Annotated in this window: 104 protein-coding genes and 1 tRNA gene (2 of these 105 only partly in view); 37 read left to right on the forward strand and 68 right to left on the reverse strand. The window is 69.7% G+C overall.

Annotated elements, in window-relative coordinates; all coding sequences use genetic code 11:
* On the forward strand, positions 1-17 hold the 3' portion of the coding sequence (locus ASD69_RS18845; RefSeq protein WP_056182141.1) for a nuclear transport factor 2 family protein. The gene continues 484 nt to the left of window position 1, outside the view; only the last 17 of its 501 coding nucleotides appear in the window; its start codon lies off the left edge, out of view; the stop codon is at positions 15-17.
* Between the two features lie 88 nt (positions 18-105).
* The gene (locus ASD69_RS18850; protein WP_056182145.1) at positions 106-1431 is read left to right on the forward strand and encodes an MFS transporter; all 1326 of its coding nucleotides are present in this window, start codon (positions 106-108) and stop codon (positions 1429-1431) included.
* Here the strand turns inward: ASD69_RS18850 and ASD69_RS18855 are convergent, their stop codons facing one another.
* Together ASD69_RS18855 and ubiH are read right to left on the reverse strand one after the other, a co-directional pair.
* Positions 1432-2625, reverse strand: coding sequence for an FAD-dependent oxidoreductase (locus ASD69_RS18855; RefSeq protein ID WP_056182147.1), 1194 nt, complete (start codon positions 2623-2625; stop codon positions 1432-1434).
* On the reverse strand, positions 2622-3881 hold the full coding sequence (gene ubiH / locus ASD69_RS18860) for a 2-octaprenyl-6-methoxyphenyl hydroxylase (RefSeq protein WP_056182150.1): 1260 nt from the start codon (positions 3879-3881) through the stop codon (positions 2622-2624). The genes ASD69_RS18855 and ubiH overlap by 4 nt, the downstream gene beginning before the upstream one ends.
* Before the next feature lie 175 nt (positions 3882-4056).
* On the opposite strand from ubiH, the gene ASD69_RS18865 reads away from it, so the two are divergent.
* From ASD69_RS18865 to ASD69_RS18915, 11 genes are all read left to right on the forward strand, one after another.
* Positions 4057-4644, forward strand: a complete 588-nt coding sequence (locus tag ASD69_RS18865; protein WP_056182154.1) for a hypothetical protein — start codon at positions 4057-4059, stop codon at positions 4642-4644.
* Between the two features lie 13 nt (positions 4645-4657).
* Positions 4658-5212, forward strand: a complete 555-nt coding sequence (locus tag ASD69_RS18870; RefSeq protein WP_056182157.1) for a cob(I)yrinic acid a,c-diamide adenosyltransferase — start codon at positions 4658-4660, stop codon at positions 5210-5212.
* Positions 5213-5214: 2 nt separating this feature from the next.
* Positions 5215-6135: a histone deacetylase family protein gene (locus ASD69_RS18875; RefSeq protein ID WP_056182161.1), complete on the forward strand. Its 921-nt coding sequence runs from the start codon at positions 5215-5217 to the stop codon at positions 6133-6135.
* Between the two features lie 130 nt (positions 6136-6265).
* A complete protein-coding gene (locus tag ASD69_RS18880) occupies positions 6266-8230 on the forward strand; it encodes an alpha/beta fold hydrolase (protein ID WP_056182165.1) in 1965 nt (654 codons plus the stop codon).
* 247 nt (positions 8231-8477) lie between these two features.
* A complete protein-coding gene (gene lptD / locus ASD69_RS18885) occupies positions 8478-10985 on the forward strand; it encodes an LPS-assembly protein LptD (protein ID WP_056182168.1) in 2508 nt (835 codons plus the stop codon).
* A complete protein-coding gene (locus ASD69_RS18890) occupies positions 10982-12340 on the forward strand; it encodes a peptidylprolyl isomerase (protein WP_056182170.1) in 1359 nt (452 codons plus the stop codon). The genes lptD and ASD69_RS18890 overlap by 4 nt, the downstream gene beginning before the upstream one ends.
* Positions 12341-13327, forward strand: coding sequence for a 4-hydroxythreonine-4-phosphate dehydrogenase PdxA (gene pdxA / locus ASD69_RS18895; protein ID WP_056182176.1), 987 nt, complete (start codon positions 12341-12343; stop codon positions 13325-13327). It abuts the gene before it with no gap.
* Positions 13324-14151, forward strand: a complete 828-nt coding sequence (rsmA, locus tag ASD69_RS18900) for a 16S rRNA (adenine(1518)-N(6)/adenine(1519)-N(6))-dimethyltransferase RsmA (protein WP_056182180.1) — start codon at positions 13324-13326, stop codon at positions 14149-14151. Before pdxA ends, rsmA begins: the two co-directional genes overlap by 4 nt.
* A 121-nt stretch (positions 14152-14272) precedes the next feature.
* The gene (apaG, locus tag ASD69_RS18905; protein WP_055900614.1) at positions 14273-14656 is read left to right on the forward strand and encodes a Co2+/Mg2+ efflux protein ApaG; all 384 of its coding nucleotides are present in this window, start codon (positions 14273-14275) and stop codon (positions 14654-14656) included.
* 19 nt (positions 14657-14675) lie between these two features.
* The gene (locus tag ASD69_RS18910) at positions 14676-15536 is read left to right on the forward strand and encodes a symmetrical bis(5'-nucleosyl)-tetraphosphatase (protein ID WP_082576641.1); all 861 of its coding nucleotides are present in this window, start codon (positions 14676-14678) and stop codon (positions 15534-15536) included.
* Positions 15533-16222, forward strand: a complete 690-nt coding sequence (locus tag ASD69_RS18915) for a DUF1287 domain-containing protein (protein ID WP_056182184.1) — start codon at positions 15533-15535, stop codon at positions 16220-16222. Before ASD69_RS18910 ends, ASD69_RS18915 begins: the two co-directional genes overlap by 4 nt.
* Positions 16223-16604: 382 nt before the next feature.
* Here ASD69_RS18915 and ASD69_RS18920 read toward each other — a convergent pair whose 3' ends face one another.
* The 12 genes from ASD69_RS18920 to ASD69_RS18975 all read right to left on the reverse strand — a co-directional run bounded on the left by ASD69_RS18920 (position 16605) and on the right by ASD69_RS18975 (position 24722).
* The gene (locus tag ASD69_RS18920) at positions 16605-17111 is read right to left on the reverse strand and encodes a dihydrofolate reductase (RefSeq protein ID WP_056182554.1); all 507 of its coding nucleotides are present in this window, start codon (positions 17109-17111) and stop codon (positions 16605-16607) included.
* Positions 17111-17548: a DoxX family protein gene (locus ASD69_RS18925; RefSeq protein ID WP_056182188.1), complete on the reverse strand. Its 438-nt coding sequence runs from the start codon at positions 17546-17548 to the stop codon at positions 17111-17113. The genes ASD69_RS18920 and ASD69_RS18925 overlap by 1 nt, the downstream gene beginning before the upstream one ends.
* Before the next feature lie 88 nt (positions 17549-17636).
* Entirely contained in the window at positions 17637-18191 is a 555-nt protein-coding gene (locus ASD69_RS18930; protein ID WP_056182191.1) for a DUF2059 domain-containing protein, read from the reverse strand.
* Positions 18192-18268: 77 nt separating this feature from the next.
* Positions 18269-18814: a hypothetical protein gene (locus tag ASD69_RS18935; protein WP_056182193.1), complete on the reverse strand. Its 546-nt coding sequence runs from the start codon at positions 18812-18814 to the stop codon at positions 18269-18271.
* On the reverse strand, positions 18796-19344 hold the full coding sequence (locus tag ASD69_RS18940; RefSeq protein WP_056182196.1) for a hypothetical protein: 549 nt from the start codon (positions 19342-19344) through the stop codon (positions 18796-18798). Before ASD69_RS18940 ends, ASD69_RS18935 begins: the two co-directional genes overlap by 19 nt.
* A gap of 24 nt (positions 19345-19368) precedes the next feature.
* On the reverse strand, positions 19369-20163 hold the full coding sequence (locus ASD69_RS22120) for a thymidylate synthase (protein ID WP_056182199.1): 795 nt from the start codon (positions 20161-20163) through the stop codon (positions 19369-19371).
* A gap of 3 nt (positions 20164-20166) precedes the next feature.
* A complete protein-coding gene (lgt, locus tag ASD69_RS22125) occupies positions 20167-21045 on the reverse strand; it encodes a prolipoprotein diacylglyceryl transferase (RefSeq protein ID WP_056182201.1) in 879 nt (292 codons plus the stop codon).
* Between the two features lie 265 nt (positions 21046-21310).
* Positions 21311-21799: a TPM domain-containing protein gene (locus ASD69_RS18955; protein ID WP_056182557.1), complete on the reverse strand. Its 489-nt coding sequence runs from the start codon at positions 21797-21799 to the stop codon at positions 21311-21313.
* A gap of 14 nt (positions 21800-21813) precedes the next feature.
* Complete coding sequence (locus ASD69_RS18960) at positions 21814-22737, reverse strand: YgcG family protein (RefSeq protein WP_056182204.1); 924 nt, start codon at positions 22735-22737, stop codon at positions 21814-21816.
* Positions 22738-22762: 25 nt separating this feature from the next.
* Positions 22763-23407: a LemA family protein gene (locus ASD69_RS18965; RefSeq protein WP_056182207.1), complete on the reverse strand. Its 645-nt coding sequence runs from the start codon at positions 23405-23407 to the stop codon at positions 22763-22765.
* 128 nt (positions 23408-23535) lie between these two features.
* On the reverse strand, positions 23536-24270 hold the full coding sequence (locus tag ASD69_RS18970) for a TerC family protein (protein ID WP_056182210.1): 735 nt from the start codon (positions 24268-24270) through the stop codon (positions 23536-23538).
* 71 nt (positions 24271-24341) lie between these two features.
* Positions 24342-24722 (reverse strand): diacylglycerol kinase, encoded by a 381-nt coding sequence (locus ASD69_RS18975; protein ID WP_056182212.1) that lies wholly within the window; start codon positions 24720-24722, stop codon positions 24342-24344.
* 515 nt (positions 24723-25237) lie between these two features.
* On the opposite strand from ASD69_RS18975, the gene ASD69_RS18980 reads away from it, so the two are divergent.
* Positions 25238-25705, forward strand: a complete 468-nt coding sequence (locus ASD69_RS18980; protein WP_056182215.1) for a VOC family protein — start codon at positions 25238-25240, stop codon at positions 25703-25705.
* Between the two features lie 194 nt (positions 25706-25899).
* Here ASD69_RS18980 and ASD69_RS18985 read toward each other — a convergent pair whose 3' ends face one another.
* From ASD69_RS18985 to ASD69_RS19015, 7 genes are all read right to left on the reverse strand, one after another.
* A complete protein-coding gene (locus tag ASD69_RS18985; protein WP_082576656.1) occupies positions 25900-26925 on the reverse strand; it encodes an isoaspartyl peptidase/L-asparaginase in 1026 nt (341 codons plus the stop codon).
* A 42-nt stretch (positions 26926-26967) separates the two neighbouring features.
* Positions 26968-28170 carry a hypothetical protein gene (locus tag ASD69_RS18990; RefSeq protein WP_056182217.1) on the reverse strand — a complete coding sequence of 401 codons (1203 nt, stop codon included), beginning with the start codon at positions 28168-28170 and terminating at the stop codon, positions 26968-26970.
* A gap of 104 nt (positions 28171-28274) precedes the next feature.
* Positions 28275-29510, reverse strand: a complete 1236-nt coding sequence (locus ASD69_RS18995; RefSeq protein WP_056182220.1) for an ABC transporter permease — start codon at positions 29508-29510, stop codon at positions 28275-28277.
* Complete coding sequence (locus tag ASD69_RS19000) at positions 29507-30220, reverse strand: ABC transporter ATP-binding protein (protein WP_157489571.1); 714 nt, start codon at positions 30218-30220, stop codon at positions 29507-29509. The genes ASD69_RS18995 and ASD69_RS19000 overlap by 4 nt, the downstream gene beginning before the upstream one ends.
* Positions 30217-31782, reverse strand: a complete 1566-nt coding sequence (locus tag ASD69_RS19005; protein ID WP_056182223.1) for an efflux RND transporter periplasmic adaptor subunit — start codon at positions 31780-31782, stop codon at positions 30217-30219. Before ASD69_RS19005 ends, ASD69_RS19000 begins: the two co-directional genes overlap by 4 nt.
* 261 nt (positions 31783-32043) lie before the next feature.
* The gene (locus ASD69_RS19010; protein WP_056182225.1) at positions 32044-33321 is read right to left on the reverse strand and encodes a HAMP domain-containing sensor histidine kinase; all 1278 of its coding nucleotides are present in this window, start codon (positions 33319-33321) and stop codon (positions 32044-32046) included.
* Between the two features lie 10 nt (positions 33322-33331).
* Positions 33332-34042, reverse strand: coding sequence for a response regulator transcription factor (locus tag ASD69_RS19015; protein ID WP_055900565.1), 711 nt, complete (start codon positions 34040-34042; stop codon positions 33332-33334).
* Between the two features lie 107 nt (positions 34043-34149).
* Between ASD69_RS19015 and ASD69_RS19020 the strand changes: the two genes are divergently transcribed.
* The 3 genes from ASD69_RS19020 to ASD69_RS19030 all read left to right on the forward strand — a co-directional run bounded on the left by ASD69_RS19020 (position 34150) and on the right by ASD69_RS19030 (position 36859).
* Positions 34150-34491: a DMT family protein gene (locus tag ASD69_RS19020; RefSeq protein ID WP_157489570.1), complete on the forward strand. Its 342-nt coding sequence runs from the start codon at positions 34150-34152 to the stop codon at positions 34489-34491.
* Between the two features lie 292 nt (positions 34492-34783).
* A complete protein-coding gene (locus ASD69_RS19025) occupies positions 34784-35434 on the forward strand; it encodes a hypothetical protein (protein ID WP_056182232.1) in 651 nt (216 codons plus the stop codon).
* Between the two features lie 54 nt (positions 35435-35488).
* Positions 35489-36859 carry a peptidoglycan-binding protein gene (locus ASD69_RS19030; protein WP_056182237.1) on the forward strand — a complete coding sequence of 457 codons (1371 nt, stop codon included), beginning with the start codon at positions 35489-35491 and terminating at the stop codon, positions 36857-36859.
* Between the two features lie 124 nt (positions 36860-36983).
* Here the strand turns inward: ASD69_RS19030 and ASD69_RS19035 are convergent, their stop codons facing one another.
* From ASD69_RS19035 to nudE, 5 genes are read right to left on the reverse strand one after another with little or no spacing between them, the layout of a single operon-like run.
* Positions 36984-37289, reverse strand: a complete 306-nt coding sequence (locus tag ASD69_RS19035) for a DUF962 domain-containing protein (protein WP_056182239.1) — start codon at positions 37287-37289, stop codon at positions 36984-36986.
* A 9-nt stretch (positions 37290-37298) separates the two neighbouring features.
* A complete protein-coding gene (locus ASD69_RS19040; RefSeq protein ID WP_056182246.1) occupies positions 37299-38006 on the reverse strand; it encodes a hypothetical protein in 708 nt (235 codons plus the stop codon).
* A 39-nt stretch (positions 38007-38045) separates the two neighbouring features.
* Positions 38046-38882 carry a nucleoside triphosphate pyrophosphohydrolase gene (gene mazG, locus ASD69_RS19045; protein WP_082576643.1) on the reverse strand — a complete coding sequence of 279 codons (837 nt, stop codon included), beginning with the start codon at positions 38880-38882 and terminating at the stop codon, positions 38046-38048.
* Positions 38875-39708, reverse strand: a complete 834-nt coding sequence (cysQ, locus tag ASD69_RS19050) for a 3'(2'),5'-bisphosphate nucleotidase CysQ (RefSeq protein WP_056182249.1) — start codon at positions 39706-39708, stop codon at positions 38875-38877. Before cysQ ends, mazG begins: the two co-directional genes overlap by 8 nt.
* A complete protein-coding gene (nudE, locus tag ASD69_RS19055; protein ID WP_056182253.1) occupies positions 39705-40268 on the reverse strand; it encodes an ADP compounds hydrolase NudE in 564 nt (187 codons plus the stop codon). Before nudE ends, cysQ begins: the two co-directional genes overlap by 4 nt.
* 80 nt (positions 40269-40348) lie before the next feature.
* On the opposite strand from nudE, the gene bioA reads away from it, so the two are divergent.
* Together bioA and ASD69_RS19065 are read left to right on the forward strand one after the other, a co-directional pair.
* Positions 40349-41743, forward strand: coding sequence for an adenosylmethionine--8-amino-7-oxononanoate transaminase (gene bioA / locus ASD69_RS19060; RefSeq protein ID WP_056182568.1), 1395 nt, complete (start codon positions 40349-40351; stop codon positions 41741-41743).
* Positions 41740-42477, forward strand: coding sequence for a 16S rRNA (uracil(1498)-N(3))-methyltransferase (locus tag ASD69_RS19065; RefSeq protein WP_056182255.1), 738 nt, complete (start codon positions 41740-41742; stop codon positions 42475-42477). Before bioA ends, ASD69_RS19065 begins: the two co-directional genes overlap by 4 nt.
* A gap of 115 nt (positions 42478-42592) precedes the next feature.
* Here the strand turns inward: ASD69_RS19065 and ASD69_RS19070 are convergent, their stop codons facing one another.
* From ASD69_RS19070 to pilG, 8 genes are all read right to left on the reverse strand, one after another.
* Positions 42593-43681: a heparan-alpha-glucosaminide N-acetyltransferase domain-containing protein gene (locus ASD69_RS19070; RefSeq protein ID WP_255357240.1), complete on the reverse strand. Its 1089-nt coding sequence runs from the start codon at positions 43679-43681 to the stop codon at positions 42593-42595.
* Positions 43682-43700: 19 nt separating this feature from the next.
* The gene (locus ASD69_RS19075) at positions 43701-44183 is read right to left on the reverse strand and encodes a chemotaxis protein CheW (RefSeq protein WP_056182261.1); all 483 of its coding nucleotides are present in this window, start codon (positions 44181-44183) and stop codon (positions 43701-43703) included.
* 14 nt (positions 44184-44197) lie between these two features.
* Positions 44198-45730, reverse strand: a complete 1533-nt coding sequence (locus ASD69_RS19080; protein WP_056182263.1) for a chemotaxis protein CheB — start codon at positions 45728-45730, stop codon at positions 44198-44200.
* Entirely contained in the window at positions 45723-52352 is a 6630-nt protein-coding gene (locus ASD69_RS19085; RefSeq protein WP_056182266.1) for an Hpt domain-containing protein, read from the reverse strand. Before ASD69_RS19085 ends, ASD69_RS19080 begins: the two co-directional genes overlap by 8 nt.
* Before the next feature lie 106 nt (positions 52353-52458).
* A complete protein-coding gene (locus tag ASD69_RS19090) occupies positions 52459-54483 on the reverse strand; it encodes a methyl-accepting chemotaxis protein (protein WP_056182270.1) in 2025 nt (674 codons plus the stop codon).
* A gap of 111 nt (positions 54484-54594) precedes the next feature.
* Positions 54595-55146, reverse strand: a complete 552-nt coding sequence (locus ASD69_RS19095) for a chemotaxis protein CheW (RefSeq protein ID WP_056182272.1) — start codon at positions 55144-55146, stop codon at positions 54595-54597.
* Positions 55147-55164: 18 nt separating this feature from the next.
* Positions 55165-55530: a response regulator gene (locus tag ASD69_RS19100; RefSeq protein WP_056182274.1), complete on the reverse strand. Its 366-nt coding sequence runs from the start codon at positions 55528-55530 to the stop codon at positions 55165-55167.
* A gap of 20 nt (positions 55531-55550) precedes the next feature.
* Positions 55551-55949, reverse strand: coding sequence for a twitching motility response regulator PilG (pilG, locus tag ASD69_RS19105; protein WP_055900524.1), 399 nt, complete (start codon positions 55947-55949; stop codon positions 55551-55553).
* A 339-nt stretch (positions 55950-56288) separates the two neighbouring features.
* Between pilG and gshB the strand changes: the two genes are divergently transcribed.
* Both gshB and ASD69_RS19115 read left to right on the forward strand, forming a co-directional pair.
* Positions 56289-57242 carry a glutathione synthase gene (gene gshB / locus ASD69_RS19110; protein WP_056182277.1) on the forward strand — a complete coding sequence of 318 codons (954 nt, stop codon included), beginning with the start codon at positions 56289-56291 and terminating at the stop codon, positions 57240-57242.
* A complete protein-coding gene (locus tag ASD69_RS19115; RefSeq protein ID WP_056182281.1) occupies positions 57239-58123 on the forward strand; it encodes an energy transducer TonB in 885 nt (294 codons plus the stop codon). Before gshB ends, ASD69_RS19115 begins: the two co-directional genes overlap by 4 nt.
* Before the next feature lie 52 nt (positions 58124-58175).
* Here the strand turns inward: ASD69_RS19115 and lepB are convergent, their stop codons facing one another.
* The 7 genes from lepB to mrcB all read right to left on the reverse strand — a co-directional run bounded on the left by lepB (position 58176) and on the right by mrcB (position 65532).
* A complete protein-coding gene (gene lepB, locus ASD69_RS19120; RefSeq protein ID WP_056182284.1) occupies positions 58176-58793 on the reverse strand; it encodes a signal peptidase I in 618 nt (205 codons plus the stop codon).
* 122 nt (positions 58794-58915) lie between these two features.
* Positions 58916-59212 (reverse strand): hypothetical protein, encoded by a 297-nt coding sequence (locus ASD69_RS19125; protein ID WP_056182286.1) that lies wholly within the window; start codon positions 59210-59212, stop codon positions 58916-58918.
* Positions 59213-59232: 20 nt separating this feature from the next.
* The gene (gene tsaB / locus ASD69_RS19130; RefSeq protein ID WP_056182289.1) at positions 59233-59988 is read right to left on the reverse strand and encodes a tRNA (adenosine(37)-N6)-threonylcarbamoyltransferase complex dimerization subunit type 1 TsaB; all 756 of its coding nucleotides are present in this window, start codon (positions 59986-59988) and stop codon (positions 59233-59235) included.
* Positions 59989-60009: 21 nt separating this feature from the next.
* Complete coding sequence (locus ASD69_RS19135; RefSeq protein WP_056182290.1) at positions 60010-60438, reverse strand: VOC family protein; 429 nt, start codon at positions 60436-60438, stop codon at positions 60010-60012.
* Positions 60431-62542, reverse strand: a complete 2112-nt coding sequence (locus ASD69_RS19140; protein ID WP_056182294.1) for an ATP-dependent DNA helicase — start codon at positions 62540-62542, stop codon at positions 60431-60433. Before ASD69_RS19140 ends, ASD69_RS19135 begins: the two co-directional genes overlap by 8 nt.
* Positions 62543-62561: 19 nt before the next feature.
* Positions 62562-63134, reverse strand: coding sequence for a hypothetical protein (locus ASD69_RS19145; protein ID WP_200944034.1), 573 nt, complete (start codon positions 63132-63134; stop codon positions 62562-62564).
* A gap of 7 nt (positions 63135-63141) precedes the next feature.
* Positions 63142-65532 (reverse strand): penicillin-binding protein 1B, encoded by a 2391-nt coding sequence (gene mrcB, locus ASD69_RS19150; RefSeq protein WP_157499358.1) that lies wholly within the window; start codon positions 65530-65532, stop codon positions 63142-63144.
* A 138-nt stretch (positions 65533-65670) separates the two neighbouring features.
* Here mrcB and ASD69_RS19155 point away from each other — a divergent pair, with 138 nt between their 5' ends.
* On the forward strand, positions 65671-67773 hold the full coding sequence (locus ASD69_RS19155) for a glycosyltransferase (RefSeq protein WP_056182302.1): 2103 nt from the start codon (positions 65671-65673) through the stop codon (positions 67771-67773).
* Between the two features lie 699 nt (positions 67774-68472).
* Here the strand turns inward: ASD69_RS19155 and ASD69_RS19160 are convergent.
* Positions 68473-69900 (reverse strand): hypothetical protein, encoded by a 1428-nt coding sequence (locus tag ASD69_RS19160; RefSeq protein WP_056182572.1) that lies wholly within the window; start codon positions 69898-69900, stop codon positions 68473-68475.
* 268 nt (positions 69901-70168) lie between these two features.
* Positions 70169-72349, reverse strand: a complete 2181-nt coding sequence (locus ASD69_RS19165) for a bifunctional (p)ppGpp synthetase/guanosine-3',5'-bis(diphosphate) 3'-pyrophosphohydrolase (RefSeq protein WP_056182304.1) — start codon at positions 72347-72349, stop codon at positions 70169-70171.
* Positions 72350-72425: 76 nt separating this feature from the next.
* On the opposite strand from ASD69_RS19165, the gene ASD69_RS19170 reads away from it, so the two are divergent.
* Positions 72426-72920, forward strand: a complete 495-nt coding sequence (locus ASD69_RS19170) for a hypothetical protein (RefSeq protein WP_056182307.1) — start codon at positions 72426-72428, stop codon at positions 72918-72920.
* A 721-nt stretch (positions 72921-73641) separates the two neighbouring features.
* Positions 73642-74148: a hypothetical protein gene (locus tag ASD69_RS19175; protein WP_056182310.1), complete on the forward strand. Its 507-nt coding sequence runs from the start codon at positions 73642-73644 to the stop codon at positions 74146-74148.
* Positions 74149-74412: 264 nt separating this feature from the next.
* Here the strand turns inward: ASD69_RS19175 and hrpA are convergent, their stop codons facing one another.
* Positions 74413-78645: an ATP-dependent RNA helicase HrpA gene (hrpA, locus tag ASD69_RS19180; protein ID WP_056182313.1), complete on the reverse strand. Its 4233-nt coding sequence runs from the start codon at positions 78643-78645 to the stop codon at positions 74413-74415.
* 145 nt (positions 78646-78790) lie between these two features.
* Here hrpA and ASD69_RS19185 point away from each other — a divergent pair, with 145 nt between their 5' ends.
* From ASD69_RS19185 to ASD69_RS19205, 5 genes are all read left to right on the forward strand, one after another.
* Positions 78791-79366 (forward strand): Dps family protein, encoded by a 576-nt coding sequence (locus ASD69_RS19185; protein ID WP_056182314.1) that lies wholly within the window; start codon positions 78791-78793, stop codon positions 79364-79366.
* Positions 79367-79626: 260 nt separating this feature from the next.
* Entirely contained in the window at positions 79627-81438 is a 1812-nt protein-coding gene (gene recQ / locus ASD69_RS19190; RefSeq protein WP_056182317.1) for a DNA helicase RecQ, read from the forward strand.
* Between the two features lie 445 nt (positions 81439-81883).
* Entirely contained in the window at positions 81884-82837 is a 954-nt protein-coding gene (gene pip / locus ASD69_RS19195; RefSeq protein WP_056182318.1) for a prolyl aminopeptidase, read from the forward strand.
* Positions 82838-82879: 42 nt separating this feature from the next.
* Positions 82880-83302: a hypothetical protein gene (locus ASD69_RS19200; protein WP_157499335.1), complete on the forward strand. Its 423-nt coding sequence runs from the start codon at positions 82880-82882 to the stop codon at positions 83300-83302.
* 47 nt (positions 83303-83349) lie between these two features.
* Positions 83350-83865, forward strand: coding sequence for a hypothetical protein (locus ASD69_RS19205; RefSeq protein ID WP_056182326.1), 516 nt, complete (start codon positions 83350-83352; stop codon positions 83863-83865).
* A 152-nt stretch (positions 83866-84017) separates the two neighbouring features.
* Here ASD69_RS19205 and ASD69_RS19210 read toward each other — a convergent pair whose 3' ends face one another.
* The gene (locus ASD69_RS19210; RefSeq protein WP_056182330.1) at positions 84018-84611 is read right to left on the reverse strand and encodes a hypothetical protein; all 594 of its coding nucleotides are present in this window, start codon (positions 84609-84611) and stop codon (positions 84018-84020) included.
* A gap of 210 nt (positions 84612-84821) precedes the next feature.
* Between ASD69_RS19210 and ASD69_RS19215 the strand changes: the two genes are divergently transcribed.
* The gene (locus ASD69_RS19215) at positions 84822-85607 is read left to right on the forward strand and encodes a GAP family protein (RefSeq protein WP_056182333.1); all 786 of its coding nucleotides are present in this window, start codon (positions 84822-84824) and stop codon (positions 85605-85607) included.
* A 19-nt stretch (positions 85608-85626) separates the two neighbouring features.
* Here the strand turns inward: ASD69_RS19215 and ASD69_RS19220 are convergent, their stop codons facing one another.
* Positions 85627-86730: a hypothetical protein gene (locus ASD69_RS19220; protein ID WP_157499337.1), complete on the reverse strand. Its 1104-nt coding sequence runs from the start codon at positions 86728-86730 to the stop codon at positions 85627-85629.
* Between the two features lie 286 nt (positions 86731-87016).
* Positions 87017-87889 carry a LysR family transcriptional regulator gene (locus tag ASD69_RS19225; RefSeq protein ID WP_056182337.1) on the reverse strand — a complete coding sequence of 291 codons (873 nt, stop codon included), beginning with the start codon at positions 87887-87889 and terminating at the stop codon, positions 87017-87019.
* A 96-nt stretch (positions 87890-87985) separates the two neighbouring features.
* On the opposite strand from ASD69_RS19225, the gene ASD69_RS19230 reads away from it, so the two are divergent.
* Positions 87986-88711, forward strand: coding sequence for an alpha/beta hydrolase (locus ASD69_RS19230; RefSeq protein WP_056182340.1), 726 nt, complete (start codon positions 87986-87988; stop codon positions 88709-88711).
* A gap of 50 nt (positions 88712-88761) precedes the next feature.
* Here the strand turns inward: ASD69_RS19230 and ASD69_RS19235 are convergent, their stop codons facing one another.
* Positions 88762-90255 carry a PLP-dependent aminotransferase family protein gene (locus ASD69_RS19235; RefSeq protein WP_056182344.1) on the reverse strand — a complete coding sequence of 498 codons (1494 nt, stop codon included), beginning with the start codon at positions 90253-90255 and terminating at the stop codon, positions 88762-88764.
* A gap of 153 nt (positions 90256-90408) precedes the next feature.
* Here ASD69_RS19235 and ASD69_RS19240 point away from each other — a divergent pair, with 153 nt between their 5' ends.
* The 4 genes from ASD69_RS19240 to ASD69_RS19255 all read left to right on the forward strand — a co-directional run bounded on the left by ASD69_RS19240 (position 90409) and on the right by ASD69_RS19255 (position 94595).
* Positions 90409-90828 carry a nuclear transport factor 2 family protein gene (locus ASD69_RS19240; RefSeq protein ID WP_056182347.1) on the forward strand — a complete coding sequence of 140 codons (420 nt, stop codon included), beginning with the start codon at positions 90409-90411 and terminating at the stop codon, positions 90826-90828.
* Between the two features lie 52 nt (positions 90829-90880).
* A complete protein-coding gene (locus tag ASD69_RS19245; protein WP_162250680.1) occupies positions 90881-91756 on the forward strand; it encodes an MBL fold metallo-hydrolase in 876 nt (291 codons plus the stop codon).
* A 129-nt stretch (positions 91757-91885) separates the two neighbouring features.
* Complete coding sequence (locus ASD69_RS19250) at positions 91886-93001, forward strand: helix-turn-helix transcriptional regulator (protein WP_056182355.1); 1116 nt, start codon at positions 91886-91888, stop codon at positions 92999-93001.
* A 100-nt stretch (positions 93002-93101) separates the two neighbouring features.
* On the forward strand, positions 93102-94595 hold the full coding sequence (locus ASD69_RS19255; protein WP_082576646.1) for a S41 family peptidase: 1494 nt from the start codon (positions 93102-93104) through the stop codon (positions 94593-94595).
* A 158-nt stretch (positions 94596-94753) separates the two neighbouring features.
* Here ASD69_RS19255 and ASD69_RS19260 read toward each other — a convergent pair.
* The 17 genes from ASD69_RS19260 to ASD69_RS19340 form a co-directional block, all read right to left on the reverse strand.
* Positions 94754-94829, reverse strand: a tRNA-Lys gene (locus ASD69_RS19260).
* A 92-nt stretch (positions 94830-94921) separates the two neighbouring features.
* Positions 94922-95620, reverse strand: a complete 699-nt coding sequence (gene queC / locus ASD69_RS19265) for a 7-cyano-7-deazaguanine synthase QueC (protein ID WP_056182358.1) — start codon at positions 95618-95620, stop codon at positions 94922-94924.
* Between the two features lie 113 nt (positions 95621-95733).
* Positions 95734-96411: a 7-carboxy-7-deazaguanine synthase QueE gene (gene queE / locus ASD69_RS19270; RefSeq protein WP_056182360.1), complete on the reverse strand. Its 678-nt coding sequence runs from the start codon at positions 96409-96411 to the stop codon at positions 95734-95736.
* A gap of 127 nt (positions 96412-96538) precedes the next feature.
* Positions 96539-97378: a tol-pal system protein YbgF gene (gene ybgF / locus ASD69_RS19275; protein WP_056182363.1), complete on the reverse strand. Its 840-nt coding sequence runs from the start codon at positions 97376-97378 to the stop codon at positions 96539-96541.
* A 15-nt stretch (positions 97379-97393) separates the two neighbouring features.
* On the reverse strand, positions 97394-97936 hold the full coding sequence (pal, locus tag ASD69_RS19280) for a peptidoglycan-associated lipoprotein Pal (RefSeq protein ID WP_056182367.1): 543 nt from the start codon (positions 97934-97936) through the stop codon (positions 97394-97396).
* Between the two features lie 82 nt (positions 97937-98018).
* Positions 98019-99332 (reverse strand): Tol-Pal system beta propeller repeat protein TolB, encoded by a 1314-nt coding sequence (tolB, locus tag ASD69_RS19285; RefSeq protein ID WP_056182370.1) that lies wholly within the window; start codon positions 99330-99332, stop codon positions 98019-98021.
* A gap of 124 nt (positions 99333-99456) precedes the next feature.
* On the reverse strand, positions 99457-100401 hold the full coding sequence (locus ASD69_RS19290) for a TonB C-terminal domain-containing protein (protein ID WP_056182373.1): 945 nt from the start codon (positions 100399-100401) through the stop codon (positions 99457-99459).
* On the reverse strand, positions 100398-100847 hold the full coding sequence (gene tolR / locus ASD69_RS19295) for a protein TolR (RefSeq protein ID WP_056182375.1): 450 nt from the start codon (positions 100845-100847) through the stop codon (positions 100398-100400). Before tolR ends, ASD69_RS19290 begins: the two co-directional genes overlap by 4 nt.
* Positions 100848-100942: 95 nt before the next feature.
* Positions 100943-101728, reverse strand: coding sequence for a protein TolQ (gene tolQ / locus ASD69_RS19300; RefSeq protein WP_056182377.1), 786 nt, complete (start codon positions 101726-101728; stop codon positions 100943-100945).
* 37 nt (positions 101729-101765) lie between these two features.
* Positions 101766-102200: a tol-pal system-associated acyl-CoA thioesterase gene (gene ybgC / locus ASD69_RS19305; RefSeq protein ID WP_235567271.1), complete on the reverse strand. Its 435-nt coding sequence runs from the start codon at positions 102198-102200 to the stop codon at positions 101766-101768.
* Positions 102201-102204: 4 nt separating this feature from the next.
* A complete protein-coding gene (gene ruvB, locus ASD69_RS19310; protein WP_056182384.1) occupies positions 102205-103233 on the reverse strand; it encodes a Holliday junction branch migration DNA helicase RuvB in 1029 nt (342 codons plus the stop codon).
* Between the two features lie 68 nt (positions 103234-103301).
* Complete coding sequence (locus ASD69_RS19315; protein WP_056182385.1) at positions 103302-103793, reverse strand: cupin domain-containing protein; 492 nt, start codon at positions 103791-103793, stop codon at positions 103302-103304.
* A gap of 126 nt (positions 103794-103919) precedes the next feature.
* Entirely contained in the window at positions 103920-105884 is a 1965-nt protein-coding gene (locus ASD69_RS19320) for a potassium transporter Kup (protein ID WP_056182388.1), read from the reverse strand.
* Positions 105885-105920: 36 nt separating this feature from the next.
* Positions 105921-106511 carry a Holliday junction branch migration protein RuvA gene (ruvA, locus tag ASD69_RS19325; RefSeq protein WP_056182392.1) on the reverse strand — a complete coding sequence of 197 codons (591 nt, stop codon included), beginning with the start codon at positions 106509-106511 and terminating at the stop codon, positions 105921-105923.
* 34 nt (positions 106512-106545) lie between these two features.
* On the reverse strand, positions 106546-107073 hold the full coding sequence (ruvC, locus tag ASD69_RS19330) for a crossover junction endodeoxyribonuclease RuvC (protein ID WP_056182394.1): 528 nt from the start codon (positions 107071-107073) through the stop codon (positions 106546-106548).
* Positions 107074-107082: 9 nt separating this feature from the next.
* A complete protein-coding gene (locus ASD69_RS19335; RefSeq protein WP_056182397.1) occupies positions 107083-107814 on the reverse strand; it encodes a YebC/PmpR family DNA-binding transcriptional regulator in 732 nt (243 codons plus the stop codon).
* Between the two features lie 105 nt (positions 107815-107919).
* Entirely contained in the window at positions 107920-108552 is a 633-nt protein-coding gene (locus ASD69_RS19340; protein ID WP_056182399.1) for an alpha/beta hydrolase, read from the reverse strand.
* 339 nt (positions 108553-108891) lie between these two features.
* Between ASD69_RS19340 and ASD69_RS19345 the strand changes: the two genes are divergently transcribed.
* Positions 108892-110358, forward strand: coding sequence for a DUF4832 domain-containing protein (locus ASD69_RS19345; RefSeq protein WP_056182402.1), 1467 nt, complete (start codon positions 108892-108894; stop codon positions 110356-110358).
* A gap of 183 nt (positions 110359-110541) precedes the next feature.
* On the opposite strand, the gene ASD69_RS19350 is transcribed toward ASD69_RS19345, so the two are convergent.
* Positions 110542-111075: a GNAT family N-acetyltransferase gene (locus ASD69_RS19350; protein ID WP_056182580.1), complete on the reverse strand. Its 534-nt coding sequence runs from the start codon at positions 111073-111075 to the stop codon at positions 110542-110544.
* Positions 111076-111221: 146 nt separating this feature from the next.
* Positions 111222-112988, reverse strand: a complete 1767-nt coding sequence (aspS, locus tag ASD69_RS19355) for an aspartate--tRNA ligase (protein WP_056182405.1) — start codon at positions 112986-112988, stop codon at positions 111222-111224.
* A gap of 252 nt (positions 112989-113240) precedes the next feature.
* On the opposite strand from aspS, the gene ASD69_RS19360 reads away from it, so the two are divergent.
* The gene (locus tag ASD69_RS19360) at positions 113241-114155 is read left to right on the forward strand and encodes a DUF3011 domain-containing protein (protein WP_235567272.1); all 915 of its coding nucleotides are present in this window, start codon (positions 113241-113243) and stop codon (positions 114153-114155) included.
* Between the two features lie 81 nt (positions 114156-114236).
* Here the strand turns inward: ASD69_RS19360 and ASD69_RS22990 are convergent, their stop codons facing one another.
* On the reverse strand, positions 114237-114273 hold the end of the coding sequence (locus tag ASD69_RS22990; RefSeq protein ID WP_343123764.1) for a zinc ribbon domain-containing protein. 2435 nt of this gene lie beyond the right edge of the window; 37 of the gene's 2472 nt are visible here — the last part of the coding sequence; the start codon falls outside the window, past its right edge — the gene reads right to left on this strand; its stop codon occupies positions 114237-114239.

The raw sequence follows: 114273 nt of genomic DNA on the forward strand, positions 1-114273 counted from the left end.
ACCGCCCGAACACCTGAGCGCGGGTCGCGAAACGCAAACCCGGGCGCACGCGGCGCGCGGGCTTTGCCGTACATTGCCGGTTCCGTCCGCCGCCGCCCACGCCCGATGACCGATCTCCCCGCGTCCCCCGCGCCCGCCGCACGCGCCCTGGATCGCAAGGACCTGCGCACGCTGTCGCTGGCCGCATTGGGCGGCGCGCTGGAGTTCTACGATTTCGTCATCTTCGTCTTCCTGACCGAGAGCCTGCGCCAGCTGTTCTTCCCGCCCGACATGCCGGGCTGGCTGTCGACCCTGCAGGTCTACGGCATCTTCGCCGCCGGTTATCTGGTGCGACCGATCGGCGGCATCGTCATGGCCCACTTCGGCGACCGCTCCGGGCGCAAGCGCATGTTCACCCTCAGCGTGTTCCTGATGGCGCTGCCGACCCTGGGCATCGGCCTGCTGCCGGTGTACGCGCAAATCGGCATCGCCGCGCCGCTGTTGCTGCTGGCGCTGCGCATCGTCCAGGGCATCGCGATCGGCGGCGAAGTGCCCGGCGCCTGGACTTTCGTGGCCGAGCACGTGCCGCCGAACCGGGTCGGCTTCGCCTGCGCCAGCCTCTCGGCCGGGCTCACCGCCGGCATCCTGATCGGCTCGCTGATCTCGGCCGCGGTCAACACCTGGTTCGCGCCGGCGCAAGTGCTGGACTGGGCCTGGCGCCTGCCGTTCCTGATCGGCGGCGTGTTCGGTTTCTTCGCCGTCTACCTGCGGCGCTGGCTCAGCGAGACGCCGGTGTTCACGGCCATGCGCGAGAGCCGCCAGTTGGTGCAGGAACTGCCATTGAAACGGGTGCTGCGCGAGCACGCGGGCGGCGTGGCCTTGTCGATGCTGGTGACCTGGCTGCTGACCGCCGCGATCGTGGTGATCATCCTGATGACCCCAACCATCGTGCAGCAGCGCTTCGGCATCGCGCCCTCGCAGGCCTTCCTCGGCAACAGCCTGGCCGCGTTCTGCCTGACCCTGAGCGCGGTCGGCGCGGGCCTGCTCGCGGACAAGATCGGGCGCGCGCGCGCCCTGCTGATCGGCGCGCTGGGCGTGCTGCTGAGCAGCTACGCGCTCTACTACGACCTCAACCACGGCGCCCAGCATTTCCTGCTGATGTACGCGCTGGCCGGCACCTTCGTCGGCGTGGTCGGGGTGATCCCGGCGGTGATGGTGGCCGCGTTCCCGGCGCCGGTGCGATTCTCGGGACTGTCGTTTTCCTACAACGTCGCCTATGCGGTGTTCGGCGCCAGCACGCCGCCGCTGTTGGCCTCGCCGTGGATGCGCGGGCTGGGCGGCATGGCGCCGGCCTACTACGTGATGGCGGTGGCCGCGATCGGCGTGGCGGTGGCGCTGTACCTGTTGCTCAGGCGACCGCCGTCCTACGTGGGTGAGGCGCCGCGCGCGTAGTCACACGCCCGCGGCGCGGCGCCAGAATGCGTGGGTGACCGGCGGCAGCTTGCCGGCCAGGCCCAGCAGCGGGCCGCGCAACAAGGTCGCGGCGACCGCGTCGTTGGAGAACAGGCGATTGAGGCCGTCGAAGCCGTAGGCGGCCAAGGCGTTCTCGCTGCGGCGTTCGCGTTCCCAGCGCTGCAGGCGGGTGGCGCCGCCGGGATCGGCACCGCGACGTTGCGCGCCCGCTAGCACGCCGCGCAGCGCGGCGATGTCGCGCAGGCCCAGGTTCACGCCCTGCCCGGCCAGCGGATGCACCACGTGCGCGGCGTCGCCGGCGATCGCGACGCGGCCGCTCACGTACTTTTGCGCGAGCTGTCGGCGCAAGGGAAACGCGACCCGCTTGGACACGCCCGCGATCGCGCCCAGGCGCGCGCCGAAGGCATGGCCGAGTTCGCGCAGGAAATCGGCTTCGTCGATGTGGAGCAGGCGCTCGGCCTCGGCATCGGGCAGGGTCCAGACGATCGAGCTGCGGCGCCCGTCGTGCCCGGCGTAAGGCAGGAACGCGAGCGGTCCGGTCGGCAGGAAACGTTGCCAGCAGGTCGCCTGATGCGGGAGTTCGTGATCAACGAAGGCGACCAGGCCGCGCTGGCCGTAGTCGTGCGCCGGCGCCTCGATGCCGGCCAGGCCGCGCAGCTGCGATTCGGCGCCATCGGCGCCCAGCACCAGGCGCGCGCGCAGGCGGTTGCCGCTGGCCAGCAGCAGTTCGGCGCTATCGCCCTCGGGCGTCTGTTCCAGGCCGACGACTTGTTCGGGGCAATGCAGGCGCACGCCGGCAGCCGGCAGGGCCGCCCACAGGCGATCGACCAACAAGCCGTGTTCGACGATCCAACCCAGTTCGCGCCGGCCGAAGGCGTCGGCCTCGAAGCCGAGCTCGCCGCCGCCGGCCGCATCCCAGACCCGCATCGCGCGATACGGCTGCGCGCGCGCGTCTAGCACGCCGCGCCACACACCAAGATCGTCGAGCAGGGCCGCGTTGTCGGGCGCGAACGCGTACACGCGCAGATCGGGCGCGTCCTCGCGCCAGCGCGGCGGCTCGCGGCTTTCGACCAGCGCCACCTCCAGACCGTCGCGCGCGAACGCCAGCGCGGCGGCCGCGCCGACCACGCCGGCGCCGACCACGATCACGTCCAGCGGACCGCGCCGGCTCATGCCTGCGCTCCGCGGCACAGCGCGGGCACGTCGCCGCGATAGCCCATCGCGCCGCCGACCAGATAGGCCTGCACCGATGGCAGACGGTCGGCCGCGAACAAGCCCAGGCTGCGCAGCGGCCGCAGCAGCGGCGATGCGTTGGCGGTGACCCGGGCCAGTCCGTCCGAGAAGGCGATGGTGCGTTCGCGGTCCTCCTGGCGGCGGCGCTCGTAGGCGTCCAGCAGGGCCGGTGCGCCGCAGTCGGGCTCGCCCGCCGCGGCGCGCGCCGCTTCGATCAGTTCGGCCAGGGTCAGCGCGTCGCGCAGGCCCAGGTTGAAGCCTTGCGCGCCGATCGGGTGGATGGTCTGCGCGGCGTTGCCGATCAGCAGCGCGCGCGCGCCGACCCGGCGCTGGGCGAGCACGCGGATCGCCGGATAGGCGTTGCGCGCGCCGCAGGCGAGGAAGCGGCCGACCCGCCAGCCGAACGCGTCCTGGGCCTGGGCCAGGAAGCCGGCTTCGTCCAGGCCCGCGACCGCATCGGCCTGCTCGCGTCGCACGCCGTGGACCAGGCCGTAGTGGCCGTCGCCGCGCGGCAGCAGCGCGGTCGGCCCGCCTTCGCCCAGACGTTCGTAGGCGGTGCCGTCGGGCGCGCGCTCGGCGCGCAACCGGGTCACGAACAGGGTCTGCTCGTAGTCGTGTTCGTCCACGCCTATCCCCAGCGCCTCGCGCACGCCGCTGCGGGTGCCATCGGCGGCGACCAGCAGGCGCGCGCGCAGCACGCGCTCGCCGGCGCCGTCGGCGACCCGCACCGCGCGGATGCTGCCGTCGTCCTCGGCCAAGCCCACGAAGCGCACCGGACGGTAGCGCAGCAGCCGCGGCAGCTCGGCCAGGCGCGCTTCCAGGGCCTCGCCGAAGTCGCGCGCGGTCACCACCCGGCCGAATTCCTCGCGGCCGTAGCGGTGCGCGTCGAGCAGGCTGCGGCCGAAATCGCCGCGCCGGCTGATGTGGATGCGACGGATCGCGCCGCTGGGCGTGCGCAGCTTCTGCAGCACGCCCAGCGCGCCCAGGGCGTTGACGGTGGCCTCGGCGAAGCTGAGGTTGCGCTCGTCGAACACCGCCGGCAGTGCGCCCGGCGGCGCGGCCTCGATCAGGCCGACGCGCAGGCCGCTGCGGTCCAGGGCGATCGCCAGGCTGGCGCCGACCAGGCCGCCGCCGACGATCAGCACATCGTGGAGGGTCTGCGCCGGATCGGAGGGCGCGTGGGCGTCTTGATTCATGCGTTCATGATACGACCGCGCCCGCGGCGAATCCGTGGCCGTCGCGCGCATTCGCGCTTTCGCGCCCCGCCGACATCCTCCGATCAAGCACTTAGCGGCCGGATACGGCACTTTCGCCGCAGGTTCCTTAGAATGGCGGGATTGGCGCGCCAGTCCGGCGTCGGGAGCCTTAGCCATGAAGCCCACCACCCAACGCAGTCTGATCCTCGCCCTGCTGGCCTTGTTGATGGTCGCCACACGCGTCAATCACTGGGCGCCGATCCCGGACGCCTCCTGGGCGGTGTTCTTCATCGGCGGCTTCTACCTGCGCCAGTGGACGCGCTGGGCGTTCCCGGCCCTGATGGCGCTGGCGGTGGCGGTGGACTACGCGGTCATCACCGGCCAGGGCCAGAGCTTCTGGCAGCACTACTGCGTGTCGGCCGCGTACTGGTTCCTGGTGCCGGCCTACTTCGCGATGTGGGCCGGCGGCCTGTTCGTCGCGCGCCATTACTCGCGCAGCTGGCGCACCCTGGCGGTGACCGCGGTGGCGCTGGTCGCCTCGACCCTGGTCTGCCAGTTGCTCAGCCAGGGCAGCTTCTACTGGCTGTCGGCCTCGGTGGCCGAGAAGACCGTCGCCGGCTGGGCCGCGAACTACGTGCAGTGGCTGCTGCCCTACATGCAGACCGCCGCCACCTACGTCGGCATCGCCGCGGCCGTGCACGCGATCGTCGTCGCGGCGGTCAAGCCGACGACGGCCAACGCCGACGTCGCCAAGCCGCGCTGATCCGCGTCGGGCGATGGGCAACCGTCTCTCCAAGATCTACACCCGCACCGGCGACGACGGCAGCACCGGCCTGGGTGACGGCAGCCGCGTGGCCAAGGATTCGGCGCGGGTCGGCGCCTACGGCACGGTCGACGAGGCCAACTCGACGATCGGCCTGGTCCTGGCCAGCGAGCTGCCGGACGCGATCCGCGGCCAGCTGGTCGCGATCCAGCACCAGATGTTCGACCTCGGCGGTGAGCTGTGCATCCCCGGCCACGCCGCGATCTTCGATGCCGACATCGATCGCCTCGAGCAGTGGCTGGACGCGCATAACGAAGACCTGCCGCCGCTGAAGGACTTCATCCTGCCCGGCGGCGGCGAAGCCGCGGCGCGCTGCCACATCGCGCGCACCGTGGTCCGCCGCGCCGAGCGCGAGACGGTGGCGTTGTCGCGCCTGGAAGACGTGCGCCCCGAGGCCGTGCGTTATCTCAACCGCCTCTCCGACCTGTTGTTCGTGCTGGCCCGCGTGCTGGCGCGTTCCAGCGGCCACGGCGAGGTGCTGTGGAACCACGAGCGCCGCAAGGGCTAGCGATGCGCGTCTACACGCATCCGGCCTGCACGCGCCACGACCCGGGTCCGGGTCATGCCGAGCGGCCGCTGCGTCTGGTCGCGGTCACCGAGGCCCTGCGCGAATCCTTCGACGGGCTGGATTGGCGCGAGGCGCCCAGCGCCAGCCGCGGCCAGTTGCTGCGCGCGCACGACGACGCCCTGCTGGCGCTGGTGCTGGACACGCCGCTGGACGGGCCGATGCAACTGGATCCCGACACCGTGCTCGCGCCGGGCTCGGCCGAAGCCGCCCTGCGCGCGGCCGGCGCCGGCGTGGCCGCGGTCGACGCGGTGCTCAAGGGCGAGGAGACGCGCGTGTTCTGCGCGGTGCGCCCGCCCGGCCACCACGCCACCGGCTCGGCCGCGATGGGCTTCTGCCTGTTCAACAACATTGCCGTCGCCGCCGCCCATGCCTGCGACAAGCACGGCCTGGCGCGGGTGGCGGTGATCGACTTCGACGTCCACCACGGCAACGGCACCCAGGCGATCTTCGACACCGATCCGCGCGTGCTGTACGTGAGCTCGCACCAGATGCCGCTCTACCCCGACACCGGCTACGCCGACGAGCGCGGGATCGGCAACATCATCAACGCGCCGCTGCCGCCCGGCGCCGGCAGCGAGACCTTTCGCAAGGTCTGGCGCGAGCGCCTGCTGCCTGCGATCGACGCGTTCCGGCCGCAGCTGGTGCTGATCTCGGCCGGCTTCGACGCCCACCGGCGCGACCCGCTCGCGCAACTGGAACTGGACGGCGACGACTACCGGTGGATCACCGCCGAACTGGTCGCGATCGCCGACAAACATGCGTTGGGGCGCGTGGTTTCCATGCTCGAAGGCGGTTACGACCTGGCCGCCCTGCGCGAATGCGCGGTGGCCCACGTGGGCGCGCTGCTGGCGCCTGCGCGCTGATCGCAACCGCCGGCCCGGGCTAACCGCGGCGGCGCCGGCCGGCCTATATTCGCAATCGCCTTCCCTCGCGGCGACGGACCCGGTCCGTGGCCGCGCCACCGTTTCCGCGACTGCCTACAAGGACCGTTCCATGACACGCTCCGGTTTCTCCCGCACCCCGCTCGCCCTGGCCCTGGCGCTGGCCGCGCTGATCCCCGTCACGACCGCTACCGCCGCGACGCCCGCGACCGCGACCGCGGCCACGCCCGCGACGGCGCTGCCGTCCAAGCAGTACCGCATCCAGGACTTCATCGACACCGTCGGCGTGGCCGGCGCCTCGTTCTCGGCCGACGAATCGCGGCTGCTGTTCTCGTCCAACAAGTCCGGCATCTGGAACGCCTATTCGATGCCGGTGGAAGGCGGCGAATGGACGCCGGTGACCCGCTCGACGGTCGACAGCACCTATGCGGTGGCCTATTTCCCGCACGACGACCGCGTGCTGTTCACCCGCGATCAGGGCGGCAACGAGCTCAATCACCTCTACGTGATCGGCGCCGACGGCAAGGAGCGCGACCTCACCCCGGGCGACAAGCTCAAGGCCTCGTTCGAAGGCTTCAGCCACGACGGCAAGCACTTCTACGTCAGCAGCAACGAACGCGACCCCAAGGTGTTCGACCTGTACCGCTACGCCAGCGGCGACTATGCGCGCGAGCTGGTCTATCGCAACGCCGACGCCTACCAGCTCGGCCCGATCTCGGCCGACGGCCGCTGGATCGCCCTGGCCAAGCCCACCACCACCAACGACGCCGACCTGTTCGTGGCCGAGCTGGGCGGCGGCCAGGCCACCAAGGTCTCCGCGCACACCGGCGAAGCCATGTTCACCGGCCAGGACTTCAGCCCCGACTCCAAGTGGCTGTACTACACCGCCAACGACCAAAGCGAGTTCGCGCAGCTGCGCCGGGTCGAGGTCGGCACCTGGAAGCACGAGCCGGTCCAGAAGACCGACTGGGACATCACCGACAACTATTTCTCCCACGACGGCAAATACCGCGTGGTGGCGATCAACCAGGACGGCAGCACCGCGATCCAGGTGTTCGACTACGCCAGCGGCAAGCCGGTCGCGCTGCCCAAGCTGCCGGCCGGGGAGATCCGCAACGTCAGCATCTCGCGTTCGGAAAAGCGCATGGCGTTCTACCTCAACGGCGACCGCCAGCCCAACGACCTGTACACGCTCAGCTTCGGCGGCCAGCCCAAGCAGCTGACCCGGTCGCTCAATCCCGCCATCGCCGCGACCGATCTGGTCGACTCCAGCGTGGTGCGTTTCAAGAGCTTCGACGGCATGGCGATCCCGAACATCCTGTGGAAGCCGCACCAGGCCACTGCGCAGGCCAAGGCGCCGGCGCTGGTGTGGGTGCACGGCGGCCCGGGCGGCCAGACCACGCGCGCGCACAGCGCGGTGATCCAGTACCTGGCCAACCACGGCTACGTGGTGCTGGGCATCAACAACCGCGGCAGCTCCGGCTACGGCAAGACCTTCTTCGCCGCCGACGACGGCAAGCACGGCCGCGAGCCGCTGCAGGACACGATCTCGGCCAAGAAGTACCTGCAGTCGCTGGACTACGTCGACCCGGACCGCATCGGCATCATCGGCGGCAGCTACGGCGGCTACATGACCGTGGCCGCGCTGGCCTTCCATCCCGACGAGTTCAAGGTCGGCGTCGACATCTTCGGCGTGACCAACTGGCTGCGCACGCTGGAGAGCATCCCGCCGTACTGGGAAAGCTTCCGCCTGGCGCTGTACAAGGAGATCGGCGATCCGGCCACCCAGCGCGATTTCCTGATCGCGACCTCGCCGCTGTTCCACGCCGACAAGATCAACAAGCCGCTGATGGTGCTGCAGGGCGCCAACGACCCGCGCGTGATCAAGCCCGAGTCCGACGAGATCGTGGCCGCGGTGCGCAAGAACGGCGTGCCGGTGGAGTACGTCGTGTTCGACGACGAAGGCCATGGCTTCAGCAAGAAAAAGAACCAGATCGAGGGCTACGGCAAGATCCTGAACTTCCTCGACACCTACCTGAAGGGCGACGGCGCGCCGCCGCGCACCGGCCAGCCCTGAGCCCGGGCGCGGCGCAGTCCGCGTGCCATGCCGCATCCGCCGCCCGGCCGCATCACGGCCGGGCGGCGCTGTATCCGGCGTTGGGGCCGCGTCCGCCCGCGCCCCCCGCAGGGCGCCCGCGCGGGCCCCGCGGCGGCCGTCCGCGCTCGCAAAATGAACGACGCGGGCCCGCGGCCCGCGTTTCGCGTTGCCCCCCTGCAAGGGATGCGGCAAGCTAACGGCCGATTTCTGTTCGCCGGATGGCCGCGTGCACAAACCCCTACGCCTGCTTCCCTTGTCGCTGTGCATCGCCCTCGCGCTGCCTGCCCAGGCCGCCTCCGGCGACGACGAGGAGAACTGGGGCCTGTGCCCGATCCAGGATGTGGTGCCCGCGTTCACCGACGCGCCCACCCCGGTCGGCACCGCCGAGCAACGCACCAGCACCCCCACCGATATCGACGGCGGCGTGCTCGAACGCGCCGGCGACGACGAGAACATCGTCGTCCAGGACAACGTCAAGCTCAGCCGCGGCGACCAGTTCATCGGCACCGACAAGCTGTCCTACAACGAGAACACCGGCAAATACACCGCCGACGGCAACGTGCGCTACCAGGACAACGGCATGCGCATGACCGCGCAGCGCGCGTCCGGCGACCAGAACGCCGACACCCACCGCATCGAGGACGTGCAGTACCAGCTGACCCAGCGCCGCGGCAACGGCGGCGCCGAGCGCATCGACCTCACCGGCGCCAAGGGCAAGCTGGTCGGCTCCACCTATTCGACCTGCCCGCCCAACCAGCGCGTGTGGGAACTGCGTTCGCGCCAGATCGACTTGGATACCGAGGACGGCTTCGGCGTCGCCCACAACGCGACCCTGCGCATCGGCAAGGTGCCGGTGCTGTACGTGCCCTGGTTCAAGTTCCCGATCGACGAGCGCCGCCAGACCGGCCTGCTGTATCCGGCGATCTCGCTGTCGGGCAAGAACGGCTTCGACTACAAGCAGCCGATCTACCTCAACCTGGCGCCGAACTACGACGCCACCTTGTACCCGCGCATCATGGCCAAGCGCGGCGGCGTGCTCGGCGGCGAGTTCCGCTGGCTGTACCCGGACGGCAAGGGCGAGGTCTACGCCAACTTCATGCCCAGCGACAAGCTGCCGGGCGACCGGCCGTCGCGCTATACCGATTACGCCGACCTGGCGCTGCGCCCCGAGGAACTGCCCGACGACAACCGCGGCCAGTTCGCGCTCAAGGCCAGCCACAGCCTGGACGGCAACTGGTACGCCTCGACCAACCTGGCCTGGGTCAGCGACAAGTACTACCTGCAGGACTTCAGCAACAGCCTGTACGGCGTGTCCGCGTACTCGATCCGCAGCGACATCGGCCTGTACGGCCGCGGCCGCCACTGGGAAGCCGGCGTCATGGCCGACCACTACCAGCTCGCCGACTACACCCTGACCGAACGCAGCCTGCCCTACGACCGCCTGCCGCGCGCCTACTTCCGCTGGGCGCAGCCGTTCGGCCGCTGGTTCGAGGCCGGCGTCGACTCCGAGCTGGTGCGCTTCCAGCACACCGACGAAATCGTGCGCTACGCCCAGGCCGACGGTAAGCGGGTCTCGCGCGACGTGGCCCTGCCCGGCGGCAGCCGTTTCGACGTCAAGCCCTACATCTCCTTGCCGCTGGAAGGCGCGAGCTGGTTCATCCGGCCCAAGCTGGCCTTCCGCTACACCGCCTACGAGCTGGAAGCGGCCAAGGCGCGCGAACTGGCGACCACCAACGCGCGCGCCTACGCCCAGCAGCAGGGCATTGCCTACACGCCGGACATGGACGCGCGTTTCTACGACAAGTCGCCCAACCGCAGCCTGCCGATCACCTCGGTCGACGCCGGCCTGTACTTCGACCGCGACACCGAAATCCGCGGCGACCGCTACCTGCATACGCTGGAGCCGCGCCTGTTCTACCTGCGCGCGCCCTATCGCAACCAGGACGGCCTGCCGATCTTCGACACCGACCCCATGACCTTCAGCTGGGGCCAGCTGTTCCGCGAAAACCGCTACAGCGGCGCCGACCGCCAGACCGACGCCAACCAGCTCACCGTGGCCCTGACCACGCGCCTGATCAGCGAGGACGACGGCCGCGAGCGGCTGTCGGCCAGCATCGGCCAGATCCAGTACTTCGACGACAGCCGGGTCACCGTGCCCGGCGAAAGCCCGATCGAACAGGGCAAGTCGGCCTGGGTCGCCGACGTCAGCGTCTCGCCCAGCGACCGCTGGACCATCAACGGCACCTACCAGTACAACCCCAAGTTCAGCGGCCAGGACCTGGCCAGCCTGCGCGCGCGCTATTTGTTCGGCGACGCCGGCATCGTCAACATCGGCTACCGCTACCGCCGCAACCCGGTCACGCGCAAGGATCTGCTGGAGCAGGCCGACCTGTCGTTTCTGTATCCGATCAACGAAAACTGGAGCGTGGTCGGCCGCTACTACTACTCGTTGCTGGACAAGAAACCGCTGGAACAGATCGCCGGCCTGCAGTGGGAAAGCTGCTGTCTGGCGGTGCGCGTGGTCGCCCGCCGCTACCTGCGCGACCGCTCCGGCGACCTCAATAGTTCGCTTCAGGTCGAGTTCGAACTCAAGGGCCTAGGCTCGGCCGGACAGAACACGGAGCGGGTATTGCGCCGTGCTATTCTCGGCTACGATCGCGACGATCTTTATCTCGTGCCGCCCTCGTCCGTGACCCGCGGCCAGACCGATCCCACCCCCGACCCGACCCTATGAAGAAACTACTCGCTTGTGTGCTGGCCGTCGGCGTGCTGTCCGGCGGGGTGCTGCTGCCCATCGGCGCGGCGTCCGCCCAGGAAGTGCAGCCGATCGATCGTATCGCCGCGGTGGTGGACGAGGACGTGGTCCTGCGCACCGAACTCGACCGCGCCGTGACCAACATCCTGGCCCAGTACGCCGGCCGCGAGAACCAGCTGCCGCCGCGCGACGTGCTGGAACGGCAGGTGCTCGAGCGCCTGATCCTGCTCAAGATCCAGGTCGCCTACGCCCAAAACAGCGGCGTGCGCGTGACCGACCAGGAAGTCGACCAGGCCATCGGCGGCATCGCCCAGCAGAACCGCATCAGCCTGGAGCAGCTGCGCCAGCAGCTGGCCCGCGACGGCGGCAGCTACAACGAATTCCGCGCCTCGATCCGCGACGAACTGCTGACCCAGCGCCTGCGTCAGCGCTTCGCCCAGACCCGCGTGTCGGTCAGCGACGCCGAGATCGACGCCGCCCTGGCCGCGCAGGCCAATTCCGGCACCCAGTACCACCTGGCCCACATCCTGGTCGGCCTGCCCGAGGGCGCCACCGCCGAGCAGATCGCCACCGCCCAGAAGAAGATCGAGGGCGTGAAGGCCCTGATCGACAAGGGCGAGATGGACTTCGCCGCGGCCGCGGTGCGCTACTCCGACAGCCCCAACGCGCTGGAAGGCGGCGACCTGGGCTGGCGTAGCACCGACGAAATCCCGAACGCCTTCGCCGAGCTGATGCGCAACATGAGCGCCGGCCAGGTGACCGCGCCGATCCGCGGCCCCAGCGGCTTCCAGCTGCTCAAGCTGGTCGAGACCCGCGACGCCTCGCAGGCCGCGCCGGCCATGGTCACCCAGTACAAGGCCCGCCACATCCTGGTCCGCGTCACCGACACCGTCACCGAAGCGCAGGCCAAGGCCAAGGCCGAGACCCTGCGCGCGCGTCTGGCCGGCGGCGCCGCCTTCGACGAAGTGGTCAAGGACAGCGAAGACCTGAATTCGCGCGCCAAGGGCGGCGACCTCGGCTGGTTCACCCAGGACGAGTTCGGCCCCGAGTTCGGCGGCGCCGTCGCCGGTCTGCAGGACAACCAGATCTCGCAGCCGATCCGCACCCCGGCCGGCTGGCACATCGTCGAGCGCACCGGCAGCCGTCAGACCGACGTCGGCGACCGCAACCGCCGCGCCCAGGTCCAGGAAACGATCGGCCGGCGCAAGCTTGAGGATGAGTGGAACCGCTTCCTGCGCGAGAAGCGCGGCGAAGCCTTCATCGACATCCGCGTCGGCAAGGCCGCCGCTACCGACGCGCCCGCAGCGCCCACCGCGCCCGCCAGCGGCGGCTGAGTGCACCCTCCCCGGCTCGCGCTGGTGCCGGGCGAGCCGGCCGGCGTCGGGCCGGAGCTGTGCCTGCGGCTGATCCAGCGCCCGCGCGACTACGCCCTGACCGCCTACGCCGACCCGCGCAGCCTGCGCGCCGCGGCCGAAGCCCTGAACCTGCCCCTGAAGCTGCTGCCGCCCGAACAGGCGGCCTTGCGGCCGGGCGAGCTGTCCCTGGTCGAGATCGAACAGGCCAGCCTGCCCGCGTTCGGCAGCCCCGACCCCGCCAACGCCGGCGCGGTGATCCGGGCCCTGCACGAGGCGGCCCAGGGCTGCCTGCGCAGCGATTACGACGGCCTGGTCACCGGCCCGGTGCACAAGGCCGCGATCAACGAGGGCGGCATTCCCTACACCGGCACCACCGAGCTGCTGGCCGCCCAGGCCGGCTGCGAGGTGGTGATGATGCTGGCCAACGACCTGGTCCGGGTCGCCCTGGCGACCACCCATCTGCCGCTGCGCGCGGTCGCCGACGCGATCCAGGCCGAGCCGTTGACGCGCACCCTGCGCATCGTCCACGCCGCCCTGCGCGCCGATTTCGGCATCGCCGAACCGGCCATCGCGGTGCTCGGGCTCAACCCGCACGCGGGCGAGGCCGGGCATCTGGGGCGCGAGGAGATCGAGGTCATCGAACCGGTGTTGGCGCAACTGCGCGCCCAGGGCCTGAACCTCATCGGCCCGCTGCCGGCCGACACCGCCTTCCTGCCGGCCAAGCTGCGCGGCTTCGATGCGGTGGTGGCCATGTACCACGACCAGGGCCTGCCGGTACTCAAGTACAGTGGCTTCGAGCGCGCGGTGAACCTGACCCTGGGCCTGCCCTACCCGCGCGTCGCCGTCGACCACGGCACCGCCCTGGACCTGGCCGGTCGCGGCCTGGCCGACCCTTCCAGCCTGATCGCCGCGGCCGAGACCTGCGCCCGCATCGCGCGCACCCGCCAGCACGGAGCACCGTCATGACCGGCACGGCCAAAGCCCACGCCAAAGGCTTCACCGCCGACGCCAAGAAGCACCTTGGCCAGCACTTCCTGCACGACCGCGACATCATCGCGATGATCGTGCAGGCGGTGGATCCGCAGCCCGGCGACCGCCTGGTCGAGATCGGCCCCGGCCAGGGCGCGATCACCTTCCCGCTGCTGGACCGCCACGGCGAGCTGACCGTGATCGAGTTCGACCGCGACCTGATCTTCCCGCTCACCGAGGGCGCGCGCGCCCACGGCACGCTCGAGGTCATACACCGCGACGTGCTCACCGTCGATTTCGGCGCGCTGGCCCACAACAACGGGCCGATCCGCCTGGTCGGCAACCTGCCCTACAACCTGTCCTCGCCGATCCTGTTCCATGCCTTGGAACACGCCGAGGCGATCGTCGACATGCACTTCATGCTGCAGAAGGAAGTCGTCGACCGCATGGCGGCCGGCCCCGGCAGCAAGGTCTACGGCCGGCTCGGGGTGATGCTGCAGGCCTACTGCGAGGTCACCGCCCTGTTCGACGTGCCGCCGGCCGCGTTCCGGCCGCCGCCGAAGGTGGATTCGGCGGTGGTGCGGCTGATCCCGCGCGCGCCCGAGCGCATCGGCATCGACGACCACGCGCGCTTCGCGCGGGTGGTGCGCGATGCCTTCGGCCAACGCCGCAAGACCTTGCGCAACGCGCTGTCGCAGATCTGCGACGCGGCCGCGATCGAAGCCGCCGGCGTGCGCCCCGATGCGCGCGCCGAGCAGATCGAGGTCGCCGATTTCGTGCGCCTGGCGAATTCGCTCAAGGGCCTTGCACCGGAAAACTGAGCCGGAATACCGGTTCTGACGGGCGTCGATACGGTCTCCGACCGCGCCGGCGCGCCCGCATCGCGACCTGGTACGCGAATGCTCATTCCCGCTTCATGCCCGCTTTGCTTACACTGCCTGCATGGAACACCGCCACGACTACGCTTTCGACATCGCCGTCGCCACCCGCTACCTCGACGATCAGTCCGAGCCGGAGCAGGACCGCTACGTCTTTGCCTACACCATCAACATCCGCAACGCCGGGCGCGTGCCCGCGCGCCTGCTCTCGCGCCACTGGGTGATCACCGACGCCAACGGCAAGGTCCAGGAGGTCGAGGGCGAAGGCGTGGTCGGCGAGCAACCCTGGCTGCGTCCGGGCGAGGACTTCGAGTACACCTCCGGTGCGGTGCTGGAAACCAGCCTGGGCACGATGGAGGGCAGCTATGCGATGGTCGCCGACGACGGCACCCGCTTCGAAGCGCCGATCCCGGCCTTCACCCTGACCGTGCCGCGCACCCTGCACTGACGGCACGGAACGATCGGATATGAGCGTCTGGGCCATCGGCGACCTGCAAGGCTGCTACGACCCCACCCAGCGATTGCTGGAGCGGATCAATTTCGACCCCGCCCGCGACACGCTGTGGTTCTGCGGCGACCTGGTCAACCGCGGCGGACAGTCGCTGGAGACCCTGCGTCTGGTGCACTCGCTGCGCGCCAACAGCGTGGTCGTGCTGGGCAACCACGACCTGTCGCTGCTGGCGATCGGCGAACGCCGCGAGGAAGAGCAGCGCAAGGTCAATCCCGATCTGCAGCGCATCGTGCTGGCCCAGGATCGCGACGAACTGCTGGGCTGGCTGCGCCGGCAGAAGCTGGTCCACGCCGACCGCTCGCTGGGCTGGATGATGGTGCACGCCGGCCTGGCGCCGAAGTGGACCACCCAACTGGCCGAACGCCACGCGCGCGAGATCGAAGAGCGCCTGCACAGCGATCAGTACCAGCGCCTGCTCAAGAACATGTACGGCGACCGCCCGGCCTGGAACCCCAAGCTGGCCGGCATCGATCGCCACCGCGCGATCATCAACATCTTCACCCGTCTGCGTTATTGCACGCCGCGCGGCCGCATCGCATTCGAGGACAAGGGCAGCCCGGGCACCCAGCCGGTCGGCCTGTACCCCTGGTACGAAGTGCCGGGCCGGGTCGAGCGCGACCTCAAGATCGTGTGCGGCCACTGGTCGACGCTGGGCTTGTTCATCGGCCACGGCGTGCATGCCATCGATACGGGCGCGGTCTGGGGCGGCAAGCTCACCGCCCTGCAGCTGGACACCGACGAGTTGCGCATCGTGCAGGTGCCGGGCCGCGACGTGCCGGCCAATCCGCCCAAGCCGCGTCCGCCGCGACCGGCATGACGCCGCGCATCGCGACGCTGCTGCGCTACGCGGCCGTCGCCTTGCTGGCCGCGGCCTGCGCGGCATGCGCGGACCGCTCCAACGACAGTCCTGCCCAGCCTGCGGCCGCGCAGGCGCCCGCCGCCGCGCCGCCCGCGCCTGCGCGCGCGAGCGCGCCCACCCATCCGTTGGTGCGCGCGGCGCGCGCCCAGGTCGGCGTGGTGCGCTACTACGACCCCACCTATGTGCGCCTGGATTACCCCGGCGGCGATGTCGCCGCCGACCGCGGCGTGTGCACCGACGTGGTGATCCGCGCCCTGCGCGCGCAGGGCCTGGACCTGCAACAGGCCGTGCATGAGGACATGCGCGCGAACTTCGCGCGCTATCCGCAAAGCTGGGGCGCGCGCGGCACCGACCGCAGCATCGACCACCGCCGCGTGCCCAACCTGCGGCGCTGGTTCGAACGCCAGGGCTGGCAGCAGACCGTCAGCGATCGCGCCATCGATTACCGCCCGGGCGACCTGGTCACCTGGGACCTGGGCGGCGGCACCCCGCACATCGGCATCGTCTCCGACCGCAAAGGCTGGCGCGGCGATCCGCTGATCCTGCACAACATCGCCCGCGGCACCGAGGAGGGCGATCTGTTGTTCGCCTACGAGATCACCGGGCATTACCGGCCGGTGTTGGCGGCGGTGAAGCAGGAGTGAGCGGTGAGGAGTGAGGAGTGAGCGGATGCGGTGGTCGTCGGATGCGGCGGCAACCACACCATCGCCCCATCCGAATCCGCGCGGCGATGCGGTTCGCCTAAGGCTCACCGCATCCTACGAGAGCGGTGGGTGTCGCCGCGGCTACGCSAGCCGTAGGGTGCGGTGAYAACCGCASCATCGCCRTCCCCSCTCTGTGCGGCGATGGGGTTCGCCTAAGGCTCACCGCATCCTACGAGAGCGGTGGATGTCGCTGCGGCTACGCCAGCCGTAGGGTGCGGTGACAACCGCACCATCGCCGTCTCCCGCTCCGTCGCGGTGATGCGGTTCGCCTGCGGCTCACCGCATCCTACGGGGTCGATGGTGCGAGGCCGGGGTCCTGGCCTCAGGCATCCATGCCGATACGCGCGTAGTCGACGAATTCGAACGCGAAGGCGTGGCGCTCGTCGGCAGCGTGATGTTCGCGCGCGAGCACGCGCCATTCCTGGGTGTCGAAGCGCGGGAAATGCGCATCCGCGTCGGCGACCACGGTGTCGACATAAGTCAGGTGCAGATGGGTCGCGGCCGGCAGGCACAGCGTGTAGATTTCGCCACCGCCGATCACGCACAGCTCCGACGCGCCGTCCTCGTGCGCGAGCGCGAGCGCTTCCTCCACCGAGGTCACCGCCTGCATGCCCGCGTACGGCACCTCGCCCGAACGCGTGAGCACCAGGTTGCGCCGGCCCGGCAGGGCGCGCCCCAGCGACTGCGCGGTCTTGCGCCCCATCAGCACCGGCTTGCCCAGGGTCAGCGCCTTGAAGCGCTTGAGATCGTCGGGCAGGCGCCACGGCAACTCGTTGCCGCGACCGATGCCGCGCTCGTGGTCCAAGGCCGCGATCAGCGACAAGCGCATCATGGCCGCTTACGCCAGACGCGGTCGAGCGAGTAGCGTCCGCCGCCGGTGAACATCAGGCACAGCCCAACCGCGACCAGGGCCAGGGCCGGAAACGCGCCGGGATACGGCGCTTTCGAATCCACCATCCACACCGCGACCACGAAGTTGATCGCGATCACCAGGCCGGCGAAGCGCGTGCACAGGCCCAGCACCAGGGCCAGGCCGCCGAAGAACTGGCCGATCACCGACAGCACCGCGCACACCAGCGGAAACGCGAAGCCGTGATGGACCATGAAATCGCGGAACTCGAGCATGCGCGCCCACGAGAACACGTTGTCCTGGGTCATCAACATCAGGTGCGCGCCGATCGCGACGCGCAGAATCAGCAGCCCCAGATCGGCGCGGCGCTCGCATGCGTCTTCGACTGCCTGGTGCCAACTCGCTATTGGGTTCATCCACACACCTCAGTCCGAAACCATGCCTGCGTCCCCGCACCGCCCCCGCCGCGTCCCGCGCCCCGGGACGCACCGTCGGCTCGCGCGTTCAGTCCTTGTCGCGCGGGCAGGTCATCATCACCGGCACCAGCTTGGTGACCATGTCGGTCATCATGGCCTTGAACGCCGGCGATTCGTCCATCTTGTCGGTCATCTCGGTCATGGCCTTTTCGACCTCGACGTTCGAGGCCTGGCTGTGCTGCAGGTACTGCTTGCCGGCCGGCGTGTCGACGAAGGCCAGGTAGGCGTTGAGATCGCCCTCGGTCAGCTGTTTGCGCATGGCCGCCAGGATCTGCGCCTTGAGCTCCGGCGAATGGAAGTAATCGGTGATGGCCTTGCGGAACTCGTTCTTGGAGAACTCATCGATCGCCTTGCCCAGCGCCGGGCAGGCCTTGGCCTCGGGCTTGGACATCGCGCCCTCGCGGAACTTCTCCGACAGCTCGTCGATGCCGAGCTGCTCGATCTGATGGCCGTAGGTCATCGCGTAGTAGCGTTCCAGCGCGGCCTCGTACTTCGGCGAGGTCGCCGCCTGCGCGCTGCCCAGGCCTACCACGATGGCCAACGCGAGCGCGCCGGCGGACACCATCCCCTTGAAATTCGACACTGCACTTCCCCTCGTAGTGATAGCGATCTGTTGCGACGGCACGGCCACGCGCCCGCCGCTCCCCGTTAACGGCATGCTCAACCCGCGCCCTGCTCCGCGCGGCATCGCTTCAACTGCGCGCGCGCGTTTTGCAGCGCATCGACCATGGCGGTGGCGAAGCGGCTGTCCTGGCTGACGCTGCGCAGGAAATCCGCACTCAGCTCGCGGAACGAACTGGCTATCTTGGCCGACTGCTCCGGACGCGACGGCGCATTGCCGCCCTCGGCGGTCATGCGCAGTTGCTCGGCATCGTAGACGTCCACCAGGATGTCCTCCACGCGCCGCTGCATCTGTTCGCTGAAGAACAGCTCCAACACCAGCGCCGTGGTGTCGCGCTCGAGATCGGCGCGCGCCTGCCGCTTGGAGGCGGCTTCGCAGCCGTCGAGCGCGCTGGGCTCGCCGCTGGCCAGGCTGTCCGCATAGGCCTTCTTCATCATTTCGCGCAGCGCCGGCTGGATACGCGCGTAAGCGCGGGCGGCCAGCGCGCGCTCGTCGTCCGCGGTCTGCGCGGATGCGGCCGGCAGCCACAGCGCCGCCGCCAGCAAGGCCGCGAACGCGGCCCGGCTCAGGGCGGCGAACCGCATCGCAATTCCATCCTTTCGATCGCCGCGATCATCTCGTCGTCGAGCGCGAAATCGGCCGGGCGCTCGTAGCGCAGCACCGCCATCTTCTCGCCCATGGGCGCCATCCACATCGTCGCGGCGCCGCCACCGTCGCGCACCGAGTCCATGCGGTAGGCGCGTCGTTCGCCCAGCGTCACCCAGCCGTTGACCTTGCCCAGGGTCTGGCGCTGCATCACGGCCAGTCCCTGCATCAGGATCTCGAGGTTCTTCTCGCTGCGTAGGTCCGGCGGCGCGCTCGCGCAGGATTGCAGCAGGCTCGCCTGCGCGGTCTTGCCGTTGCGGGTGTGGCGCAGGACCTGGCTGCTGCGCGGGCCGCTGCCGGTGGTCTGCAATGCCGGCGGCTCGGCCTCGATGCCGACCGGCAGGCGGATGCTGCCGGCGGGACCGTCGGCGCGGGCCGGCTCCGGATCGGCGGCCAGCAGCGCGGTCGCGCACAGCGCCGCGACCAGGCCCAGCGCCCAGGCGGCGGTGACGGATCCTCGTCCCCTCATGCGCCCTCCCCCGGGGCTAAGCCCTCAGACCGCGACCGGCGCCTTGATCGCCGGCAAGGGGTCGTAGTGTTCGATCGCGATGTCGTCGTAGCGGAAACCGAAGACGTCGGTTACCTGCGGATTCAGCCTCAGCGTCGGCAGCGCGCGCGGCTCGCGCGACAGCTGCTCGCGCGCCTGCTCGTAATGGTTGGAGTACAGGTGCGCGTCGCCCAGGGTGTGCACGAAATCGCCCACGCCCAGCCCGCAGACCTGCGCGACCATGTGGGTCAGCAGCGCGTAGCTGGCGATGTTGAACGGCACGCCCAGGAAGATGTCGCCGCTGCGCTGATAGAGCTGGCAGCTGAGCCTGCCGTCGGCGACGTAGAACTGAAACATAGTGTGGCAGGGCATCAGCGCCATGCGCGGCAGGTCGGCGACGTTCCAGGCGCTGACGATCAGGCGGCGCGAATCGGGATTGCGCTTGATCTCGTCGATCACCCAGCGGATCTGGTCGATCTCGACGCCGTCGGCGCCGGCCCAGCGCCGCCACTGCTTGCCGTAGACCGGGCCCAGCTCGCCGTCGGCGTCGGCCCATTCGTCCCAGATGCCGACCTTGTTGTCTTTCAGGTAAGCGACATTGGTGTCGCCCTGCAGGAACCACAGCAGCTCGTGCACGATCGATCGCAGGTGCAGCTTTTTGGTCGTGACCAGCGGGAAACCCTGATTCAGATCGAAACGCAGCTGCCAGCCGAACACGCTGCGCGTGCCGGTGCCGGTGCGGTCGGATTTTTCGCTGCCGTGTTCCAGCACGTGCCGCAGCAGGTCGAGGTATTGGCGCATCGGTCAGCCCTCCTTCGGCGCGACGGCTTGCGGTTGCAGGGTCGGCGAGCGGCGCGACAGCCACAGCCAGTACAGGCCCAGCAGGATCAGCGGCACGCTCAGCAACTGGCCCATGGTCAGCCAGCCGAAGGCGATGTAGCCGGGCTTGGCGTCGGGCACGCGCACGAACTCGACCAGGAAACGGAAGCAGCCGTACAGCAGCGCGAACAGGCCCGACACCGCATAACGCGGACGCGGCTTGCTGGAGAACCACCACAGCAGCACGAACATGGTCAGGCCCTCGAGCGCGGCCTGATAGAGCTGCGAGGGATGGCGCGCGAAATGGTTGAGCGCGCCGGTCGCGTACTGGCTCTGGATCTGCTGCGCGGTCCAGTTACCGAACTCCGGCGCGCGCGGGAAGATCACGCCCCAGCCGGCCTCGGTGAACTTGCCCCAGAGCTCGCCGCCGATGTAGTTGCCCAGGCGGCCGAAGCCCAGGCCCGGCGGCACCAGCGGGGCGACGAAATCCATCACGTCGAAGAAATGCAGGCGCTGCTTGCGCGCCCACCACAGCGCCGCGGCCATCACGCCCAGCAGGCCGCCGTGGAAGCTCATGCCGCCTTCCCAAATGCGGAACAGCATCAGCGGGTCCTGCAGCAGATCGCCGAAGGCGTAGAACAGCACGTAGCCGAAACGGCCGCCCAGCACCACGCCGAGCATGGCGTAGAACAACAGGTCGCCGTAGGCCTGTTCGCTCACGCCCGGCAGGCGCCCGGCGCGCACCCGGCGCTGCCCCAGCCACCAGGCCAGGCCGAAGCCGATCAGGTACATGATCCCGTACCAATGCACTTGCAGCGGGCCGAGACGGATGGCGATCGGATCGATCTGGTGCAGGTAGATCATGCGGCGTAGCGACCCGGCGGTTTGGGGATGCCGGTATTGTGCCCGAGGGGCATGGCGCGTGCCTTGCCCGGCCGTGACCGGAAGGCGATTGCGGCGAAACGGAGCGTCGCGGCCGTCGCGCCGCTCGGCGGGGGCCCCGCTAGTCGCTTTAGGGTAGGAGCGACGTGAGTCGCGACCGGACGCCCTGCGGGCGGCGCGGCCGATGAGGTGGCGCGGTCGCGGCTCACGCCGCTCCTACCCCACGGCTGCGGCCTTCAAGCCCCGATCAAAGAATCCGCGGCAGATCCGGCAGCTCGTTGACGTCCTGATCGCCGTCCGCGCGCGGGTAGTGCTCGGCCAGCAGCGCCGACAGCGCCTCGATCCCGCCCAGCACGGCGGCCTCGGCATCGCCCGAGCGCAAGCGTTCCTCGACCAGCTGGCAGACCCCGCGCCACTGCTCGGCGCTGACCCGGCCCTCGAAGCCGCGGTCGGCGACGATCTCGATGCGGTGATCGGCCAGCAGCAGGTACAGCAGCACGCCGTTGTTGGCGCGCGTGTCCCAGACCCGCAACTGCGCAAACGCGTCCATGGCCGCGGCGCGCGCCTGGCGGCCGGCCCAGACCGCGCGCGGGTGCAGCGCGGGCTCGACCGCGAAACAGATCTCGCCGGTGTGGCGCAGCTCGCTGGCCGCGATCGCCGCGGCGATGCGCCGCAACAAGGGCTCGGGGAACAGGCGCGTGGCCGAGGGCGCGAACAGGTGTTTGAGCAGGCGCATGGGCGTGGTCTCCGTCACCAGCTACCGGAGGCGCCACCGCCTCCGCTCATGCCGCCGCCACCGGACCAGCCGCCGCCACCGCCACCGCCGCCGAAACCGCCGCCTCCCCAACCGCCGCCGCCACCGCCCCAACCGCCCCAGCCCGCGTCGCGGGCGAAACGGCCGCCGCGCGGCGTGCTGATCAGGCCGATCACGAAACCGATCACCGCGCCGATGCCGCCGACCAGCAACAGCGAGGAAATCAGCCAGGCCACGCCGCCGGCAGCGCCGGCGCCGAGCAGGGCGCGCAGCGGCCGCGGCGCGCTGCCGAAAATGCCGCGCGCGACCTGGGCCACGATGAAGGCCACGAACAAGGCCATCAGAAAACTCTCGCCGCCGCCGCCCTGGTCGCCGCGGTTGTCCGCCATCGGCGCCGGCAAGGGCTCGCCGTCGATGAGCTTGGTCAGCGCCGCGCTGGCCTCGGTGATGCCGCCGGCGTAGTCGCCGCTGCGGAAATGCGGCACCAGATATTCCTGGATCACGCGGCTGGCGGTGGCGTCGGGGATCGCGCCTTCCAGGCCGTAACCGACCTCGATGCGGACCCGCCGGTCTTCCTTGGCGACCACCAGCAGGACGCCGTCGTCGACGCCCTTGCGGCCGATCTTCCACTGCTCGAACGCGCGCACCGCGTACTGGGCGATGTCTTCGGGCTGGGTGGTCGGCACCACCAGCACCTGCAGTTGGCTGCCCTTGCGCTGTTGCAGCGCGCGCGCCTGCGCTTCCAGGTTCTGGCGGGTGGCGGCGTCGAGGGTGCCGGTGGTGTCGATCACCGGCGTATCCAGGGCCGGGATCGGCGCCAGCGTCTGCGCCTGCGCGACCGCGCAGACCAGCCATAGCAGCAGCAACGCGCACCAGCCGCGCGCCAGGGCGCGGCCGGTGTTCGCGAATGCGCGCTTCATCGCCCGGCGTCCGCCGCCGCGCCGATCAGCCCGCCGGCGCCGGCTGCTGCTGCGCGGGCGCCGGCTGCGGCGCGGGCTGCGCGGCCGGCTGGCCGAAGTCGACCTTGGGCGCTTCCTGGATCTGCTGCTCGTTCTCGACCGAGAAGTTGGGCTTGGCCTTGTAGCCGAACATCATCGCGGTCAGGTTCTGCGGGAACGAGCGCACGTAGGTGTTGTAGTCCTGCACCGACTGGATGTAGCGCTGACGCTCCACCGTGATGCGGTTCTCGGTGCCTTCCAACTGCGCCTGCAGCTGCAGGAAGTTCTGGTCGGCCTTGAGCTGCGGATAGTTCTCGCTGACCACCAGCAGGCGGCCGATCGCGCTCTTGAGTTCGCCCTGGGCCTGCTGGAACTGCTCCACCGAGGCCGGATCGTCGGCGTTGACGTTGATGCTGCCGACCTTGGCGCGCGCCTCGGTCACCTGGGTCAGCACCTGCTGCTCGTGGCTGGCGTAGCCCTTCACGGTCGCGACCAGGTTGGGCACCAGATCGGCACGTCGCTTGTAGACGTTGAGCACCTGCGACCAGGACGCCTTCACCGCTTCGTCCTTCTGCTGGATGGTGTTGTAGCCGCAACCGCTGAGCAGGGCGGCCGCCGCGACCAGCAGCAGGGACATCATGAGCTTACGCATGGCGCAACTCCTTCGTGAGGATGGCGCATTGCACCACCCGCGCCCCACGCTTGCAATGGACGCCGTGTGAGGGTCGCGTCGCGATCGCGGCGCCGCCGCGTGGGCGGCGCCGTGCGGGCGCGTCTGCCTCAGTCGGGCTGAACCCGCGCCATGGCGCGGCGCTTGGCCCACAGGTTGAGGCACTCGACCAGGGCCGAGAAACCCATCGCGCCGTAGATGTAGCCCTTCGGGATGTGCAACTCGAAACCGTCGGCGACCAGGTACACGCCGACCAGGACGATGAAGGCCAGGGCCAGCATCTTGATGGTCGGGTTGCGGTCGATGAACTCACCCAGCGGCTTGGAGGCCAGCAGCATCACCGCCACCGCCAGCAGGATCGCCGCGACCATCACCGGGGTGTGGCTGGCCATGCCGACCGCGGCGATCACCGAGTCCAGCGAGAACACGATGTCGATCACCGCGATCTGCGCGATCACCGCCATGAACGAGGCCGCCGGCTTGGAGTGCACGTCCTCGGACTCGCCCGCGCCGACGATCATGTCGCGCATTTCCATCGAGCCCTTCACCAGCAGGAAGGCGCCGCCCAGGATCAGGACCAGGTCGCGCACCGAGATGCCCTGGCCGAATACCGAGAACAGATCGCTGGTCAGGCCGGCCAACCAGGCCAGGGTCAGCAGCAGCGCGATGCGCGTGATGCAGGCCACCGCGATGCCGAACTTGCGGGCCTTCTCGCGTTGCGCGTACGGCAGCTTGCTGACCGCGATCGAGATGAAGACGAGGTTGTCGATGCCCAGCACGATCTCGATCGCGCTCAGGGTGACCAGGGTGATCCAGACTTGCGGATCGGTTAGCAGCTCAATCACTAGCGGGTTTCCTAGGCTTACAAAACGGGGGCTGCGCGCGATGCGCGCGGCGGATTAGGGCACGGTTGCGCTCAGAACAGGCGCGGCACGACGATCGCGCCCCAGGTCAGCAACACGTTCATCATCAATACGAACACCGCCGCCGACCCCATGTCCTTGGCGCGGCCGGCGAGCTCGTGGAACTCCGGGCCGTAGCGTTCGATCACCGCTTCCACGGCCGAGTTCAACAGTTCGATGCTCAGCACCAGCAACATCGAGCCGATCAGCAGCACGCGCTCGACCGGGGTCTGGCCCAGCCACCAGCCCAGCGGGGCCAGCACCACGAACAGATAGACCTCGAGCCGGAACGAGGATTCGTGCAGCCAGGCCGCGCGCAGGCCCTGCATGGACCACATCGTCGCCTTGAGGATGCGCGCGGGACCGCGCGGCAGGTGGCCGAATTCGTCTGCCATGGCGGCCTCAGGGAGCGGAAGGGGGAACGACGCCGGCGCGACTGGCCGGTTGCGGCAAGACGGACGGCGCGGCGGCGCGGCCGCGGCGGGACTGCTCGGTCATGGGCATGAGGGTCGGGCTCTCTCCGGACGGGCCGGCGGGGCGCAGCCGGCGGCCGCTACAGGGCATGGATTTTGCCATAAGCCCCGCTCGGCCGCCCCGGCGGCGACCGTGCCGGATCCGGTTAACGCGGGCCCAGGCCCGGCTTCGCGCCCGCTTAGCGCGGCCGGCGCTAGCCTGCCCGCCCCTGACCGACCGAAACGCCTTGCGCCCATCCGGGTCGGCGCTGCGGGCCGAAGCGTCGAATCCGGCCCGCCTGCGGCCTGCCCGGCCGGCCCGCAGTCGCAGCCTGTGAGAATCGCGCGGTTCAGCATCTGCGCCCGGGCAGCACCGCGTCCGCTTCGATCCGCCCCGGCGCATCGGGCCTTCGCGCACGCCGCGCCGCGCCGAACCCACCACTCACGGAGACACCGACATGGCCGTACAGCCCCGCCCCGATGGCTACCACAGCGTCACGCCCTACGTGATCGTGCACGACGCCAACGCCGCCATCGATTTCTACGTGCGCGCCTTGAACGCGACCGAGATCTACCGCCTGCCCATGGGCGACAAGATCGGCCACGCCGAAATCCGCATCGGCGACAGCGTGATCATGCTGTCCGACGAGTGGCCCGAAATGAACGCGCTCAGCCCCAGGACCCGCGGCGGCGCCACCACCGCCTTCATGATCTACGTCGACGACGCCGATGCCGCGTTCGCCCAGGCGACCCAGGCCGGCGGCAAAGTCGACAAGCCCCTGCAGAACCAGTTCTGGGGCGACCGCACCGGCACCATCGTCGATCCCTTCGGCCACAAGTGGACCCTGGCCACGCACGTCGAGGACGTGTCGGAGGAGGACATGCAGGCGCGGATGCAGGAGTGGTCGTCGCAGCAGGGGGCGTGAGGGCGACGGGCCTTTGATCTTCCCTTCTCCCGCGCGCGGCGACCGAAGGAAGGGCTGGGCCGAGTAGGTGCGCCTTTCGGCAGGCTCAGCACAGGCTGCGGGCGGATGAGGGCGGCGACTGGGTGGACTTACGCGCCTGCGCCGGCCCCCGCCCCAATCCCTCTCCCGCGTTGCGGGGGAGGGGCTTGCGAACCTCACTCCTCTTCGTGGATCGCCGTCCCCCGGCTCCCGTCCGGCTTCACCCAGCCGCGGAACATGCTGCCGCTGTTGAACGGCATCGCGATATGGCCTTCGCGGTCCAGCGCGATCGCGCCGCCGTCGCCGCCGGCGGCGGGAATGAGCTTGTTGATGACCTCGTCGGCCGCCGCCTGCAGGCTGTCGCCGCGGTAGGCCACGCGCGCGCAGATGTCGTGGGCGGCGTTGTAGCGGATGTAGTACTCGCCCCAGCCGGTGCCGGACACGCCGCAGCGGTCGTCGGCCCAGGTGCCGGCGCCGATCACCGGCGAATCGCCGACGCGGCCGTAGCGCTTGTTGGTCATGCCGCCGGTGCTGGTGGCCGCGGCGATATGGCCCTGGCGATCCAGCGCGACCGCGCCCACCGTGCCGAAGTACTTGCCCGGATCGACGGCCGCGTTGGCCTCGCGCTTGCCCTTCGCCGCTTCCTCGCGCTGCGCCTTCTCCAACTGCTGGCGGCGCTTGGGCGTATCGAAATACGTGTTGGGCACGCGCTCGATCTCGGCCCGGGTATCGGCGAAGGCTTCCGCGCCCGCGCCGGCCAGCATCACGTGCGGGCTGTGTTCCATCACCGCGCGCGCCAGCTTGATCGGGTTCTTGATCGTGGTGACGCCGGCGACCGCGCCGGCGCGGCGGGTGTGGCCTTCCATGATCGAGGCGTCGAGTTCGTGGCCGCCGCGGGCGTTGAACACCGCGCCCTTGCCGGCGTTGAAGATCGGCGAATCCTCCAGCACCACCACCACCGCCGACACCGCGTCCAACGCGCTGCCGCCGCCCTGGAGCACGCCGTAACCGGCGTCCAGGGCGCGATTGAGATCGGCATGCGCGGCCTTGCGGTCGGCCTCGCTCAGCGCGTCGCGTGGCACGAAGCCGGCGCCGCCGTGGATCACCAGCGCGATCGGGCGTTCGCCGCTGGGCGGGGTCTGGGCGAGAGCGGCGGGGCTGGACATGGCGGCAAGGCTCAACAGCAGGATCGGCAGGCGCATGGCGGTCTCCTTCAAGACCGCGAGAATAGCCGCTTGCGGACGCTAAGGCTGCTTAACCGCCGCGATCGCCACGTCGCGCTCCCAATAGCCGCGCAGCTGGTGGCGCTGGCGCGGGCTCAGGCCGTCGGCGCAGGCATCGAACAGCGCCTGAGCGGCGGCGGCATCGCCCAGCGCCCAGGTCTCGCGCGCCGCCTCCAGCAGCGCGCGCCGGCGCACATCCAGATTGCCGAACGGATCGAAGTAGGAGTCCACGCGCGCGGCGTCCTTGACCCCGTTCCAGGCGAAGCGCGCATCGCCGGCTTCGGCGGCGATGGCGCGGTAGCGCGCGATCGCATCCTCGCGCCGGATCCGCGCCTGCAACAGGTCCAGACGCGTGCGCAACAGACGCGTCTGCGCGGTGGCGCCCTGGGCGTCCAACGCATCCAGCACGCGCCCGACGTAGGCGTAATCGACCTGGCCGGACTGCGACTGCAGACCCAGCAGGTTGAAGCTGGCGATCGCGGTGCGGTACTCGGGCCGGTCGTGCGCGGCGATATCGGCTGCGCTGGGGCGCCCGTAGCTGGAGGGCTGGACCAGGCGCAGGCCGGGCTCGTCCTTCAGGATCGCCTCGATATCGTGCTTGTGGAATTCGCCGACCACCACCGCCACGCGGCCGCCGGGATGCGCGCGCGCGGCGGCCAGAATGCGACGCGCCTGCATGTAGGTCCGATACAAATACAGACGGCGCGCCAGATCGTTCTTGGCGCTGGCGGCCGGCGTCGCGGCCCACTGCGTCACCTTCTGCAGATTGGCCGGATCGTCGGCGTGGAAGAAGTCGCGCTGCAGCGTTTGCGCGCCGAAACTGAGGAAGCTGGGGAAACCCTTGAGCAGACGCAGCTCCGGCGGCGCATCCAGGGCCATGCCGAAACCCAGGCGCTGCTCTTCGACCGGCGGCTCCCAATCGATCGGACACAGCTCGATCCCGCTGCGGCGCGCATACGGCACCACCACGTCCTGCACCTCGTAGGTGAACTCGTAGTAGTCGCCGCGCGCGTAGGCGTCCGGCGCGCGCTCGATGCAGATCGCATCGGGCTTCACCCGCGCCAGGAAGGCCTCCAGCAACGCCGGCGGATCGCGCGGCGCGACCAGCTGCGCGGCGTGATCGACGCCGAGGATGGTCACCGTCGTCGGCGCCGCGGCCGTATCCGCGGCCTGGGCCGCGAAGGTCATCGACATCAACAGGGCCAGGGGCCACCACTTGCTCATATCCGCTCCGATCGGGCTGGTCGCACGCACCATGCCAGTCCGCGGCGGCGCCCACCCGTGCCGGTGGTCGTGGTTCGCGTGCGGCGACCGCCGCACGCGAACGCTTACTGCTGGCGCAGCGCCTCGATCGGATCCAGCAGCGAGGCCTTGCGCGCGGGGTAGTAGCCGAAGAACAGGCCGGTGGCGATCGAGAACGCCGCCGCCAGCCCCACCACCTGCGCGTTCAGCGCCACCGGCAGCGAGCCCAACTTGCCGACCAGCAGCGCGCCGACCACGCCGATCGCGATGCCGATCACGCCGCCGATCATCGCGATCACCATCGCCTCGGCCAGGAACTGGCGGCGAATGTCGCGCGGCCCCGCGCCTACCGCCATGCGCAGGCCGATCTCGCGGATGCGCTCGGTTACCGACACCAGCATGATGTTCATGATGCCGATGCCGCCGATGATCAGGCAGATCGTGGCCACCGCGCCCAACAGCTTGGACATCAGGTTGGTGGTGGCGGTGCGCGTGGCCACCACCTCGGCGATGTTGCGCACGGTGAAGTCGTCGTCGGCGCCGGGCTGGATCTTGTGACGCTGGCGCAGCAAGGCCTCGATCTCGCCTTGCGCGTAGGTCACGTCCTCGGCGCGCCCCACCCCGACCGCGATCTGCATCACCGCGCCCGGCGGCAGGCCCATCGCGCCGAGCAGGCGGCGGCGTCCGGTTTCCAGCGGTACCAGCAGGATGTCATCCTGGTCCTGGCCGAAACCGCCCTGGCCCTTGGGCTTGAGCGTGCCGACCACGGTGAACGGCACCCGGCCCAGGCGCAGGGTCTGGCCGATCGCGTCCTCATCGCCGAACAGCTCGCGCCGCACGGTTTCGCCCAGGATCACCGACTTGCCGCCGCCGCTGTAATCGCGCGACTCGAAGCCGTTGCCGGAGGCGATGCTCCAGCCGTTGATGTCGAAGAACTCCGGCTGCACGCCCTGCCACTGCGTGGACCAGTTGTTCTCGGCGTAGACCACCTGGGTGCCGCCGCGCAGGGAGCCGGCGACGAACTGCACCTCCGGAATCTCCTGCCGGATCGCGTCGACGTCGCCCTCGTTCAAGGTGAAGAAACTGGATGCGCTCTGGCGCGCGCCGCCACCACCGCGACCGGCGCCGGAGCCGATGTCCAGCCGGTTCGACCCCAGGCCCGACACCAGTTTGTCGATCTCGGCCTGGGTGCCCTGGCCCACCGACACCATCACGATCACCGCGGCGATGCCGATGATCACGCCCAGCGAGGTCAAGGCGCTGCGCAGCCAGTTGCCGCGCAGGGCGAATACGGCGGTGCGCAGGACTTCGAGGAAGTTCATGCCGCGCCCTCTTGCTGCTCATGCAGCTCGCCATCGCGCATCGCGAACACGCGGTCGCAGTGCGCGGCCACGTCGGGATCGTGGGTGATCAACACCACGGTGTGATCATCGGCCTGCAGGCGCTTGAACAGGGCCAGGATTTCCTCGCCAGTCTTGGTGTCCAACGCGCCGGTGGGTTCGTCGGCCAGCAGGATCGGCGGGCGGTTGATCAACGCGCGCGCGATCGCCACGCGCTGCTGCTGGCCGCCAGACAATTCGCTGGGCCGGTGACTGGCGCGTTCGGCCAGGCCGACCGAGGCCAGAGCTTCGCGCGCGCGCTCCAGACGCTGCTCGCGCGGCACGTTGGCGTAGCCCATCGGCATCGCCACGTTTTCCAGCGCGCTCATGCGCGGCAGCAGATTGAAGCCCTGGAACACGAAGCCGATCTTCTCCAGGCGCAGCGCCGCGCGCTCTTCCGCGTCCAGGGTCGCCACATCCACCCCGTCGCACAGGTATTGGCCGCTGCTGGGCGTGTCCAGGCAGCCGATCAGGTTCATCAGGGTCGACTTGCCCGAGCCCGACGGCCCCATGATCGCGACGAACTCGCCGCGACCGATGCGCAGGTCGACCGCGTGCAACGCGATCACCTCGGCCTCGGTGCCCGGCGAATAAACCTTGCCCAGCGCGCGCGTTTCGATCACCGCGGCGCCGGCGGCGGACGCCTCGCTCATGGTTCCTTGCGCCCGCTGCCGACGATCACCTCATCGCCCTGCTGGATGTTGCCCGACACCTCGGTCCAGCTGCCGTCGCTGGCGCCTACCCGGACCACGACCAGCTCCGGCTTGCCGTTGACCAGCTTGTACAGCGGTGCGCGGCGCGCGTTGAGCAAGGCCGCGACCTCGCTGTCCCAGCGCGCCTGCTGTTCGGGATTCAAACTGCCGCGGAACTCGGCGAACTGCTGGTTGAAGCGCTCCTGCATGCGCTGACGCAGGGCGCCCGCGGCCGCGCCGGCGTTGCCGCCGCCGCGGATCACGATGCCGCCGCCACCGCCGCCGGGGCCGCGGCCGCCGAACAGCGGGCTGCCGCCGCCGTTCGCGGGCGGCGTGGCCTGGCGCGCGGCCGAGCGCTGCTTCATCGCTTCCAGCGCGGCGTCGAAGGTCACCTGCTGCGCCGAACTGAGCTTGAGTTGCTGGGCCACACGCGGAAGATCGTTGGCCATGCCGCCGCGTCCGCCGCCCTGCGCGCCGGGACCGCCGGCGCCGCCCGCGGCTTGCGCGGCCGGGTCGTCCTCGGCCGGCTTGTAGCGCAGCGCGGCGTTGCCGACCCGCAGCACGTCGTCGCGGCGGCTGACTTCGATCTCGGCGTTGGCGGTCATGCCCGGCAGCAGGATCTGTTCGGCGTTGTCCACCGACACCACCACCGGGTAGGTGATCACGTTGCTGGTGTTGGTCGCCGACAGGCGCACCTGCTGGACCTTGCCGCGGAACTGGCGATCGGGAAAGGAATCGACGGTGAAGCTCACGCCCTGGCCGGGCTTGACCTGGCCGATGTCGGCCTCGTCGATGGCCAGCACGATTTCCATCTTCGACAGGTCCTCGGCGATCTGGAACAGCACCGGCGACTGCAGGCTGGCGGCCACGGTCTGGCCGGGCTCGACGGTGCGGGTCAGGACCACGCCGTCCACGGGCGCGCGGATCACGGTGCGCTCCAGGTTGAGGCGCGAGGTCTGGGTGGAGGCGATCTGCTGGTTGATCTGCGCTTCCGCCGCGGAGACCTGGGCGCGCGCCTGGTCGCGCGCGGCGCGCGCGAGGTCGGCGTCGCTGCGCGCGACCAATTGGCGTTCGACCAGGGCCGATTTGCGCTGGAAATCCAGTTCGGCGTTGCGCAAGGTGGCCTGCGCGGTGGCCAGGCTGGCGCGCGCGCTGGTGACCTGGGCCGAGCCCTGGGCGATCTGCGCCTGGTAGGTGCTGGGATCGATCTTGGCGATCACCTGGCCCTTGTGCACGCGGTCGTTGAAGTCCACCAGCACGTCGGTGACCTGGCCCGAGATCTGGCTGCCGACGTCGACGGTCGAGATCGCCGCGAGCGCGCCGGTGGCCGAAATCGCGACCCGGATGTCGCCGCGCTCGGCCTTGGCGGTGCGATAGGCCGAGGCTTCCGCCTGCTCGTTGCGCTGCGTGTAGTAGTAATAACCGCCGCCGGCCAGGGCCAGCAGCACCGCGGCGACGACGGCGCGGCGGATCCAGGGCGAGGGTTTGCGAACGGGCGACTGCGTCTTGCGGGCTGCGCTCATGAGGTTCTGATTGAGAGGTATGGAGCCGGCAACGCGCGCGGCCGCTTTCGGTTGACAGGCCGGGGGGCGGTTTCGTTCCCGGGCGGGGCCGCTGCACGGCGGACTCAGCTTAGCGGGCCTGAGCCTACTTTGGATGCCGGCGGGCCCCGAAGCGTCGCGGGAAGGGGCAGCTAGTAACGGGTTGGACCAGGAACGAGCAACGGGTAGGGGCGGTGGGCCACGCCGTCACTCGTTACTCGTTACTGCCCACTCGTTACTGCCTCAATGGCTGAAACGGATCACCGCCAGCGTGCCCTGCCCCGGCACGCTGCTCAGCTGCACCGGCCAGCCGAAGCGTTCGCCCAGGCGGCGCACGATCGACAGCCCCATGCCCTTGCCGTCCACGCCGGAGAAATCGGCGCGGTAGAACGGGTCGAAGGCGCGGTTGAGGGTTTCGGCGGACATGCCGATGCCGGTATCGCGGATTTCGATGCGGTCGCGCGCCAGATGCACGTCGATGCGGCCGGCGTCGGTGAAGCGCACCGCGTTGCTGAGCAGGTTGCCGACCATCACGCTGAGCACGTGCGGCGGCGCCAGCAGGCGCGGCCCGCCGTCGTCGACCACGTTGAGCTCGACGTCCTTGCCGGTCAGCATCGGCCGCACCCGCTCGACCTCGTGATCGACGATCTCGCGGACCGGGAACTCCTCGCTCTGCGGCGCGATCTCGGCCTCGCGCGCGAGGATCAGGAAGGCGTCGATCACCGCCTCCATGTCGCGCCCGGCGCGCTGCACGCGCGCCAGCGAACGCTGCGCGCGCACCGGGGTTTCCGGGTCGGCCAGCATCAGGTCGGTGGCCACCCGGATCACGGTCAGCGGCGTGCGCAGTTCGTGGCTGGCGTCGCGGGTGAAGTCGCGCTCGCGCTGGACGAATTCGCCGACGCGCTGGGCCAGTCCGCGCAAGGCGCTGGAAAGCTGGCGCACCTCGGTGCCGATCTCGCCGGGCAGGTCCTCCAGCGACGCCGCGACCGCGCGCGGGTCGCGCGGGTCCCAATGCGCGACCGCCGCGGCCAGGCGATTGACCGGCGTGACCAGGCGCTTGGTATTGCGGTAGGTCAGCCAGGAAATGAAGTACATGGTCAGCAGCGACAACAGCAGCGATGCCAGACCGGTGAACAGGATCGCCTCGTCGATCAGCTCCGACGAGTACAGCAGGTAGAACGCGCCCTCGGCGCGGCGATCGACCAGCATCACCCGGTCGTCGCCGGGCAGCTCGTTGAGGCCCTGTCGGCTGGTGCCGCGCGCGACCGCCGGCAGCCCGTCGTTGCTGGCGCCGGCGGGAATGAAATAGCCGACCGTGGTCGACGTGATCGGCAACGGGTGCTGCGGATCGCGCGCATGCCCGGCCCAGAACGCATCGGCCTCGCGCTGCATGCGCTGTTCCAGCACCAGGTTGCGCACCGCCAATCCCGCCAGGCCTATGCCCAGCGTGATGACGATGCTGCCGATCAAAGCTTGCGCGATGAAGGCAAGCTTGATCTTGCGCGGCAACCCCTGCGGCATGGCGGCAGGCTCAATCCGGCGGCTGCGAGATGTCCGCGACGCGGTAGCCGGCGCTCTGCACGGTGTGCAGCAGCTGCTTGCCGAACGGCTTGTCGATGGTCTTGCGCAGGTTGTAGAGATGGCTGCGCAGGGTGTCGGAGTCCGGCAGGCCGTTGCCCCAGATCTCGCGCTCGATTTCCTGGCGGCTCACCACGCGCGGCGATTCGCGCATCAGAATGGTCAACAGGCGCAGCCCGATCGGCGACAACTGCAGTTCGCTGCCGCCGCGGGTCACCCGCAGGCTGGCCGGGTCCAGCACCAGATCGGCGACCTTGAGCACCTCGCCGCCGACCTGGCGGCGCTCGCGACGGATCAGGGCGCGCAGGCGCGCTTCGAGTTCCTGGATCGCGAAGGGCTTGGTCAGGTAGTCGTCGGCGCCGGCGCTGAGGCCGGTCAGCTTTTCGTCCAGGGTGTCGCGCGCGGTCAGCATCAGCACCGGCGTCGACTTGCGCGCTTCCTCGCGCAGGCGCTTGCACACCTCGATGCCGTCCAGACGCGGCAGCATCAGGTCCAGCACGACCACGTCGTAGCTGTTCTCGGCCGCCAGACGGTAACCGTCCAGGCCGTCGGCGGCGTAGTCGACCTCGAAACCACGCCCTTCCAGGTATTCGCCCACCATCTCGGAGATGTTGCGATTGTCCTCCACGATCAGGACCAAGCCCCCGTCTCTAGTGCCCTGCATGCAGCTCTCCAGTTTCCTTCAGTTTTGTGAAGACTGCCGGGGTCGGGGTGGACGCCCCGTGAAGGACCAGCGTTAAGCTGCCCACTTTCCCTTGCGAACCGCCCCCTATGCTCGCCGACCGCCTGTACCCGATCCTGCTGCTGCTGGGCTCCAACCTGTTCATGACCTTCGCCTGGTACGGCCATCTGAAGTACAAGTCGGCGCCGCTGACCGCCGCCATCCTGGTCAGCTGGGGCATCGCCTTCTTCGAGTACTGCCTGATGGTGCCGGCCAACCGCATCGGCAGCGCGGTCTACTCGGCGCCGCAGCTCAAGGGCATGCAGGAGGTCATCACCCTGCTGGTGTTCGCCGGCTTCTCGGCCTGGTACCTGGAGCAACCGCTGAAGTGGAACCACTGGGCCGGTTTCGGCCTGATCGTGGTCGCGGCCTGGCTGATCTTTCTGGACTGAGCCTCCGGGAACGATCCGCCCCCGACCGATCCGGCACAGCGTCGGCCGGGGCCAGGCGCGCAAACAGACCCCGCGTCGTCGCTCTCGGTCGCATCACGACATTCTCTAGCGGTTGCTCCACAGAAGTGACGTATTCAATGATGACATTGCGTGTAGTCCGCACGAAAGTCCACGATTCGTGAAGACGCATGCGCGTTGCCGTTAGGTAGAGTGCGGCGACGCCGGTTCGCGATCGCGAGCCTGAGGGCCGCTACTCTCCCAAGCGAATCGCCAGAACACCGCAAGGATCGCCATGGCTCGACGCACGCCTCCCCCTGCATTCGACACGCTGCGCTGGCACGGCGCGGTGCGTTACGTTGCGGTCTTCGCGACATTATGGCTGACCACCGCTTGCGCCTCGCCAGGCGCGACCGCTGCCAGCCCGGCGCGCACGACCCCGAATACGGATGAACTGTCGGCGTTCGTTCCCGCCGGCGCGAATTTGCTGGCGAGCGCCCGCGGCGATTTGGATGGCGACGGCGACGAAGATGCGCTGTTGGCGATCGATCCGGGCGGCAGCGGCGACGCCGCCTTCGCGCCGCGCGCCTTGCTGCTGTTGCGGCGCGATGCCGGCGGCATCTTACGTCTCGCGGTGGACAGCCCCAACGCCATTCTCTGCCGCAATTGCGGCGGCATGAGCGGCGACCCGCTGCAGGGCATCCGCACCGGCAAGGGCGAATTCACGCTGCGCTTCGAAGGCGGCTCGCGCGAGTTGTGGTCCAGCGAATACCGGTTCGCCTTTAACGGGCGAGACGACGCGTGGCATTTGGCCGGCATCGTCTTCCGTGGCTTCGATCGGGCCGACGGCAAACAAGCCGAGCGCCGACAGACCGACGCCGAATTCGGCGCCGTGGCGCTGGCCACCTTCGACCCCAAGAAGTTCCCGGCCGACGCGCTGCCCTGAGCCCGCCCCCGCGCATCGCCGTACTCGATACCAGGCTGGAACAAGGACGACACCATGCCCACCGAAAACGAAATCGAAATGCTGCGCGCGGCCCGCGCCGCCGGCATCACCACTCGCGAGGAAATGGCCAACTTCATGGGCCAGCTGGGGCACGAATCCGGCGGGTTCACGCGCCTGGAGGAAGGCTTCCGCTACACCCAGGGCATCCAGCAGATTCCGGTCGATTACGCGCATCGCGAAGGCGACGCCGCCTTGGAAGCCGCGCGACGCCAGGCCTTGAACGGCCAGCCGGAAGAACTTGCGCGACTCATGTACGGCGGCCGCATGGGCAACGACGACGTCGGCGATGGCTATCTCTATCGCGGTCGCGGCTACACCCAGCTCACGGGCCAGAACAATTACCGCGACGCGGGCGCGGCGTTGGGCCTAGATCTGATCAACCAACCCGACCTCGCCGCCGACCGCGATAACGCCCAACGTATCGCGCTGTGGTACTGGCAGGAACGCGTACCCGCGGCGCAGCGCGACGACGTATCGGGAGCCACGCAGGCCATCAATAACGGCGAGAACGGTCTGGCCGACCGCCTCAATCGTTACGACGCCTGGCATGCGGTGTTGACCCCGGAGTTCATCGCCGAGCTCGACGCCGGCCGCGTCCAGGCGGGAGCAGGGGTAGAACCGGCAACCCGCCGGCCGGCAATGGAAGACGGCGCCCTGCGCCGCTTGGAGACGGGCCCCGAAGTGGGGCAGCTGCGCGACAACCTGCGCACGCTCGACATCCGCGATGAGAACGACCGCAGGATCGGTGCCGGCACCACGTTCGACCGTTCCACCGAACAGGCGGTAAGGCAGTTCCAGGAACATAACGGCCTGGCGGTCACCGGACGCGCCGATCCCACCACCTTGCAGGCTATCGATCGCGCCGTGGAACGGCATCGCCAGCAGAACGAGACGCCGGCTCCCGCGCGCAGCGATGCAAGCGAACCCCAGCCGACGACCGGCGGCCGCCAGCGCCAAGGCGCTCTGCTGCTCGACGACCCGCTCCACCCCAATCACGGCATGTATGCGCGCCTGCTGAGCACCGCCAACGAGCGCGACGCGGCCTTAGGCCTCGCGCTGAATCCGCTGAATCCGCAGCTGTCCGGAGGCCTGACCGTAGACGCGCGCAAGCGCGGCCTGGACGAAATCGGGTTCGCGCAGTTCAGCCCGGACGGCAGCCGCGTCTACATGGCCGACAGCCAGGACCCGTCGGCGCCATGGGGGAGGAAGGCTGTGGGCGACGTGGCCCTGGCCCAGCAACACAGCTTGTCCGAAAGCAGCGAGCAGGTCGCGGAACTCAACCGTGCCCAGGCGCCACAGCCCTCGATGTCCAACCAGACCAGGCAGCAGGACGGCCCGGTCACGCCGGCTCCGCGTCAGGTGTAGCGAACCGTGCTTGCCACCGGGCCCGGAGACATCGCAGGCCGCCGTGGGCGCTGGACCTTCTTGGAAGCTGACGCTATTGAAGGTGGATGTTCTCGGAACCGGACGCTGTCAGAACCGTACCCCGTCAGAACCGGATCTTGCCGGTCAGGATGTCCTTGAACATCACCCAGTCGCCGACCAAGGAATACAGCGGGTGCTTGAAGGTCGCCGGGCGATTCTTCTCGAAGAAGAAATGCCCGACCCAGGCGAAACCGTAGCCGCAGACCAGCGCCGCCAGCAGCAGCCAGGGCCGGCCCTGGATCACGGCCAGCGCCAGCAACACCAGCACCCCGCAGCTGCCGATGAAGTGCAGGCGCCGACTGGTGCGGTTGCTGTGTTCGCTGAGGTAGAAGGGGTAGAACTCGCTGAAGCTCGCGAATCGATTGGCCATGGCTGCCTCCTAGTCCTCGTCTAACGGACGGTCGCTGCCGGCTCCTGAATCGTCTCTGGAACGGGCGGCCTCGTTGAACACGGTGCGCTGTTTGATCTTAATCAGCTCCGACAGCGTGTTGCCGGTCAAGCAGTACGCGCGGTCGCCTTCGATCCTGAAATGCCGGGGCGGATAGATCCGACGATTCTCGGCCGCGCTCAGCTCGGTGTCGACCGGCAGGTAGGCATCCGATCCGAAGGCCATCGGCTTCGCGGCGGCAATACCGTCACGCTGCTCCGCATCGTACTCGTCGGACGGCGCACAAGCCGCCCACGCGCCGTTCCGGGTCAGGAAGACGGGGTAGTACTGGTACTTCGCGTGGTAGTAGCGGTCGTCGGACCGGTTCACAAACAGCAGCACATGGGGATAACGCTCGAAGCGCGGCCGCCCGTAGTGATCGTAGACCGTGAATTCGATGACGTCGCCTGGATCATCGCCTTGCACGACCTGCCGCACCCGATAGCGGGCCTGGAACACGCTATCCAGCATGATCTCGCCCGGCTCCAACGCCGGATGAACCTGCTCGAGCAACAGCTTCTCGCCGACGAAGATCGTCATGTGTTCCATTGTCGGCGCGCGCCCCGTAACCATGACGACGGGGCCGTCTTCTGCCATCGCGATCGAGCAGGTGCCTACCATCAGCACCAGCGAAGCGGTCAGGCGGAGCTCTACTCGCATGCGCTAACCCCGATCATTGCGTCGATCTCGACACCGGATCTACTCGCCCCGCTCCTGTCGCTTGGCACTGGCCCAGTAGGCGTCCTGTGCGTCCAGCGACAGACCCGACAAGGGTGTGCGGTCGCCAGCCGCCAGCCGTTCCATCGCCCGGAACCGCCGTTCGAATTTCAGATTCGCGCGCCGCAGCGCGGCGCCCACGTCGACCTTGCCGTGCCGGGCCAGATTCGCGGCCACGAACAACAGATCGCCGATCTCGTCCTCGAGGCGGTCGCGCGCGGCCGCATCGTCGGGCGCGGCGGCGACGGCGTCGAACTCGGCGCGCACTTCCTCGATTTCCTCGTGCAGCTTGGCGATCACCGGGGTTACGTTGGGCCAGTCGAAGCCGACCGAGGCGGCGCGCTTTTGCAGCTTCACCGCGCGCTGCCATTCCGGCAGGCCGCGCGCGATGCCCGCGAGCGCCGAGGTGTCGGCTTCGCCGGCCGCCTCGCGCTCGCGGCGCTTCTGCTCTTCCCAGGCCACGGTCTGGGCCTCGACGTCCTCGACGCTGGCGTCGGCGAACACGTGCGGGTGGCGGCGTACCATCTTGTCGCTGATCGCGGCGACCACGTCGGCGAACGCGAACGCGCCCTGCTCCTCGGCCATGCGCGCGTGGAAGACCACCTGCAACAACAGGTCGCCGAGTTCGTCCTTCAGCGCCGGCAGGTCTTCGCGGTCGATCGCATCGGCGACTTCGTAGGCCTCTTCGACCGTGTACGGCGCGATGGTGGCGAAGGTCTGCTCGACGTCCCAGGGGCAGCCGCCGTCCGGGTCGCGAAGGCGCGCCATGATCGCGATCAGACCGGCGATGCCGTCCGGCAGCGGCGCGCCCTCAGCCATCCAGGCAGTCCCGCCAGGGCAGCGAAGGATCGCCCAAGGCGATGAAGTCGCCGTTGAGGATGCGCGCGCGTTGGTTGTAGCGGAACGGTCGCCCCTGCGGATCCAGCACCTGCCCGCCCGCGGCTTCGAGCACGCATTGGCCGGCGGCGGTGTCCCATTCGCTGGTCGGGCCGAAGCGCGGATAGATGTCCATGCCGCCCTCGGCGATGCGGCAGAACTTGAGCGAGGAGCCCAGGCCGATCGGCTCGACCTGGCCGCCGGCCAGCGCCGACAGGCGGCTCATGAAGGCTTCGGTGCGCGCGTCGCGGTGCGAACGGCTGGCGGCCACGCGCAGCGGCGGGCTGGCCGGGATGCGCACCTGCAAGGCCTGTTCGCGCTCGCCGTCGCGGCGGAACGCGCGGCCGCCGCGCACGCCGTACCAGAGCGCGCCGCCGACCGGGGCCTGGACCACGCCGAACACCGGTACGCCATCGTCGATCAGGGCCAGGTTGACGGTGAACTCGCCGTTGCGCTTGACGAACTCGCGGGTGCCGTCGAGCGGATCGACCAGCCACAGCCGCCGCCACTGCCGGCGCAGCTCGAACGACACCTCGTGCGCGGATTCCTCCGACAGCACCGGGATATCGGGGGTGAGCCGGGCCAGGCCGTCGACGATGCAATGGTGCGCGGCCAGGTCGGCCGCGGTCAGCGGCGAGGCGTCGGCCTTGTGCTCGACGTCGAAGTCCTGCTCGTAGATCGCCAGGATCGCGGCGGCCGCGTCGCGCGCGATCGCGATCGCGCCTTCGACCAGGGCCTGGTCCACGTAATCGGGGGCGGTATCGGTCATGCGGGGGGATGCTCTACCTGGGTGCGCAGCCATTCGCGCGCGATGAACAAGGCGGCGATGCTGCGGCCCTCGGAAAAGTCCTCGCACAGGATCAGCTCGTGCAGGCGGTCGAGTTTCCAGGGCACGACCTCGAGCTCTTCGGGCTCGTCGCCGGGCAGGCGCTGCGGGTACAGGTCGCGCGCCACCACCAGCTGCGCCTGATGGCTCATGTAGGTCGGCGCCAGCGACAGCGAGCGCAGCAGGGTCAGGGAGTGCGCGCCGTAGCCCGCCTCCTCCTTGAGCTCGCGGTCGGCGGCCTCGATCGCGGTCTCGCCCTCGTCGATCCGGCCCTTGACCAGGCCCAGCTCGTAGCGGTGCACGCCGGCGGCGTACTCGCGCACCAGCAGCACGGTCTCGGCGTCGATCATGGGCACCACCACCACCGCGCCATGGCCGCGCCCGAGCAGGCGCTCGTAGCGGCGGCGTTCGCCGTTGGAAAACTCCAGGTCCAGCCGCTCCAGCTTGTAGGGCCCGGCGTCGTGCTCGGTGACCCCGTGGATGATGGGCAGGCGCCGGCTCACGAACGCACTCCCGCGGTACGTGTACGCGAGGCAAAAGGCGGGATAATGGCGGGATGCAAGATACGAATCAGCATGCCGCGATGCTAGCAGAGGGCGGCGTCTCCGAGGCCGACGCCTGGCGCAAACGCGACCTCGCCGTGCTCTGGCACCCGTGCACCCAGATGCGCGAACACCCCGACACGCTGCCGCTGCTGCCGATCGCCGGCGGCCAGGGGCCGTGGCTGATCGGGCGCGACGGCCGGCGCTACCTGGACGCGATCTCGAGCTGGTGGACCAATCTGTTCGGCCACGCCGAGCCGCGCATCGCCGAGGCCATCGCGACCCAGGCGCGCACGCTGGAGCACGTGATCCTGGCCGGCTGCTCGCACGCGCCGGCGGTGGAACTGGCCGAAGGTCTGCTGCGGATCGCCCCGCGCGAAGCCGGGCGCGCGCCGCTGGCCAAGGTGTTCTACGCCGACAACGGCTCGGCCGGGGTCGAGGTGGCGCTGAAGATGGCCTTCCATTGGTTCCGCAACCGCGGCGAGCCGGGACGCACCAAGTTCATCGCCCTGGACAACGGCTATCACGGCGAGACCCTGGGCGCGCTCGCGGTCGGCGACATTCCGCTGTACCGGCGCGTGTACGCGCCGCTGCTGGCCGAGGCGCTGTTCGCGCCCTCGCCCGACGCCTACCTGTGCGAGCCGGGCGAGACGCCGGCGCAGCGCGCCCAGCACGCGGCCAACGGCCTGCGCGCTCTGCTCGAACGCCATGCCGGCGAAGTCTGCGCGCTGATCCTGGAGCCGCGCGTGCAATGCGCGGGCGGCATGCGCATGCACGACGCCTCCTACCTGCGCCACGTGCGCGCGCTGTGCGACGAGTTCGGCGTGTTCCTGATCGCCGACGAGATCGCGGTCGGGTTCGGCCGCACCGGCACGATGTTCGCGTGCGAACAGGCCGGCATCGCGCCCGACCTGCTGTGCCTGTCCAAGGGCCTGACCGGCGGCGCGCTGCCGCTGGCCGCGGTACTGACCACCCAGGCCATTTACGACGGTTTCCTCGACGATTCGCGCGAGCGCGCCTTCCTGCACTCGCACAGCTACACCGGCAACCCCTTGGCCTGCGCCGCGGCGTTGGCCGCGCAGGCCATCTTCGCCAGCGACGATATCCTGGCGCGCAACCGCGCCACCGCCGCGCGCATGGCCGAGCTGGCCGCGCCGCTGGCCGCGCATGCGCACGTCGCCGACGTGCGCCAGGCCGGCATGATCGTCGCCTTCGAACTCACCCAAGGCGGCGACAAGCGCACGCCGTTCGAGGCCTCGGCCCGGATCGGCCTGCGCGCCTACCGGGCGGCGCTGGAGCGCGGCGTGCTGCTGCGTCCGCTCGGCGACGTGCTGTACTGGATGCCGCCCTACTGCGTCGACGACGAGGCGCTGACGCTGCTCGCGCGTACCACGCGCGAGGCCATCGACCATGCGGTCGCGGAGGCCGGCGTATGAGGCTGACCCGCGTGCACGTCGATCAAGCGCTGCGCGCCGGCGCCGAGATCGCTCTGCCCGAAGGCCCGGCCACCCATCTGGCGCGGGTGCTGCGCCTGGGCGTCGGCGATGCCTGCGTGTTGTTCAACGGCGACGGCCACGACTATTCCGCGCGCATCGTCGCCCTGAGTAAGCGCGAGCTACGCGTCGCGATCGATGCGGCGACGGCGGTGGAGCGCGAATCGCCGTTGCGCCTGGTGCTGCTGCAAGGCATCGCGCGCGGCGAGAAGATGGACCTGATCCTGCAGAAGGCGACCGAACTGGGCGTGGCCGAAGTGCGCCCGCTGTGGTCGCAGCGCAGCGAGGTCAAGCTGGACGAGGCGCGCGCCGAGAAGCGGCTCGCGCATTGGCGCAGCGTGGTGGCCTCGGCCTGCGAGCAGAGCGGCCGCGCGCGCGTGCCCGAAGTCGCCGCGCCCTTGTCGCTGAGCGCGGCGCTGGCGGCGCTGCCTGCCGGCGGCCTGCGCCTGATCCTGGACCCGGAAGGCGAGCTCGCCTTCTCGACCCTGAGCGTGGACGCCGACGCGGCGGTCCACCTGGCGATCGGCCCGGAAGGCGGCTGGTCGCCGCTGGACCGCGAACAACTGCGCGCCGCCGGCTTCCTCGGCCTGCGCCTGGGCCCGCGCATCCTGCGCACCGAAACCGCCGGCCTGGCCGCGATCGCGGCCTTGCAGGCGCGGTTCGGCGATCTGGCTTGAGGATGGCGTGCGAGGCGGCTGGCTGCGCTCGCCGCATCCTACGAGGTGCATGCTGCGTCGGGGACCTAGGATGTGGTGAGCCATAGGCGAACCGCATCGCGCGCCGCCACGGCGGCTAGATCTTGAAGTAGATCCGACGCATATCCAGCGCCCGCACCACGACCCACCACAGCGCCACGAACGCGAGTGCATAGGCCAGCGACGGCAGGTAGGGTCCGAAGCTCGGGGTCATCCAATCCGCGAACGCATGCCGGTACAGCGGCTCCAACCAGCCCGCCGCAGCCAGGGCGTAGAGCAGAAATGCCGAGCCGGCATAGGCCGCGATCGCATTGACGCCGAAAGCGTGCCCCAGCGCCGGCCAGCCGCGCACATCGATGGCGCGGTGGAACGCGGCCAGAATCCAGCAGGCGATACCGCCGGTCCACAGCGCGTAGCTGGGCGTCCACAGATTCTTGTTGAGCGGCTGCGCATACGACAGCAGGTAACCCAGCGCCATGCACAGCGCGCCGGCGATCCACAGCGCGCGCAAGCGCCCGTTTCGCAGCCAATCGCCTGCGCGCAGTCCGAGCAAGGTGGTGGCCAAGGCGCCGAGCGTGCTGAGCAGGCCTTCGGGATCGTGACCGCGCCCGCTGCCCGGTTCCAGTTGGTAGACGTGGACACCGAGCAGTTGGCTGTCGACGCGGCTGGCGATATTCGCGTAGAGCTCGTAGCCGCCACCCGCCGCCAGCAGCAGGCCGTAGCCCAGCAGCACGGCGGCCAGCAGGCCCCATTGCGCGCGCGCCGGCAGCCACAGCGCGCACAAGCCCGCCGCGCCGAAGCACAGGCCGATGCGTTGCAGCACGCCCATCGCCCGGTAATGCTCAAGATCGAAGGCCCACCAGGCGCACAGATGCAGCAGCAGGCCCAGGCCGAAGATGCGGGCGGCGCGCGCCAGCACGCCGCGCGCGAGCGCGGGTTTGGCGTCGCCGCGCTCCACGCGCGGATTCAGCGCCAGCGCGATCGACACGCCGACGATGAACAGGAACATCGGGAAGATCAGGTCGGTCGGCGTGCAGCCGTGCCAGTGCGCATGCAGCAGCGGCGCATACACATGGTTCCAATCGCCGGGATTGTTGACCAGCAGCATCGCCGCCACGGTCAGGCCGCGTAACGTATCGACCGATGCGTAACGCGGCGGCGCAGCGGAGGTCGCACAGGCGCCCACGCCGCGCGGGAGGCCGGACTCAGGCGGCCTGCGCGAGCGCGCCGCCGATCAGGGCTTCCACGGCTTCCAGGTCGGGCACGAAGGCCACGTCCTCGTTCAGCACCACGCGCGCGTGCACGCCCTGCGGGATGCCTTCCTGGTTGGTGTCCAGCAACAGGCCGTCCTGCGACACCGTGACCAGGCGCGGGAAGCCCTGGGTCAGCATGGCGAAGTACGGTGCGCGCGGATCGCCGCCCAGCGCCTTGAGCACCACGACCTTGCTGCCCAGCGCGGCGTTTTCCTGGGCGAACCCGGCCATTTCCGCGAACGCGATCAGAGGCAGCTGCCAACCGCGCCAGCGCAGGCGGCCCAGCAGCCAATGCGGCGCATCGGCGATCGGCTCCGGCGGCGCGTACGACAGCACCTCGGCGATGGTGGCGTTGGGCAGCAGCAGGCGCGCGCCCGAGACCTGGATCAACACGCCTCGGATGTCGCTGGGCACGGTGGTGTTCTGCTCGGACATATCGTTCGCTTTCCTCAGGACCAGCGCGCTGCCAGGCGCGCGGCCAGTTCGGCCGGTTGACCCGCTTCGCCGCCGCGCGCGATCAACGCGTTGGGCGCGGCCGCGTCGAAGCAACCGTCGGGCGCCTGGCCGGCGACCAGCGCGCCGGCCCAAGCATGATTCATCGCCGCGTCGACCAGGGCAGGATCGCTGCCGCTGAGCATCAGCACCGCGCTGTCGGCGGGCGGCAGCGCCGCCAGCACGTCGGTGCCGTCGCCGTTGAACTGGATGCCGGAGTCGCCGACGTTGATGCCGACGCCCGCGGGCAGGATATAGATCACGCCGGCGATCGCGCGCGAGCCCGGCTCGGCCAGCTTGACCAGCACCGAGGTCGCGCGCTGCATCTGCGCGACCAGCTTGTCGTAGCGGCCGCCGTCCAGACGCTGCTGCACCAGCAGCGGACGCGGGAAGTCTTCCGGCATCGCGCCCAGCAGCTGACGCACCGCATCCGGGCCGCCGATGCCGGCCAACACCAGCACGGCGCCGCCGACGCTCTGGGTCGGACGGTCGTCGACCAGCTCCAGCGAGGAAATGCGCTGTTCGATCGCATCCAGATCGCGATGCAGGTTGCCGTCGGCGTTGTCGCGGGCGCGCGGCTCGGCGGCGGCGCGCAATGCCGGCGCGTCGTCGTCGAAGCCCCACTCCGGCGCCACCGGCACGGCTTTTTCGGCCACGGGCGCGGGCGCCTCGGCGATGGGCTCGTCCTGCGGCGGCAGCGGCGGCGGCACGCGTTCGGACACGAATTCGAACTGGGTGGAGTACATCACCACCAGCGCTTCGGTGGGCGCACCGGGCATCGACACCGGCGCGGCGGGCTCGGCCTCGAAATCGAAGCTGGACTCGAACGGCGCCAGCTCCACCGGCGCTTCCGGCGCGGCGGCCGCGGCCGGATCGGCATCGATGTCGAAGGTGGATTCGAACGGTTTGAGCTCGATCGGCGCATCGTCGAGCGCGCCTTCGATCTCGATCGGGGCCAGCTCGGACGGAAGCTCCGGCGGCAACTCGGCGACGTGATCGGGGGCGACGAAGGACAGCCCGCCGCTGGGGATCTCGACCGCGACCGGGTCGAAACCGGCGTAGGACTCTTCGCGCACCGGCGGCACGTAGGGACGGTCGGCCTGGGGCGCGAACAGCGCCTGCTCCGGTTCCGGCTCGCGGCCCGGCGGCAGCACGTCGTTGTGGTGGTGCAGCTTGGCGCTGAGGTGGCGCACCCAACGCGCCGCATCCCAGCCTTCGCGGGCGGCGGCGAGTTCGGCTTCCTCGAACAGCACTTCGATCGAGGGATCCACCAGCACGCTTTCGAAACGGTCCAGCGCGTCCTCGGTGACCTGATCCAGCGCCACCACGACCACGTTCGGCGCGGCGGCGCTGAGCTCGGCCGGCAGCAGCCGGGTCGGATCGGCTTCCAGCACCAACTGCGCGCCGGCGTCGTTAAGCGCGCCACGCAGGCGATCGCGGGCCGCGCCTTCGCGCGCCAGCAGTACCACGCGTCTGCTCGAATCACTCATGGTGTCGCGCGATTCCCAGCAATTCGAACACGTTGCGCATCAGTTCCGGCTCCTGGTAAGGCTTGCCCAGGTAGCGTTCCACGCCGATCTCGAACGCGCGCTGACGATGCTTGTCGCCGGTACGCGAGGTGATCATGACGATGGGCACGTCGCGCAGGCGCGCGTCGGACTTCATCTGCGTGGCCAGCTCGTAGCCGTCCATGCGCGGCATTTCGATGTCGAGCAGCATCAGGTCCGGCACCACATCGGTCATGCGCTCCAGCGCATCCAGGCCGTCCTTCGCGGTCAGCACCTCGAAGTTGTGGCGCTCCAGCACGCGGCCGGTGACCTTGCGCATGGTGACCGAGTCGTCGACCACCATCACCAGCGGCACGCGGCGGGTTTCGACCGGCACCACCGGCGCCGGCACGTAGTCGCGCGGCAGCAGGGCCTGACGGCGCACCAGCGGCGCGACGTCCAGAATCACGACCACGCGGCCGTCGCCCATGATGGTGCCGCCGAAGATGCCCGGCACCGAAGCGACCTGCGGACCGACCGGCTTGACCACGATTTCGCGGTTGCCGACGACCTGGTCGACGGTGACCGCGGCGCGCAGATCGCCGGAGCGGATCAGCAGCAGCGGCATCTGCAACTGGCCTTCGGCCTTGGCCGGGGCGTGGCCCAGCAGCAGACCCAGGTCGTGCACGGCGTAGTCTTCGCCGCCGTAACGGTAGTTGGCGCCTTCGGCTTCCAGGCCCTCGCGCGCGATCCGGCCGACGCCACGCACCGAGGCGATCGGCACCGCGAAGGTGGTATCGCCGATGCGCACGAACACCGCCTGGGTGACCGCGAGCGTCTGCGGCAGGCGCAGGAGGAAGGTGACGCCCTTGCCCGGACGCGATTGGATGTCGAGCGTGCCGCCGAGCTGACGCACTTCGCTAGCGACCACGTCCATGCCGACGCCGCGGCCGGCCAGGCGGCTGACCTCGTCGGCGGTGGAGAAGCCCGGTTCCAGGATCAGTGCGTCGAGGTCGCTGTCGGCCAGCACCGCTTCGGCGCGGACCAGACCGCGCTCTTCGCCGCGGCGGCGGATCGCGGCGCGGTCCAGGCCGGCGCCGTCGTCGGCCACTTCCAGCACGACTTCGGAACCTTCGCGGCGCACCGCGATGCGGACCGTGCCCTCTTCCGGCTTGCCGGCCTGCCTGCGTTGCGCGGGCGCTTCCAGACCGTGCGCGACGGCGTTGCGGAGCATGTGCTCCAGCGGCGCGGTCATGCGCTCCAGCACGTTGCGGTCGAGTTCGCCCTGGGTGCCTTCCAGCTTGAGCTGGACCTGCTTGCCCAGTTCGCCCGAGGCCTGACGCACGACGCGACGCAGACGCGGCAGCAGCGCATCGAACGGCACCATGCGCGTGCGCATGAGGCCTTCCTGCAGATCCGAGCTGACGCGCGACTGTTGCAGCAGCAGGGTTTCGTACTGGCGCGTGAGGTCGTCCAGCGTGGTCTGCAAGCTGCCCTGGTCGGCCGCGGACTCCGACAGCGCTCGCGAGAGCTGCTGCAGATTGGAGAAGCGGTCGAGTTCGAGCGGATCGAAGGACTGGTCGCTGGCGTCGCCCTCGCGCTGGTAGCGCGCGATGATCTGGGCTTCGGTTTCGATTTCCAGACGGCGCAGCTGGTCGCGCATACGCGTGTTGGTCTGCGCCATTTCCGCGATCGCGCCGCGGAACGCACCCAACTGCTGTTCCAGGCGGGCGCGGTAGATCGCGACTTCGCCGGCGTAGTTGACCAGGCGGTCGAGCAGGTCGGCGCGGATACGCACCTGTTCCTGCGGCGCGCGCACGCCGATGTCGTCGTCGTCGCCGACGGCGACCTCGACCATCGGCGCCGACAACGGCTTGAGTTCGACCTTGGGCGCGCTGGCCGGGACGATGGTGCCGTCGTCGGTGACGGTGGGCGCGGTGTAGATCTCGCCGCGCGCACGCGCGTCGAATTCGGCGATCAGCGCCTCGGGCATGGCGATCGCGCGACGCGTGCCGACCCGGGTGACCATCGCGTGCAGGCGGTCGAAACCGCGCTCCAGCAAGGGCACGCCGTCGCGGCCGAGTTCGCTGCGCTGATCGACCACCGCCTCCAGCAGCGATTCCATGGCGTGGCCGAGTTCGCCCACGGCCATGATGCCGGCCATGCGCGCGCCGCCCTTGAGGGTATGCAGATCGCGCTGCAGGCCGACCAGCGGCTCGCGTTCGTTCGGGGCCTCGCGCAGCTGCGCGAGCAGGCCGTCGGAATGGTCGAGCAGGTCGCCGCCTTCCTCGACGAAGATGTCGACCAGCTCGGGATCGAGCTCGGCCAGATCCAGCGCTTCGTCCGGATCGGGGTTGGCTTCGATGATGCGCTTGAGCGTTTCCGGCAGCGGCGCCGCCTCGGCGACTTCCACCGTTTCGACCGCGACCGGCTCGGCGACGATGTGGCCGTCTTCGACCGGATCGTCGTTGAAGTACTCGATTTCCGCGAGCTCGTCTTCGGGCGATGCCTCGAGCAACTCTGCTTCGAGCGACTGGGCTTCGAGCGACTCGGCTTCGACCGACTCGGCTTCGACCGACTCGGTTTCGTCGTTCGCGGCCGGCTGCGGCGCCAGGGCGTCGGCGGGCGGCGCCAACGCCGCGGCGATCGCGGCTTCGGCGGCGGCCTGCTGCTCGCGGGCCACGCGCTCGGCTTCGGCGTACTCGGCTTCCAGGAGCGCGTACTCGCGTTCCTCTTCGGCCAGACGTTCGGCCTCGGCCTGCTCGGCGGCGAGGCGCTCGGCTTCGATACGCTCGGCTGCGGCCTGTTCCGCGGCAACGCGCTCGGCTTCGGCCCGTTCGGCTTCAGCCTGTTCCACGGCGAGGCGCTCGGCTTCGGCCCGTTCGGCTTCGGCCTGCTCGGCGGCGAGGCGTTCGGCTTCGACGCGCTCGGCTTCAACTTGCTCGGCGGCGAGGCGTTCGGCTTCGACGCGCTCGGCTTCAACTTGCTCGGCGGCGAGGCGTTCGGCTTCGACGCGTTCGGCTTCGACGCGCTCGGCTTCGGCCTGCTCGGCGGCGAGGCGTTCGGCTTCGACGCGTTCGGCTTCGACCTGCTCGGCGGCGAGGCGTTCGGCTTCGACGCGTTCGACTTCGGCCTGCTCGGCGGCGAGGCGTTCGGCCTCGGCGCGCTCGGCCTGGGTTTGCTCGGCGGCGAGGCGCTCGGCTTCGATGCGCTCGGCCTCGGCCTGCTCGGCAGCCAGACGTTCGGCCTCGGCGCGCTCGGCCTGGGTTTGCTCGGCGGCGAGGTGCTCGGCTTCGATGCGCTCGGCCTCGGCCTGCTCGGCGGCAAGGCGTTCGGCTTCCGCCTGTTCGGCGGCGGCACGTTCGGCCTCGACCCGTTCGGCTTCGGCTTGTTCGGCGGCGATACGTTCGGCTTCGGCCGCAGCGCGTTCGGCGTCCGCCGCGGACGACAGGGCGTCGTCGCTGGGAATCGCCGCGGCGATGGCGCCCGCGATCACGCCGACGAACTCGCCGGCAGCGGAGGTTTCGGACTCCGGCTCATCCAGATCGGCGGCGCTGTGGCCGCGTACCAGACCGGCGGGCACGGCTTCGTCGTCGAGCTGGCCGAACGCGCTCAGGTCCAGCGCGGTGAGTTCGCTGTCCAGGCTGGTGTCGGCGAACGGCGATTCGGCCGATTCCACCGTCTCCAGATGCGGTTCTTCGATCTGCAGGCTGGAACGCGCATCCGGCAGGCTGTCGCGCAAGGCGATCATGCGCTCGGCCAGGCCCGGGAACACCGGCACGCTCTGCGGTTCGGACTTGAGACTGGCCAAGGTGCGTTCGATCGCGACCGCGACCGCGCCGATGGCGGCGACGCCCTCGTCGCTGGCCGGACCGCCCGCGGCCAACAGGCGCTTGACGTAGACCTCGGTCGGCGCGATCACGTCGGTGATGACCGGAACCTCGGTCATCGCGAACGCACCGTTGAGGGTGTGGATCGCGCGCTGCAGGCCATCGTCGGCCGGCGACGGCGCGGCCTGCGCGGCAGCCAGCCAGCGCTGGATGGTGACCAGGTGACCGGTGACTTCGGTGTCGAGGATTTCCAGCAGCACCGCGTCGACCGAGGCCGGCACGCCGGCGGCGGCGACCTCGACGGCGACGGGGGCCTCGGGCTCGGCGTCCACGGCCAGCGCTTCGGGCTCGACATCCAGCACGAAACTTTCGCTTTCGACCTCGACCGGAACCGGCACGTCTTCGACGATGGCTTCCAGCACCGGCTCGACCGGCGCCTCGACCGCGGACGCGGCCGGCGCGACCAGGTGCATCGGCCGGTAGAAGGCTTCCTCGCCGGTGGCGAGCAGATCGGCATGGGCCTCGATGCCGGCCAGATCGGCGGTGATCGGCCCCTCGTTGCGCAGCGCCGAGTACAGCTGCGGCAGCGCGCGATGGGCATGACCGACCAGATCGATCAGCTCGGGGCTGACCACGCGGCCATGGTCGCGCACGCGGTTGAGCAGGCTTTCGATCTTCCAGCTGAACTCGCCCAAGGTCTTGGCGCCGACCAGGCGGCCGCTGCCCTTGAGGGTGTGGAAGACGCGACGGATCGGGTACAGACGCTCCAGGTCGTCCGGCGCTTCGCGCCAGGCCGGCAGCAGGTCGTCGAGGTTGCCGATTTCTTCCTTGAACTCTTCCAGGAAGATGTCGCGGATCTCGTCGTCGATGTCGTCGCTGTGGGCGAAACCGCCGGTGGCGGCGGACTGGCGCGGAGCCTCGGCGAGCGCGGGCGCGGGTTCGACAGGCGGCGCGACCGGCGTCGGCGCCAGGGCTTCGGGCGCGACGTAGTCCAGATGCGCGCGGCCGGCGACCATGGCGTCGATCTCGGCCGCTTCCGGCAGTTCGATGCGGCCGGCGGCGGGCGTCGCGGTGGACGCGCTGGCCGGATCGGGCGTGCGCACGACTTCGGGCAGCGGCCAATAGCGCAGGGCTTCCAGGCTCTGGCGCGCGATGTCGAGGATGTCGTCGCGGTTCGGACGCTGCTCGCGCAGCGCCTCGAGGTAGTACTCCAGGCTGGCCAGGGCGTCGGCCAGGGTGTCCAGCTGCTGGCCGTTGGGCACGCGATGGCGGCCGATCAGCTCGACTTCGGTGTAGCGCTTGACGCCGGTCAGGTAGTCGGCGGGCAGCGGCAGTTCCAGCATGCGCAGCGCGCCGGCGACTTCGTCCAGCACGCGCGGCACTTCGACCAGCTCGGCGTGATCCCAGTTGGTCTCGACGAAGGCGACGAAGGACTGGCGCGCGTCGCCGAAGTTGGCGATGGCTTCGCGCACGACCACGTCCAGCACCTTGCGCGATTCGCCGGCCAGCAGGTCTTCGTCGGCCTTCTCTTCCGGCAGGCCCAGGCGCGAGACCTGGTCATCCAGCGAGGCGTCGACATACAGCAGGGCGCCGGCGACATCGAGCAGGGCGCCTTCGTCGGCCGGACGCTTGCCGTCGACGATTTCGATCATGGCGTCGCGCTGCTGCAGCACCACGGTGCGGGCGACGCCCAGCCCCATCATGCCCAGGGTGTCGCTGACGCGGGCCAGGGCCTCGATCTGCGGACGCAGTTCGCTGGCCTCGGTCTGATTGGTGCGCAGGTGCAGGTCCAGCGCGTCCTTGACCCGCAGCAGGTCTTCCTTGATCGCCGCCGATACGGTATCCAGCAGCGCGCGGTTGCGGCCGCTGAGGCTGCCGCGCGCGTGTTCGAGTTCGGACTCGCTGGGCAGGTGCGACGCCAGTTCGAAGGTCTGGCGCAGGTCGTCCAGGGCCGGATGGCGGCCGTCGCTATGGGCGACGTGATAGAGCAGCTGACGGGTCGGCTCGGCCGCGGGTTCGCCGCGCGGGCTGGAGAAACCGTCGTCGGCGAGCATCTGCCGGGCTTCGCGTTCGACGCCGCCGAAGGCCTGGCGCAGCGCGCGCGTGGGCGGCAGGGCGCCGTCGCGCAGGGCGCCGGCGACCGAGGAGGCCACCCACAGCATGCGCCGCACCGGCTCCAGCACGACGTCGGCGAGCAGGCCGTCGACCGCCTGGGCAAGCTTGCCGGCATCGGCCGGGGCGCCGTCTTCCGGCCACGCCGCCAGCGCATCGCGCAGCGTGGACAGATGCATATTGGTACTGCCGCGCGCGGGCGAGCTCGGCGGCGGCGGCGCCAGGTGCGCCGGCAGCGGACGGTCGAGATCGGGCGCGAACAGCACGCTTTCGTTGAGGCCCGCCTCGCCGCGCGAGGCGCGCAGTTCGTTGAGCAGCGGCAGCAGCACGATCGGAATGTCGCGGTGACCGCCCTGCAGGCGTTCCAGGTAGTCGGGCAGCAGCACCACGCCGCGCATCAGCGCCGCGCAGGCTTCGTCGCGATCGCCGACCTGGCCCTGTTGCAGCGCCAGCGCCAGGCGCTCCATTTCCTCGGCGACCATGGCCGGCGCGTACAGCTCGACCATGCGCAGGGTGCCGTGCACCTGATGCAGGTGGCTGGCGCAGAAGCGCATGCGACTGGTGTCGGTGGGATCCTCGGCGTAGGCCTCGATCTCCTGGCGCGCCTGGCGCAGGGTCTCGTCCAGCTCCGGCTTGATCCAGCCCAGCGTGGTGGTATCGATCGCTTCTCGCAGTGCGGTCATGCCGCCCCCCGCCCGTCAGCGAGGCCTCGGCGTGTTCGCCGGTCCTGGAGAAGCCTTGCGGCTGGGATCTTCATCCTGATTGCGACCTCGTCGTCCTGGGCTTGGCTTAGGCCGGCAGCTTGAAGTCGGCGACCGAGCGGCGCAGGTCGGCGGCCAACTGCGCCAGATTACCGATCGACTCGGCGGTCTGGTTGGCGCCTTGGGAGGTCTGCGAGGTGATTTGCTGAATCGTGTTCATGGTTTGAGTGATGTTCGAGGCCGCGCTGGACTGCTGCTGCGCCGCGCTGGAAATGCCTTGAATGAGGTTGGACAAGTCGGACGACACCTTTTCGATCTCGCCCAGCGCGGTACCCGCGTCCTCGGCCAGTCGGGCGCCGGCGACCACTTCCGAGGTCGTCTGCTCCATCGAGCTCACAGCTTCGTTGGTGTCGGACTGAATTGTCTGGACCAGCGTCTCGATTCGCTTCGTCGCGTTGGACGCGCGTTCCGCCAGTCGCTGCACTTCGTCGGCCACGACCGCGAACCCGCGGCCCGCTTCACCGGCCGAGGCGGCCTGAATGGCGGCGTTCAGCGCCAGGATGTTGGTCTGCTCCGAGATGTCGTTGATCAGTTCGACGATCGAGCCGATTTCCTGCGAGCTCTCGCCCAGGCGCTTGATTCGCTTCGAGGTTTCCTGGATCTGGTCGCGGATCGAGTCCATGCCCTGAATCGTCTGCCGCACCACGCCCGCGCCCTTGGTCGCGATCTGCACCGAGCGCTGCGCCACGTCCGCCGATTCGGCCGAGTTCTTGGAGACCTGGTCGATCGAGGCCGCGATTTCGCTGATGCGGTCGGAGGCCGAGTTGATCTCCTGGGCCTGGTGTTCGGCGGCCTCGGCCAGATGCATGGCGGTGGCCTGGGTTTCCTGGGCCGAGGAGGCCACCTGCACCGAGGTGTCGGTAATCGTCTGCACCAGGCTGCGCAGCTGTTCGACGGCGAAGTTGATCGAGTCCGCGATCGCGCCGGTCATGTCCTCGGTGACCGTCGCCTTCACCGTGAGGTCGCCTTCTGCGAGCGAACCCATTTCGTCCAGCAGGCGCATGATCGCCTCCTGGTTACGGTCGTTGAGTTCCTTGGTGGTCTGGTAACGCTTCTGCTGGGCGCGGTTCAAGGAGAACAGCAAGCCGGCGATGGCGAGCAGCGCGACGATACCGGAGATGATCGAGACCAGGATGTGGCCGAGCGGGTTGGTGCTGCGCACCGAGCCGAACGAGGTGAAGGCGCTGAACAGGTTTTCGCTGTCGTTGAGCAGCTTTTCCGAGCCGCTGGTGATCGATTCGGCCGCGCTCTGCGCGGCGAACAGCTTGGGCGAGCTGGCCGAGATCGCGTCCAGGTCCTTCTTCATTTCGGCCCACAGCGCCTCGGCCTGACCGAGCGCGGCGAGCGCGCCGCCGTTGCTCAGCGGCAGCACGCCGGTGGAGGTGTCGCCGCCCTTGCGCAGGCCGGTGAGCACGTTGCCGAACACCGCCGCATCGCGGCCCAGCGCGTCGCCGGCCAGCGAGGCGCCGCTGCCGCCGGCGCGCATTTCGGTGATGCGACGAGCCATGTTGCCGGCCAGCAGGACCTGGCGCAGGGCGATGTAGACCTGCGAGGACGGCGAGCCGGAGGCCGACATCGCGCGCACCAGCTCGTCCAGGCGCGCCTGCAGCTGCGGCACGCGGCCGGAGAAGCTGTCGAAGTTGCCGGCCAGGTCCAGGACCTGCTTCTCGGAGTTCAGCACCTGGTCGGCGTTCTTGCCCAGCAGGTCCCAGGTGTTGGTCACGGTCCCGATCGGGGTGGACACCTCGAAGGTGCCGCCGTAGACGTCGTTGAGCTGCTTGATGTCGCCGTCGATCTTGGTCTTGGTGGCCTTGAACGCCGCGAAGGCCTCCTTGGCGCCGCCGACCGCTTCACGCCCCTGCACCGCGAGTCTCTGCGAGTTCACCTGCAGCTGCGAAGCCGCGGTGCTGGCGCCGCCCAGCCGCGCCGCCTTCCAGGTCGCGTAGCCCGTGTTCAAGCCGAACACCGTCACCGAGATGCCCAGGATGATCAGCCAGGTGTTGACGCCCAGGTTGCGGCCCTTGCCGGCCACGTTGTCCATCACAGTGCTCATGTTCGACCTCAGAAAGTGTTGCTTATGCGGATTTGATGGTTTGGGCGGGGGAGCGGTTCGGGGTGCAGCGGTGTTGCCAGGGCAATGCGTAACGGTCGGGACCGGGGCCCGTCAGGCCGCGGCCTGACGGAACTCGGGCGTGCGGGCCAGCCGTTCCAGGCTGAAGATCCCCCACGGGTGATCGGCCAGGCGGTAGGCCCGGTCGATGAAATTGGCGTAGCGGCCTTCGGCCATGCGCTCCAGCGCGATCTCGTCGGCCGCGACCAGTTGCTGGTCGTTGAAGCTGCGCTGGCCGTAAAGCTCGTCGATCAGCACCGCGACGTCGCCGCCGGGCTGGCGCACCAGCAGCACGCGCTGACTTTCGTGCAGCACGGTACGGGTGCCTTCGAGGAATTGCTTGAGGTCGACCACCGGCAGCAGATTGCCGCGCACGTTGGCCAGGCCCAGCATCCACGGCTGCGCGCCGGGGACCGCGGTGACCTGCGGCAGCGGCAGGATTTCCACCACCTCGTCGAAACCCGAGGCCAGGCGGCGATCGCCGATGCGGTAACCGACGCCGCGCCAGAGGCCCGGCGCATCGAGCTGCTCGGGCAAGCCGACCACGTGCGCCAAGCTGCGGCGCTCGTAATCGACCAGCACATCGAACGGCGACTGCGTGTTCATAGACCGTACCTGATGGCGTCAGCCGCCGAGCAACGCGCTGATGCGCGCGATGAGCTCATCTTCGCGCGGCGGCTTGACGATGTAGTCCTTGGCGCCCTGGCGCATGCCCCAGGCCTTGTCGGTGTCCATGCCCTTGGTGCTCACGATGAGCACCGGGATGGCGCTGGTCGCGGCGTCGCGCGACAGCGCGCGAGTCGCCTGAAACCCGTTCATGCCCGGCAGCACCACGTCCATCAGTACCAGATCGGGCAACTCGCGCTTGCACGCCTCGATTCCGTCCTCGGCGCTGCCGGACGCGAACACCTGGTGTCCGTTGCGCTCCAGCAGCTGGGTCAGGACCGCCGTATCGGTCGGCGAGTCCTCGATCAGAAGAATGCGTGCCATGTGATTGCCCTACCCCCCGGTCAGGCGTGTACGTGCTTGCGAATCGCGTCGAGGAGTTCCTCGCGCGTAAATGGTTTGGTGAGGTACTGCTCCGAACCGACGATGCGTCCTCTCGCCTTATCGAACAGACCGTCCTTGGAGGACAGCATGATCACCGGCGTGCTCTTGAACAACTGATTGTTCTTGATCAGCGCGCAGGTTTGATAGCCGTCCAAACGCGGCATCATGATATCCACGAAGATGATTTGTGGATGCTGGTCGGCGATCTTCGCCAGTGCTTCGAATCCGTCCGTGGCCGTGACCACCTCACAACCTTCGCGTTTCAACAGCGTCTCGGCGGTACGACGGATGGTCTTGGAGTCATCGATCACCATGACCTTCAAACCGTCGAGGCTGCCGTTACGAGCCTCATCGAGCATTCTTTGTATCCCCCGGAGCGAAACGCCGCGCAATCCCCGGCGCGTCGCGAAGATGCCTTTATTCCAAGCCGCGCGCATGCTGTCAAGCACGCGTTTTCCCAGCAATAAAGCTGAACGCGTGGACCATGGCGCCCGCCGGGCCCTGAGGCTGCGGCTGGCGCGAGGGCCCGTTCGCGTCCGAGCATGCGCACGAATTGGGTCGGTCCCGTCGGGAATCCGGCGAAGGCCGACCCGACGAGTCAGAAAGGGCCCGGCAAGGACCAATCCTGACGCTACATGATGGCAGATATCGATGACCCGCCTGCTACCATCGCGCACATTTCCAGGTACGAATCGCCCATGCCGCTCGATATCGTCGTCGTGATGGACCCGATCGGGTCGATCAAGATCGCCAAAGACTCCACGTTCGCGATGCTGCTGGAAGCGCAGCGGCGTGGCCACCGACTGCACTATGTGCGCCCCGGTGCGCTGAGTTTGCGCGACGGCGACGCCCTGGCCACGGTCGCCCCGCTGACGGTGCGCGAGGACCCCAAGGGCTGGTACGAACTGGGGCCGTGGTCACAACTCGTACTGGGCCGCGGCCATGTGCTGCTGATGCGCAAGGACCCGCCGGTCGACGCCAACTACCTGCACGACACCCAGATCCTGAGCGTGGCCCAGAACGCCGGCGCCCTGGTTGTGAACGACCCCCAGGGCCTGCGCGACTACAACGAGAAGCTGGCCGCCCTGCTGTTCCCGCAGTGCTGCCCGCCGACCGTGGTCAGCCGCGACCCGGCCGTGCTCAAGGCCTTCGTGCAGGAGCACGGCGAAGCGGTGCTCAAGCCGCTGGACGGCATGGGCGGGCGCTCGATCTTCCGCGCCCGCGCGGGCGAGGCCAATCTCAACGTGATCCTGGAGACCCTGACCGGCGACCACGGCCTGGCCCTGGCCCAGCGCTATCTGCCGGAGATCGCCCAGGGCGATAAGCGCATCCTGCTGGTCGACGGCGTGGCGGTGGACTACTGCCTGGCGCGGATCCCGCAGGGCGACGAGTTCCGCGGCAATCTGGCCGCCGGCGGCCGCGGCGAAGGCCGCCCGCTGAGCGAGCGCGACCGCTGGATCGCCGCTCAGGTCGGGCCGGAGCTGCAGCGCCGCGGCATGCTGTTCGTGGGCCTGGACGTGATCGGCGACTACCTGACCGAGGTCAACGTGACCAGCCCGACCTGCATCCGCGAGCTCGATGCCCAGTTCGGCCTGAACATCGCAGGCAGCCTGTTCGACGCCATCGAAGCCCGGGCGGCGCAGGCGGCATGAGCGCGGCGGCGGCCCCTGCCCCCGGCGGTGCCGGCCTGGATGGCGAAGGCCGCTTCAGCGCGACCATGGTGCTGTCCCTGCTGATCCACGGCGTATTCGTGCTCGGCGTGGGCTATGCCCTGGAGCAGGCCGCGCCGGTGATGCCGACCCTGGACGTGATCCTGACCCAGACCTCGACCGCGCTCACGCCCAAGCAGGCCGATTTCATGGCCCAGGCCAACAACCAGGGCGGCGGCGAGCACGACAAAAGCAGCCGCCCGCGCGAGAACCAGTCCGGTCCGGCCCCGCAGCCCGAGCCCGGGGTGGCCGCGCGCGCCCTGCAGGCGCAGTCGCCGGCGCCGGCCCCGCCGCCGCAGGCGCGGGTGATCAGCTCCGCGCGCGGCGAATTCGTGGCCGCGCGCGCCCAGGCCACCACCCCGCCCAGCGAACGACCGCTGCCGGTGGGCCCGGAAAAAATCGACCGCGACATCCGCATGGCGCGCCTGGCGGCCGAGATCCATCTGCGCTCGGAGCGCTACGCCAAGCGTCCCAAGCGCAAGTTCGTGTCCGCCAGTACCCAGGAATACGCCTGGGCCGGCTATCTGCGCGGCTGGGTCGACCGGGTCGAGCGCGTCGGCAACCTCAATTACCCCGACGAGGCGCGCCGGCGCCGCCTGCAGGGCCAGGTCGTGATCAGCGTGGCGGTGCGCCGCAACGGCAGCGTCGAGCGCGCCGACATCGTCCAGTCCAGCGGCATCCCGCTGCTGGACGCTTCGGCGCTGCGCATCGCCCGCCTGGCCGAGCCCTACCCGCCGCTGCCGCACACCGACGAAGACCCCGACATCCTGCACGTGACCCGGACCTGGCAGTTCCTGCCGGACGGGGCGCTGGTGGACGAGTGAGCCAGCGATCGCCGCAAGCGCCGGCCCAGCAGGCGCCAACGCTCGGCCTACCTCACAGCGACTTCCACACCGGCCCTTCGCCGCTGCGCCAGTACACGCCCAGCGCCTTGGCGTACAGCGATTTCGCCGGCACCAGACCGAAGTAGCGACCGTCCTGGCTGTTGCCGCGGTGGTCGCCCATCACCAGCACCTGGCCCGGCGGAATGATCGCGTCGAGGACGTCGGGCCCGCCGCCGGCATCCAGATTCAGCAGCGCGCGATGCGCGCCGAACCGTTCGACCAGCGGCTCGCTCGCCAAGGCCATCGGCGCGCCGTCGATCGCCAGATGCCCGTCGATCACGCTGACCCGGTCGCCGCCGATCGCGACCACGCGCTTGATCAGACGGGTGCCGTCGGTCGGCGACTTGAACACCACCACATCGCCGCGTTGCGGCTCGCCGCGCGCCAGCAGGGTGGTCTCGGTGAACGGAATCCTCAGGCCGTAGGCCGACATATCGACCGCGACCCGATCGCCCGGCATCAGGGTGTGCTCCATCGAGCCGCTGGGCACCACGTAGTGATTGGCGAACGAGGTGCGCGCCACGGTCAGCAAGACCAGCATCACCAGCAGGGACCGACCTTCGCTGCGCATCCAACCGCGCAGACCGGGCTGCCTTTCCTTATTCGTCATGGCGCTTTCTCCTTAAGGTGTGCAGGAGTGACCCGCGCGGCATCGTCGGAGTTCCCACACGCCTAGGCCGGACGTCATGGCGACCAATGGGGCGGCAGGCGACTAGAACACCGGCGCAGTCTTTAAGCGCCGCGCAACTGCTTCAGCAGATGACGGCTCAGCAACTCGCACGGATCCAAGGCGATCAGACGTTCGATCAGAGCCCGATCGCATTCGTCCGGACGCTTGATCCAGTACCAGTACACGCCATTGCGGTAGTGCTCGGCGCCGGGAATTCCATCGCCGGTATCGTCTTGCGCGGCGCCGCCATCTTCGAGGAAAAGCTGCAGCTGCGCTTGGAAAAACTCGTCGGGATACAGGTCCAGATCCAGCCACTGGCGAGGCAGCCGGATGAGCGCGGCAAACTCGGACTTATCCATCGTTCTTGCGACGACCGCGATCAGCGACTGGCACGCAGCGCGCGTTGCTGCTCGATGGTCAACGCAACGTTGTTGCGCAGATAGGCGGGCTCAACGCGCTCCGGCGCCAGCGCTTCGCCGCGCGCGTAGGCGGCGACCGCGAGCCGCGCCACGTCGGCGGCGGTCGGCAGGGCGCTGGCGTCGATCGCCAAGAAGCGCGTGCCGAGATGCCGCGCCAGCGCACCGTCGGCAGCGCCGAAGCCGGTGCCCACGCCCAGCCAACCGTCGCGGTCGTCAGGCAGTGCGGCGGCTTCGGGCGCGAGCACGGCCTCGGCGTCCAGCGCGAACGCGTCGCCGTCGCGCAGCTCGAAGGCGCCGGTGTAGACCTCGCCCATGCGCGCGTCGATGCAAGCCAGGACACGCTGGGGCTCGACGATGCTCGCGTCGGCAAGCGGAGCGCGAATCATGTCGATCGCGCACGGCGCGGTGCGGGCGCCCAGGGCCAGGGCCGCGAGGCTCGACACCGCCACGATCGGGCGGTCCAACGCCAACGCGATGCCCTGCCCGATCGCGATCGCCAGGCGCACGCCGGTGAACGCGCCTGGGCCGCGGCCCAGCGCGATCGCGTCCAGCTGCGACTTGCGGATCCCGGCTTCGGCCAGCAACTGCTCGGCCCAGGGCAGGGACAGTTCGGCGTGACGGCGCGGCGCCAGCTCGTGGCGCTGGCGCAGTTCGCCGTCGATCCACAGCGCGACCGAACAGGCCTCGGTCGCGGTTTCGAAGGCGAGCAATTTCATGCGGCGCGGCTCATGCGGATCTCAGGCCGGCGGCGCGGTCGAGGCGTCGTCGGGCGCGGGCTGCCACAACTCGATCAGCGCACCTTCCGGATCGACCACGTAGCCGAACTTGCCCTGCTCGCTTTCCTCGTAACGGTCCAGCACCTGGCAGCCCTCGGCGCGCAACGCGGCCAGGGTGCCGGCGAGGTCGTCGACACGGTAGTTCAGCATGTAGGGCTTGTCGCTGGGCTGGAAGTACTGAGTGTCGGCCTTGAACGGCGACCACACCGTGCAGGCGCTCTCGCCGGTGTCGGCGCGGTTCCAGAACATCAGCGCGCCGCCCCAGTCCTGGGCGTCGATGCCGAGGTGGCGCGCATACCACTGCGACAGCGCGGCCGGGTCCTGGGCCTTGAAGAACACGCCGCCCAGCCCGTGCACGCGCGGCTTGCGGCCCTGATCGGTGTCAGTCATGGTCCTGCTCCTGGCTGGGGTCCGGTCCGGATTCTAGCGATTCGTCGCGCGCCGCATCGGCGCCCGGGGCGAAGAACGCGGCCACATCGGCGATCTCGCGGGTGCGCGGCAACGGCGGCAGCGACTCCATGAACACCCGACCGTAGCTCTTGGACTGCAGGCGCGGGTCGCACAGCACCAGTACGCCGCGGTCGGTCTCGGTGCGGATCAGGCGACCGGCGCCCTGCTTGAGCGCGATCACCGCCTGCGGCAGCTGCTCGTCGCGGAAGGGGTTGCCGCCGCTGCGCCGGATCGCGTCCAGGCGCGCTTCGAACACCGGGTCGTCGGGCGCGGCGAACGGCAGCTTGTCGATCACCACCACGCTCAGCGCCTCGCCGGCCACGTCCACGCCTTCGCGGAAACTGGCCGCGCCCAGCAGCACGCCGTTGCCGGAGGCGCGGAAGCGCTCCAGCAGCACCGGCCGCGGCGCCTCGCCCTGCACGAACAGCGGCCAGGGCCCGCCGCGCAGCAGCTCGGCGGCCTCGCGCAGGGCGCGGTGCGAGGCGAACAGCACGAAGGCGCGGCCGCCGGAGGCTTCCAGCACCGGCCGCAACTTGTCGACCAGGCTTTCGTTGTAGTGGCGCACCATCGGGTCGGGCAGACCGCGCGGCAGGTAGCACAGCGCCTGGCGCTCCCAATCGAAAGGGCTGGGCGCCAGCAGGGTCTGCGGTTCGACCAGGCCGAGCTTGTGCGCGTAATGCTGGAACTGGCCGCCGACCGCGAGCGTGGCCGAGGTGAACACCCAGGACGCGCGCGAGCGTTCGCGGTGCTCGGCGAGCGGACCGGCCACATCCAGCGGGGTGCGGCTGAGACGGAAGCCGCGCGCGGTCAGTTCGTACCACAGCACGCTGGCGTCGGCCTGCGGCGGCGTCGGCTCCTCGCCGAAACCTTCGTCGTCCACGCTCGTCGGTAGCGGCATGCGCACTTCGAAGTCGTCGCCGTCCTCGTCGACGATGTCGTCGGCCTCGCCATGGCGGCGCGGTTCGCCGCGCCAGCGGCGCAGGCGCGATTCGAATTCCTTGGCGCGCGCGTGGCAGCCGTCGAAACCGGGGGCGGCCTCGCGCAACGGCGCCAGCGCGGTCTGGATCTGCTGCAGCGACGCGGCCAGCACGTCGAAGGCGTACTCGACCGCGGGCAGCTCGGCGGCGCGCTTGCGGGTCGCTCGCACCGGCAGTTCGTCCATCGCCGCGCGCAGCGCGCGCACGGCCTGTTCCAGGTCGCGCGCCGGACCCTGCATGACCGCCAGCGAGCCCGGCGAATGCTTGCACTCGGCCAGGGCGTCGCGCGCCAGCTCGACCAGCGGGCGCGCGCTCAGCGCCTCGCCGAAGAACTGCGCGGCCAGGTCGGGCAGCTGATGCGCCTCGTCGACCACGAAGGCCTGCGCGCCCGGCAGAATTTCGCCGAAGCCCTCCTGCTTCAGGGCCAGGTCGGCGAGCAACAGATGATGGTTGACCACCACCACGTCGGCGGCCTGGGCACGCTGGCGCGCCTGCACCACGAAGCAATCGCCGAACATCGGGCACTCGCTGCCCAGGCAGTTCTCCGCGGTCGAGGTGACCATCGGCAGCAGCGGCGAATCCTCGGGCAGGGCCTCGAGTTCGGCCAGATCGCCCATGCGCGTGCGCCCGGCCCAGGACACGATGCGCTGGAACTGCGCGGCCAGCTCGCGGCTGCCGAAGCGCGGCTCGCCCTGGGCCTGCTTCAGGCGGTAGAGGCACAGGTAGTTCGCGCGGCCCTTGAGCAAGGCGGTCTTGAGGCCGACGCCGAGGGCGTCGCGCACGCGCGGCAGGTCGCGGTGATAGAGCTGGTCCTGGAGCGCGCGGGTGCCGGTGGAGACGATGGTCTTGAGGCCCGACAACAGCGCCGGCACCAGGTAGGCATAGGTCTTGCCGGTGCCGGTGCCGGCCTCGGCCAACAGGGTGCCGCGCGATTCGAACGCGTCGGCGATCGCCGCCGACAGCTCCTGCTGGGCCGGGCGCGGCGCGAACGCGGCGATGCTGCGCGCAAGGTCGCCACCTTCGCTCAACGCGGCGCGGCTGGCGACGCCGAGGCGGCCAGGTTCCATCACGCCCACCCCATCGCCTTCAATACCGCGGCGGCGCGGAAACGGTGCAGGCGTCGGCCTGCGCGCGCGCGGCGGCGACGTCACGGCCGGCCTGGGAGATGCGCGCCAGCACGGCGTCGAACTCCTCCTTGTAGACCGGCGTGGTCTTCAACACGTCCAGACGCGACTGGCGCACCGCCGCGATCGTGCTCCAGTGCCGGCGGCACAGCGGGCCGACCTTGGAACCACCGTCGTAGGCCTGCTTGGCGTAGCGCTCGGCGTCGTCGAGCTTGCGCAGCAGCAGCGCCGCTTCGGCGCGCTCCTGCAGCAGGGCCGGGTCGCTGGCATTGATCGCCAGCGCCTGGTCCAGCGCGGCGGCGGATTCGGCGTACTTGCGCTGCTTCTCCAGCGCGCTCGCGCTCTGGCGCAGGTCCTCGACGCGATTATCGCGCAGGGGCTGCACGTCGAGCTCGCGCGCGGCCACGGCCGACTTGCGGATCGCGGCGACCGCGGCTTCGGCGTCGTAGGGTGGTTGCGGCGGCGCCTGCGGGGCCGTGCTGCAGGCCGCGCACGCGGCGCTCAGGACCCACAGCACGCTGGAACGGAACCTCATACCCACTTCACTGCTCCTGCTGCTCCGGCGCCGGCTCGGCCGGCGCCTCTTCGTCGTCGCGCTTGCCGATACCGAACCAGTCGCGCCAGCCGCCGCCTTCGGACTCCGGCTCGGCCTGCGGCATCGGACACGGCGCGTAGTCGGGGGCGAAACCGGCGACGAAGGCGAAGCGGCGCGCGCTGGCGCAGCCCGGGTCGGTGGTGTTCTGGTTGACGATGAACTGCCAGTCGATGCCCTTGTCGCCGACCTGCAGCGGCGCGCTGGGCAGGCGCGAGAAGATCGACGACCACACCCGCATCGCGCCGGTCGCGCCGTACAGGCCGGTTTCCTTGTTCTGGTCGTTGCCGACCCAGATCACCGCCAGATGATCGCCGGTCCAGCCGGCGAACCAGCTGTCGCGGCCGTCGTTGCTGGTGCCGGTCTTGCCGGCCGGCGACAGGCGGCCGAGGCCGTCGTTGACGAGCTGGCGGCCGGTGCCGCTGGACACCGCCTGCTGCAGCGCGATGGTGATCAGGCGCGCCGCGATGGCGTCGCCTTCCTGGGCCGGCGCCGGCTCCTTGTCGTAGCGGTTGACCGCCTTGCCGTTGGCGTCCAGCACGCCGCGCACCGCGTGCAGCGGCTGGATCTCGCCGCCGGAGGCGAGGAACTGGTACAGCTGCGCCATCGCGTACGGGCTTTGATCGACCGCACCCAGGATCAGCGAGGGATTCGGATCGGCCTCGATGCCAGCCAGGGTCTTGATCAGGCCGGCCACGCGCTCGGGCGCGACCTGCATGCCCACGCGCACCGTGGCCTGGTTGTAGGACTGCGCCAGGGCGTCGACCAGACGCACCGTGCCGTGGCTGCGGCCGTCGGAGTTGCCCGGGTTCCAGCGCTTGCCCTTGCCCAGGGTGACGGTGACCGGCGAATCGTCGACGTAGCTGGCCAGCGAGTACTTACCCGGTTGGGCCAGCGCGAGCAGGTACACGAAGGGCTTGAGCAGCGAGCCGACCGGCCGCTGAGCCTCGACCGCGCGGTTGAAACCGTGCTGGGCGACGTCGCGGCTGCCGACCACGGCCACCACTTCGCCGTTGTGCACGTCGGTGACCACCAGGCCAGCCTGCAGCGGCGGGCGGCGCTTGTTGTCCAGGCTCTTGAGCGTGCGCGCGACCGCGCCTTCGGCCTGGGCCTGGGCCGACGGCGCCATGCCGCTCATCACGCTCAAGCCGGCGCCGGCCAGCGCGTCGGCCGGATAGTCGCGCGCGAGCTGGCGGCGAATCAGGTCGACATAGGCCGGGAAGCGGTTGGCGGCGGTGCTGCCCGGCGTCTTGGTGATGCCCAGCGGGGTCTTCAGCGCACGCTGGTACTCGGCGTCGTCGATCAGCTGGGTCTCGTGCATCTCGCCGAGCACGAAGTTGCGCCGGTCCAGCGCGCGCGCGGGATTGCGGCGCGGATCGTAGTAGGACGGGCCCTTGACGATGCCGATCAGCAGCGCGATCTGCTCGGTGCTCAGATCGCGCAGGTCGCGGCCGAACCAGAACTCGGCGCCGGCGGCGACGCCGTGGATCGCCTGCGAACCGCGCTGGCCCAGATAGACCTGGTTGAAGTAGGCCTCCAGGATGGTGCGCTTGTCGTAGCGCGCCTCGATCAGCAGCGCGTACAGGATTTCCTTGGCCTTGCGGGTCGGGGTCTGCTCCTGGCCGATGCCGAGCAGGCCGCTGCGCGCGAGCTGCTGGGTCAGCGTGCTGGCGCCCTGGCGGGTGCCGGTCGCGGTCTTGAAGGCCGCGCGGATCATGCCGGAGATGTCGATGCCGAAATGGCTGTTGAAATCTCGGTCCTCGACCGCCTGCAGGCCGGTGACCAGCAGCTCGGGCACGTCCTCGATCCGGACCAGGCGACGCTCTTCCTGCTTCTGTCCATACAAGGTGGCGATGCGGGCCGGATCCAGGCGCGCGACCTTCAGCGATTTCTTGTTGCCGGCCTCGCGCAGGCTGGCCACGCGGCCGCCCGACAGCACCACTTCGATCCGGCGCCCGGCGACCGCGCCGTCGACGTCGTTGTAGCCGCGGCTGGAGATGGTCCAGCGCCCGCCCTCGCGGGCGTAGGTGCCGGTGCGCGCGCCGGCGCCGTCGTCGCGGTAGGCCGAGGCGTCCAGCTCGGTCTTGAGCGTGGTCGCATCAAGGGTTAAGCCGGGAGTCAGTTCCAGCGGACGGGCGTAGACGCGTGTGGGGATCTGCCAGCGCAGCTGGCCGAAGCGCTGCCCGACCTCGTGATTGAGGTAGAGCGTATACGGGATCAGGAAACCCAGGCCCAGGCCGATCGCGGCCAGGGCCCAGGTCACCAGGCGCCGTTTCCACGTCGGGGCGGCGCCGTCGTGCGTGCGGGCGTCGTCGGAGCTGTCGTCTTCGTCGTAATCGATTCGGGCCACGGCATGGGACAATGACAGGGCTGCGCCCTCGTAGCCATCGAGTCTAACGCAGCCGGCCGGCGCCGCCGCGCGGCGGGCCCGGCCACCGTATCCGTATTAGGGAATCCCTTCAGCAATGGCGAGCGTTCGATGGCGATGAGTTGGACCGATCTTCGGTTTCTGTTGGACCGGGGAACGGGCCTGGCGCGACGCGGCCTGATCAGCCTGCGTACCCGCGGTCTCGCCGCCTCCTGGCAACGCGTGCTCCGGCAGTTCCGGCGCGTGCCCGACGCCCAGCGCGCGGCCTTGTGGCTGCCGCAGGAGCAGCCGTTCGCGCCATTCGCGCTGCCGACCTCGCCGCAGCCGCGCGCCAGCGTGGTGATCCCGGTCTACAACCAGTTCGCCCACACCCTGGCCTGCCTGCGCGCGCTCGCCGCGCGCCCGCCCGAGGCGGCGTTCGAAGTGATCGTGGTCGACGACGGCAGTTCCGACGCCACCGAGGCCTCGCTGCGCCAGGTCGAGGGCCTGCGCTACCACCGCCGCGCCCGCAACGGCGGCTTCATCGCCGCCTGCAACGACGGCGCGGCGATGGCGCGCGGCGAGTACGTGGTTTTCCTCAACAACGACACCATCCCGCAGCCGGGCTGGCTGGACGTGCTGCTGGCGACCTTCGACGAACAGCCGAACGTCGGCCTGGTCGGCGCCCAGCTGGTTTACCCGGACGGCCGCCTGCAGGAAGCCGGCGGCATCGTGTTCGCCGACGCCAGCGGCTGGAACTACGGCCGCTTCGACGCCCCCGACCATCCGCGCTACGCCTTCCTGCGCGACGCCGACTATTGCTCGGGCGCGGCGATCGCGCTGCCGACCGCGCTGTTCGAGCGCCTGGGCCGTTTCGACACGCGCTACGCGCCGGCCTATTACGAAGACACCGACCTGGCCTTCGCGGTGCGCGCGGCCGGGCTGCGCGTGGTCTACCAGCCCAAGTCGCGGGTGGTGCATTGCGAAGGCATCACCGCCGGCACCGACACCGGTTCGGGCGTGAAGGCCTACCAGGTGCGCAACCGCGGCGTGTTCGCGGAAAAGTGGCGCGAGACGCTCGACGCGCAATGGCCGGCGAACACGCCGGCCGAACGCGCCGCGTACGCGCGCGGGCGCCGCTGCGTGCTGATCGTGGACGCGCTGGTGCCGCAGCCGGACCGCGATTCGGGTTCGCTGCGCCTGGTCAATCTGATGCGCCTGTTGCTGGAGGAGGGCGCGCAGGTGGTGTTCCTGCCGGCCAACCGCGCCAACGACGGCCGCTACACCGAAGACCTGCAGCGCATGGGCGTGGAGGTCTGGCATGCGCCGTACGCGCAGCGCGCGCCGGGCTGGCTGCGCGAACATGGCCCGCGCTTCGACACCGTCATGGTCTGCCGCCACTACGTGCTGCGCGAATTGCTGCCGCTGCTGCGCAAGTACGCACCGCAGGCGCGGCTGGTGTTCGATACCGTCGACCTGCACTACCTGCGCGAGCGCCGCGGCGCCGAGGTCGCCGGCGATCCGGCGCTGGCGCGCGCGGCCGAGGCCACGCGCAAGCTGGAGCTCGACATAATCGCGCGCTCCGACGCGACCTTCGTGGTCAGCGAGGTGGAGCGCAGCTTGTTGGCCCAGGATGCGCCGCAGGCGCGGGTCGACATTCTGTCCAACCTGCACCGCGTCGCCGGCGCCGGCCGCGCGTTCGAACAACGCCGCGACCTGGTCTTCGTCGGCGGTTTCCGTCATCCGCCGAACGTGGACGCGGTGCGCTGGTTCGCGACCGAGGTGTTCCCGCTGATCCGCGCCGAGCTGCCGGAGCTGCGCTTCCATTGCATCGGCGCCGACGCGCCGCCGGAGATCGCCGCGCTCGCGGCCCAGCCCGGCATCGAGATCCTCGGCCACGTACCCGACCTGGACCCGTACATGGACGGCGCGCGCATCGCGGTGGCGCCGCTGCGCTACGGCGCCGGCGTCAAGGGCAAGGTCAACCTGAGCATGGCCCACGGCCAGCCGGTGGTGGCCACGCGCTGCGCGGTCGAAGGCATGCACCTGCGCGACGGCGAAGACGCGCTGGTCGCCGACGACGCCGCCGGTTACGCGCAGGCGGTGCTGCGCCTGTACCGCGACCCGGCGCTGTGGCAGCGGCTGTCGGAGAACGGGCTGCGCAACGTCGAAACGCATTTCTCCCTCGACGCCGCGCGCGAAGTGGTGCGCAGGGTGCTATTGAAGCAGGAGTGAGTTTGGAGCAGTGAGGAGTGAGCGACAGCGTTCTCCTCCGGGCACAGCCGCACGCACGCCTCGGCCTCGCAGGGCTTGGTGACAAACGCAGCGCCGCGTTGCGGCGAACGCCGGCAGATCGCAAGCCGATTTCCCGACGCCCTGCCACACCGCGCGAACGATGCGGTTCGCCTCCGGCTCACCACATCCTACGACCGGCATGGCGCGTGCCGTTGCCGTTGCCGTTGCCGTTGCCGTTGCCGTTGCCGTTGCCGTTGCCGTTGCCGCAGCATTGAAGTCCAAAAGCAACGCACCCACACGACCAACCGTAGACCCGAAGGGTGGCGCGCAGGACGCGCGCCGTTTTTCGAATGGACAGGGATGTCCATTCGAAAAATCCCGGCGAAAGCCTCGAACTCGCAGGGGAGGGTTGGTCACGCTAGCCCTTCTCTTTGGTTACTTTCAGCAGGCGGAAGCCTTTGACCTTCGTGAAAAACAGACGCAAAGCCAAGCAACAGCAAATCCTCCCCAACCCTCCTTTTTCAAAGGAGGGAGCTATAAGCACAGAGAAAGTGACCCGCATGCGCAGCGGGCGGAAGCCTTTGACTTCCGTGAAGAACCCGCACAAGCAACAGCAGGAGCAAATCCTCCCCAACCCTCCTTTTCGAAAGGAGGGAGTTAGGAGCAGAGAAAGCGGCCCGCATGGAGCGCCGACCGCGCTCAGTTCGCCCCAGGCGCAGCCGCGCGCACGCGCTTGGCGAAATCTTCCAGACCCGCCGCCCCCGGGTCCAAGCGGCGCGCCGCGTCCAGCGCCGATTGCGCCGCGCGCAACTCGCCCGCGCCCAGGCGCTCGTCGCCGACCGCGATCCAGCGCTGGGCCAGGCGCCGGCGCGCATCGCCCAGCGCCGCGCCCTCGCCTTCCAGCGCGCGGCGCGCGTCCAGGCATTCGCCGGCGCGGCTGAGGCGATTGCCGCGTAACTCATCCTCGAAACAGCGCCGCGCTGCCGGCAGCAGGCGGGCGGCGGCGGCGCGCACCTTGGGATCCTGCGGCGCGATCGCCTGCGCCGCGCGCAGCTTGTCGTAGGCGCTGTCGCCGGGCGGCGCCAGCAGTTCGCCGCGCGCCTCGGCCGCCGCGGCCTCGTCGAGCAGGCGGTGCAGACGCTGCTGGCGCTGCGCGAGCGGCAGCTCGCCGCCCAGGCGTTTGCGCGACTGGCGCGCGCGTTCCAGGTGCTGGCGCGCCTCGCTCACCGCCGGGGTCGCCGGCGCGATCGCGTCGGCCTCGCGCAGTGCGGCGGCCGCCTCGTCGAAACGGAAATCCGCGGCCTGGCGTTCGCTGCGTTGCGCGTATGCCGTCGCGACCGCGCTCAAGCCGCGCTGGGCCGCGGCGTCGTCGGGCAGCGCCGTCAGGATCTCGCGATAGCCCGCGGCAGCCTCTGGCAAACGGCCGCGGCGCAGCGCGCGCTCGGCCTCGCCGCGGCCGGCATCGGCGCGGCGCGCGAGGTCGGTCAGCGCGTCGGGCAGTTCGCTGTGGCCGGCGTCGGCGGCCTGGACGCGGCGGATGCGCGCGGCGCCGGCCAGCAGGTCGCCGTGGGCCAGGGCCTGACGCGCCTGCTGCAACAGATCGGCCAGGGTGTCCTCGCGGCCCTCCAGGGCTTCGACGCGCTCGGGCTGCAGCGCCAGCACGCGCTGGTACAGCGGCAGGGCGGCGCTTTCGCCGTCGTCGAGGTGGCCGGCCGCGCGCGCGCTGGCGGCCTGCGCGAGCAACTGGTCCAGGCCGGCGTCGGCGGCTTCGCGCGCGCGCAGGCGCCGCTCCAGCGCCTCGGCCTGCGCACGCGGCACCGCCAGTTCGGCGGCCAGGGTCAGGGCGCTGTGGGCATCGGCGTAGCGGCGCTGCGCGATCGCGCGTTCGGCCTGCGCCAGCGCGGCCTGGCCGACCTGGGTCAGGCCGGCGCGCGCTTCGTCGCGGTCCGGGTCCAGGGCCAACGCGGCCTCATAGAGTTGGCGCGCGCCGCGGCCGTCGGCGGAACTCAGGCGGCCTTCGCGCAAAGCCTGGGCGGCGTCGCTGCGCAGTTGCTGCAGGCGCGAATCCGGCCACAACCGGTCCGACAGCGGACGGCGCAACAGCACCAGCGCGAGCAGGACCAGCATCACCAACCCCGCCGCACCCCAGCCGAACCAGGGCCGCGCAGCCGGCGTCCGCTGCGGGCGTTCGCGGCGATCGAAACGCAGCTCGTTCCAAGGCCCGAATTCGGGCTCGATCCGCGCCGGCGCGGTGGCCGGCGTGCGCGCGCCGGGGGGCGGGTTGCGGTCGTTGCGGGGCGGGCGTTCTGACGTCACGGCCGAAGCATAGCCCCGTCGCGGCTGCGTCTGAGTGACGGTGGCGGCGGGCGCGGGATGGCGAGGCGCCGGACGCGCCTCAGCAGCGCTGCGCCTGCTCCACGCCGGGCAGCGAGGACAGCTTGCCCAGCAGGGTCGAGAGCTGGCCGTAGTCGGCCACGCGCAGGCGCAGACGCAGGCGCACGCGCGCGCCGCTGCGTTCGACGTCGCTGCGGATGCTGACCACATGGGCGTTGCCCTGCGCGATCAGATTGGTGACTTCCTTCAGCAGCCACTTGCGGTCCAGCGCCAGTACTTCGATGTCGGTCTCGTAGCCGCTGCCCTTGCGCCCCCATTCCACCGGCAGCACGCGCTGCGGCTGGCCCGCGGCCAGGCGCTCGAACGCGGCGCAGCCGGGCCGGTGCACGCTGACGCCGCGGCCGCGGGTGAGGTAGCCGACGATGGGCTCGCCTGGCAACGGCTGGCAGCAGCGCGCCAGCTGCACCAGCAGGTTGCCGACGCCTTCAACGGTGAAGTCGGTGCTCTTGCTGGGGCGCCGGCGCGGCACCGGCGCCAGGGTGGTGGTGCCGGTCGCCGGCGCTGGCGCAGCCGCCGCGCGCTCGTGTTCGTGCAAGGCGCGTCCGACCTGATGCGGGCCCAGATCGCCCAGCGCGACCTGCACGTAGAGTTCGGCGTCGTTGCCGAGGTTGAAGCGTTCGCGCGCGGGCGCCAGGTCGGCGCCGAGCAGGCCTAGCCGGCGCAGTTCCTTGTCCAGCAGCTCGCGCCCGGCCTGTTCGTTGCGCGCGCGGTCGAGCTTGTGGAACCAGGCCCGGACCTTGTCGCGCGAGCGTCCGCTGGCGAGGAAACCGTTGGCCGCGACCAGCCAGTCGCGGCGCGGTTCGCCGGTCTTGGCGGTCAGGATCTCGACGCGGTCGCCGCTGCGCAGCTTGTGGTCCAGCGGCACGATGCGGCCGTCGACCTTGGCGCCGCGGCAGCGGTGCCCGACCTCGGTGTGGACGTGATAGGCGAAATCCAGCGGCGTCGCCCCGGTCGGCAGGTCGATCACCTCGCCCTTGGGGGTGAGCACGTAGACCCGGTCCTCGACCAGCTCGGTGTCGAGCTCGCCGGCCAGGGTCGCGTCGCCGCCGTCGCGGCCGCCCTCGCCATGGGCGTCGAGCAGCTTGCGCATCCAGGCGATCTTGCGGTCGAAGGAGGCGTCGGCGGCCTGGCTGCCGACCTCCTTGTACTTCCAATGCGCGGCCACGCCGAGTTCGGCCTGGCGGTGCATGTCGTGTGTGCGGATCTGCACTTCCAGGGTCTTGCCTTCCGGCCCGACCACGGCGGTGTGCAGCGAGCGGTAGTCGTTGCGCTTGGGCCGGGCGATGTAGTCGTCGAACTCGCTGGGGATCGGCGCCCACTGGGCGTGGACCACGCCCAGCGCGGTGTAGCAGGCGGCCAGGTCTTCGACCATGACCCGTACCGCGCGCAGATCGTAGAGCTCGCCGATCGGCACGTCCTTGCGCTGCATCTTCTTCCAGATGCTGTAGATGTGCTTGGGCCGGCCGGCGACCTCCGCGCCCTGCAGGCCGGCCGCGGCCAAGGCCCCGCGCAAGGTGCGTTTGACCTGTTCGATGTAGCGCTCGCGGTCGCCGCGCTTCTCGTCGAGCAGGCGCGCGATCTTCTGGTAGGTCTGCGGTTCCAGATAGCGGAACGCCAGGTCCTCCAGCTCCCATTTGAGCTGCCAGATGCCGAGCCGGTTGGCCAGCGGGGCGTGGATGTCGCGAGTCAGCGCGGCCAGTTCGCGGCGCGCGTCCGGCGCCAGGGCGTCGGCGTTGCGCATGCGCGCGAGCTGGCGCGCGAGCAGGATCGGCACCACCCGCAGGTCGCGCACGATCGCCAGCAACAGCCGGCGCAGGCCTTCGTGACCGGAGCGCCCGCCGTGCTCGGCGTGCAGGGTCCAGACCTGGGCGGCGGCGCGCTGGCCGTCGAGCAGGGCCGCCACCGCCGGGAACTGCTTGTCCAGCGCTGTGCCCAGCGCCGCCGCCAGCCCAGGATAGGCGTGCAGCAGCGCGGCCGCGACGGTGTCGCCGTCGGCGCCAAGCAGGCCCAGCGCGTCCAGGGTGGCCGCGACCACCGGCGGTGCGTCCAGCGCATCGCGCGCGGCGGCCGGGTCCAGCGCGGCCTGGTCCAGGCGCTGCCGCAGCGGGCCGGCGATCGTCGCCGCCGAGGCGTGCGCAAGCGTGGTCTGGACCGGAGCGGGGGCGGAAGGCGATGCGTTCATCGCGGATTGCGTATCGGGATCGAAGCGGTTTGGGGGAGCGTCTACACTAGCCGCCAACCGACCCGAGGAACAGCACATGCTCCGCACCCGTCCGCTGATCGTCGCCACCCTGCTCGCGCTGGCACCGCTTGCGGCTTTCGCCCAATCGCTGCCGCCGATCCAACAGGAGATGACGCCCGAGCAGTTCAAGGCCGCGGGCCTGGACAAGCTCAGCGCGGAAGAGCTGGGCCGCCTCAACGACTGGCTCAACCGCAAGATCGGCGACGAGAGCGCCAAGGCCGCCAAGAGCGCCAAGGAAGTGATCGAAACCGAGCACCGCGGTTTCTTCAACTTCGGCGGTTCCAGCGACCCGATCGCCTCGCGCATCAGCGGCGAGTTCCGCGGTTTCGGCCGCGGCCGTCAGTACACGCTCGACAACGGCCAGGTCTGGCAACAGTCCGACGACGCCTCGCTGGCCGGCGTGAAGCTCAGCAATCCGGAAGTGAAGATCAATCCGGGCCTGATCGGCAACGTCTGGTATCTGTCGGTGCAGGGTTACAACGCCCGCGCCAAGGTCCAGCGCATCAAGTGACGCAATGGCCCGTGCGCGCAGCGCACGGCTTTGCCATTGCGTCACCCCCGCGCAGGCGGGGGTCCAGAGCGCCAACGCACTCCCGTGCGCGCAGCGCACGGCTTTGCCATTGCCTCACCCCCGCGTAGGCGGGGGTCCAGAGCGCCAACGCACTCCCGTGCGCACAGCGCACGGCTTTGCCATTGCGTCCCCCCGCGCAGGCGGGGGTCCAGAGCGCCAACGCACTCCCGTGCGCGCAGCGTGCGGCTTTGCCATTGCGTCACCCCTGCCCAGGCAAGGTGGGCCAGAGCGCCAACGCACTCCCGTGCGCGCGGCGCAAGGCCTTGCCATTGCTGTCACCCCCGCGCAGGCGGGGGTAAACGGATGCGCCTGCGAGCCTCCGGCTCGCGTAGCCGCGAACGCCCGAGCGCTATGCGCTCGGGCCGGTGCGGAATAACGAATCGCGTCGTACCAATGGCGCCGACGCCAGGGTCGCTCTTTACAGACCGAGCGCATGGCTCGCGAGCCCCCACCCCGCCTTCGCGGAGATGATGAGCGAACGGCAACGCTGACGACGACACCCGCAGTCTCGGCTGCGCGGCCGCTGGCCACCCTCGCCCGTGTCAAGAAACTGTCACGCCACCGCAATAGTGTGGGCGGCCTGAGCGCGCCGCCTGCTGCCGCCTTATTCCGGCTGGCGACGGCGCCTGTACCCGACTCCGCTGTCGCCAGGCCCGAATCCATGCGTCGATTCCACCGCACCGCCCTCCTGCTCGCGCTCGCCCTGCTGCCCGCCCTGGCCGGCGCGCAGACCGCTTACCGCGACGTCGAACGCCGCCTCAGCCCCGAGCAATTGCGCGAGACCGGCCTGGACGCGCTGACCCCGGCGCAGCTGGCCCTGCTCAACCGCCTGCTGCGCGAGGATGCCGAACGCGAGGCCGCGGCCGCGCCGCCCGCAGCCACGCCGGCATACGCAAGCGCGGCGCCCGCCCGCGACGACGCCGGCCTGCTGGAAGGTGCCGCCGACGGTCCGATCCGCAGCCGCTTGGTCGGCACGGTGTCCGAATGGGCGCCGGGCACGGTGTTCGCGCTGGAGAACGGCCAGCAGTGGCGCGTGCTCAAGGGCGCGCTGAAGCTGACAAAACCGATGCAGGGTCCGCAGATCGTGGTGGTGCCGGGCGTGAGCGGGCGCTGGTTCCTGCAGGTAGACGAGGATCTGCCGAAGGCGCGGGTGCAGCGCATCAAGTGAGGTTTCAGCCCACGCGCGCAGCGCGTGGCTCCGCCGAAACCTCACCCCCGCGGAGGCGGCACCCAGAGCGCCGACGCATTCTCAACAGCGCTCAGCGCGGCCGGCGCGTGCCCAGGACTTTCGCTTGGGGCGAGCCAAGTCGCATGCCCTCATGGCGCCGAAGTCACTGGATCCCCGCCTATGCGGGGATGACGAGCAAAAGCGAAAGCAGAAGAAACGACGAATAGCAAATAGCAAACAGCGAAAACGCCTGATCGCCGCGCCCTAATTCCGCAACTGCGCCAACCGGTTCGCCAGCTTCTTAGGCGACACCCCGCCGCGCACGCCCAGCTCCTGCGCGAACAGCGACACCCGCAGTTCCTCCAGGTCCCAGCGCAGCGCCTGCCAGCCCGTCGATCCGGCCGTGCCGGCGGCGTTCGCGGCCGCCAGGGCGTCGGCGAAAGGCTTGAGCTCCAGCATCCGCGCCTGGTCGCGCACCGGGTCGCGCAGGGCGCGCTCGCCGCGCAGCGCCAGGGCCTTGAGGTAGCGCGGGTATTCACGCAGCGCCTCGGCCGGCACCTCGCGCAGGAAGCCCGGCGGGGTCAGCGTCGCCAGTTGCTTGCGCATGTCGTCGAGGTTGCCGCTGGCCCAGCCCATCAACGGCGATTCCAGTTTGGCGCGCGCCTCGGCGACCGCGCCCAGGATGACTTCGGCCTGACGCAGGCGCTCCATCGCTTCCGGGAACAGTTTTCGCGCGGCCGTCTCGCGGCGCGCCTCGAACGCGGCCGCATCGCGCACTTGCTGCAGTTCGTCGTCGTCGCCCAGCAGCGAGCGCAGCGCGCCGCCAGCCAGGTCGTCGCGCAAACGGTCGCTGTCGCGCGGGCCGTCAGCGCGCGGCGCGGCCGATTCGATCGCCGCGTACAGCAGACCGGTCTTGGGCGATACCGGCAGTTGCTTGCGCGCCTGCTTGAGCTTGTCGGCCAAAGCGATCGCCAGCAATCGGCGTACGCCGTCCGGATGCGCGCGCAGCGCGGCCTCGCGCTCGGCGTGCACGCGCAGGGAAACGCTGTCGCCGTCGTCGTGCAGGGCCGGGAACGCGGGCACGCCGGCCGCGCCCGGCACCGACACCGGAATCGGCTGCTCCGGGAACGCGACCAGACCGCGCTGGCCCAAGCCGTCGGCGGCGCGTGCCGCGAATGCGCGCGCGGCGCGCTCGCCGAAGCGCGCGCGCAGTTCGTCCAGATCGCGCGACTCGGCCAGCACTAGCGGTTCGCTCTTGCGGCCGCCACCCTTGTCGTCGCCGCTATCGAGCAGACGCAGGTTCATGCGCAGATGCGCCTCGATCGCGCTCGGATCGAAGTCGGTGGCCACGACCTCGGTGCCGGTCAGCTTGCGCAGGAAGCGCGCGAGCGCGCCGGCCAGATCGTCGGCCTCGGGCTGGGTGTGCGCTTGCTGAAAGGCCTTGGCGAAATCCGGCGCCGGCACGAAATTGCGGCGCAGGGTCTTGGGCAAGGACTTGATCAGCGCTGCCGCCTTGTCGGCGACGAAACCCGGCGCCAGCCAGGACAGTTGGGCCGGGTCCAGCGCGTTGAGCAGATGCAGCGGCACCGCCAGGGTCATGCCGTCGTCGGGCGCGCCCGGCTCGAAGCGATAACGCACCGCCAGACGCGCGTTGCCGAGCTGCAGATAAGGCGGGAACCGCGCGGCCTCGCTCTCGCCGCCGACCATCAGGTCCGCATTGGACCATTCCAGCGCCGCCTTCTCGGCCGCGGGCAGCTTGGCGTACCAAGCGTCCAGGGCCTGCGCGTTGTGGATCTGCGCGGGCAACCGGTCCAGGTACCACTGCGCCATCCATTCCTCGTCGACCACCAGGCCGGCGCGGCGCTGCTTGGCCTCTTCGTCCAGCGCCTTCGCAAGCGTGGCCAGGTTGCGCTGCAGGAAGGCGGCGCGGGTGTTGATCTCGCCGGTGACCAGGGCATCGCGGGCGAAGATCGCGCGGCTCTCCTCCGGGAACAGCGCGCCGTAGTGCACCGGCCGCTTCGGCGCCAGCACCAGGCCGAACAGGCTGATCTGCTCGCTGCCGACCACCCGCCCCTGCGAACGCGCCCAGCGCGGGTCGTGATAACGGCGCGCAAGCAGGTGCGGCAGCTCCTGGATCGCCCAATCCGGCTCGATCCCGGCGTTGGTCATCGACCACACCCGCTCGGTGTCCAGCAAGGTCGCGGCCAGCACCCACGGCGGCGGCTTCTTGGCCAGCGGCGACCCCGGGAACAGTTGGAACTTGCGGCCGCGCGGGCCGTCGTAAAAGCCCTTGTCTCCGCGCTGGCCGATCTGGCTGGGCAGGCCGGCCAGCAGCGCGCGGTGCAAGGTGGCGTAGGCGGAGGCGTCGTAGCCGCCGGCGGCGTCTTCGTCGGGTTTGCGCGCCTGCCCTCCCTGACGATGACCCTGGCGCTGTAACGGCAGCTGCGCGGCGTCGCGGCTGCGTTCGCTCGCGACCGCACGAGCCGACGGCTCTTGAGCGCGGTCGCTCGCCCAGCCCAGTTCCTCGCACAACAGCTTGAGCTGGCGATGCAGCTCGCGCCATTCGCGCATGCGCAGGAAACCCAGGAAGTGCTTTTCGCACCAGCTACGCAGCTTGGACTGGGTCAGCTCCTCGTGCGCGTTCTGGTAGGCGTCCCACAGTTTGAGGATGCCGATGAACTCCGAACGCGGATCGGCGAACTCGGCGTGCGCGGCGTCAGCCGCGCCGCGCTGATCGGCCGGGCGCTCGCGCGGGTCCTGGATGCCGAGAAAGGCGGCGATCGCGATCATCTCGCGCAGGCAGCCGTGGGCCTGCGCGGCCACCAGCATGCGCGCCAGTTTCACGTCCACCGGCAGGCGCGCCATGCTGCGGCCGACCGCGGTCAGGCGGCGCTGCTCGTCGACCGCGCCCAACTCGGTCAGCTGCTGCCAGCCGTCGGCGATCGCGCGGCTGTCGGGCGGCTCCAGGAACGGGAAGTCCTCGATGATGCGCGCCGCGCCGCCGGCTTCTGCATCGCCCGCGCGCTTGCCCGCGCGGCCGTCGATGCTGCCCAGACCCAGCGAGAGCATGCGCAGGATCACCCCGGCCAGGGCGGCGCGGCGGATTTCCGGATCGGTGTAGCGCGGCCGCGATTCGAAATCGGCCTCGCTGTAGAGCCGGTAGCAGGTGCCCTCGCTGATGCGGCCACAGCGGCCCTTGCGCTGGTCGGCGCTGGCTTGCGACACCGGCTCGATATGCAGGCGGTCGAGCTTGCCGCGTGGGCTGTAGCGCTTTACCCGCGCCAAGCCGGGGTCGACCACGTAACGGATGCGCGGCACCGTCAGCGAGGTCTCGGCGACGTTGGTGGCCAGCACGATGCGGCGCTTGGGGCCGGGGTTGAACACCCGGTCCTGATCGCGCACCGACAGCCGCGCGTACAGCGGCAGCACTTCGGTCTCGCGGTATTTTCGCCGTTCCAGGGCCTGGTGGGCGTCGCGGATCTCGCGTTCGCCGGACAGGAAGATCAGCACATCGCCGCGCGGATCCTCGCGGGTGATCTCGTCGCAGGCGGCGACGATGCCGTCGTTGACTGAAAGGCCGGGAGTCGGGAGTCGGGCATCGGGAGTCGTAGCAGCGGCTTCGCGACGGCTCGGTTTTTCGATTCCCGATTCCCCATTCCCCATTCCCGTATCGTCCAAAGGACGATACCGCACCGACACCGGATAGCCTCGGCCCTCCACGCTGACCACCGGCGCATTGTCGAAATGGGCCGCGAAGCGCTCGGTATCGATGGTCGCCGAGGTCACGATCAGCTTGAGGTCGGGACGCTTCTTGAGCAGTTGCTTCAGATAACCGAGCAGGAAGTCGATGTTGAGGCTGCGTTCGTGGGCCTCGTCGATCAGGATGGTGTCGTAGGCCGACAGCCAGCGGTCGGACTGGATCTCCGCCAGCAGGATGCCGTCGGTCATGAATTTGATCGCGGTGCGCTCGCCGACGTTCTCGTTGAAGCGCACCTGGTAGCCGACCGCGCCGCCGACCGGGGTGTTCAGCTCCTCGGCCACGCGCCGCGCCACCGCGCGCGCGGCGATCCGGCGCGGCTGGGTGCAGCCGATCATGCCGGCCGCGCCGCGCCCGGCCGCCAGGCACAGCTTGGGCAGCTGGGTGGTTTTGCCCGAACCGGTCTCGCCGGCGATCACCACCACCGGATGCGCGCGGATCAAGGCCACGATCCGCTCGGCCTCGGCCGCGATCGGCAGCGAGGCCTCCACCGGCGCGCTGGGCAGGGCGGCGGCGCGCGCCTCGCGCTGCGCCACCGACACCGCCAGGGCCTGCGCGAACGCCTCGCGCGCGGCCGCATCGGCGGGCTTGCCGTTCCAACGCGACCACAGCCCGTGCAGGCGGCCGCGATCGCGGCTCATCGCGCCGTCGATGGCGCGCCGGGCCTGGCGTAACGCGGCGCTAGCGTTCGTGGCGCTAGCATCGTCGGCAGGTGATTGTTTGGAGGACTCGTTCTTCATCGATAGATCGTCTGCATCGCAGCGCTAGGCACAAACCATTTCACATCGGCGGCGACAGCGCCTATTGTCGTCGCAATGCCGGAAAAACCCTATCCGGCGCCCTTTTCCACCCATCCGCATCCCCACACAAGGACAGAGCCCCCCCATGGCCAAGTCGACCAAGCCCGACAAGAGCAAGACCAGTAAGACCAAGGCCGCCAAGCCGCTGGCGCAGGCCGCCTCGCCCGCGCCGGGCAGCAGCGCGCCATCCATCGATATCGGGATCTCGCCGGCCGATCGCAAGAAGATCGCCGAGGGCCTGTCGCGCTTCCTGGCCGACAGCTACACCCTGTACCTGAAGACCCACAACTTCCATTGGAACGTGACGGGCCCGATGTTCAATGCCCTGCACGTGATGTTCGAAACCCAGTACACCGAGCAGTGGACCGCGCTGGACGAGATCGCCGAGCGCATCCGCGCGCTGGGCTTCAATGCGCCGGGTTCGTACGCCGAGTTCGTGCGCTTGAGCTCGATCCCGGAAGAACCGGGCCTGAGCGACGCCGCCGACTGGCGCGAGATGGTCCGCCAGCTGGTGGTCGGCAACGAAGCCGTCTGCCGCACCGCGCGCAAGGTACTCGACCAGGCCGACGACGTCGATGACGCCCCGACCGAGGACCTGCTGACCCAGCGCCTGCAGACCCACGAGAAGTACGCCTGGATGCTGCGCTCGCTGCTGCAGTAAGCGATTAGCCTTAGCCCCTTGTGGGAGCGGCGTGAGCCGCGATTCGGGGCGTCCGCGCAGCGGGCGGCCCCGACCTGATCGCGGCTCGCGCCGCTCCCACAGGGGCAGGCACCGATGGCCGCCGGCCATCGCCGCCCCCGACGGCCGGTGGCGGCCGCGTGCCCCGGATAGCGCGCCCTGGGCCGCCCGCGGCGAATTCCTACAGCGGGCCACGGCATCGGCTTAGCGGCCATAAGGGCGACGCTCGTTACACTAGCGCCATGTCAGACCACGCCCTCGACCTGCTGCGCCGCACCTTCGGCCATTCCGACTTCCGCGGCGAACAGGCGCAGATCGTCCACCACGTCAGCGAGGGCGGCGACGCCCTGGTGCTGATGCCCACCGGCGGCGGCAAGTCGCTGTGCTACCAACTGCCCTCGCTGCTGCGCGACGGCTGCGGCATCGTGGTCTCGCCGCTGATCGCGCTGATGCAGGACCAGGTCGAAGCCCTGCGCCAGCTTGGCGTGCAGGCGGCCTTCCTGAACTCCACCCTGGACGCGACCGCCGCGGCCGAGGTCGAACGCCAGCTCCTGGCCGGCGAACTCGACCTGCTCTACGTGGCCCCCGAGCGTCTGCTGACCGGGCGCTTCATGTCCCTGCTCGATCGCGCCCCGATCGCCCTGTTCGCGATCGACGAGGCCCACTGCGTTTCGCAATGGGGCCACGACTTCCGCCCCGAGTACCGCGAACTCACCGTACTGCACGAGCGCTGGCCGCAGATTCCGCGCATCGCCCTGACCGCGACCGCCGACGCCCCGACCCAGCGCGAGATCGCCGAACGCCTGAACCTGGAAGACGCGCGCCGCTTCGTCAGCTCCTTCGACCGCCCCAACCTGCGCTACCGCGTGGTCCATAAGGACAACGGCACCCGCCAGCTGCTGGATTTCCTGGCCGCCCACCGCGGCGACAGCGGCATCGTCTATGCCTTCTCGCGCCGGCGCGTGGACGCGGTGGCCGAGCAACTGGTCGAAGCCGGCATCCGCGCCCTGCCCTACCACGCCGGCATGGACGCGGCCACGCGCGCCGCCAACCAGCGCCGCTTCCTGCAGGAGGACGGCGTGGTCATGGTCGCCACCATCGCCTTCGGCATGGGCATCGACAAGCCCGACGTGCGCTTCGTCGCCCACATCGATCTGCCCAAGTCGATCGAGGGCTACTACCAGGAAACCGGCCGCGCCGGCCGCGACGGCGAACCGGCCGAGGCCTGGCTTTGCTACGGCCTGGGCGACGTGGTCAACCTGCGCCAGCTGATCCAGCAGGGCGAGGCCGGCGAGGAGCGCAAGCGCCTGGAGCTGCGCAAGCTGGACGCCCTACTCGGCTATTGCGAATCCACCCAATGCCGGCGCCAGTCGCTGCTGGGCTGGTTCGGCGAACCGCACCCGGGCGCCTGCGGCAACTGCGACAACTGCCTGGAGCCGCCGCAGAGCTGGGACGGCACCCAGGCCGCGCGCAAGGCGCTGTCCTGCGTGTACCGCACCGGCCAGCGCTTCGGTGCCGGCCATGTGATCGATGTGCTGCGCGGCGTGGAGACCGAGAAGGCGCTCAAGTTCGGCCACGACCGCCTCAGCACCTGGGGCATCGGCAGCGACCTGGACGCGCGCCAATGGAGCAGCGTGTTCCGCCAGCTCGTCGCCGGCGGCCTGCTCGAAGCCGACATCGAACGCCACGGCGCCCTGCGCCTCACCGCCGACAGCGGCCCGGTGCTGCGCGGCGAGCGCGACCTGCGCTTCCGCACCGAACAACCCAAGACCGCGCGCAGCCGCAAACCGCGCGCCGGCGCCGCCGCGGCGCCGATGATCGACCTCGACCCGGCCTCGCTGGCGCGCTTCAACGCCCTGCGCGAATGGCGCTCGAGCACCGCGCGCGAACAGAACGTGCCCGCCTACGTGATCTTCCACGACGCCACCTTGCGCGCGATCGCCGAAGCCGCGCCCGACGACCTCGACGACCTGTCGCAGATCCCCGGCATCGGCGCCAGCAAACTCGACCGCTACGGCGAGGCCGTGTTGCAGCACCTGCTGGACCACGCCTGAGCCGCACCACCACCGCCTGCGCAAACCATCCACCGCAACCAACCTGACCCGCCCGCTGTAGGAGCGGCGCAAGCCGCGACCGCGCACCCCACCATCCGGCGCAAGCCCAGCATCGCGACGCCCCTCGCTGCCCCCTGTAGGAGCGGCGCAAGCCGCGACCACGCACCTCACCCTCCGGCGCAAGCCCAGCATCGCGACGCCCCTCCCTGCTCCCTGTGGGAGCGGCGTAAGCCGCGATCGCGAAATTCACCCAACGACGCGAGCCACGCTCCGCCGCGACACGCCGCCACGCGATCGCGGCTTACGCCGCTCCCACAGGGTAGGAATCTCGCCCTCGATCGCCCGCGTCGCCTCTGTCTACCGGTCCACCGCCCGACTACCGCCCCACCATCGTCCGCATGGCCGCCTCACCGTATGCTTGGCGCAACACCCAAGGAGCGGCGCCATGCGCGAGCTGTACCCCGAGATCCAGCCCTACCGCACGCATCGCCTGGCGGTCGACGATCTGCACGAGCTGCACATCGAGGAATGCGGCAATCCCGACGGGCTGCCGGTGATCTTCCTGCACGGCGGCCCCGGTGCCGGGGTCTCGCCCTACCACCGCCGCTTCTTCGATCCGGCGCGCTACCGCATCGTTCTGTTCGACCAGCGCGGCGCCGGCAAATCCACGCCGCATGCCGAGCTGCGCGACAACACCACCTGGCACCTGGTCGCCGACATTGAGCGCATCCGCGAACACTTCGGCATCGACCGCTGGGTGGTGTTCGGCGGCTCCTGGGGATCGACCCTGGCCCTGGCCTACGCCCAAGCCCATCCCCAGCGCTGCCTGGGATTGGTGCTGCGCGGCATCTTCCTGGGCCGGCCCGGCGAGCTGCGCTGGTTCAACGAACTCGACGGCGGCGCGCGCTGGATCTTCCCGGAACGTTGGGAGCGCTACGTCGCGCACATACCCGAAGCCGAACGCGACCACCTGACCGAGGCCTACTGGCGCCGCCTCGACAGCGAGGATCCGGCCGTGCGCCTGGCCGCCGCCCAGGCCTGGGGCTATTGGGAGGGCGGCAGCACCACTTTGATCCACGATCCCGACGAGGCCGGCAATTTCGAGGAACCGCACCTGGCGATCAGCGTGGCGCGCGCCGAAGCGCATTACTTCCGTCACGACGTGTTCCTGGAACCGGATCAACTGCTGCGCGACGTCGGCCGCATCCGTCATATCCCCGCCACCATCGTGCAGGGCCGCTACGACGTCATCTGCCCGGTGAAGAGCGCCTACGACCTCGCCCAGGCCTGGCCCGAAGCCGAGTTCCGGGTGGTGCTGGCCGGGCACAGCGCGGCGGATCCGGCGATCGTGGACGTGCTGGTCGCTGCGACCGACGCCCTGGCCGATCGGTTCGCGTAGTCGGCCACCTGGCCGGTCGCACCGAAGGAGCTCATCGGAATCATGGGGTCGCTCTGGGGCAGCACCTGCGAGTGCCGGAACTGCGAGTTCCGGTTCTCAAGCCATCATTCGTACGGCAGCTATCGCGGCGACCCGCCGATGGGCGGATATTTCTACGTGGTGTGCGCCGACTGCGCGGCGCAGCACATGGTGCCGACCCGCGGCGCGCGCGGCCCCGCCGACGGCGAGCGCATGGAGCTGTGCGCCGTGTCCACCGAGCGGGGTCAGGTCCGGCTGCAAGGCAGCGGCGTGTATCTGGAGTTCTACGAGCTCGCCGACGCCGCGACCTGGTCCGACCTCTTCACGCTGTCCACCACCGCCTGCCCGGCCTGTTGCGCACAGGGCGTGCTTAAGGTCGAACTCCATGCCGGTAATGCCTGCCCGCGCTGCAAGCGGATGGCGCTAAATTGCGATCGGATGCCCTAGGCTTTCCGAACGCTCGCTCACGGCCTTTGGCGTTACAGGAGTACTTCATGCGCACCCCGCTAGCCACTCTGGTCGCCCTCGACGAGGACGATCTGTCCGAGGCGCTGATCTGGATCGACTGGCGCTCGTTCGAGTCCGAGGTGGTCACCGGCTTTTCCGATGAACTGGCCGAAGACGACGCGATCGGCATGCTGGACGAGGACGAGCCCCGGGAGCTGGTCCATCGCGGCGCGACCTATGCGATCCCGCTGACCGGGAGCGGTCGCGACCGCTACGTCATGATCGCGTCCGTCGCGCAGATCCTCAAAGACCGCTACAGCGTGTTCGTGCACAGCGATTCCTACAGCGATTCGGACACGCACGGATTCCTGGTGCTGACGAACACGGAAGCCGACCTGGCGCGGCGGCAGCACGCCGATTGGCTGAGCCGGAACTTCGAACCGTTGCCGATGGGCATCGACGGCTTCAGCGGCAAGCCCATTGCGTATCTGGGCTACACGCCGCCCGAGGGCGAAGCCGAGGAACCCGCACCGAGGAAAAAGCCGTTCTGGAAGATCTGGTGATCGGCACGCCGTCGCCTACGCAGGCGGCGCTGACGCCCGCACCGCCGTTCGAATCGCGGACCGGGCCTGAAGCCCGCGACGGACGCCGCCTGCGCGCGGCGGCGCCCACCGGCATGCAGCGACGCGCGCAACGCGCGCCGCCGCGGATGCGCTCACTCCCGCGCAGGCGCGAACTTCATGGTTTCGTACAGCTTGGCCATGCCGGCGCTGGCGGCGCTCTCGTTCGCAGCCAGGGTCTGGGCGTAGATCAGACAGACCCAACCGTCGCCGCAAGGCTTAAGCGCATACAGGTCGACCCGCTGGGCGTACGGCGAATCGGCGCCGAACACGGTATGGGTGTAGCGCGAAACCATGGCCGGGTGACGTCCGCCCAGCTTGTAGTCGCTGTGCTTGGGTTCGCTGTAGTTCTTGGAGCCGTCGATCTGGCGCGCGACCAGGAACTCGGCCGCGCCCTCCAGCGACGGCGCGATGTCGTCGGGATAGACCTGCAGCGTGATTTCCAGGCCCAGGGTCTCGAAGTCCGGCTTGTCAGCCTCGATACCCAGCGCGCGCCCGCCACCCTCGTCCATGGCGGTGTTCTCGGTCACCGTCCAGTTGCCCGGCAGCGAAACGCTGATGCCGTCCTGGGCGTATTGCTTAGCGTGAGCGACATCGGGGGCGGCGATGGCGGGCGTGGCGATCTTTTCGGCGTGAACCGGCGTCGCGGCGGCCAGCGCCAGCAACAGGCAGAACGAGGAACGGAGCATGGGATTCCTTTCGATGGGGGATGAACGCCGCAGGGGCGCGGGCCACGATAGACGCTGCCGAGGTCTTCGACAATCGCAAACCGGACGCCGCAGCGGCAAGCGCGCGGCCTTCGCGCGACCGGCGGTGTCGTCGATCCGGCCGCCGGCCGCGTTCGCACCGATACCCGCGCTTCCGGCACAATTCGCGTCCACTCGCGCGATCGGGACCGCATGACCGACATCGCTCTACCGGTACTGGGCCTGGCCGTCGTCGACAGCGTCAACCCGTCCGCACTGGCCGTCGCGCTGTGGTGGATGGCGCGCCCGGGCGCGGGGCCGCGCCTGCTGGCCTACATCGCCGGCATCGCCGTCACCTACACAGCGCTGGGCATCGCCCTGATGCTGGGCTTGGGCACCACGGTCGAGCGCTACGGCACCGTCTTCGATCATCCGCTGGTACTCGCGCTGCAATTGGTGCTCGGCCTGGGCATGCTGGCCTACGGCATCTTCGCGCCCAAACAGGCCAAGCACGCCCCCGAACAGCCGCAGCCACGCGTCGGCGGCCTGATCGGCATGGTCCTGCTGGGGATGACGGTGACCGCGATCGAAATGGTCACCGCCTTGCCCTACTTCGCCGCGATCGCCCTGATGACCTCGGCCTCGCTCGCGTACTGGCAATGGCTGCCGCTGCTGCTGGTCTACAACGCGATCTTCGTCGCGCCGCCGCTGCTGTTGCTGGCCCTGTATGTGTTCGCCGGTCGCCGCCTGCAGGGCCGCTTCGAACGCTGGCGGCTGTCGCTGCAGCGCGGCGCGCGCGAAACCCTGCTGTGGATCGTGGCGATCGCCGGCGTGGCCCTGGCCGGCGACGCGGCCAGCCGATTCATGGGCCAGCGCGGCGACCTGGACGAGATCCTCGCCCGCGAGCGCTGCAACGCCGCCGCACGCGAGCCCATGGCCCATGCCGGCTCAGCGCGCCCGCACCATGCCGTGTGCGTCGGCCTGGCGGAGCAGGCTTAGTCGCTCGCTGCCGCCGACCTCAGTTCGATTTCCCGAAAATCGCGCTGCAACTGTTGCTGTAGCTCAGGCTCTGCAGGCTTTGGCCCTTGGTGACGTAGTCGACGATCATGCCGTCGCGGATTTCGAAGCTGGCGGTGCAATCGACGTTGGTTTCCGATCGCGCCGGCGCGCCGCCCACGCACATCATGCCGCCGTTCCTGGAGTTGGGATCGGGCACGTACATATTGCCCGCCCCGCAGCCTTGCGACGGATCGGGCCCGAGCAGAACGGTGGCCTTGTAGTAGTGCAGGATGCGCTGAGCGCCCTTGTCCTCGAAGGTGGTCGGCTTGCCCCAGGCGCCGACCAGTTCGGTTTCGCCATGCCCGATCCAGGGATCGAGGCCGTTGCGCACCTCGCGCGGCTCCCGCTTCTTGCGCGCCTTGGCGATGCTGGCGTTCGCCGCGGTCAGCGCCATTACGTCGGCGGTGCGCTGCTGGTCCTGCTTATCGGCCTCGACGACCTGGCCGGCGATGGCATTGGCTTCGGCGAGCGCCGCTTTCCTGCGCTCGGCGAGCTCGGCCATTTTGGCGTCCATCTCCTGCTTGGACCGCTTGCTAGCTACGACCGGGCGCTTGCCGTCGCTCCAGAAGTTTTTCCAGGCGAAGTCGCCGATGGCGGTGGTCGTAAGCGGCCCCATGAAGAGCAAACCGCGCTCGCTATTGTTGGCTTTACGCATCGCTAGCCGTTCGGCCTGCGCTTTCGGGCCCATCTCGCAAGCGAATTCGACCAGCTTGCGGTCGACCGCGTCCTTGGGCGGATGCGCGGGCTGGTCGGGCACGGTCTTGACGAAGTCGTCGCGCGGCGAGACCTGGATCAGCTTTTCTTCCAGGGTCTGCTCGTCGCAATCGACGATGACGTTGGAGGTCACCGAGTCGGGCGACTTCGGATGCTCCATCAGCGAGAAGGTTTCCAGCTTGTAGCTGTTCTTGGTGAAAGGAACGGGATCGAGAAACGCCTCGTCGACCGCGACGATCAGCCGAGCCGGCTTCTCGCCGCCCATGAACACCAGCCACCATTCTCCCGCCATCGCGGGCGTCGCCATCATCGCGGCCACGACCGCGACGACCATCCTGCATTTCTTCATATCGGGCTCCCGCGCACTGCCGAAAACTGTGGATCATGCGGCGATCGAAGTCGAGGCGATCGCCCCGCGATTCAGCGCAAACTCCGCGCATTTCGGCGCAAACTTCCGTTCCCAGACATGGCCGGCGGCCGGCGCTACCACCGCGCATGGCATAGCGCGCCTATCCGATCTTCGCTAAACACCCTTTCGGTGAGCAGGCCCTCGCCCACCCGCCTTTGCGCCCGCACGGCGGGCGACGAGCCGCACGCGCGAACGGCCGCGGCGCCTCGAGAGCGTTTTGCCGCCCTCAGGCCTCGCCGCGCGCGAAGCTCGCGCGTATGCAGCCTTCGAGCGTGCGCAGCGCGGCGCCGTCCGCGCCGGGCAGGCGGCGCAGATTGACGTAGTAGTGCGGCAGCGCGGGCAGGCCGTGACCGCGCAGCACGTCCAGACCATCGGGTACGCTGTTGGCCAGGAAGGTCGACACCGCCATGTCGGCCTCGATCGTGCCGGTCACCGATTCGAGATGGCCGAGGTGACCGATCGGGCGCCACGGAATGCCCGCATGGCCCAGCGCCTCGATGGTCGCCGCGCGCACGCCGCAGCGTTCTTCGTGGCAGACCGCGACCGGCAGCGGCCGGCGTCGCGGCGCCTCGCCGCCGCGCGCGCCCACCCAGACCAGATCGTCGCTGAGCAGCAGCTCCTCGCCCTGGCCGGGCTCGCGTTCGGCCAGCACCGCCAGGTCGACCTGTCCGCCGCGCAGCAGCTCGCGCATGCTCTGGTTATTGTCGCTGAGCAGGGTCAGCTGCACTTCCGGATGGCGGCGGCGGAACGCCTGGAATACCGTCGGCGCCATCAGTTCGGCGACGTCGTGCGCCACGCCCAGACGGATCTCGCCGGGCTCGTCGGCACCGCGCATGGCGCGCACCACTTCGTCGTTGAGCGCGATCAGCCGCTGCGCATGGGCGAGCAGGCGCTGGCCGGCGGGCGTGGGCTTGAGGCTGTCGCCGCCGCGATCGAATAGGATGGCGTCGAGCAGTCCTTCCAGACGCTTGATCTGCTGGCTCACCGCGCCCTGGCTGAGATGCACCACGCGCGCGGCGGCGGTCATGCTGCCCGTGCTCACCACCGCCACGAAGGCGCGCAGCAGGGCTATGTCGATATCGCGTACGCCTGTCGCCATTCGATTTCCTAATGAGCGCCAGCAAGAAAATTGGCTGGATCAGCATGGGGGCACGGCGATAGCGTCGCAAGACGCCAACCTCCACAGGAAGCCCTCATGAGCCACCCTTCGCACCACGCCGATCCGCATGCCGCCAGCGCGCCCACCGGCGCCACCTTCGTGCTCGTGCACGGCGCCTGGGCCGGCGCCTGGGCCTGGGCGGGCGTGTCCGCGCGCCTGCGCGCGCGCGGACATCGCGTGCACGTACCCACCCTCAGCGGCCTGGGCGAACGCTCGCACCTGCCCGGCCACGTGATCGACCTGGACACCCATATCGACGACGTGGTCAACGAGATCCTCTGGAACGACCTCGACGGCATCGTGCTGGTCGGCCATTCCTATTCCGGTTTCGTGGTCACCGGCGTGGCCGAGCGCATCGCCTCGCGCATCGCTTCGATCGTCTACCTGGAGGCCTTCATCCCGGAGGACGGGCAATCGTTCGCGGACCTGGCCACCTGGATGGACCCCTCTGTGCCGATGACGCCGGTCCCGCCCTCTTCGCCCGGCGACTACCTGCGCGAAAGCGACCGCACCTGGGTCGACGCCAAGGCCACGCCGCAACCCACCGGCAGCTTCACCCAGAAATTGCGCGTCGGCGGCGCCTATCGCGACCTGCCCAAGAAGGCCTTCGTGCTCGCCACCGGCTGGGACGGCCCGTTCGCGCAGGCGCTGCAAAACGCGCGCAGCACGCCGGGCTGGAGCGCCTACGAAATCGACTGCGGACACGACGTGCCGGTCGACAAGCCGGACGAACTGGTCGCGATCCTGGAAGCCTGCGCCTGAGTCGCAGGCGCCGAACGAGAGCGGCTCCGGGATCGCTCCCGGGCCGCCTCTCAGCCGCGAGCGATCTCCGCCAGCACCTTGGACAGCGTCTGCACGCCGCGCACGATGTCCGCCTCCGGCACCCCGCCGAACCCCAGGACCAGACCGGGGTCGCGGCTGTCGGCGACATAGCAGCTGGAGAGCGCGATCGCGCTGATGCCGCGGGCACGGGCGCGCCGCACGACTTCGGCGTCGTCGTAACCCGCCGGCAGCCGCGCTGTCAGGTGCATGCCCGCGTCCGCGTTGACGATGCTCAACACGCCGCTCAGACGCGCCTGGATTTCCGCGACCAGCGCGTCCCGACGGCCCTGGTAGATCGCGCGCATGCGCCGCACATGGCGGGCGAAATGCCCCTCGCACAGGAAGTCGGTCAGCACCAACTGGTCCAGGGTCTGCGGAAACAGATCCAGGGCCAGGCGCTGGGCGATGAAGGCTTGCACCAGCGACGCCGGCGCGACCAGATAACCGATGCGCAGCGCCGGGAACAGCACCTTGCTGAAGGTGCCGGTGTAGATGACCCGATCCGCGCCGTTCATGCCTTGCAATGCGCCGAGCGGGCGGCTGGAAAAACGGTAGTCGCTGTCGTAGTCGTCCTCGACGATCCAGGCCTGGTGACGCCGCGCCCAGTCCAGCAACGCCAAGCGTCGCGATACGTTCATCGAAACGCCTAGCGGATACTGATGCGACGGCGTGACGTAAACCGCGCTCGCGCCGTCCTTGGCGGGGCGCATCGCCTTCACCGCCAGCCCCTCCGCATCCACCGCCACCGGCCGCACCGTCGCGCCGGTCGCGCCCAACGCCGTTCGGGCGCCGGGGTAGCCGGGATCCTCGAAGTAGAGCGTGTCGCCCGGCTTGAGCAGCACGCGCGCGCACAGATGCAGCGCCATCTGCGATCCGGACACGATCAGCACCTGACTGGCATCGCAGGCCACCGCCCGCGCGGTGCGCAGGTAATCGGCCACGGCATGACGCAGCGGCAGGTAACCGGCGGGATCGCCGTAGGCCATCGACTCGGCCGACATGCCGCGCGCATGTCGCGTGACCAGGCGCGCCCATAGCCGGTTCGGGAACTGATCGAGCGCGGGCAGGCTGACCCGGAACGCACCCAACTCGGCTTTTCGCTCCTGCGCCCGCGCCGCCTCGGACGATGCGGTCGCGGTAGCGATCGCGCGGCGACGTGGATTGCGCGGGTGCGCGGCGCGCGCGCCCGGCGTGGCCGCGGCCGGCAGCTCGTGTATGGACGAGGCCACGAAGGTCCCCGAGCCCGAGCGCCCTTCCAGATAGCCCTCATGCAGCAATTGCTCGAAGGCGGTCAGCACCGGCAGCCGGGAAATGCCCAGTTCCAGGGCCAGCGCCCGGGTCGAGGGAATCCGTTGCCCGGCGCGCAGCCGGCCCTCCAGTATCGCCGCGCGGTATCCGTCGTAGATCTGGCGATACAGCGGACGCGCATCCGCCGCGACGGCGACGAAGGGAACGAAGGTCTCGCGTGCGGACCGCTTGCCCAAGTGGTTATCCACAAAACAGGCCTAGTGGTCATTGTGTCATAGCCGCCTGGACGGCACTTTGAGCGCCACGCCCGCGCGACGATGCGCAGGGCGGCCAGGCAGGCTGCCGACCGTGGCACCCGCCAAGCCCGCTATCGATCCACGGAGACCGTCATGACACTAGCCGCGCTTCTGCTCGCCTTGGGCCCATCGCCGGCGCTGGCCGCGGAGCTGCCGCCAGACCTGGCCCTGGCGGTGGCGGCCTACGACCGCGCGCAATTCGACAACGACGTCGCCACGCTCGCGCGACTCGTCGACGACGACTACGTGCTGGTGAATTCGAACGCGTCGGTGGAGGACAAGCGGCAATTTCTCGCCGACTTCCATCTGCCCGGATTCAAGATCGAGCCCTACACGATCGAACAGCCGGTGCGGAAGGTCTGGGGCGACGGCGCGGTGATCGGCGGACTGGTGAACCTGCGCTGGACCCAGGACGGCAAGCGGCAGACGCGCCGGCTGCGCGTGGCCTATGTCTGGGCCAAGCGCGACGGTCGCTGGCTGGCCACTTACGCGCAGGTGACGCGCGTCCCTTGAACGCCACGCGCCGAGATGTCGCTCGACGCAGTCCGCTATGGAGTCGCCCCTCATGTCGCTCATGAAATCGCTCGCCACGCTGTTGACGCTCGTCGCTCTGGCGGCGGGCGCCTACAGCCCGGCCACGTCGGCTCAACCCGCAAAACCGGCCTACCGGACCACCGAGGTCGCGCCCGGCCTGTACAGCTTCGGCGCCGGCATGGCCTTCAACGCCTTCATGGTCACCGACGAGGGCGTCGTGGTCATGGACAGCTTCGACCAGGACTTCGCCGCGGCCTCGCTGGCGGCCATCCGCAAGGTGACCGACCGCCCCATCCGTTACCTCATCTACTCGCACAACCACTACGACCACATCAGCGGCGGCGCGGTGTTCAAGGCGGCGGGCGCCACGATCCTCAGCCACGCGACCAGCGCCGACTGGCTCAAGCGCCATCCCAGCCCGGACGTGGTCCCGCCCGACGAAACCTGGTCCGGGGCGAGGTCGGAATTGAAGCTGGGCAGCAGCCGGATCGAGTTGCTGTACTTCGGCGCGAACCACGGCGAAGGCATGACCGTGTTCCGGTTTCCGCGCGAGCGCACGATCTACACCGTCGACCTGGTGGTGCCGAAGCGGGTGGCGTTCGCCTACATGCCCGACTTCGCTCCGCGGGAATGGGAACGCACGCTGGCCGAGATGGACGCGCTCGACTTCGATCGGGTGATGTACGCCCACAACGCGCCGGTAGGCCCCAGAACCAGCGTGGCGGATCAGCTGCGATTTCTGCGCGACCTGAGGGCCGCGATTTCTGCCGAACTCGAAAAGGGCACGCCGTTCATGCAGATTCCCGACACGGTGAAACTGCCGCAATACGCGCACTGGGACGGCTACGAGGCCTGGCTGCCCATGAACGCCTGGCGGGTCCTGCTGGAGATCGCGATGGGCGTGTGAGCGGCGGCTGGCCGTCGGTGGATGCCGCGCGCCTACGCCCGCCAGTGCGAGCTATCGCGCTATCCAGCGGAAGCGCGACTCGCATCGGTCGGTTTTCAATGCCCTGCGCTCGCTCGGGCACAATGGCCTATGGCCGATGTGAAGCTGGGCACTTGGAGCACGATCCTATTGCTGGGTAGCCTGCATGGGCTGGCGATGGCGAGCCTGCTTGCGTTCTCGAAGCGCAATCGACTCGCCAATCGGTGCCTGGCCACGCTGTTGCTGGCGGTGGTGCTGCTGATTACCCCCTTCACCATTGGCTATGCGGGGTTTTACGACGCATGGCCGTGGCTGACGTATGCGCCGTTCTTCTGGCAGCTCGCGTTCGGCCCGCTGGTGTGGCTGTACGTGCGCCAGTTGGGGCAGGCGGCGTTGCCACCGAAGTGGCGATGGCATTTCCTGCCCGCCGCCTTGCAGGGGCTGTATTTCTTTTGCTTGTTCCTGCAGCCATTGCCGGTGAAGTGGCGATGGGACGAGAAGGTGCACCTGCCCTTCGTCGCGCCCGTGCTGGAGGCCCTGATCTTCGCGTCGATGGCGGCCTACTGGCTCATGGCATGGCGCGCCTACGGCGTCTACCAACGCTGGCTGGAACAGCACAGCGGCGCGCGCGAGGAATACCGCCTGCACTGGCTGCGACGCTTCCTGTGGGCGATGGCGCTGGTCATAGCGATCAACCTGGGCTTCACCCTCATCGACCGTTTTGTCGCGCGACTGGACTACTTCGACCAGTTCCCGCTGTACCTGGCCTTTGTGGCCTTGGTCTACTACCTGGGCCTCGAAGGCTGGCGTCATGCCGACGATCCCTACCCCCAACCCTCGCCGGCAGTCGAGGCCGCCGCGGTCGCGTCCCAGCCGATCGCCGAGCGCGACTGGCGGGCGTTGGGCGAGCAATACCGGGCCCAGGTGCAAGCCCAGGGCTGGTGGCGCGAGTCGGATCTGGACCTGTCCGGCCTGGCGCGCCGGCTGGGCACCAACACGCTTTATCTCTCCCGAGCGCTCAACGAGGGGCTGGAGCAGAACTTCAGCGAGTTCATCAACCGCCAGCGCACCGAAGCCGCGCGTGGGCTGCTGTCGGGCGCATCGTCGGTGCTGGAGATCGCGCTGGCGGTCGGTTTCGGCTCCAAGGCCAGTTTCAATCGCGCCTTTCGTGCCTATGTGGGCTGCACCCCCAGCGAATACCGGCTTCGCGGCCAGGACCCGCCCTGAACGCACGTCGCAACGCTTGAAAAACTTCGCCGTTTCGGCTTTTTGAGTCGCCGGCCACGCCCCGCTTCCTCGACATTGCCCCCTCCCGAAGGAGGTCCGCATGGCCGCAACCGCATCCTTTCCGCAGCGCTGGCTCGCCGTAGCGCTGCTGGCCCTCTCGTCCTGCCTCGCGGCGCACGCACAGGAGGCCTCGCGCCCATTGGACGGCGCCGGCCTGGTGGCGGATGTCGATCTGCTGGAACGGGCCTACACCCGGCTGCATCCCGGCCTCTACCGCTACGCCACGCCGGCGCAGACGCGGCGGCGATTCGATGCATTGCGCAAGGAACTGCGCGGCGGCGCCACTTTGGCCGATGCGTTTCTGGCCCTGTCGCGCTTCTCGGCCACGGTGCGCTGCGGCCATACCCAGGCCAACTTCTTCAATCAGTCGCCTGCGCTGCAGAAGGCGCTGCTGGAATCGGGACGCACCCGCCTGCCCTTCCAGTTCCGATGGCTGGAAGGGCGCATGGTGATCACGCGCAACGGCTCCAGCGATGCCAGCCTGGTCCCGGGCACGCAGGTGAAGGCGATCGACGGCGTGCCGACGGCGACCGTGCTGGCGCGGCTGATGCCGTTGGCGCGCGCCGACGGCGGCAACGACAGCAAGCGCGTCGCGCAAATGGAAGTGCACGGGCTGGACCGATACGAAGCGTTCGACGTCTACCTCGCGCTGCTATACCCCGAGTTCGGCGACAACTTCCGTTTGCGGGTCCGCAGTCCGGGCGACGCCGCCGATCGCATCGTGGCGGTGCGCGGATTCACCATCGACGAGCGTCGCGCCATGTCGGGCGGCGCCGGTTCCGAACCGAATGCGCCGGCGTGGTCGCTGCAACACCCCCGCGCAGGCGTCGCATTGCTGCGCATGCCCGACTGGGCGCTGTACGACAGCAACTGGGATTGGCGCGCCGATCTGCGGGCGACGTTCGCACGGCTCGGCAAGGAGGGCACGACCACGCTGGTGATCGACCTGCGCGGAAACGAGGGTGGGCTGAGCGTGGGCGACGAACTGCTGGCGTATCTGAGCGCGCGTCCATTGCCGCTGCTTCGCTATCGTCAGCAGGTGCGTTACCGGACGGTGCCTGCGCCGCTGCTGCCGTTCCTGAAAACCTGGGACAAGTCGTTCCAGGATTGGGGCGAGGACGCACAGCCGCTGGACGGGCATTGGTTCACCCTGACCCGCTGGCGGCCGGCGGACGCCGCCGACATCCTGCAGCCGAAGTCGCCGCGCTTCACGGGCAAAGTGCTGGTGCTGGTGGATGCGGCCAACAGCTCGGCGACCTTCGAGTTCGCCAATCAGCTCAAGGCCAGCGGGCTGGCCACGCTGATCGGCAGCACCACCGGCGGCAATCGGCGCGGCATCAACGGCAGCGCGTTCTTTTTCCTTACCCTGCCCCACTCCGGCATCGAACTCGACTTGCCCTTGGTGGCGCAGTTCCCGACCACCGAGCAGCCCGACGCCGGCGTCGAGCCGGACGTTCGCGTCGTGGAGACCGCCGAGGATCTGGCGGCGGGGCGCGATGCGGTGATGGAGAAGGCGATGTCGCTGGCGAAGTAGGCGCGACGCGCACGCCTTTCGAAGCGATTCATGCGCGCCCCCCAGGCCGTCGGCGTGACCCGCCCGACGTCGGGGCGAAAACCGACGCGACGGCGCATCCGGGGCGCGGAGCGCGCAAAGCGAAACGCCCGGGATCGCTCCCGGGCGTCTTGCGTATTTGGTGGGCCGTGTAGGATTCGAACCTACGACCAAAAGATTAAAAGTCTTCTGCTCTACCGACTGAGCTAACGGCCCGGTGCAACGCCGGCAACGCGCCGGAGTCGGACATTCTAACAAGCCCTAGTCGCGGAGTCAGGCCCCGGCTCTGCGCGGCCCGGCCAGGCGGTTCAGACGTAGCGCGTGGGATCGGCCACGCCCGCGGCGGCGAAGCCGTCGGCGCGCAGGCGGCAGGCGTCGCAATGGCCGCAGGCGCGGCCCTCGTCGTCGGCCTGATAGCAGGACACGGTCTGGGCGAAATCCACGCCCAGGCGCAGGCCCTCGCGCACGATGTCGGCCTTGCTCATGTACTGCAGCGGCGCGCGCACGCGCAGGCCCGCACCCTCGACGCCGGCCTTGGTGGCCAGGTTGGCCAGGCGCTCGAAGGCCTCGACGAACTCGGGGCGGCAGTCGGGGTAGCCCGAGTAGTCGACCGCGTTGACGCCGCAGTAGATATCGGCCGCGCCCAGCACCTCGGCCCAGCCCAGCGCCACCGACAGCATGATGGTGTTGCGCGCCGGCACATAGGTGACCGGAATGTCGTCCTTGGCCGCGTCCACGCCGACCGGGTGGTGGTCGGTGTCCAGCGGCACCGAGATCGCCTCGTCGGTCAGGGCCGAGCCGCCGATGCTGCGCAGATCGACGTTGACGGTCTTGTGCGCGACCGCGCCCAGGGACTGGGCCACGCGCGCGGCGGCGTCGAGCTCGGAGGTATGGCGCTGGCCGTAGCGCACGCTCAGCGCATGCACGGCATAGCCTTGCTCGCGCGCGATGGCGATGACGACGGCGGAGTCCATACCACCGGAGACGAGGACGACGGCTTTTTTCATTTCGGGATTCGAGATTGGGGATTAGGGATTGGTCGGAGCGGGCGAAGGGAAGAACGCAGAATCCGGCGGAGTCGGAAGCCGCTGTTGCGAATCCCGAATCCCCAATCCCGGCCTCAACGCCCCGGCTCGTCGTTCCAAAGAATCTTGTGCAGCTGCAGTTGGAAACGCACCGGCAGGCGGTCGGCGACGATCCAGTCGGCCAGGTCGCTGGGTTTGATCTGGCTGAAGCTGGGCGAGAACAGCACGTCGCAGACCTCGGTCAGGCGATGCTGCGCGACCACGTCCTTGGCCCAGTCGTAGTCCTGTCGGCTGCAGATCACCAGCTTGACCTGGTCGCGCGCGGTCAGCAGGGCCAGGTTGCTCCACAGGTTGCGGTGCGCTTCCTTGGAATCCGGGGTCTTGATGTCGAGCACGCGCGACACGCGCGGGTCGACCTCGGCGATGTCGATCGCGCCGGAGGTCTCCAGCGACACCTCGTAGCCGGCGTCGCACAGGCGCTCGAGCAGGCCGATGCAGCGCTTCTGCGCCAGCGGCTCGCCGCCGGTCACGCAGACGTGGCGCGCGCCGTGGCCGGCGACCTCGGCCAGGATGTCGTCCATCTGCCACCACTGGCCGCCGTGGAAGGCATAGGCGGTGTCGCAGTACTGGCAGCGCAGCGGGCAGCCGGTCAGGCGCACGAACACGGTCGGCCAGCCGATGCTGCGGGCTTCGCCTTGCAGGGACAGGAAGATTTCGGTCAGCCGCAGGCGCTCGGGCGACGCCAGGGCCGCGTCGGTCGATACGGCGTTCATGCGCCTAGTTTATCGGAGCCGGACCCCGCCGGCCCGAACGGCACTGGAATGCTGCGGTGCCGGGGCTTTGCCGGATCGGGCGTGGAGGCGGGCCCTGCCCGCCCAGGCAGGCGCAGCTGCCGTCGCGTTAGCGCAGACGCCCGAGCTGGAGCGCGTTGAGGCGGTCGGAGGCCGCGCGCGCGGCGTCGGTGCCCGGGAAACGCGCGACCACTTCGCCCAGGGTGCGTTCGGCCGCGTCGATCTGGCGCAGGCCCTGCTGGGACAAGCCCAGCTTGAGCAGCGCGCCCGGGGCCTTGTCGTGGGTCGGGTAGCGCTCGTACAGCGACTGGAACTGGACCAGCGCGAGCTGGTAGTTCTGGGTCACGTAGTAGCTCTCGCCCAGCCAGTACAAGGCGTTGGGGGTGTAGGTGCCGTTCGGGTAGGTCTCGATGAAGGCCTGGAACATGCGCGCCGAGTCGGCGTAGAGGCCGGCCTTGAGCGCGTTGAAGGCGATGTCGTACGCGCTGCGCTCGTCGGCGCTCTGGGCCACCGCGCCCGGATCGCCGTAAACCGCCGGCGGGCGGTCTTGGGCGGCCGCATGCGCGGCCGGCGGCGGCGCTGCGACGGTGGGCGCGGCAGGCTTGGGCGAGGCGGCGGCCGGCGCGGAGGCCGGGGCCGGCGGCGCCCCGCCTTCGAGCTGGTTGAGGCGGCCGTCCAGGTCCAGGTACTGGTTCTTGCTGGACTGCTGCAGTTGCTGATTTTGCTGCTGCAACTCCTCGACCTGCGAGCGCAGGGCCTGCAGTTCGGACTTGAGCTGGGTCACCTGATTCAACAGGTCGACGTTGGCCTGATTGTTGGCCGCGCGCTGCTCCAGCACCGCGACGCGGTCGGCCAGGCTGGCGCGTTGGGCGTAAGCGGGGGCGGCGGCCGCGAGGGCCGCCGCTCCGCAGACGATCGAAGCCGCTAGGGTCTGTGCGAACGTGCGCATCGATCGTGGGTCCGATTACTTGGCGGTGTACACGATCTCGACGCGACGGTTCTTGGCCCAGCAGTCCTCGTTGGAGTCGGTGCAGACCGGGCGCTCTTCGCCGTAGGAGGTCACGGTGATCTGGCTGCCCGAACCGCCGTTGGCCTGGATCGCCGAAGACACCGCATTGCCGCGGCGCTCGCCGAGGCCGAGGTTGTACTCGCGGCTGCCGCGCTCGTCGGCGTTGCCTTCCAGGGTCATGCGCGAGGACGGACGGTCGCGCAGGTACTTGGCGTGGCAGCCCACGATGGCCTGGAATTCCGGCTTCAGGCTGTCCTGATCCAGATCGAAGTAGACCACGCGCTGACGCAGGCAGGCGTCGGTGTCCAGATCGTTCGGGCCGTACGCGCCCGAGGCGACCGGACCGCCGCCGTCGGACGGCTGGGTGGTGCCGGTGTTGCCGGTGCCGCTGTCGGTCGGCGGAACTTCCTTGACCTTCTTCGAGCAGGCGACGGCGAGCGTGCAAAGCAGTGCGGCGAGCACGACCTTGCCGACGGTGGCGGGAGCGATCTTGTTCATGGGTTTTCCTCGTCTGGTGGAACAGGGGGCAGGATTAGCGGACAACAGGTGCCGGGGGATCGATTAGGGAGAGGGCGCGGATTCACTGCGGCGTGCGGTAGGGACCCCACGCCGGTTCGCGCACGTCGCCGTCGTCCAGCACCACGCGCTCGCGCACGCGAGCGTCGGCGGAAACCGAATACAGCACGCCGCGGCGGCCTTCGCGCGCAGCATAAATGATCATGGCGCCGTTCGGAGCGAAGGTCGGGGACTCGTCCAGCGAGCCCGGCGACAGCGTGCTCCAGCGCGCCGAACCCAGGCTGCTGTCCATCATGGCGATGCGATAGGTGTTGCCCGCGCCCTGCGCGACCGCGATCTTCTTGCCGTCCGAGGACACGCTGGGGGTGGCGTTGTAGCTGCCCTGGAAGGTCACGCGCGTGGCGCCGCCGCCGCTGGAGGCGACCTGGTAGATCTGCGGCTTGCCGCCGCGATCGGAAGTGAAATAGATCTTGCTGCCGTCGGCGCTCCAGGTCGGCTCGGTGTCGATGCCGAAATGGTTGGTCAGCTGGGTCAGCGCCTTGCTGCCCAGGTCCATCACGTAGATCTCGGGGTTGCCGCTGCGCGACAGGGTCAGGGCCAGGCGGCGGCCGTCCGGCGAGAACGAGGGCGCGCCGTTGATGCCGCGGAACTTGGCCACCAGCTCGCGGCTGCCGGAGCTGATGTTCTGGATGTAGATCGAGGAATTGCCGCCCTCGAAGCTCACGTACGCCAGACGATTGCCGTCCGGGCTCCAGGCCGGCGACAGCAGCGGCTCGGGCGAGCGCACCACCGGCTGCGGGTTGAAGCCGTCGGAGTCGGCGATCTTGAGCACGTAGTCGGCGCCGCGGCCGGTGCCGTTGGCGGTGACGTAGGCGATGCGGGTGTAGAAGGCGCCGCGCACGCCGAGGATCTTCTGGTAGATCGCGTCGGCGATCTGATGGGCGGCGTCGCGCACCACGTTGGCGCGCGCGGTGTAGGCGAAGCCGGCCAGGCGTTGCTGCTTGGCGACGTCGAACAGTTCGTACTCGATGCGGTACGCGCCGGCGCCGCCGTCGACTACGCGCCCGACCACGATGTAGTCCTGGTTGATCGCGCGCCATTCCGGATAGTTGATGTCGGCGCCGCGGCTGGGCTGGCTGGCCATGCGCTCCACCGGCAGGCCGCGGAACTGGCCCGAGCGGTTGAGGTCGTCGCGGATCACCTTGGCGATATCGGTGCTGGGCGCGGTGCCGGCGCCCTGATACGGCATCGGCACCACCACGATCGGCAGCGCCGCGGCCTTGCCGCCGACGATATCGACATCCAGCCCCTGGGCGGCGGCGGAGAACGGAAGCAGCAGCGCGAGCAGCGCGGCCAGCCAGGACAGGGGTCGGTTCATCGGCACTCCATTACGGGTCATTCGGACGCGGACACTTGTTCAGCTTGGGATTCTTAACAGTTTGGAGGTGAACGCCGCCTCAAAGCTGAACGAATTCAAGCTGAACCACCCAATCGGGCCGGGCTTACTCGTCCTGGGCGGTGAAAGTGAAGTTGAGCTGGCGGTTGAACACCTTTTCGAAGCCCGCGTAGGGCAAGGGCTGGGCCTTGAGCACGGCGGCCTCGATCGAGCGCTGGGCCTGCTCGTCGTAGGAACACGGCGACGATACCTGCACGTCGATGACGGCACCGCCTGTGATCTGGCGGATGACCAGCTTGCATTTCGCGCCCAGCGGCACGCTGTCCGGCCGGGTCCACTTGGCCTTGATCGCCGCCTGCAGCGCGGCCTGGTAAGCCGCCATCAGGCCCGGATCGCCCTGCCCGCCCGCGCCGGGGGTCGCCTGGCTGGCGTCAGCCTGGGCCGAGGAGGCGTTGCGGGCCTGGGCGTCGGCGAGCTGCGCCAGCCGCTGCTCTGCCAGGCTGGCCTCGCGCGCGGCCGCGGCGCGCTTGCGCCGGATGTCCTCGAGCTGCTTCTGGCGCTCCAGTTCCATCGCGGTCAGGCGCTGCTGGCGCTGGATCTCCAGCTGACGCTCCTGCTCGGTCAGATCGACCTGATCCTGCTGGCGCTTGGCCTCCTGCACGGTCTGCTCGGTGGCCTTGTTCGGGGTCGGAGTGTCGACCACCTGCTCCTGAACGCTGTCGTCGGGCACCGGGATGAAGTCCTGCGGCGCCTGCTGCTGCGGGGTGGGCGCGTCCTGCGGGATCGGCTCGGGCTCCGGCTGCGGCAGCGCGTCCTCGGGCTCGGGCTGCGGCAACGGATCCTGCACCGGCGCGACCTTGCTGCGCAGGGTGCGCTGCATCGCCGCCGACAGGTCGGAGGCGTCGGTCAGTTCGGTGGCCATGGGCGAGCCGCCGCCTTCCGGCGCGCCGCCCCACTGCAATGCGCTCAGCAATAGCGCCACGATCAGCAGCCCGTGCAGCGCCAGGGCCAAACCGACGGCTTGCGCGGTGTCGGCTTTGGTTTCCCTCATCGGGCTTTGCTCTTCTCGGGCTGGCTGATCAGGCCGACTTTCTCGACCCCAGCGCCCTGCAGGATGTTCATCACGTCCATCACGCGCTGGTAGTTCGACTGGCCGTCGCCGGCCACGTAGACCTGGACCTTGTCCTTGCCGTTCTCGGCGACCAGCGCGCTCATGCGCGTGCGCAGGGTCTGCGCGGTCACGCCTTCCTTCTTGTCGGCCTTGACCGCCAGGAAGTAGTTGCCGGCCGCGTCGACCTGCACCACCACCGGATCGTTCTTGGTCTCGATCGACTTGGCGTTGGAATTGGGCAGATCGACGTCGATGCCCAGGGTCAGCAGGGGCGCGGTGACCATGAAGATGATCAGCAGCACCAGCATCACGTCGATGTAGGGCACGACGTTGATTTCGGCCTTGAGTTTGCGCTTGCGATGGCGGCGCGCGGAGATGCCGGACATGGCCTTACCTCTCTTTCTTTACGAGGCCTTCCGCGGGAGCGGAAGGCGCAGGCGCGAGTACGCGCTCGGGTGCGGATGCGTGCGGAGGGCCCGCATCAGCCTTCGTCGAGGTGGGACTGCCGTTGCAGGATCGAGGAAAACTCCTCGGAGAACGCGTCGTAGCGCACCGACAGGCGTTCCACGCCGGTGGCGAAGCGGTTGTAGGCCCAGACCGCCGGGATCGCCACGAACAGGCCCATGGCGGTGGCCAGCAGCGCCTCGGAGATGCCCGGGGCGACGTCGGCGATGCCGACCTGCTTGGTGGTCGAGATCAGCGAATGCATGGTGACCATGATGCCGAACACGGTGCCGACCAGGCCGATGTACGGCGAGGTCGAGCCGATGTTGGCCAGCAGTTCCAGGTTGTGCTCCAGGCCGTCGAGCTCGCGCGAGCCGGTCGCGCGCATCGCGCGCTGGGCGCCTTCGAGCTGGGCGCGCGCATCCACGCCGCGACGCTGGCGGATGCGGTTGAATTCGCGGAAACCGGCTTCGAAGATCGCCTCCAGGCCGCCGACGCCGCGGCCGCGCTCGGTGGTGCCGGCATAGAGCTTGCTCAGCTCGGCGCCCGACCAGAAACGCTCCTCGAACTGATCGGCCTCGTGCTTGGCGCGCCGGATCACCTTCCACTTGCGGAAGATGATGATCCAGGAGGTGACCGAGGCCAGCACCAGCAAGGCCATGATGAACTGCACCGGCAGGCTGGCGTCGCGCAGCAGGGCCAGCAGACTGAAGTCGCCGCCCGCGGCGGTGGCGGCGGTCGCGGCCTGCGTCACCGCGCTGGCGGCCTCTTCCGGCAGGGCTTCCACGGTCGTGGCCAGTAGCGCGATCAACGATGACGTCATGCTTGTTTCTCCGTAGCCCGCAACACGGGCCTGATGGTTACGTTGGTTCTTGCGGCGCCGGGGTGACCAACGCTTGCAGCGACTCGTACAGCGCCGCCGGAATCGGGCGCGGGCGGAAGTCCCGCGGGTCCAGTGCGGCCAAGCGCACCGTCGCCGTGAACAGACGCTCCTCGCCGCGGTGGATGGCCTGCGCGAACACCAGGCTGGCGCGGCGGCACTCGCGCAGCTGCGCCGACACCGACAGGGCGTCGTCCAGGCGCGCGGGCTTGAGGAAGTCGATCTGCATCGCGCGCACCGCGAACACCAGCTCGAACTCCAGCCGCAACCGCTCCTGGCCGTAACCCTGCGCACGCACCCATTCGCTGCGCGCGCGCTCCAGAAACGCCAGGTATTGCGCGTGGTAGACCACGCCACCAGCGTCGGTATCTTCCCAATAGACGCGTGTCGGCCAACTGAACGCCGGTGCAATCACTCGCTCAATCCTCTTCGAAAAGCCCGACGGCATTGGCTTTGGGCTTCAAACCGATGTGCCGGTAGGCCTTGGGCGTGGCCATGCGGCCGCGCGCGCTGCGGACCAGATAGCCCTGCTGGATCAGATAGGGCTCGATCACGTCCTCGAGCGTGCCGCGCTCCTCGCTGAGCGCGGCGGCCAGCGATTCCACGCCCACCGGGCCGCCGTCGAAGGACTCGATGATGGTCAGCAGCAGGCGCCGGTCGAGCTCGTCGAAGCCCTGCGGGTCGACCTTGAGCATGGCCATGGCGGCGTCCGCGGTTTCGCTGTCGATGCGCCCGTTGGCGCGCACCTGGGCGAAGTCGCGCACGCGCCGCAGCAGGCGGTTGGCGATGCGCGGGGTGCCGCGCGAGCGCTTGGCGATCTCGGCCGCGCCCTCGGGCACGCAGTCGATGCCCAGGATCTGGGCCGAGCGGCGCACGATCTTGGTCAGCTCCTCGGCGCTGTAGAACTCCAGGCGCTGGACGATGCCGAAACGGTCGCGCAGCGGCGCGGTCAGCAGGCCGGCGCGGGTGGTGGCGCCGATCAGGGTGAAGGGCGGCAGGTCGAGCTTGATCGAGCGCGCCGCGGGGCCCTCGCCGATCATGATGTCGATCTGGTAGTCCTCCATCGCCGGATACAGCACCTCCTCGACCACGGGCGAGAGGCGGTGGATCTCGTCGACGAACAGCACGTCGTGCGGCTGCAGGTTGGTCAGCAGCGCGGCCAGGTCGCCGGCCTTCTCGATCACCGGGCCCGAGGTCTGGCGCAGGTTCACACCCAACTCGTTGGCGATCACGTGGCTGAGGGTGGTCTTGCCCAGGCCGGGCGGGCCGAAGATCAGGACGTGGTCCAGGGCCTCGCCGCGGCCCTTAGCGGCCTCGATGTAGATCTTGAGCTGCTCGCGGACCGGCTGCTGGCCCAGGTACTCGTCCAGACGCTTGGGCCGGATCGAGGCCTCCAGGGCCTCGTCCTCGCGGGTCGCGCCGGGGGCGATGATGCGGTGGTCGGTCATGCGCCTATGTTCGCATGGCCGCGCGCGAGCCGCCCACGGCGCGGCGCACGTTCCGGCGACGCGGCGGTTCAGGCGTCGACGAAATGCACGTCGTAGCGCTGCGGCGCCTCGTCCAGCGCGCGTGGGTCGGCCTCGCCGCGCAGGATTTTGGGCAGCAGGCGGAAATAGTCGAAACGGTCCACGCCTGGGGTCAGGGTGACCAGGACGTCGGCGACCGCGTCGGGGCCGGCGCCGAAGGAATGCACGACGCCGGGCGGGATCACCACCAGGCCGCCGCGCTCCACGCTCACCGCTTCGCCGTCGACGACCATGCGCAGCACGCCGTCGAGCACGTAGAAGGCTTCGCTGGAACGCGCGTGATAGTGCGGCTTGGCGCCGGCCGCGCCGGCCTCCAGACGCAGGCGATTGGCGCCCAGCGCGCCGCAGCAGTCGCTGGCGTCGGCGAGCAGCCACAGGCGGCTGCCGTTGCCGGCGATGGTTTCGGCGTCGCGCTCCTGGACCAGGTAGGCCTTGGGCCGGGAGGACGCATCGGGATCGGATACCGCGCTGGCGTTCGACATCGCCGGGTCTCGAGGGGAGGAGCGCTCGAGGCTAGGCAGCCGCGCGCGGCGCGGCAATCCATGCGCTGGAACGCTCATTCCCGTCCCGCCGCGCGCATCGCAGCGTTGCGCGGCCGGGCTTGCGGATCAGATTTCGACCTGCGCGCCCAACTCGACCAGGCGATTGCCCGGAATGCGGAAGAAGCCGGTCGCCGGCGCCGCGTTGCGGTGCATGAAGGCGAACAGGCGGTCGCGCCAGATCGGCATGCCGCGGTGGCGGCTGGCGACCACGGTCTCGCGGCTGGCGAAATAGGTGGTGTCCATCGGATCGAAGTAGATGCCGCCGGCGTCGCAGGAGCGCATCAGCGCCAGCGGCACGTCGGGCACTTCCATGAAGCCGAAGCGGATCAGCACGCGGTAGAAGTCGTCGCCGATGGCTTCGATCTTGAGGCGTTTTTCGCGCGGCGCGTGCGGCACGTTCAAGGTTTCCACGGTCAGGAACACGTTGCGTTCGTGCAGCACCTTGTTGTGCTTGAGATTGTGCAGCAGCGCGTGCGGGACCACGCCCTTGTCGGCGGTCATGAACACCGCCGTGCCGGGCACCCGGATCGGCGGCGCCAGCATCAGGCCGGGCAGGAAGCTGTCGAGCTGGATGCCTTCCTTGCGCACCTCGTCGTGCAGCAGCTCGCGGCCGCGGCGCCAGGTGCGCATCACCGTGAACACGGTCAGGCCCAGCACCACCGGGAACCAGGCGCCGTCGAAGAACTTGGCGCCGTTGGCGACGACGAAGCCGACGTCGACGATGAAGAACACCACGCACAGCGGCAGCACCCAGGCGCGCCAGCGCGGCCACAGCGAGCGCGCGACCAGGGCCAGCAGCAGCGTATCGATCAGCATCGTCGCCGACACCGAAATACCGTAGGCGGTGGCCAGCGCGGTCGAGCTGCGGAAGGCCAGCACCACCGCGATCACCGTGATCGCCAGGATCCAGTTGATGTAGGGCACGTAGATCTGGCCGATGGTGTCGTGCGAGGTGTGCTTGATCTGCATGCGCGGGATGTAGCCCAGCTGCATGGCCTGGCGCGCCACCGAATAGGCGCCGGTGATGACCGCCTGCGAGGCGATCACCGCCGCCATAGTCGCCAGCACGATCATCGGGTACAGGGCCCAGGACGGCACCGCCTCGAAGAAGGGATTGCGCACCGCGTCGGGGTGGCCGAGCACGAACGCGCCCTGGCCCAGGTAGTTCAGCATCAGGCAGGGCAGCACCATGATGTACCAGGCGTAGCGGATCGGGCGCGCGCCGAAGTGGCCCATGTCGGCGTACAAGGCTTCGCCGCCGGTCACCGCCAGCACCACCACGCCCAGGATCAGCACCGAGTGCAGGCCATGGTCGATGAAGAAGCGCGCGCCCCAAATCGGGTTCAGCGCCTGCAGCACTTCCGGCGCGTCGACGATGTTGTGGATGCCGATCGCGGCCAGGGCCAGGAACCACAGCACGGTGATCGGGCCGAACACTCGGCCGACCTTCTCGGTGCCGAAGCGCTGGGCCAGGAACACCATCACCAGGATCACCACGGTGATGGGCACGATGAAACGGTGCAGGCCGGGCGCCGCGACTTCCAGGCCCTCGACCGCGCCCAGCACCGAGATCGCCGGAGTGATCACGCTGTCGCCGAAGAACAGCGAGGCGCCGAAGATGCCGAGGATGCCGACCACATAGGCCGAGCGCCCGCCCTTGGCCAGGGTGCGCTGGGCCAGGGTCATCAGCGCCATGATGCCGCCCTCGCCCTCGTTGTCGGCGCGCATGATGATGGTCACGTACTTCAAGGTGACCACGATCATCAGCGCCCAGAACACCAGCGACAGAATGCCCAGCACGGTGTCGTGGAACGCGGCCGGGGTGATGTGCGGACCGATCAGGCCGAAGTGCGGCGAGAACGCCTCCTTCAGGGTGTACAGCGGGCTGGTGCCGATGTCGCCGAAGACCACGCCGATCGCGCCCACGACCAATCCGGCCAAGCCCTTGCTGCCATGGCCGTGGCCGTGACCCTGGGCGTCATGGGACTTCTTGCGCGGCTGCGCATTGGCGGAAGGAACGGTGGAAGCCATGGTGCGTGTGCTCCGGGCGGGGTGTCCGCCGTGGGCTCAGCGAAGCGCGGACTTTAGCGCTTTGCGGATGATGGCGGCGGCGTCGTCGCCGGCGGCGGTGGCATCGCGCGCCATGCGCGCGGCCTCGGCGGGCTTGTAGCCCAGTTGCTGCAGGGCGACGGTGGCCTCGCTCTGCGGGTCGGCGGGCACGCCGTTGCCGCCGAGGACGGCGCCGGAGCCCACAAAATCGCCTGCGCGATCGCGCAGCTCCACCACCATGCGTTCGGCGGTCTTCTTGCCGATGCCGGGGATGCGGGTCAGCGCGGTCACGTCGCCGGCCTGGACCAGGCGCGCGAACTCCTCCACCGGCACGCCCGACAGCACGGCCAGCGCGATCTTGGCGCCGATGCCGCTGACCTTCTGCACGTCGCGGAACAGACGGCGCTCGGTCTCGCGCAGGAAACCGTACAGCGAGACGCTGTCCTCTTTCTGCGCGTAGTGGGTGAACAACGCGACCTCGCGCCCCAGCTCGGGCAGGTCGTAGAAGGTGCTCATCGGCGCTTCCAGCTCGTAGCCGACGCCGTTGACGTCCACGACGATCCAAGGGGGCGCCTTGTGCACCAGGATGCCTTTGAGACGACCGATCACGGACACACTCCCCTGGGATGACGGTGCGGCGCGCTCACGTGCCGCGCCTGCGCAGTTGCGCCGCGGTCAGGCCGGTGCGGGCGGCGGTAGCACTCATATGCGCATGCGTCAGGGCCACCGCAAGGGCGTCGCCGGCGTCGGCCTGCAGCTTCATTTGCGGCAGGTTCAGCAGCAGGCGCACCATGTGCTGGACCTGTTCCTTGTCGGCCGCGCCGCGGCCGACCAGCGACTGCTTGATCACGCGCGGCGCGTATTCGCTGATCGGGATGCGCCGGCGCACCACCGTCGCCAGGGCGGCGCCGCGGGCGTGGCCCAGCTTCAGCGCCGACATCGCCGATTTGTCCATGAACACCGTTTCGATCGCGACCTGCTGCGGCTGCCATTCGTCCAGCGCCGCCTCCAGGCCTTCGCACAGCAAGCCCAGCCGCGACGGGAAGTCCTCGGCGTCGAGCAGCTTCAAGGCATGCGCGTGCACGTAGGTGCAGCGGCCGTCGGCCGCGACGTCGATGACGCCCAGGCCGGTTCGCTGGGAACCGGGGTCGATGCCGAGGATGCGGATCACGCAGGCAGTCTACGCGTAGGCGTCGGCGCCGAGTTCGGCGTTGGAATAGACGTTCTGGACGTCGTCCAGGTCTTCGAGCCAGGCCAGCATCTTGACCACCTGCTGCGCGGTCTCGCCGCCGACGGCGATGTCGTTCTCGGCGCGGTAGGTGACCTCGGCCTGCTCAGGCGCCAGACCGGCCGCCGTCATCGCCGCCTTCACCGCCGCGAACGCGTCCGGCGCGGTCAGCACGTCGATCGAGCCGTCGTCCGGATAGACCACGACATCGTCGGCTCCGGCCTCGATCGCCGCTTCGGTGATCTGGTCCTCGTCCGAACCGGCCGGGAACCACAGCACGCCGCGCTTTTGGAACAGGAACGCGACCGAACCGTCGGTGCCCAGGTTGCCGCCGAACTTGCCGAAGGCGTGACGCACGTCGGCGACGGTGCGGACCTTGTTGTCGGTCAGGCAGTCGACGATCACGGCGACGCCGCCGGGGGCATAGCCCTCGTAGCGGATTTCTTCGTACTCCACCCCTTCCAGGGCGCCGGTCGCCTTCTTCACCGCGCGCTCGATCACGTCCTTGGACATATTGGCCGACAGGCCCTTGTCGATCGCGGTGCGCAGGCTGGGATTGCCGCCGGGATCGCCGCCGCCGCGGCGCGCGGCCACGCTGATCTCGCGGATGATCTTGGTGAAGATCTTGCCGCGACGCGCGTCCTCGGCGTTCTTGCGCGCTTCGATCGACGGACCTCTACCCATGGCGTTACCAGCTCAATCTGTGAACAAGCCGGCGATTTTACTCGATAAGTGCGCGCCCACCGGGTCGCCGGGTCCGAACCAGGCCCGAACCGGGCCGGCCGGGGCTCAGGCGCGCAGGCGGCCGTGGCGGAAATAGGCCGCCGCCATCTGCGCGGCCTGCGCCGAGAACAACAGGCCGGTGTGGCTGGCGGGGATCACGGCATGGTCGCTGAGCCCGTCCAGGCGGGTCTCGGCGACCGCCACCGTGCCGTCGCTGTCCGGTCCGAGATCGCCGAAATAGCGGCCCAGACCGCGCGGGGTGGAGCCGGCGATCACCGCCACTTCGGCCCGCCCGCGCCAGGGCGGGCAGCCGCGCAGCAGCAGTTCGGCGCTGCGGCCCAGCGCGGCCGCGGTCCAGGCATGCCGCGCCAGGCCGCCGGCGGCGGCGCTGCCGCACAACGGCGAGCCCAGGCAGACCACGCGCCGTACCGGCAGCTCGGGCTGCGCGGCCAAAGCGCTCAGGGTCATCAATCCGCCCAGGCTGTGGGCCAGGACGTGGGTGGGGCCGTCCCTCAGACGCTCGGCCAGCCCGGGCAGGGCGGCGTCCGGGCCGCCGGCGGCGCCGGCATAGGCGTGCAGGGCGGGCTCGAAGCCGGCCTCGGCCAGGCGCGCGGCCATCCAGCGCATGGACAGCGCCGGCATCCAGATGCCGTGGATCAACAGCACCTTGCGCGTGGTATCCGTCGTCGCTCGCTCCATCGCCGCTCCGTCGTTCGCCTTTGAGGCGATATCGGGTCTGCGGCGATGCTAACCAAGTCGCGCCGCGGCGGTCGGGTGCGGGAGCGGCGCGAGTCGCGACCACGACGCGCGGGCGACCCGCGCAGGTTCGCGAGCATGAGGGTCGCGGCTTAGGCCACTCCTACCCCAAAGCGCCGTGCGATGGCGGGCGTCGCCGGTGCAAATCGCGTGGAACAAGCGTGACCTGGCTAGCGAAACGGTTGTCCCATCCACGGGACGCCTGGGACTGTGATGCCGCGCCCCTCCCGGCGATACGGGCAGCGCTCACCATCGCCGCGCCCCCCCACTCACGGAGTCCACATGGACCTGCGACCCGTACTACCCGGCGCCCTCGCCTTCGCGCTGACCGCCGTGCTCGCTCTGTCGCCCGCGCACGCCGGCGAAACCACGCCCGCGCAAAGCAACGACGACCTGTCCAATCCCCACCGCGGCTTCCTGCTGTGGGGCACCACGGTCGGCGCCGACGGCGGCTTGCCCGACAACTACTACGGCGCGTCGATCTACCAGATCTACCTGCCCTGGCGCGAAGTCGAAACCGCCGACGAGCGCTACGACTGGGACGGCTTCGAGCAGCGCCACCTGGCGCCGATCCTGGCCGAGGATCCCGACGCCACCTTCGTGCTGCGGCCGGTCGCCGACTACCCCGACAGCGTCGGCAACAACATCCATCACTACTACGACAGCGAACAGCCCGAGCGCGACTACCCCAAGTTTCTCGGCCAGGCCCCGCTGAACATTCCGGGGCGCGTCTACACCAGCTGCGGCGGCGACGGCCCCGGCGTGGCGCCGGACTACAACACGCCGGCAATGCGCGAGCAGTTGCAGCAGTTCGTGCGCGCGTTCGCACTCCGCTACGACGGCGACCCGCGCATCACCGCCGTCCATGTCGGCCTGCTCGGCTTCTGGGGCGAATGGCATACCTCCGGCTGCGCCAGCTACGAACCCGACGCGACCACGCGCGCGCTGGTGCGCGACGCCTACACCAGCGCCTTCGCGCAGACGCCGCTGCACACCCGCTACGCGCGCGCCAGCGACGTCGGCGGCGCCGGGTTCGGTTTCAGCGAGGACTTCTTCCCCTCCTATACGGCGATGTGCAATGCCTATTCGCCCGTGCTCAAGCGTTGCGACGACACCGGCTGGTGGAACCTGGAATGGGGCTACCGCAACGAGGTCCCGGCCGCGCGCGAGAACTGGCGACTCAATCCGATCGGCGGCGAAAGCCCCTACGCCGATCAGAAGAAGCTGTGGACCGACCGTACCGCCGACATCGTCAAGCTGGTGCGCGACTACCACTTCACCTGGCTGGGCCCGGCCGGGCAGCACGAGAACACCGGCACCGCGGCGTTCCGCGCCAAGCTGCTCAGCATCAAGCGCGCGCTGGGCTACGAGTTCACCGTGCGCCGCGCGAACTGGGCCGATCAGGCGGTGGCCGGCGCCAGCCTGCCGGTCACGCTGAGCATCGAGAACACCGGCGTGGCGCCGCTGTACCAGGTCTACCAGGCCGAGCTGCACTGGCTGGACGCGGCCGGCACGCTACGCGCGAAGTCGGTGCTGGACTATCCGCTGACCGGGCTGTTGCCGGGCGCGCCGCACAGTCAGGCCATGCAGGCGAACGTGCCGGCGGCGCTGGCGCCGGGCCGTTACACGCTCAAGCTCGCGCTGGCCGACAGTTGGCCGGGCCGCCGCGGCATCGCCCCGCAGAACGTCGGCCGCGACAGTAACGGGCGCCTGACCTTGGGTGCTGTGGACGTGGTGGCGGCGCGCTGAGTCTTGCGCACCGCTTGGGGGTAGGAGCGGCGTAAGCCGCGACCGCCATGACTCGATAGCCTGCGCGATGACCATCGCGCAGGCGGTCGCAGGCCGCTGCGGAATCGAAAGCTCGTCGGTGTGTGCGGGTTCGCGGTCGCGGCTTACGCCGCTCCTACCCCACAGCATGTATCGGCCGGCCGCTTAGCCCTGAGCGGATCGCCGCAGAATGAATTCGTGATCGCGGGTGTCGCCGACCACGAAGTCGTAGTCGCCCACATGCACGAAGCCGTGACGCGCGTAGAAGCGCTGCGCGCCGTGGTTCTCCGACCACACGCCGATCCACAAGGTGCGCGGGCCGTCGCGCAGCAACCAATCCAGCACGGTCTGGAACAAACGCCCGCCCTGCCCGCCGTTCTGCGCCTCGCGCAACACGTACAGGCGCTTGAGTTCGCCGTCGCCGGGCGCGACCTCGGCATGCGGCAGGCCGCAGGGGCCGGCCAGGGCGTGGCCGACCGCGACGCCGTCGCGCTCCAGCAACCACACCGCGTAGTCCGCATCGCCCAAGGTGCGCGCCTGCGCCTCGACCGAGTAGGCCTCGTCGATGAAGCGGCGCAGATCCTGCGGCGGATACAGATGGCCGAAGGTCTCGATGAAGGTACGCGCGGCTAGGTCGGCCAGCAGCGCCGCGTCGTCGGGCGTGGCGCGGCGGATACGGTAGTCGTCGCTCATGACCATCAGCTTCCTGTAGGAACGGCGCAAGCCGCGACCGCGCAACCGCACACAGCTGCGCGAACGACCAGCGCACTAAACCGCTACTACGCCGGCGGCCGGTGGGGCGCGGTCGCGGCTCACGCCGCTCCTACCCCACAGCAGGATCGGCCTTAGGCCGGATCCTTCGGTCGCACCATCACGTGCACTTCGGCCAGCTGCGCGTCCGGGATCGGCGACGGCGCGCCGGTCATCAGGCATTGCGCACTGGTGGTCTTGGGGAACGCGATCACATCGCGGATCGACTCGGTGCCTGCCATCAGCGCGGCGATGCGGTCGATGCCGAAGGCGATGCCGCCGTGCGGCGGCGCGCCGTACTTGAGCGCGTCCAGCAGGAAGCCGAACTTGGCCTCGGCCTCTTCGGCGCCGATGCCGAGCAGATCGAACACCGCCGACTGCATCTGCGGACGGTGGATGCGGATCGAACCGCCGCCGATCTCGTTGCCGTTGAGCACCATGTCGTAGCCGCGCGACACCGCGGTCTTGGCGTTGGCGCGCAGGTCGGCGATGTCGTCCACGGCCGGCGCGGTGAAGGGGTGATGCAGGGCGACGTAGCGCTGCGCCTCCTCGTCCCACTCGAACATCGGGAAGTCGGTGACCCACAGCGGCTTCCAGCCTTCGCCGATCAGGCCCAGGTCGCGGCCCAGCTTCAGGCGCAGCGCGCCCATGAAGTCGCTGGCGGTCTTGTAGTCGGCGGCGCCGAAGAAGATCGCATCGCCGCTCTGGGCGCCGCTGGCTTCGACGATCTTGGCCAGGGTGGCGTCGTCGAAGAACTTGGCGATCGGCGAGTTGATGCCCTCGCGGCCCTTGGACGCGTCCTCGACCTTCATCCAGGCCAGGCCCTTGGCGCCGTACTTGGCGGCGTGCGCGCCGGCGTCGTCGATCTGCTTGCGCGACCAGCCCGCGGCGCCCGGAGCGCGCAGCGCGATCACGCGACCGTCGGCGTGGTTGGCCCAGTCGGTGAAGACCTTGAACTCGCAGGCCTTGACCAGCTCGGCGATGTCGACGAACTCCAGCTCGATGCGCAGGTCCGGCTTGTCCGAACCGTAGCGACGCATCGCCTCGGCGTAGGTCATGCGCGGGAACTGGGCGTCGAGCTCGACGTCGATGGACTCCTTGAACACCACCCGGATCATGTCCTCGACGGTGTCCTGCACGTCGCGCTCGGAGACCCAGGCGAACTCCATGTCGAGCTGGGTGAATTCGAGCTGGCGATCGGCGCGCAGGGCTTCGTCGCGGAAGCAGCGCGCGATCTGGTAGTAGCGGTCGAAGCCGGCCACCATCAGGATCTGCTTGAACAGCTGCGGCGACTGCGGCAGCGCGTAGAACTCGCCCGGATGCATGCGCGCCGGCACCAGGAAGTCGCGCGCGCCCTCGGGCGTGGCCTTGGTCAGGATCGGGGTTTCGATGTCCTGGAAGCCGCGCGCGTCCAGCCAGCGGCGCAGCGACTGCACCAGGCGGATGCGGGTGCGCATCATCTTCTGCATCTCGGGACGGCGCAGGTCCAGGTAACGATAGGTCAGGCGGGTTTCCTCGCCGGCGTTCTCGTGGGCATGGAACGGCAGCGGCTCGGCCTTGTTCAGCACCTCGATGGTCGCGGCCAGGATCTCGACCTTGCCGCTGCGGATTTTGTCGTTGGCGGCCTGGCGCGCGCGCACCGTGCCGGTCACGCGCACGCAGCTCTCCACGCTCAGGTCGCTGGCGATCTTGAACAGCTCGGCCATGTCGGAATCGACCACGATCTGGACCACGCCCTCGTGATCGCGCAAATCGGTGAACACCACGTGGCTTTGGACGCGGTTGGTGTTGACCCAGCCGCACAAGGTGACGGTCTGGCCGATCAGCGCCTCATCGACGAGGCCGCAGAAGTGGGTACGCATGGAAACTCCGGGATCGAAACGGCGGCCGGCGCAGGGCCGGCACGGTGGGGGGCGCCGGGCGGAGCCGGCGCGCGTCCGGGCCTGGGCCAGGAACACGCTATCTTAACGGCTCCAGCCGGTTACTTGTCCCGCAGCGGCGCCCAAGGCTGGATTTCGTCCACATCGAATCCGCCCACTGCCCGCCCCATACGCACCCGCACCACCGGCCGCGGCCCGGTTCGCCGCGTGCTCCATCCGGCTAGGGGATAGGCCATGCTGAAACTGCTCAAACCGTTGTCGCTGGCGTTGTGTCTGGCGGCCCTGGCCGCGCCCGTCCAGGTCCTGGCCCAGCCCCAGGCGCGGGCCTATGCGCCCGAAAACCTGCGCAACCTGTCCTACAACGACCAGGTCCGGGTGATCAGCCTGGAGTACTCCGAGCAGTCCAACGGCCGGCGCATTCCGGACGACCAGTTGCGCTTCTATATAGATCAGGTCAACCGCTCCAACTGGACCTTCAGCCGGATCAAGACCGACATCTCGCAGTCCCTGACCGGCGACGGCGGCGGGATCGGCCCCCAGCCCGGCGGCACGATCCGCTGCGAGAGCAGCGACGGCCGCCCGCGCACCTGCCGCACCAGTTGGCCGGGCTATTCGCGCCTGCTGCGGCAGCTGTCCAAGACGCCCTGCACCGAGGGCAGCACCTGGCAGTCGCGCGACGGCAACATCTACGTCAGCGGCGGCTGCCGCGGCGAGTTCGGCCCGGGCCTGAGCCCGCCGGTGCCGCCGGTCGGCCAGACCGTGCGCTGCGAAAGCGCCGACAACCGCCCGCGCACCTGCTCGGTGCCCTGGTACGGGCCCACCCGGCTGTCGCGCCAGCTGTCCAGCTCGGCCTGCGTCGAGGGCCGCACCTGGCAGTCGCAGAACGGCCAGGTCTGGGTCACCCAGGGCTGCCGCGCCGACTTCGTGGCCGGCGCCCAGATCCAGCCGCCGCAGCCCGGCGCGCGTCGGGTGACCTGCTCCAGCGTCGACAACCGCACCACCACCTGCGCCTGGCCGCCCGGCTACGGCGTGCCGCGCCTGTTGCGTCAGATCTCCAAGCAGCCCTGCATCCAGGGCAATACCTGGGGCATCAGCTCGCGCACCGCGATCTGGGTCAGCCGCGGCTGCCGCGGCGAATTCGGTAACTGATAGGCCCATGGCGGGCGCCGCAACGGCGCCCGTCGCATCCGGCTCGCATGAACCCGCCCCCGAATCGCTCCGGGGCGCGGTTCAGTCCGAGGACGCGGCCGGCTTGGCGGCCGGCTTG

This window comes from Lysobacter sp. Root604, assembly GCF_001427505.1.
GTDB lineage: Bacteria > Pseudomonadota > Gammaproteobacteria > Xanthomonadales > Xanthomonadaceae > Lysobacter.

Bases quoted from the DNA above. Each gene is read 5' to 3' on its own strand.
- ASD69_RS18850 (WP_056182145.1), top strand. From the start codon at position 106: ATGACCGATCTCCCCGCGTCCCCCGCGCCCGCCGCACGCGCCCTGGAT.
- ASD69_RS18855 (WP_056182147.1), bottom strand. From the start codon at position 2,625: ATGAGCCGGCGCGGTCCGCTGGACGTGATCGTGGTCGGCGCCGGCGTG.
- ubiH (WP_056182150.1), bottom strand. From the start codon at position 3,881: ATGAATCAAGACGCCCACGCGCCCTCCGATCCGGCGCAGACCCTCCAC.
- ASD69_RS18865 (WP_056182154.1), top strand. From the start codon at position 4,057: ATGAAGCCCACCACCCAACGCAGTCTGATCCTCGCCCTGCTGGCCTTG.
- ASD69_RS18870 (WP_056182157.1), top strand. From the start codon at position 4,658: ATGGGCAACCGTCTCTCCAAGATCTACACCCGCACCGGCGACGACGGC.
- ASD69_RS18875 (WP_056182161.1), top strand. From the start codon at position 5,215: ATGCGCGTCTACACGCATCCGGCCTGCACGCGCCACGACCCGGGTCCG.
- ASD69_RS18880 (WP_056182165.1), top strand. From the start codon at position 6,266: ATGACACGCTCCGGTTTCTCCCGCACCCCGCTCGCCCTGGCCCTGGCG.
- ASD69_RS18890 (WP_056182170.1), top strand. From the start codon at position 10,982: ATGAAGAAACTACTCGCTTGTGTGCTGGCCGTCGGCGTGCTGTCCGGC.
- rsmA (WP_056182180.1), top strand. From the start codon at position 13,324: ATGACCGGCACGGCCAAAGCCCACGCCAAAGGCTTCACCGCCGACGCC.
- apaG (WP_055900614.1), top strand. From the start codon at position 14,273: ATGGAACACCGCCACGACTACGCTTTCGACATCGCCGTCGCCACCCGC.
- ASD69_RS18910 (WP_082576641.1), top strand. From the start codon at position 14,676: ATGAGCGTCTGGGCCATCGGCGACCTGCAAGGCTGCTACGACCCCACC.
- ASD69_RS18915 (WP_056182184.1), top strand. From the start codon at position 15,533: ATGACGCCGCGCATCGCGACGCTGCTGCGCTACGCGGCCGTCGCCTTG.
- ASD69_RS18920 (WP_056182554.1), bottom strand. From the start codon at position 17,111: ATGCGCTTGTCGCTGATCGCGGCCTTGGACCACGAGCGCGGCATCGGT.
- ASD69_RS18925 (WP_056182188.1), bottom strand. From the start codon at position 17,548: ATGAACCCAATAGCGAGTTGGCACCAGGCAGTCGAAGACGCATGCGAG.
- ASD69_RS18935 (WP_056182193.1), bottom strand. From the start codon at position 18,814: ATGCGGTTCGCCGCCCTGAGCCGGGCCGCGTTCGCGGCCTTGCTGGCG.
- ASD69_RS18940 (WP_056182196.1), bottom strand. From the start codon at position 19,344: ATGAGGGGACGAGGATCCGTCACCGCCGCCTGGGCGCTGGGCCTGGTC.
- ASD69_RS22120 (WP_056182199.1), bottom strand. From the start codon at position 20,163: ATGCGCCAATACCTCGACCTGCTGCGGCACGTGCTGGAACACGGCAGC.
- lgt (WP_056182201.1), bottom strand. From the start codon at position 21,045: ATGATCTACCTGCACCAGATCGATCCGATCGCCATCCGTCTCGGCCCG.
- ASD69_RS18955 (WP_056182557.1), bottom strand. From the start codon at position 21,799: ATGCGCCTGCTCAAACACCTGTTCGCGCCCTCGGCCACGCGCCTGTTC.
- ASD69_RS18960 (WP_056182204.1), bottom strand. From the start codon at position 22,737: ATGAAGCGCGCATTCGCGAACACCGGCCGCGCCCTGGCGCGCGGCTGG.
- ASD69_RS18965 (WP_056182207.1), bottom strand. From the start codon at position 23,407: ATGCGTAAGCTCATGATGTCCCTGCTGCTGGTCGCGGCGGCCGCCCTG.
- ASD69_RS18975 (WP_056182212.1), bottom strand. From the start codon at position 24,722: ATGGCAGACGAATTCGGCCACCTGCCGCGCGGTCCCGCGCGCATCCTC.
- ASD69_RS18980 (WP_056182215.1), top strand. From the start codon at position 25,238: ATGGCCGTACAGCCCCGCCCCGATGGCTACCACAGCGTCACGCCCTAC.
- ASD69_RS18985 (WP_082576656.1), bottom strand. From the start codon at position 26,925: ATGCGCCTGCCGATCCTGCTGTTGAGCCTTGCCGCCATGTCCAGCCCC.
- ASD69_RS18990 (WP_056182217.1), bottom strand. From the start codon at position 28,170: ATGAGCAAGTGGTGGCCCCTGGCCCTGTTGATGTCGATGACCTTCGCG.
- ASD69_RS18995 (WP_056182220.1), bottom strand. From the start codon at position 29,510: ATGAACTTCCTCGAAGTCCTGCGCACCGCCGTATTCGCCCTGCGCGGC.
- ASD69_RS19000 (WP_157489571.1), bottom strand. From the start codon at position 30,220: ATGAGCGAGGCGTCCGCCGCCGGCGCCGCGGTGATCGAAACGCGCGCG.
- ASD69_RS19005 (WP_056182223.1), bottom strand. From the start codon at position 31,782: ATGAGCGCAGCCCGCAAGACGCAGTCGCCCGTTCGCAAACCCTCGCCC.
- ASD69_RS19010 (WP_056182225.1), bottom strand. From the start codon at position 33,321: ATGCCGCAGGGGTTGCCGCGCAAGATCAAGCTTGCCTTCATCGCGCAA.
- ASD69_RS19015 (WP_055900565.1), bottom strand. From the start codon at position 34,042: ATGCAGGGCACTAGAGACGGGGGCTTGGTCCTGATCGTGGAGGACAAT.
- ASD69_RS19020 (WP_157489570.1), top strand. From the start codon at position 34,150: ATGCTCGCCGACCGCCTGTACCCGATCCTGCTGCTGCTGGGCTCCAAC.
- ASD69_RS19025 (WP_056182232.1), top strand. From the start codon at position 34,784: ATGGCTCGACGCACGCCTCCCCCTGCATTCGACACGCTGCGCTGGCAC.
- ASD69_RS19030 (WP_056182237.1), top strand. From the start codon at position 35,489: ATGCCCACCGAAAACGAAATCGAAATGCTGCGCGCGGCCCGCGCCGCC.
- ASD69_RS19035 (WP_056182239.1), bottom strand. From the start codon at position 37,289: ATGGCCAATCGATTCGCGAGCTTCAGCGAGTTCTACCCCTTCTACCTC.
- ASD69_RS19040 (WP_056182246.1), bottom strand. From the start codon at position 38,006: ATGCGAGTAGAGCTCCGCCTGACCGCTTCGCTGGTGCTGATGGTAGGC.
- mazG (WP_082576643.1), bottom strand. From the start codon at position 38,882: ATGGCTGAGGGCGCGCCGCTGCCGGACGGCATCGCCGGTCTGATCGCG.
- cysQ (WP_056182249.1), bottom strand. From the start codon at position 39,708: ATGACCGATACCGCCCCCGATTACGTGGACCAGGCCCTGGTCGAAGGC.
- bioA (WP_056182568.1), top strand. From the start codon at position 40,349: ATGCTAGCAGAGGGCGGCGTCTCCGAGGCCGACGCCTGGCGCAAACGC.
- ASD69_RS19065 (WP_056182255.1), top strand. From the start codon at position 41,740: ATGAGGCTGACCCGCGTGCACGTCGATCAAGCGCTGCGCGCCGGCGCC.
- ASD69_RS19075 (WP_056182261.1), bottom strand. From the start codon at position 44,183: ATGTCCGAGCAGAACACCACCGTGCCCAGCGACATCCGAGGCGTGTTG.
- ASD69_RS19080 (WP_056182263.1), bottom strand. From the start codon at position 45,730: ATGAGTGATTCGAGCAGACGCGTGGTACTGCTGGCGCGCGAAGGCGCG.
- ASD69_RS19085 (WP_056182266.1), bottom strand. From the start codon at position 52,352: ATGACCGCACTGCGAGAAGCGATCGATACCACCACGCTGGGCTGGATC.
- ASD69_RS19090 (WP_056182270.1), bottom strand. From the start codon at position 54,483: ATGAGCACTGTGATGGACAACGTGGCCGGCAAGGGCCGCAACCTGGGC.
- ASD69_RS19095 (WP_056182272.1), bottom strand. From the start codon at position 55,146: ATGAACACGCAGTCGCCGTTCGATGTGCTGGTCGATTACGAGCGCCGC.
- ASD69_RS19100 (WP_056182274.1), bottom strand. From the start codon at position 55,530: ATGGCACGCATTCTTCTGATCGAGGACTCGCCGACCGATACGGCGGTC.
- pilG (WP_055900524.1), bottom strand. From the start codon at position 55,949: ATGCTCGATGAGGCTCGTAACGGCAGCCTCGACGGTTTGAAGGTCATG.
- gshB (WP_056182277.1), top strand. From the start codon at position 56,289: ATGCCGCTCGATATCGTCGTCGTGATGGACCCGATCGGGTCGATCAAG.
- ASD69_RS19115 (WP_056182281.1), top strand. From the start codon at position 57,239: ATGAGCGCGGCGGCGGCCCCTGCCCCCGGCGGTGCCGGCCTGGATGGC.
- lepB (WP_056182284.1), bottom strand. From the start codon at position 58,793: ATGACGAATAAGGAAAGGCAGCCCGGTCTGCGCGGTTGGATGCGCAGC.
- ASD69_RS19125 (WP_056182286.1), bottom strand. From the start codon at position 59,212: ATGGATAAGTCCGAGTTTGCCGCGCTCATCCGGCTGCCTCGCCAGTGG.
- tsaB (WP_056182289.1), bottom strand. From the start codon at position 59,988: ATGAAATTGCTCGCCTTCGAAACCGCGACCGAGGCCTGTTCGGTCGCG.
- ASD69_RS19135 (WP_056182290.1), bottom strand. From the start codon at position 60,438: ATGACTGACACCGATCAGGGCCGCAAGCCGCGCGTGCACGGGCTGGGC.
- ASD69_RS19140 (WP_056182294.1), bottom strand. From the start codon at position 62,542: ATGGAACCTGGCCGCCTCGGCGTCGCCAGCCGCGCCGCGTTGAGCGAA.
- ASD69_RS19145 (WP_200944034.1), bottom strand. From the start codon at position 63,134: ATGAGGTTCCGTTCCAGCGTGCTGTGGGTCCTGAGCGCCGCGTGCGCG.
- ASD69_RS19155 (WP_056182302.1), top strand. From the start codon at position 65,671: ATGGCGATGAGTTGGACCGATCTTCGGTTTCTGTTGGACCGGGGAACG.
- ASD69_RS19160 (WP_056182572.1), bottom strand. From the start codon at position 69,900: ATGCTGGTCCTGCTCGCGCTGGTGCTGTTGCGCCGTCCGCTGTCGGAC.
- ASD69_RS19165 (WP_056182304.1), bottom strand. From the start codon at position 72,349: ATGAACGCATCGCCTTCCGCCCCCGCTCCGGTCCAGACCACGCTTGCG.
- ASD69_RS19170 (WP_056182307.1), top strand. From the start codon at position 72,426: ATGCTCCGCACCCGTCCGCTGATCGTCGCCACCCTGCTCGCGCTGGCA.
- ASD69_RS19175 (WP_056182310.1), top strand. From the start codon at position 73,642: ATGCGTCGATTCCACCGCACCGCCCTCCTGCTCGCGCTCGCCCTGCTG.
- hrpA (WP_056182313.1), bottom strand. From the start codon at position 78,645: ATGAAGAACGAGTCCTCCAAACAATCACCTGCCGACGATGCTAGCGCC.
- ASD69_RS19185 (WP_056182314.1), top strand. From the start codon at position 78,791: ATGGCCAAGTCGACCAAGCCCGACAAGAGCAAGACCAGTAAGACCAAG.
- recQ (WP_056182317.1), top strand. From the start codon at position 79,627: ATGTCAGACCACGCCCTCGACCTGCTGCGCCGCACCTTCGGCCATTCC.
- pip (WP_056182318.1), top strand. From the start codon at position 81,884: ATGCGCGAGCTGTACCCCGAGATCCAGCCCTACCGCACGCATCGCCTG.
- ASD69_RS19200 (WP_157499335.1), top strand. From the start codon at position 82,880: ATGGGGTCGCTCTGGGGCAGCACCTGCGAGTGCCGGAACTGCGAGTTC.
- ASD69_RS19205 (WP_056182326.1), top strand. From the start codon at position 83,350: ATGCGCACCCCGCTAGCCACTCTGGTCGCCCTCGACGAGGACGATCTG.
- ASD69_RS19210 (WP_056182330.1), bottom strand. From the start codon at position 84,611: ATGCTCCGTTCCTCGTTCTGCCTGTTGCTGGCGCTGGCCGCCGCGACG.
- ASD69_RS19215 (WP_056182333.1), top strand. From the start codon at position 84,822: ATGACCGACATCGCTCTACCGGTACTGGGCCTGGCCGTCGTCGACAGC.
- ASD69_RS19220 (WP_157499337.1), bottom strand. From the start codon at position 86,730: ATGAAGAAATGCAGGATGGTCGTCGCGGTCGTGGCCGCGATGATGGCG.
- ASD69_RS19225 (WP_056182337.1), bottom strand. From the start codon at position 87,889: ATGGCGACAGGCGTACGCGATATCGACATAGCCCTGCTGCGCGCCTTC.
- ASD69_RS19230 (WP_056182340.1), top strand. From the start codon at position 87,986: ATGAGCCACCCTTCGCACCACGCCGATCCGCATGCCGCCAGCGCGCCC.
- ASD69_RS19240 (WP_056182347.1), top strand. From the start codon at position 90,409: ATGACACTAGCCGCGCTTCTGCTCGCCTTGGGCCCATCGCCGGCGCTG.
- ASD69_RS19245 (WP_162250680.1), top strand. From the start codon at position 90,881: ATGTCGCTCATGAAATCGCTCGCCACGCTGTTGACGCTCGTCGCTCTG.
- ASD69_RS19250 (WP_056182355.1), top strand. From the start codon at position 91,886: ATGGCCGATGTGAAGCTGGGCACTTGGAGCACGATCCTATTGCTGGGT.
- ASD69_RS19255 (WP_082576646.1), top strand. From the start codon at position 93,102: ATGGCCGCAACCGCATCCTTTCCGCAGCGCTGGCTCGCCGTAGCGCTG.
- queC (WP_056182358.1), bottom strand. From the start codon at position 95,620: ATGAAAAAAGCCGTCGTCCTCGTCTCCGGTGGTATGGACTCCGCCGTC.
- queE (WP_056182360.1), bottom strand. From the start codon at position 96,411: ATGAACGCCGTATCGACCGACGCGGCCCTGGCGTCGCCCGAGCGCCTG.
- ybgF (WP_056182363.1), bottom strand. From the start codon at position 97,378: ATGCGCACGTTCGCACAGACCCTAGCGGCTTCGATCGTCTGCGGAGCG.
- pal (WP_056182367.1), bottom strand. From the start codon at position 97,936: ATGAACAAGATCGCTCCCGCCACCGTCGGCAAGGTCGTGCTCGCCGCA.
- tolB (WP_056182370.1), bottom strand. From the start codon at position 99,332: ATGAACCGACCCCTGTCCTGGCTGGCCGCGCTGCTCGCGCTGCTGCTT.
- ASD69_RS19290 (WP_056182373.1), bottom strand. From the start codon at position 100,401: ATGAGGGAAACCAAAGCCGACACCGCGCAAGCCGTCGGTTTGGCCCTG.
- tolR (WP_056182375.1), bottom strand. From the start codon at position 100,847: ATGTCCGGCATCTCCGCGCGCCGCCATCGCAAGCGCAAACTCAAGGCC.
- tolQ (WP_056182377.1), bottom strand. From the start codon at position 101,728: ATGACGTCATCGTTGATCGCGCTACTGGCCACGACCGTGGAAGCCCTG.
- ruvB (WP_056182384.1), bottom strand. From the start codon at position 103,233: ATGACCGACCACCGCATCATCGCCCCCGGCGCGACCCGCGAGGACGAG.
- ASD69_RS19315 (WP_056182385.1), bottom strand. From the start codon at position 103,793: ATGTCGAACGCCAGCGCGGTATCCGATCCCGATGCGTCCTCCCGGCCC.
- ASD69_RS19320 (WP_056182388.1), bottom strand. From the start codon at position 105,884: ATGGCTTCCACCGTTCCTTCCGCCAATGCGCAGCCGCGCAAGAAGTCC.
- ASD69_RS19335 (WP_056182397.1), bottom strand. From the start codon at position 107,814: ATGGGTAGAGGTCCGTCGATCGAAGCGCGCAAGAACGCCGAGGACGCG.
- ASD69_RS19340 (WP_056182399.1), bottom strand. From the start codon at position 108,552: ATGGAGCGAGCGACGACGGATACCACGCGCAAGGTGCTGTTGATCCAC.
- ASD69_RS19345 (WP_056182402.1), top strand. From the start codon at position 108,892: ATGGACCTGCGACCCGTACTACCCGGCGCCCTCGCCTTCGCGCTGACC.
- ASD69_RS19350 (WP_056182580.1), bottom strand. From the start codon at position 111,075: ATGGTCATGAGCGACGACTACCGTATCCGCCGCGCCACGCCCGACGAC.
- aspS (WP_056182405.1), bottom strand. From the start codon at position 112,988: ATGCGTACCCACTTCTGCGGCCTCGTCGATGAGGCGCTGATCGGCCAG.
- ASD69_RS19360 (WP_235567272.1), top strand. From the start codon at position 113,241: ATGCTGAAACTGCTCAAACCGTTGTCGCTGGCGTTGTGTCTGGCGGCC.